The sequence below is a fragment of the Aeromonas sp. YN13HZO-058 genome (assembly GCF_001921245.1).
GTDB lineage: Bacteria > Pseudomonadota > Gammaproteobacteria > Enterobacterales > Aeromonadaceae > Aeromonas > Aeromonas allosaccharophila.
Genome location: NZ_MQSY01000060.1, coordinates 1 through 111,229, shown reverse-complemented (window position 1 = coordinate 111,229; position 111,229 = coordinate 1). Strand labels below are relative to the sequence as shown.

115 protein-coding genes, 1 tRNA gene and 1 pseudogene are annotated in these 111,229 nt (G+C 60.2%); 76 read left to right on the top strand and 41 right to left on the bottom strand.

All coding sequences use genetic code 11. From position 1 onward, the window contains the following. Positions 1–47 precede the first annotated feature (47 nt). Positions 48–968, bottom strand: a complete 921-nt coding sequence (locus tag BSP75_RS15395; protein WP_075113799.1) for a LysR family transcriptional regulator — start codon at positions 966–968, stop codon at positions 48–50. A gap of 187 nt (positions 969–1,155) precedes the next feature. On the opposite strand from BSP75_RS15395, the gene BSP75_RS15390 reads away from it, so the two are divergent. Further along, positions 1,156–2,544, top strand: a complete 1,389-nt coding sequence (locus tag BSP75_RS15390) for an MFS transporter (RefSeq protein WP_075113760.1) — start codon at positions 1,156–1,158, stop codon at positions 2,542–2,544. Between the two features lie 65 nt (positions 2,545–2,609). Here BSP75_RS15390 and hslU read toward each other — a convergent pair whose 3' ends face one another. The 4 genes from hslU to argS form a co-directional block, all read right to left on the bottom strand. Beyond that, positions 2,610–3,938: an HslU--HslV peptidase ATPase subunit gene (gene hslU, locus BSP75_RS15385; RefSeq protein WP_042059467.1), complete on the bottom strand. Its 1,329-nt coding sequence runs from the start codon at positions 3,936–3,938 to the stop codon at positions 2,610–2,612. A gap of 66 nt (positions 3,939–4,004) precedes the next feature. Then, a complete protein-coding gene (hslV, locus tag BSP75_RS15380) occupies positions 4,005–4,538 on the bottom strand; it encodes an ATP-dependent protease subunit HslV (protein ID WP_005342555.1) in 534 nt (177 codons plus the stop codon). A gap of 188 nt (positions 4,539–4,726) precedes the next feature. Continuing rightward, positions 4,727–5,572, bottom strand: a complete 846-nt coding sequence (locus BSP75_RS15375) for an SPOR domain-containing protein (RefSeq protein ID WP_075113759.1) — start codon at positions 5,570–5,572, stop codon at positions 4,727–4,729. A gap of 3 nt (positions 5,573–5,575) precedes the next feature. Continuing rightward, positions 5,576–7,321: an arginine--tRNA ligase gene (argS, locus tag BSP75_RS15370; protein ID WP_042059472.1), complete on the bottom strand. Its 1,746-nt coding sequence runs from the start codon at positions 7,319–7,321 to the stop codon at positions 5,576–5,578. A 311-nt stretch (positions 7,322–7,632) separates the two neighbouring features. On the opposite strand from argS, the gene BSP75_RS15365 reads away from it, so the two are divergent. The 3 genes from BSP75_RS15365 to BSP75_RS15355 all read left to right on the top strand — a co-directional run bounded on the left by BSP75_RS15365 (position 7,633) and on the right by BSP75_RS15355 (position 9,586). Next, complete coding sequence (locus BSP75_RS15365) at positions 7,633–8,199, top strand: LON peptidase substrate-binding domain-containing protein (RefSeq protein ID WP_075113758.1); 567 nt, start codon at positions 7,633–7,635, stop codon at positions 8,197–8,199. Between the two features lie 141 nt (positions 8,200–8,340). Beyond that, entirely contained in the window at positions 8,341–8,910 is a 570-nt protein-coding gene (locus tag BSP75_RS15360; protein ID WP_005355542.1) for a sigma-70 family RNA polymerase sigma factor, read from the top strand. Beyond that, the gene (locus BSP75_RS15355; RefSeq protein WP_075113757.1) at positions 8,903–9,586 is read left to right on the top strand and encodes a ChrR family anti-sigma-E factor; all 684 of its coding nucleotides are present in this window, start codon (positions 8,903–8,905) and stop codon (positions 9,584–9,586) included. The genes BSP75_RS15360 and BSP75_RS15355 overlap by 8 nt, the downstream gene beginning before the upstream one ends. Positions 9,587–9,663: 77 nt before the next feature. Here BSP75_RS15355 and bacA read toward each other — a convergent pair whose 3' ends face one another. The 5 genes from bacA to galE form a co-directional block, all read right to left on the bottom strand. Then, positions 9,664–10,479, bottom strand: a complete 816-nt coding sequence (gene bacA / locus BSP75_RS15350; RefSeq protein ID WP_075113756.1) for an undecaprenyl-diphosphate phosphatase — start codon at positions 10,477–10,479, stop codon at positions 9,664–9,666. Between the two features lie 114 nt (positions 10,480–10,593). Further along, positions 10,594–11,583: a galactose-1-epimerase gene (galM, locus tag BSP75_RS15345; protein WP_075113755.1), complete on the bottom strand. Its 990-nt coding sequence runs from the start codon at positions 11,581–11,583 to the stop codon at positions 10,594–10,596. Beyond that, positions 11,580–12,728: a galactokinase gene (galK, locus tag BSP75_RS15340; RefSeq protein ID WP_075113754.1), complete on the bottom strand. Its 1,149-nt coding sequence runs from the start codon at positions 12,726–12,728 to the stop codon at positions 11,580–11,582. Before galK ends, galM begins: the two co-directional genes overlap by 4 nt. Continuing rightward, positions 12,725–13,783 (bottom strand): UDP-glucose--hexose-1-phosphate uridylyltransferase, encoded by a 1,059-nt coding sequence (locus BSP75_RS15335; protein ID WP_075113753.1) that lies wholly within the window; start codon positions 13,781–13,783, stop codon positions 12,725–12,727. The genes galK and BSP75_RS15335 overlap by 4 nt, the downstream gene beginning before the upstream one ends. A 60-nt stretch (positions 13,784–13,843) precedes the next feature. After that, positions 13,844–14,857: a UDP-glucose 4-epimerase GalE gene (gene galE, locus BSP75_RS15330; RefSeq protein WP_075113752.1), complete on the bottom strand. Its 1,014-nt coding sequence runs from the start codon at positions 14,855–14,857 to the stop codon at positions 13,844–13,846. A 202-nt stretch (positions 14,858–15,059) separates the two neighbouring features. Between galE and BSP75_RS15325 the strand changes: the two genes are divergently transcribed. The 6 genes from BSP75_RS15325 (at position 15,060) to BSP75_RS15300 (ending at position 24,944) form a co-directional block, all read left to right on the top strand. Beyond that, entirely contained in the window at positions 15,060–16,067 is a 1,008-nt protein-coding gene (locus BSP75_RS15325) for a substrate-binding domain-containing protein (RefSeq protein ID WP_042059491.1), read from the top strand. 189 nt (positions 16,068–16,256) lie between these two features. Continuing rightward, entirely contained in the window at positions 16,257–19,316 is a 3,060-nt protein-coding gene (locus BSP75_RS15320) for a beta-galactosidase (RefSeq protein ID WP_075113751.1), read from the top strand. A gap of 256 nt (positions 19,317–19,572) precedes the next feature. Next, on the top strand, positions 19,573–20,559 hold the full coding sequence (gene mglB / locus BSP75_RS15315) for a galactose/glucose ABC transporter substrate-binding protein MglB (RefSeq protein WP_042059495.1): 987 nt from the start codon (positions 19,573–19,575) through the stop codon (positions 20,557–20,559). A gap of 52 nt (positions 20,560–20,611) precedes the next feature. Then, on the top strand, positions 20,612–22,132 hold the full coding sequence (gene mglA / locus BSP75_RS15310) for a galactose/methyl galactoside ABC transporter ATP-binding protein MglA (RefSeq protein ID WP_075113798.1): 1,521 nt from the start codon (positions 20,612–20,614) through the stop codon (positions 22,130–22,132). Between the two features lie 16 nt (positions 22,133–22,148). Further along, positions 22,149–23,159, top strand: a complete 1,011-nt coding sequence (mglC, locus tag BSP75_RS15305; RefSeq protein WP_075113750.1) for a galactose/methyl galactoside ABC transporter permease MglC — start codon at positions 22,149–22,151, stop codon at positions 23,157–23,159. A gap of 51 nt (positions 23,160–23,210) precedes the next feature. After that, complete coding sequence (locus BSP75_RS15300) at positions 23,211–24,944, top strand: methyl-accepting chemotaxis protein (protein ID WP_075113749.1); 1,734 nt, start codon at positions 23,211–23,213, stop codon at positions 24,942–24,944. A 67-nt stretch (positions 24,945–25,011) separates the two neighbouring features. Here the strand turns inward: BSP75_RS15300 and trmA are convergent, their stop codons facing one another. Next, positions 25,012–26,145 carry a tRNA (uridine(54)-C5)-methyltransferase TrmA gene (gene trmA / locus BSP75_RS15295; RefSeq protein WP_075113748.1) on the bottom strand — a complete coding sequence of 378 codons (1,134 nt, stop codon included), beginning with the start codon at positions 26,143–26,145 and terminating at the stop codon, positions 25,012–25,014. Positions 26,146–26,315: 170 nt separating this feature from the next. Here trmA and BSP75_RS15290 point away from each other — a divergent pair, with 170 nt between their 5' ends. Beyond that, positions 26,316–27,458, top strand: coding sequence for a DUF5610 domain-containing protein (locus tag BSP75_RS15290; protein WP_075113747.1), 1,143 nt, complete (start codon positions 26,316–26,318; stop codon positions 27,456–27,458). Positions 27,459–27,548: 90 nt separating this feature from the next. Continuing rightward, a complete protein-coding gene (locus BSP75_RS15285; protein WP_075113746.1) occupies positions 27,549–28,082 on the top strand; it encodes an ATP--cob(I)alamin adenosyltransferase in 534 nt (177 codons plus the stop codon). 99 nt (positions 28,083–28,181) lie between these two features. On the opposite strand, the gene malZ is transcribed toward BSP75_RS15285, so the two are convergent. The 9 genes from malZ to BSP75_RS15240 form a co-directional block, all read right to left on the bottom strand. Beyond that, entirely contained in the window at positions 28,182–30,011 is a 1,830-nt protein-coding gene (malZ, locus tag BSP75_RS15280; RefSeq protein WP_075113745.1) for a maltodextrin glucosidase, read from the bottom strand. A 5-nt stretch (positions 30,012–30,016) separates the two neighbouring features. Beyond that, the gene (locus BSP75_RS15275; RefSeq protein ID WP_075113744.1) at positions 30,017–30,865 is read right to left on the bottom strand and encodes an HDOD domain-containing protein; all 849 of its coding nucleotides are present in this window, start codon (positions 30,863–30,865) and stop codon (positions 30,017–30,019) included. 70 nt (positions 30,866–30,935) lie between these two features. Next, positions 30,936–31,352, bottom strand: a complete 417-nt coding sequence (locus tag BSP75_RS15270; protein WP_064339147.1) for an META domain-containing protein — start codon at positions 31,350–31,352, stop codon at positions 30,936–30,938. 165 nt (positions 31,353–31,517) lie between these two features. Next, a complete protein-coding gene (gene yegD, locus BSP75_RS15265) occupies positions 31,518–32,879 on the bottom strand; it encodes a molecular chaperone (protein ID WP_075113743.1) in 1,362 nt (453 codons plus the stop codon). A 210-nt stretch (positions 32,880–33,089) separates the two neighbouring features. After that, positions 33,090–34,079, bottom strand: coding sequence for a 2-hydroxyacid dehydrogenase (locus tag BSP75_RS15260; protein WP_075113742.1), 990 nt, complete (start codon positions 34,077–34,079; stop codon positions 33,090–33,092). A 74-nt stretch (positions 34,080–34,153) separates the two neighbouring features. Beyond that, on the bottom strand, positions 34,154–34,648 hold the full coding sequence (locus tag BSP75_RS15255) for a CreA family protein (protein ID WP_075113741.1): 495 nt from the start codon (positions 34,646–34,648) through the stop codon (positions 34,154–34,156). Between the two features lie 21 nt (positions 34,649–34,669). After that, positions 34,670–35,116 (bottom strand): Mpo1-like protein, encoded by a 447-nt coding sequence (locus BSP75_RS15250; RefSeq protein ID WP_075113740.1) that lies wholly within the window; start codon positions 35,114–35,116, stop codon positions 34,670–34,672. Positions 35,117–35,178: 62 nt separating this feature from the next. Beyond that, a complete protein-coding gene (locus BSP75_RS15245) occupies positions 35,179–36,036 on the bottom strand; it encodes a hypothetical protein (protein WP_042059523.1) in 858 nt (285 codons plus the stop codon). A gap of 148 nt (positions 36,037–36,184) precedes the next feature. After that, positions 36,185–36,571, bottom strand: coding sequence for a TraR/DksA C4-type zinc finger protein (locus tag BSP75_RS15240; RefSeq protein ID WP_042059525.1), 387 nt, complete (start codon positions 36,569–36,571; stop codon positions 36,185–36,187). A gap of 490 nt (positions 36,572–37,061) precedes the next feature. On the opposite strand from BSP75_RS15240, the gene BSP75_RS15235 reads away from it, so the two are divergent. The 9 genes from BSP75_RS15235 to BSP75_RS15195 all read left to right on the top strand — a co-directional run bounded on the left by BSP75_RS15235 (position 37,062) and on the right by BSP75_RS15195 (position 46,332). Continuing rightward, a complete protein-coding gene (locus tag BSP75_RS15235; protein ID WP_042656534.1) occupies positions 37,062–38,393 on the top strand; it encodes a glutamine synthetase family protein in 1,332 nt (443 codons plus the stop codon). Positions 38,394–38,578: 185 nt separating this feature from the next. Beyond that, positions 38,579–39,940 (top strand): aspartate aminotransferase family protein, encoded by a 1,362-nt coding sequence (locus BSP75_RS15230; protein ID WP_075113739.1) that lies wholly within the window; start codon positions 38,579–38,581, stop codon positions 39,938–39,940. A 53-nt stretch (positions 39,941–39,993) separates the two neighbouring features. After that, on the top strand, positions 39,994–41,091 hold the full coding sequence (locus BSP75_RS15225; protein WP_082628350.1) for a polyamine ABC transporter substrate-binding protein: 1,098 nt from the start codon (positions 39,994–39,996) through the stop codon (positions 41,089–41,091). A 119-nt stretch (positions 41,092–41,210) separates the two neighbouring features. Next, positions 41,211–42,296, top strand: coding sequence for a polyamine ABC transporter substrate-binding protein (locus BSP75_RS15220; RefSeq protein ID WP_058052463.1), 1,086 nt, complete (start codon positions 41,211–41,213; stop codon positions 42,294–42,296). Positions 42,297–42,374: 78 nt separating this feature from the next. Continuing rightward, a complete protein-coding gene (gene potA, locus BSP75_RS15215; RefSeq protein WP_024945572.1) occupies positions 42,375–43,529 on the top strand; it encodes a polyamine ABC transporter ATP-binding protein in 1,155 nt (384 codons plus the stop codon). Further along, complete coding sequence (locus BSP75_RS15210) at positions 43,526–44,431, top strand: ABC transporter permease subunit (protein ID WP_075113738.1); 906 nt, start codon at positions 43,526–43,528, stop codon at positions 44,429–44,431. Before potA ends, BSP75_RS15210 begins: the two co-directional genes overlap by 4 nt. A gap of 76 nt (positions 44,432–44,507) precedes the next feature. Then, complete coding sequence (locus BSP75_RS15205; RefSeq protein WP_033115680.1) at positions 44,508–45,350, top strand: ABC transporter permease subunit; 843 nt, start codon at positions 44,508–44,510, stop codon at positions 45,348–45,350. A gap of 45 nt (positions 45,351–45,395) precedes the next feature. After that, entirely contained in the window at positions 45,396–46,100 is a 705-nt protein-coding gene (locus tag BSP75_RS15200; protein WP_075113737.1) for an MOSC domain-containing protein, read from the top strand. A gap of 155 nt (positions 46,101–46,255) precedes the next feature. After that, positions 46,256–46,332: transfer RNA gene (locus BSP75_RS15195), tRNA-Pro, on the top strand. 569 nt (positions 46,333–46,901) lie between these two features. Here the strand turns inward: BSP75_RS15195 and BSP75_RS15190 are convergent. Together BSP75_RS15190 and BSP75_RS15185 are read right to left on the bottom strand one after the other, a co-directional pair. Next, a complete protein-coding gene (locus tag BSP75_RS15190) occupies positions 46,902–47,429 on the bottom strand; it encodes a hypothetical protein (RefSeq protein WP_005356927.1) in 528 nt (175 codons plus the stop codon). Between the two features lie 124 nt (positions 47,430–47,553). Further along, positions 47,554–48,018, bottom strand: a complete 465-nt coding sequence (locus tag BSP75_RS15185) for a thioesterase family protein (RefSeq protein ID WP_005355465.1) — start codon at positions 48,016–48,018, stop codon at positions 47,554–47,556. Between the two features lie 133 nt (positions 48,019–48,151). Between BSP75_RS15185 and recQ the strand changes: the two genes are divergently transcribed. Beyond that, the gene (recQ, locus tag BSP75_RS15180; RefSeq protein WP_075113736.1) at positions 48,152–49,987 is read left to right on the top strand and encodes an ATP-dependent DNA helicase RecQ; all 1,836 of its coding nucleotides are present in this window, start codon (positions 48,152–48,154) and stop codon (positions 49,985–49,987) included. 33 nt (positions 49,988–50,020) lie between these two features. Further along, positions 50,021–50,131 (top strand): HRDC domain-containing protein, encoded by a 111-nt coding sequence (locus BSP75_RS15175; protein ID WP_216219180.1) that lies wholly within the window; start codon positions 50,021–50,023, stop codon positions 50,129–50,131. Between the two features lie 68 nt (positions 50,132–50,199). On the opposite strand, the gene BSP75_RS15170 is transcribed toward BSP75_RS15175, so the two are convergent. Further along, on the bottom strand, positions 50,200–50,502 hold the full coding sequence (locus BSP75_RS15170) for a c-type cytochrome (protein ID WP_075113735.1): 303 nt from the start codon (positions 50,500–50,502) through the stop codon (positions 50,200–50,202). 105 nt (positions 50,503–50,607) lie between these two features. Here BSP75_RS15170 and BSP75_RS15165 point away from each other — a divergent pair, with 105 nt between their 5' ends. From BSP75_RS15165 to BSP75_RS15155, 3 genes are all read left to right on the top strand, one after another. Beyond that, positions 50,608–52,035, top strand: a complete 1,428-nt coding sequence (locus BSP75_RS15165; protein ID WP_075113734.1) for a protein adenylyltransferase SelO — start codon at positions 50,608–50,610, stop codon at positions 52,033–52,035. A gap of 10 nt (positions 52,036–52,045) precedes the next feature. Then, positions 52,046–52,333, top strand: coding sequence for a DUF3630 family protein (locus tag BSP75_RS15160; protein ID WP_075113733.1), 288 nt, complete (start codon positions 52,046–52,048; stop codon positions 52,331–52,333). 159 nt (positions 52,334–52,492) lie between these two features. Then, positions 52,493–53,167 carry a 7-cyano-7-deazaguanine/7-aminomethyl-7-deazaguanine transporter gene (locus tag BSP75_RS15155; RefSeq protein ID WP_042059239.1) on the top strand — a complete coding sequence of 225 codons (675 nt, stop codon included), beginning with the start codon at positions 52,493–52,495 and terminating at the stop codon, positions 53,165–53,167. Between the two features lie 271 nt (positions 53,168–53,438). Here BSP75_RS15155 and rraA read toward each other — a convergent pair whose 3' ends face one another. After that, the gene (gene rraA / locus BSP75_RS15150; protein WP_005340678.1) at positions 53,439–53,924 is read right to left on the bottom strand and encodes a ribonuclease E activity regulator RraA; all 486 of its coding nucleotides are present in this window, start codon (positions 53,922–53,924) and stop codon (positions 53,439–53,441) included. 147 nt (positions 53,925–54,071) lie between these two features. Between rraA and BSP75_RS15145 the strand changes: the two genes are divergently transcribed. Together BSP75_RS15145 and BSP75_RS15140 are read left to right on the top strand one after the other, a co-directional pair. Continuing rightward, positions 54,072–55,925, top strand: coding sequence for a methyl-accepting chemotaxis protein (locus tag BSP75_RS15145; protein ID WP_075113732.1), 1,854 nt, complete (start codon positions 54,072–54,074; stop codon positions 55,923–55,925). Between the two features lie 122 nt (positions 55,926–56,047). Beyond that, on the top strand, positions 56,048–56,698 hold the full coding sequence (locus BSP75_RS15140) for a chromophore lyase CpcT/CpeT (protein WP_042656930.1): 651 nt from the start codon (positions 56,048–56,050) through the stop codon (positions 56,696–56,698). A gap of 100 nt (positions 56,699–56,798) precedes the next feature. Here BSP75_RS15140 and rpmE read toward each other — a convergent pair whose 3' ends face one another. Then, entirely contained in the window at positions 56,799–57,014 is a 216-nt protein-coding gene (gene rpmE / locus BSP75_RS15135; protein WP_005340673.1) for a 50S ribosomal protein L31, read from the bottom strand. Positions 57,015–57,161: 147 nt separating this feature from the next. On the opposite strand from rpmE, the gene priA reads away from it, so the two are divergent. Next, positions 57,162–59,369, top strand: coding sequence for a primosomal protein N' (gene priA / locus BSP75_RS15130; RefSeq protein ID WP_083617211.1), 2,208 nt, complete (start codon positions 57,162–57,164; stop codon positions 59,367–59,369). A 64-nt stretch (positions 59,370–59,433) separates the two neighbouring features. On the opposite strand, the gene BSP75_RS15125 is transcribed toward priA, so the two are convergent. Further along, positions 59,434–60,525, bottom strand: coding sequence for a hypothetical protein (locus BSP75_RS15125; protein WP_075113731.1), 1,092 nt, complete (start codon positions 60,523–60,525; stop codon positions 59,434–59,436). 167 nt (positions 60,526–60,692) lie between these two features. On the opposite strand from BSP75_RS15125, the gene BSP75_RS15120 reads away from it, so the two are divergent. The 5 genes from BSP75_RS15120 to dtd all read left to right on the top strand — a co-directional run bounded on the left by BSP75_RS15120 (position 60,693) and on the right by dtd (position 66,669). After that, positions 60,693–62,126, top strand: a complete 1,434-nt coding sequence (locus BSP75_RS15120) for a DUF2867 domain-containing protein (RefSeq protein ID WP_075113730.1) — start codon at positions 60,693–60,695, stop codon at positions 62,124–62,126. A 230-nt stretch (positions 62,127–62,356) separates the two neighbouring features. Continuing rightward, positions 62,357–63,583 (top strand): aromatic amino acid transport family protein, encoded by a 1,227-nt coding sequence (locus BSP75_RS15115; RefSeq protein WP_075113729.1) that lies wholly within the window; start codon positions 62,357–62,359, stop codon positions 63,581–63,583. A 270-nt stretch (positions 63,584–63,853) separates the two neighbouring features. Further along, positions 63,854–65,095, top strand: a complete 1,242-nt coding sequence (locus BSP75_RS15110) for a malic enzyme-like NAD(P)-binding protein (protein ID WP_075113728.1) — start codon at positions 63,854–63,856, stop codon at positions 65,093–65,095. Positions 65,096–65,272: 177 nt separating this feature from the next. Beyond that, entirely contained in the window at positions 65,273–66,145 is an 873-nt protein-coding gene (locus BSP75_RS15105; protein WP_058052473.1) for a virulence factor BrkB family protein, read from the top strand. 86 nt (positions 66,146–66,231) lie between these two features. Then, the gene (dtd, locus tag BSP75_RS15100) at positions 66,232–66,669 is read left to right on the top strand and encodes a D-aminoacyl-tRNA deacylase (RefSeq protein ID WP_033138812.1); all 438 of its coding nucleotides are present in this window, start codon (positions 66,232–66,234) and stop codon (positions 66,667–66,669) included. Here the strand turns inward: dtd and BSP75_RS15095 are convergent. Next, entirely contained in the window at positions 66,658–67,338 is a 681-nt protein-coding gene (locus tag BSP75_RS15095) for a methyltransferase domain-containing protein (RefSeq protein WP_075113796.1), read from the bottom strand. The two genes, dtd and BSP75_RS15095, sit on opposite strands and share 12 nt — an antisense overlap. Positions 67,339–67,389: 51 nt before the next feature. Between BSP75_RS15095 and BSP75_RS15090 the strand changes: the two genes are divergently transcribed. Continuing rightward, the gene (locus BSP75_RS15090) at positions 67,390–68,298 is read left to right on the top strand and encodes a bifunctional GNAT family N-acetyltransferase/hotdog fold thioesterase (RefSeq protein WP_075113727.1); all 909 of its coding nucleotides are present in this window, start codon (positions 67,390–67,392) and stop codon (positions 68,296–68,298) included. Between the two features lie 54 nt (positions 68,299–68,352). Here the strand turns inward: BSP75_RS15090 and BSP75_RS15085 are convergent, their stop codons facing one another. The 4 genes from BSP75_RS15085 to gntU form a co-directional block, all read right to left on the bottom strand. After that, on the bottom strand, positions 68,353–70,470 hold the full coding sequence (locus BSP75_RS15085) for an AsmA-like C-terminal region-containing protein (protein WP_075113726.1): 2,118 nt from the start codon (positions 70,468–70,470) through the stop codon (positions 68,353–68,355). Positions 70,471–71,061: 591 nt separating this feature from the next. Continuing rightward, the gene (gene recG, locus BSP75_RS15080) at positions 71,062–73,131 is read right to left on the bottom strand and encodes an ATP-dependent DNA helicase RecG (protein WP_075113725.1); all 2,070 of its coding nucleotides are present in this window, start codon (positions 73,129–73,131) and stop codon (positions 71,062–71,064) included. Between the two features lie 190 nt (positions 73,132–73,321). Continuing rightward, positions 73,322–74,671, bottom strand: a complete 1,350-nt coding sequence (pssA, locus tag BSP75_RS15075; RefSeq protein ID WP_075113724.1) for a CDP-diacylglycerol--serine O-phosphatidyltransferase — start codon at positions 74,669–74,671, stop codon at positions 73,322–73,324. Positions 74,672–74,821: 150 nt separating this feature from the next. After that, a complete protein-coding gene (gene gntU / locus BSP75_RS15070) occupies positions 74,822–76,162 on the bottom strand; it encodes a gluconate transporter (RefSeq protein ID WP_075113723.1) in 1,341 nt (446 codons plus the stop codon). Positions 76,163–76,406: 244 nt separating this feature from the next. Here gntU and BSP75_RS15065 point away from each other — a divergent pair, with 244 nt between their 5' ends. Genes BSP75_RS15065 through BSP75_RS15055 form a run of 3 tightly spaced genes read left to right on the top strand, consistent with a single transcriptional unit; the run spans position 76,407 to position 79,360 of the window. Next, the gene (locus tag BSP75_RS15065; protein ID WP_005340649.1) at positions 76,407–76,916 is read left to right on the top strand and encodes a gluconokinase; all 510 of its coding nucleotides are present in this window, start codon (positions 76,407–76,409) and stop codon (positions 76,914–76,916) included. After that, on the top strand, positions 76,913–78,709 hold the full coding sequence (edd, locus tag BSP75_RS15060; RefSeq protein WP_075113722.1) for a phosphogluconate dehydratase: 1,797 nt from the start codon (positions 76,913–76,915) through the stop codon (positions 78,707–78,709). The genes BSP75_RS15065 and edd overlap by 4 nt, the downstream gene beginning before the upstream one ends. Positions 78,710–78,718: 9 nt before the next feature. Next, entirely contained in the window at positions 78,719–79,360 is a 642-nt protein-coding gene (locus BSP75_RS15055) for a bifunctional 4-hydroxy-2-oxoglutarate aldolase/2-dehydro-3-deoxy-phosphogluconate aldolase (protein ID WP_033138821.1), read from the top strand. A 143-nt stretch (positions 79,361–79,503) separates the two neighbouring features. Here the strand turns inward: BSP75_RS15055 and BSP75_RS15050 are convergent, their stop codons facing one another. After that, positions 79,504–80,511, bottom strand: a complete 1,008-nt coding sequence (locus tag BSP75_RS15050; RefSeq protein ID WP_058052479.1) for a substrate-binding domain-containing protein — start codon at positions 80,509–80,511, stop codon at positions 79,504–79,506. 89 nt (positions 80,512–80,600) lie between these two features. On the opposite strand from BSP75_RS15050, the gene BSP75_RS15045 reads away from it, so the two are divergent. Beyond that, entirely contained in the window at positions 80,601–81,251 is a 651-nt protein-coding gene (locus BSP75_RS15045) for a Qnr family pentapeptide repeat protein (RefSeq protein WP_075113721.1), read from the top strand. Between the two features lie 133 nt (positions 81,252–81,384). On the opposite strand, the gene envC is transcribed toward BSP75_RS15045, so the two are convergent. Together envC and gpmM are read right to left on the bottom strand one after the other, a co-directional pair. Further along, positions 81,385–82,734 carry a murein hydrolase activator EnvC gene (gene envC, locus BSP75_RS15040; protein WP_075113720.1) on the bottom strand — a complete coding sequence of 450 codons (1,350 nt, stop codon included), beginning with the start codon at positions 82,732–82,734 and terminating at the stop codon, positions 81,385–81,387. 9 nt (positions 82,735–82,743) lie between these two features. Continuing rightward, positions 82,744–84,273 (bottom strand): 2,3-bisphosphoglycerate-independent phosphoglycerate mutase, encoded by a 1,530-nt coding sequence (gene gpmM, locus BSP75_RS15035; protein ID WP_075113719.1) that lies wholly within the window; start codon positions 84,271–84,273, stop codon positions 82,744–82,746. Positions 84,274–84,519: 246 nt separating this feature from the next. Between gpmM and BSP75_RS15030 the strand changes: the two genes are divergently transcribed. Genes BSP75_RS15030 through gpsA form a run of 3 tightly spaced genes read left to right on the top strand, consistent with a single transcriptional unit; the run spans position 84,520 to position 86,479 of the window. Then, positions 84,520–84,951 carry a rhodanese-like domain-containing protein gene (locus BSP75_RS15030; protein ID WP_042059188.1) on the top strand — a complete coding sequence of 144 codons (432 nt, stop codon included), beginning with the start codon at positions 84,520–84,522 and terminating at the stop codon, positions 84,949–84,951. A 50-nt stretch (positions 84,952–85,001) separates the two neighbouring features. Beyond that, positions 85,002–85,472: a protein-export chaperone SecB gene (gene secB, locus BSP75_RS15025; RefSeq protein WP_042059186.1), complete on the top strand. Its 471-nt coding sequence runs from the start codon at positions 85,002–85,004 to the stop codon at positions 85,470–85,472. Between the two features lie 2 nt (positions 85,473–85,474). Beyond that, positions 85,475–86,479 (top strand): NAD(P)H-dependent glycerol-3-phosphate dehydrogenase, encoded by a 1,005-nt coding sequence (gpsA, locus tag BSP75_RS15020; RefSeq protein WP_075113718.1) that lies wholly within the window; start codon positions 85,475–85,477, stop codon positions 86,477–86,479. 71 nt (positions 86,480–86,550) lie between these two features. On the opposite strand, the gene nfuA is transcribed toward gpsA, so the two are convergent. Continuing rightward, on the bottom strand, positions 86,551–87,129 hold the full coding sequence (nfuA, locus tag BSP75_RS15015) for a Fe-S biogenesis protein NfuA (protein WP_005340636.1): 579 nt from the start codon (positions 87,127–87,129) through the stop codon (positions 86,551–86,553). A gap of 80 nt (positions 87,130–87,209) precedes the next feature. Beyond that, complete coding sequence (locus BSP75_RS15010) at positions 87,210–87,938, bottom strand: ComF family protein (protein ID WP_075113717.1); 729 nt, start codon at positions 87,936–87,938, stop codon at positions 87,210–87,212. A gap of 38 nt (positions 87,939–87,976) precedes the next feature. On the opposite strand from BSP75_RS15010, the gene bioH reads away from it, so the two are divergent. The 4 genes from bioH to BSP75_RS14990 all read left to right on the top strand — a co-directional run bounded on the left by bioH (position 87,977) and on the right by BSP75_RS14990 (position 90,179). Next, positions 87,977–88,741, top strand: a complete 765-nt coding sequence (gene bioH, locus BSP75_RS15005; protein ID WP_075113716.1) for a pimeloyl-ACP methyl ester esterase BioH — start codon at positions 87,977–87,979, stop codon at positions 88,739–88,741. A 71-nt stretch (positions 88,742–88,812) separates the two neighbouring features. Further along, positions 88,813–89,046, top strand: a complete 234-nt coding sequence (locus tag BSP75_RS15000) for a flagellar basal body rod C-terminal domain-containing protein (RefSeq protein WP_075113715.1) — start codon at positions 88,813–88,815, stop codon at positions 89,044–89,046. 1 nt (position 89,047) lies between these two features. Beyond that, on the top strand, positions 89,048–89,815 hold the full coding sequence (locus BSP75_RS14995; protein WP_075113714.1) for a putative metalloprotease CJM1_0395 family protein: 768 nt from the start codon (positions 89,048–89,050) through the stop codon (positions 89,813–89,815). Positions 89,816–89,900: 85 nt separating this feature from the next. After that, complete coding sequence (locus BSP75_RS14990) at positions 89,901–90,179, top strand: hypothetical protein (protein ID WP_042059175.1); 279 nt, start codon at positions 89,901–89,903, stop codon at positions 90,177–90,179. Positions 90,180–90,249: 70 nt separating this feature from the next. Here the strand turns inward: BSP75_RS14990 and BSP75_RS14985 are convergent, their stop codons facing one another. Both BSP75_RS14985 and greB read right to left on the bottom strand, forming a co-directional pair. After that, on the bottom strand, positions 90,250–92,559 hold the full coding sequence (locus BSP75_RS14985) for a Tex family protein (RefSeq protein ID WP_075113713.1): 2,310 nt from the start codon (positions 92,557–92,559) through the stop codon (positions 90,250–90,252). Positions 92,560–92,760: 201 nt separating this feature from the next. After that, on the bottom strand, positions 92,761–93,234 hold the full coding sequence (gene greB, locus BSP75_RS14975) for a transcription elongation factor GreB (protein WP_005342682.1): 474 nt from the start codon (positions 93,232–93,234) through the stop codon (positions 92,761–92,763). A 248-nt stretch (positions 93,235–93,482) separates the two neighbouring features. Here greB and ompR point away from each other — a divergent pair, with 248 nt between their 5' ends. Both ompR and envZ read left to right on the top strand, forming a co-directional pair. After that, positions 93,483–94,205, top strand: coding sequence for a two-component system response regulator OmpR (gene ompR, locus BSP75_RS14970; RefSeq protein ID WP_042059170.1), 723 nt, complete (start codon positions 93,483–93,485; stop codon positions 94,203–94,205). Continuing rightward, the gene (gene envZ / locus BSP75_RS14965; protein ID WP_075113711.1) at positions 94,202–95,512 is read left to right on the top strand and encodes a two-component system sensor histidine kinase EnvZ; all 1,311 of its coding nucleotides are present in this window, start codon (positions 94,202–94,204) and stop codon (positions 95,510–95,512) included. Before ompR ends, envZ begins: the two co-directional genes overlap by 4 nt. A gap of 37 nt (positions 95,513–95,549) precedes the next feature. On the opposite strand, the gene BSP75_RS14960 is transcribed toward envZ, so the two are convergent. Next, positions 95,550–96,476: a DMT family transporter gene (locus tag BSP75_RS14960; RefSeq protein ID WP_075113710.1), complete on the bottom strand. Its 927-nt coding sequence runs from the start codon at positions 96,474–96,476 to the stop codon at positions 95,550–95,552. A gap of 378 nt (positions 96,477–96,854) precedes the next feature. Here BSP75_RS14960 and rpsJ point away from each other — a divergent pair, with 378 nt between their 5' ends. The 28 genes from rpsJ to rplQ all read left to right on the top strand — a co-directional run bounded on the left by rpsJ (position 96,855) and on the right by rplQ (position 110,478). Then, positions 96,855–97,166 carry a 30S ribosomal protein S10 gene (gene rpsJ, locus BSP75_RS14955; RefSeq protein WP_005307944.1) on the top strand — a complete coding sequence of 104 codons (312 nt, stop codon included), beginning with the start codon at positions 96,855–96,857 and terminating at the stop codon, positions 97,164–97,166. Between the two features lie 22 nt (positions 97,167–97,188). Further along, positions 97,189–97,821, top strand: coding sequence for a 50S ribosomal protein L3 (gene rplC, locus BSP75_RS14950; RefSeq protein ID WP_005340620.1), 633 nt, complete (start codon positions 97,189–97,191; stop codon positions 97,819–97,821). 17 nt (positions 97,822–97,838) lie between these two features. Further along, positions 97,839–98,444: a 50S ribosomal protein L4 gene (gene rplD / locus BSP75_RS14945; RefSeq protein WP_025325386.1), complete on the top strand. Its 606-nt coding sequence runs from the start codon at positions 97,839–97,841 to the stop codon at positions 98,442–98,444. Further along, positions 98,444–98,743: a 50S ribosomal protein L23 gene (gene rplW, locus BSP75_RS14940; RefSeq protein WP_343213389.1), complete on the top strand. Its 300-nt coding sequence runs from the start codon at positions 98,444–98,446 to the stop codon at positions 98,741–98,743. Before rplD ends, rplW begins: the two co-directional genes overlap by 1 nt. A 15-nt stretch (positions 98,744–98,758) precedes the next feature. Then, complete coding sequence (gene rplB / locus BSP75_RS14935) at positions 98,759–99,580, top strand: 50S ribosomal protein L2 (RefSeq protein ID WP_005340614.1); 822 nt, start codon at positions 98,759–98,761, stop codon at positions 99,578–99,580. A gap of 22 nt (positions 99,581–99,602) precedes the next feature. Then, entirely contained in the window at positions 99,603–99,881 is a 279-nt protein-coding gene (gene rpsS, locus BSP75_RS14930) for a 30S ribosomal protein S19 (protein ID WP_005307960.1), read from the top strand. 10 nt (positions 99,882–99,891) lie between these two features. Further along, positions 99,892–100,236: a 50S ribosomal protein L22 gene (rplV, locus tag BSP75_RS14925; protein ID WP_005319741.1), complete on the top strand. Its 345-nt coding sequence runs from the start codon at positions 99,892–99,894 to the stop codon at positions 100,234–100,236. Between the two features lie 3 nt (positions 100,237–100,239). After that, positions 100,240–100,953: a 30S ribosomal protein S3 gene (rpsC, locus tag BSP75_RS14920; protein ID WP_005307962.1), complete on the top strand. Its 714-nt coding sequence runs from the start codon at positions 100,240–100,242 to the stop codon at positions 100,951–100,953. Positions 100,954–100,966: 13 nt separating this feature from the next. Then, positions 100,967–101,380, top strand: coding sequence for a 50S ribosomal protein L16 (gene rplP, locus BSP75_RS14915; protein WP_005340612.1), 414 nt, complete (start codon positions 100,967–100,969; stop codon positions 101,378–101,380). Further along, positions 101,380–101,571 (top strand): 50S ribosomal protein L29, encoded by a 192-nt coding sequence (rpmC, locus tag BSP75_RS14910; RefSeq protein ID WP_005307965.1) that lies wholly within the window; start codon positions 101,380–101,382, stop codon positions 101,569–101,571. The genes rplP and rpmC overlap by 1 nt, the downstream gene beginning before the upstream one ends. Next, on the top strand, positions 101,571–101,819 hold the full coding sequence (gene rpsQ, locus BSP75_RS14905; RefSeq protein WP_033138836.1) for a 30S ribosomal protein S17: 249 nt from the start codon (positions 101,571–101,573) through the stop codon (positions 101,817–101,819). Before rpmC ends, rpsQ begins: the two co-directional genes overlap by 1 nt. 147 nt (positions 101,820–101,966) lie before the next feature. After that, the gene (gene rplN / locus BSP75_RS14900; RefSeq protein WP_005307975.1) at positions 101,967–102,335 is read left to right on the top strand and encodes a 50S ribosomal protein L14; all 369 of its coding nucleotides are present in this window, start codon (positions 101,967–101,969) and stop codon (positions 102,333–102,335) included. An 11-nt stretch (positions 102,336–102,346) separates the two neighbouring features. After that, on the top strand, positions 102,347–102,664 hold the full coding sequence (gene rplX, locus BSP75_RS14895) for a 50S ribosomal protein L24 (protein WP_005307977.1): 318 nt from the start codon (positions 102,347–102,349) through the stop codon (positions 102,662–102,664). Positions 102,665–102,677: 13 nt separating this feature from the next. After that, entirely contained in the window at positions 102,678–103,217 is a 540-nt protein-coding gene (gene rplE, locus BSP75_RS14890; RefSeq protein WP_005331162.1) for a 50S ribosomal protein L5, read from the top strand. Positions 103,218–103,227: 10 nt separating this feature from the next. Beyond that, positions 103,228–103,533, top strand: coding sequence for a 30S ribosomal protein S14 (gene rpsN, locus BSP75_RS14885; protein WP_005340609.1), 306 nt, complete (start codon positions 103,228–103,230; stop codon positions 103,531–103,533). A 21-nt stretch (positions 103,534–103,554) separates the two neighbouring features. Continuing rightward, a complete protein-coding gene (rpsH, locus tag BSP75_RS14880) occupies positions 103,555–103,947 on the top strand; it encodes a 30S ribosomal protein S8 (protein WP_005307980.1) in 393 nt (130 codons plus the stop codon). A gap of 13 nt (positions 103,948–103,960) precedes the next feature. Beyond that, on the top strand, positions 103,961–104,494 hold the full coding sequence (gene rplF / locus BSP75_RS14875) for a 50S ribosomal protein L6 (protein ID WP_005340607.1): 534 nt from the start codon (positions 103,961–103,963) through the stop codon (positions 104,492–104,494). Between the two features lie 9 nt (positions 104,495–104,503). Beyond that, positions 104,504–104,857 carry a 50S ribosomal protein L18 gene (gene rplR, locus BSP75_RS14870; protein WP_005340606.1) on the top strand — a complete coding sequence of 118 codons (354 nt, stop codon included), beginning with the start codon at positions 104,504–104,506 and terminating at the stop codon, positions 104,855–104,857. Between the two features lie 14 nt (positions 104,858–104,871). Next, positions 104,872–105,372 (top strand): 30S ribosomal protein S5, encoded by a 501-nt coding sequence (gene rpsE, locus BSP75_RS14865; protein WP_005340605.1) that lies wholly within the window; start codon positions 104,872–104,874, stop codon positions 105,370–105,372. 6 nt (positions 105,373–105,378) lie between these two features. Further along, complete coding sequence (rpmD, locus tag BSP75_RS14860) at positions 105,379–105,558, top strand: 50S ribosomal protein L30 (RefSeq protein WP_005307985.1); 180 nt, start codon at positions 105,379–105,381, stop codon at positions 105,556–105,558. 2 nt (positions 105,559–105,560) lie between these two features. Beyond that, positions 105,561–105,998, top strand: coding sequence for a 50S ribosomal protein L15 (gene rplO, locus BSP75_RS14855; protein ID WP_033138839.1), 438 nt, complete (start codon positions 105,561–105,563; stop codon positions 105,996–105,998). A gap of 8 nt (positions 105,999–106,006) precedes the next feature. Next, positions 106,007–107,335, top strand: a complete 1,329-nt coding sequence (gene secY, locus BSP75_RS14850; RefSeq protein ID WP_042059159.1) for a preprotein translocase subunit SecY — start codon at positions 106,007–106,009, stop codon at positions 107,333–107,335. 27 nt (positions 107,336–107,362) lie between these two features. Further along, positions 107,363–107,476 (top strand): 50S ribosomal protein L36, encoded by a 114-nt coding sequence (gene rpmJ, locus BSP75_RS14845; RefSeq protein WP_005319705.1) that lies wholly within the window; start codon positions 107,363–107,365, stop codon positions 107,474–107,476. 139 nt (positions 107,477–107,615) lie between these two features. Further along, complete coding sequence (gene rpsM / locus BSP75_RS14840; protein ID WP_005307991.1) at positions 107,616–107,972, top strand: 30S ribosomal protein S13; 357 nt, start codon at positions 107,616–107,618, stop codon at positions 107,970–107,972. A gap of 14 nt (positions 107,973–107,986) precedes the next feature. After that, entirely contained in the window at positions 107,987–108,376 is a 390-nt protein-coding gene (rpsK, locus tag BSP75_RS14835; RefSeq protein ID WP_005319702.1) for a 30S ribosomal protein S11, read from the top strand. Positions 108,377–108,415: 39 nt separating this feature from the next. Then, on the top strand, positions 108,416–109,036 hold the full coding sequence (rpsD, locus tag BSP75_RS14830; RefSeq protein WP_005340600.1) for a 30S ribosomal protein S4: 621 nt from the start codon (positions 108,416–108,418) through the stop codon (positions 109,034–109,036). A 25-nt stretch (positions 109,037–109,061) separates the two neighbouring features. Continuing rightward, positions 109,062–110,051, top strand: a complete 990-nt coding sequence (gene rpoA / locus BSP75_RS14825) for a DNA-directed RNA polymerase subunit alpha (protein ID WP_005307997.1) — start codon at positions 109,062–109,064, stop codon at positions 110,049–110,051. A gap of 43 nt (positions 110,052–110,094) precedes the next feature. Continuing rightward, entirely contained in the window at positions 110,095–110,478 is a 384-nt protein-coding gene (gene rplQ / locus BSP75_RS14820; RefSeq protein ID WP_005307999.1) for a 50S ribosomal protein L17, read from the top strand. Positions 110,479–110,771: 293 nt separating this feature from the next. Here rplQ and BSP75_RS22000 read toward each other — a convergent pair. Further along, positions 110,772–110,971: pseudogene (locus tag BSP75_RS22000) on the bottom strand (hypothetical protein); the annotation flags it as partial. 65 nt (positions 110,972–111,036) lie between these two features. Continuing rightward, a partial coding sequence (locus tag BSP75_RS21925; protein ID WP_216219178.1) for a hypothetical protein occupies positions 111,037–111,229 on the bottom strand: 193 nt, incomplete at its 5' end.

Genomic DNA, 111,229 nt, shown 5'->3' with positions numbered 1-111,229 from the left:
AACAAGGGGCGGGCAGGAAGCCGGGTTCTCTCGCCGGGGAGTCGGGATCAGGTGACCCGGGTCTTCCCTCCATAGGGGGCGTGGGCGCAGATCTCGCGGATGAGGGTGCGCAGCCAGCGGTGAGCTGGGTCGGCGTCCTGACTGGGGTGCCAGATCAGGGCGACCCTGATCCCTGCCAGCGGGAAGGGCAGGGGCAGGGTCACCAGATCGGCGTGCAGGGCGACGCAGTGCCGTTCGGGCACGGTCGCTACCAGGTCGCTGCCCCGCACCAGGGTCAGGGCAGTGGCAAAGCCGGGGACCAGGGTCGCCGCCTCGCGTGTCAACCCGAGGCGCGCCAGGGCCTCGTCTATGGGGCCCTGCTCCAGCCCGCGCCGCGACACCAGTATGTGGCGGGCTGCGGCATAGCGGGCGGCGGTCAGGGGGCCCCCGCACAGGGGGTGGCCCGGACGCACCACGGCGACGAAGTGATCCTGAAACAGCGCCTGGGTACGCAGCTCTGGCGCCGTCTCTGCGCCTATGACGCCGGTTTCGAAATCCAGTTCGCCGCTGCGCAGGGGGCGGCTCCCCTTGTCGGGTTTGGCCAGAAAGTGCAGCCTGACCCCGGGGGCCTCGGCGGCGAGCCGCGCCAGCAGGGCAGGGCCGACCGCCTCCACGAAGCCGTCGCTGGATCTCAGGCGAAAGGTGCGCACCAGGCTGGCCGGATCTATCTCCTGCTGGGGGCGTAGCACGGCTTGCGCATCCTGCACCAGCTGACTGACCTGATCGCGCAGGGCCAGGGCACGCGGCGTGGGCACCAGACCCCGGCCCGCCCTGACCAGCAGGGGGTCACCCGTGGTCTCCCGCAGCTTGGCCAGGGCCCGGCTCATGGCGGAGGAGCTCAAGGAGAGTCGCCTGGCGGCACCGGCCACACTGCCTTCGTCCAGCAGGGCATCCAGAGTCAGCAGCAGATTGAAGTCGGGGGTATTCATGGCATTGCCCTCGCCGAACCGGGGATCCCGGATGATGACCCATGACGGTCGATTGGCTTCATCATACGCGAGAACCCCGCTCTTCATATGGCGTCTCATGCAGCTATAAGCTGCAAGTCGTGCGTCTTCCGCCAGCTCATGCCCCCCGCTAGCCTTGTGGGCATCATCCTCTGCCGGAGACAGTGCCATGTCACAATACAAGTCGCTCCTGACCCCTGCCGCTCGCCGCCTCGGCCTGCTGGCACTCGGCCTCGCCACCCTGCTGCCCATGTTGGGAGGGAGTCTGGCCAGCATGGTGCTGCCAGCCCTGGAGCAGGCTTTTGCGGTGCCCTTTGCCAGCCTGCAGTGGGTGCTGGTGGCCTATCTGCTGGGGATAACCTGCCTGACTGTGGTGGCTGGCCGACTGGGGGACAGGTTCGGTCGGCGTCGTCTGCTGCTCCTGGGGCTAGGGCTCTTTGCGCTGGCCTCGTTGCTGTGCGCCCTGGCGCCGACCATAGGCTGGCTGATCGCAGCCCGTGTCCTGCAGGGGGGCGCAGCGGCCTGCATGCTCTCCCTGGCGCTGGCCATGGTGGGCCAGCTGGTGCCAGCGGCTCGGCGGGGTTGGTGTATGGGGCTGCTCGGTACCCTGTCGGCCTGTGGTACGGCGCTCGGCCCCTCCTTTGGCGGCCTGCTGACGGCCGGCTTTGGCTGGCAGGCCCCCTTCCTGCTGCTGGTGCCCCTCAGCCTGCTGGCGCTGGGCTGTGCCTGGCTTGGCTTGCCTTGGGACAGCTCCTCGCCACAAAAGGAGGGGATGAACCTCACGAGCCTGTCACTGCTGGTAGCGGCCCTGCTCTGCTACGGCCTGACGCTGACCCTGGGGGGCTCTCTGGCCCTCTGGTGGGGTGTGGGGGCCCTGTTGGTCACGGCCTCGTTCGTTCGCCTCGAGCGCAACGCCCCTGTACCCCTGTTGCCGCTGGCGCTGCTGGGGGCCCCGGGGCTGCGCAACGGCCTTGTCGCCAGCGCCCTAGTGGCCAGCGTCATGGTGCTGACCCTGCTCATAGGCCCCTTCTACCTGAGGGGCGTCTTCGGTCTCGATCTGGGGACTGTCGGTCTGATGATATCGGGCGGGCCCCTGCTGGCGGCTCTGACGGGCATGCCCGCCGGCTGGCTGGTGGACAGGCTGGGTGCGCGGCAGGTGATCCGGCTGGGGCTGTCAGTCATGGGGGCTGCGGCCCTCGGCCTGGTCGGGGCGGCGGGGCAGTTCGGCCCGCTCGGCTACCTGCTGCCCATCCTGCTGCTGACCGCCGGCTATGCCTTGTTCCAGACAGCTAACAACAGTGCCGTGGTGGGGGCTGCGAGTGAGCAGACCAAGGGCGCTGTAGCCGGTTTGCTGACCCTGTCGCGCAATCTGGGCCAGCTGACCGGGGTGGCTGGGCTCGGCGGCCTGTTCGCCGCCCTGGTGGGAGAGCAGGGCCTGACCCTGGCCAGCGAGCTGGTGTTTGGCGCCCGGGCCCTCTTCACCCTGAGCGCCCTGCTGATTGGCCTGGCGCTCTGGCTGGTGGGTCGCCGCCGGAAGGGGGGGCTGGCCAGCGCCTGAGCTGGAGCAGAAACGCATACAAAAACGCCTCCGCGAAGGGAGGCGTTTTATCGGGAGGGGCGCGCTTACAGAATAAAGCGGCTCAGATCCTCATCCTCGATCAGCTTGCCGAGGTGGGCGTTGACGTAGTCGGTGTCGATGACAAAGGTCTCGCCGGACTTCTCGGAGGCGTCGTAGGAGATATCTTCCATCAGGCGCTCCATCACTGTGTGCAGGCGACGGGCACCGATGTTCTCGGTACGCTCGTTGACCTGCCAGGCCGCTTCGGCCAGACGGCGGATGCCATCCTTGGTGAACTCGATGTTGACCCCTTCGGTGGCCATCAGCGCCTTGTACTGATCGGTCAGCGAGGCGTTCGGTTCGGTCAGGATGCGCTCGAAGTCATCAGTGGTCAGCGCGGTCAGCTCGACCCGGATCGGCAGACGGCCCTGCAGCTCGGGGATGAGATCTGACGGCTTGGCGATCTGGAAGGCGCCGGAGGCGACAAACAGGATGTGGTCGGTCTTGACCATGCCGTGCTTGGTGTTGACGGTGCAACCCTCGACCAGCGGCAGCAGGTCGCGCTGTACCCCTTCACGGGAGACATCGGGGCCAGAGCTCTCGCCGCGTTTGCAGATCTTGTCGATCTCGTCGAGGAAGACGATGCCGTTGTTTTCGACCGCGGCGATCGCTTTCTGCTTCAGCTCTTCCGGATTGACCAGACGGGCCGCTTCCTCTTCGATCAGCGCCTTCATGGCCTCTTTGACCTTGATCTTGCGCTTCTTCTTCTGGTTCTGGCCCAGGTTCTGGAACAGCCCCTGCAGCTGGTTGGCCATCTCTTCCATGCCCGGCGGGGTCATGATTTCGACGCCCATCGGGGAGGCGGAGAGCTCCAGCTCGATCTCTTTGTCATCCAGCTGACCTTCCCGCAGTTTCTTGCGGAAGATCTGGCGGGTGTTGGAGTTGTCGGCTTTCTCTTCCTCACCCCAGGTGTTGCGCGGGTTGGGCAGCAGGGCGTCGAGGATGCGCTCTTCGGCGGCTTCCTCGGCGCGATATTTCATCTTCTCCATCTCGGTTTCGCGCACCAGCTTGATGGCGGCATCGGTCAGATCGCGGATGATGCTGTCCACTTCCTTGCCGACATAGCCCACTTCGGTGAACTTGGTCGCTTCCACCTTGATGAAGGGGGCGTTGGCCAGCTTGGCCAGACGACGGGCGATCTCGGTCTTGCCGACACCGGTCGGGCCGATCATCAGGATGTTTTTCGGGGTTACTTCATGGCGCATCTCTTCGTCGAGTTGCATCCGGCGCCAGCGGTTGCGCAGGGCAACGGCAACGGCGCGCTTGGCATCGGCCTGACCAATGATGTGACGATCCAGCTCGTGGACGATTTCTCTCGGGGTCATCTCGGACATGATGGTGTTCCTGTATCCGGGGCGGGCAGGGCCCACCCCTTGGAGAATGGGGTTTGGCTGGTGGCCTTATTTGGCTGCGTAGTCCAGCACTTCAATGGTGTGGTTGCCGTTGGTGAAGACGCAGATGTCGCCCGCAATCTTGAGGGACTTCTCGACAATGGTCCTGGCATCCAGCTCGGTGTTTTCCAGCAGCGCGATGGCGGCGGACTGGGCGAAGTTGCCGCCGCTGCCGATGGCGATGAGATCGTGCTCCGGCTGCACCACGTCACCGTTGCCGGTGATGATGAAGGATTTGTGTTCGTCGGCCACGGCCAGCAGCGCTTCAAGGCGGCGCAGGGCGCGATCGGTGCGCCAATCTTTGGCCAGCGCCACGGCGGCGCGCTCCAGATTACCCTGATGGGCCTGCAGTTTTGCTTCGAAACGCTCGAGCAGGGTGAAGGCGTCGGCGGTACCGCCAGCGAAACCGGCCAGTACCTTGCCGTTATAGAGGCGATGAACCTTGCGGGCGTTGCCCTTCATGACGGTGTTGCCAAGAGAGACCTGGCCATCGCCACCGATGACGACCTGACCGTTGCGGCGAACTGAAACTATGGTAGTCACTTTACTTACCTCGCTTGAGCCGAATGACGGCCTGACTGTGCATGGCAAGAAAGATGGGGATGGTAAACGGGCTTTTCAACCCTGCCTTTGGTCGGGATAAACGGGGGGAGCAAACAGGGTGGATGCGCGTGGCACCAAAAGAACAGGGCCGAGTGTTGCCACCCGGCCCTGCGTCATCGGTAAGCGGATTACCCTTTCTTGGGAATGCAGCCGCTGATGCCGGAGCTCTGCAGCTTGCTGTTGGCCGCGTCGGCGGCCGCCTTGCCGTTGAAGGGGCCCACCATCACCTTGTAGACGGTGCCGTTGGCGCCATTGATCACCTGCAGGCTGGAAGAGAGGCCGGCGGTGAAGGCGATACGAGCCTTGAGCGACTCTGCAGAATCCTGCGAGCGCAGGGCGGCGCACTGCATCATGTAGCGACCACTGTCGGCGGCTGCGGTCTGGGCTGGCGGGGTGGCCGCTTTAGCCTTGGCCGCTTCGGCGCGCTCCCGTTCCAGCTCGGCGCGGATCTCCCGCTCCATCCGTTCCCGTTCGGCCTTGCGGTCGATCGCCTGCTCTTGCGCGTTGGCAACCGGTGCACCCGAGGTAGCAGGGGTGGTCGCCGGATTGGGCTGATAGGGCTTGGGCTGGCCGATGGGCGTTCCCGGTTGGGGAATGTCGGTCGGCACCGGCTGCGGCAGTTTTTCCGGCTGCAGGGTCATGGTATCTGCCGGTGGCGGCGGCAGCACACCCGGCTGGGTCGGCGGCTCTATGATATCGACCTGCTTGTTTTCAAGCCGTTCGATGTAGCTCCACTTCTCCTGAGGCAGCCCGTTATTCTGCGCTTTTGGCTTGTTGGCCTTTACCTGCTCCTCAATGGTGGGGGCATCGTTGCCCTTGCCATTGATCATGTAAAGGAAGCCACCAAAGCCTGCCAGCAGTGCCACCACCAGCAGCACTGGAATAACAGGAAAGCGGCGAGGGGCCGCTTTCTTGGTATTGCGGCCACCCGCCCGACGTCGCGGGCGGCTGCCGACATAATCCCGGGTTGCCATCTATTACATGCGCTCCAGGGTATGGATGCCCAGTACGCCGAGGCCCAGTTTCAGCACCTTGGCGGTGGCGGCGCACAGCAGCAGACGGCTCTGACGGGTTGCTTCGTCCACGCCATCCTTGTTGATCGGGCAGGCTTCATAGAAGGTCATGAAGTTGCCGGACAACTCGTACAGGTAGGTACAGAGCAGGTGCGGCATGCCTTTGTCTGCCACGCCGTTGACCGCGTCGGAGAACTGGATCAGCTTCTGGGCCAGCACCTCTTCGGCCTCTTCGTTCAGGGTCACGTTGCCGGTCAGCGTCTCGGCATCAATGTTGGCCTTGCGGAAGATGGACTGGATACGGGTGTAGGCATACTGCAGGTAAGGGGCAGTGTTGCCTTCAAACGACAGCATCATGTCCCAGTCGAAGATGTAGTCGGTGGTACGGTTCTTGGAGAGATCCGCATACTTCACCGCACCCATGGCGATGGCGTTGACCACGTTGGCCTTCTCTTCGGCGGAGAGGTCGCTGTTGCGGCTCTCCAGCAGCGCAGCGGCGCGCTCTTCGGCCTCGTTCAGCAGATCAACCAGCTTGACGGTGCCACCGGAGCGGGTCTTGTAGGGACGACCATCCTTGCCCAGCATCATGCCGAAGGCGTGGTGCTCGAGCGGTACGGATTCCGGCACATAGCCCGCCTTGCGGGTGATGGTCCAGGCCTGCATCAGGTGCTGGTGCTGACGGGAGTCGATGAAGTACATGACACGGTCGGCGCCCAGGGTTTCGTAACGGTATTTGGCACAGGCAATGTCGGTGGTGGTGTAGAGGAAACCGCCATCGCTCTTCTGGATGATGACGCCCATGGCCTCGCCATCCTTGTTCTTGAACTCGTCCAGGAAGACCACGGTGGCGCCTTCGCTCTCGACCGCCAGCCCCTTGGCTTTCAGGTCGGCCACGATCTCCGGCAGCATGTCGTTGTACATGGACTCGCCCATGATGTCCTTGTTGGTCAGGGAAACATTCAGGCGGTCGTAGTTGATCTGGTTCTGTTCCATGGTCATGTCGACCAGCTTTTTCCACATGGTACGGCAGTACTCATCGCCGCCCTGCAGCTTGACCACGTAGTTACGGGCGCGCTCGGCGAAGGCTTCGTCTTCGTCGTAGCAACGCTTGGCCTGGGTGTAGAAGGCTTCCAGATCTTTGAGCGCCATGTCGCTGGCGTGCTCGTTGGACATCTTCTCCAGATAGGCGATCAGCATGCCGAACTGGGTGCCCCAGTCGCCGATGTGGTTGGCGCGGATCACTTTATGACCGAGGAACTCCAGCGCACGCGCAGCCACGTCACCGAGTACGGTGGAGCGGATGTGGTGTACCGCCATCTCTTTGGCCACGTTGGGGGCGGAGTAGTCCACCACCACGGTCTGCGGGGTCGGCAGCTTCACGTTGGCGTTGGCAGAGGTCACCATGGCCTCGACCTGACCGGCCAGCCAGCGCTGGTCGAAGAAGAAGTTGATGAAGCCGGGACCGGCGATCTCGACCTTGGCGATCAGGTCGGAGGCGGGCAGGTGCTCGATGATGGCCGCTGCCAGCTCACGGGGATTCTTGCGGGCCGGTTTGGCCAGCAGCATGGCCAGGTTGGTAGCCAGGTCGCCGTGAGCTTTTTCCTTGCATCGGTCTACTTGCACGCGGGCTTCCAGGTCCGCCGGCAGGACGCCTGCTGACTTGAGATTGGCTACCGTTTGTTCAAGTAGATGATGAATATGCTCTTTCATAACTGACCACCAAGGTTGCGCGTCGAAAAATGACTGATATATAAGGGCGTGAATTTTACCCGCATCGGCCCGAGAAAACTATAGGGATGACCCGCCGCTCGCTGTCGGGCGGATATTTCACTGCGTTTGGCGCCATATTCCAGAATATTGGGCGGAAATTATGGTGCTTATCCATTTCTACTGCATATCGAAGCGGCTTGTCCAGGCTATTTTCCCCTGATTGTTAAGGGTTTTTCCTTTCCCGATGACGGGAATGATCTCCTCCCTCTGGCCCGGCGTATCAACAGAGGTTCCCAACCGAGGAGTTTGCGATGCGACTGGCGCTGTTTCCCCTATCTGCCCACCTGCTGCCCGGCGGCATCATGCCGCTGCGGATCTTCGAACCGAGATACCAGCGGATGATCGCCGAGGCGGGGGAGTCCGGCTTCGCCCTCTGCATGGTGGACCCTCGCCAGCCCGACGCCCTGCGCAACATGCTGCCCATCGCCACTCGGGTCACCATCATCGATTTCGACCGGCTGCCGGATGGCATGCTCGGGATCACGGTGCAGGGGATGGAGCGGGTGCAGATAGAGGATCTGTGGCAGGAGCAGGACGGCCTGCGCATCGGCGAGGTGACGCCGCTGACGGCCTGGCCGCCCCGGCGGCTCCATCCCGATCAGCTGCCGCTGGTCGAGGCGCTGCGGGAGGTATTTGCCGACTATCCCGACTACGCCGCCCTCTATCCCGCGCCCCGCTGGGACGATGGCAACTGGGTGGCCCAGCGCTGGCTGGAGGTGCTGCCGATCCCGCCCGAACAGAAGCAACTGCTGCTGGCCGCGGCCGACAATCAGCCTGCCATCACCCTGCTCAAGGGAGTGCTGGTGGCCAGCCACTGATTTTTTCCTGACCTGCTGATCCGCCAGCGCCGCAGCGCCGTACAAGTCATTACCACAGCATGTTCGACAGCACACCAAAGGGATGGCGCAATGGCATATACTGGCCAACCACACTCGACCATACGCAGGACCTCGCCCGTGATGGATAACCCGGATGGCGACCTCAAATCTCTGCTGATCAGGGTGGCAGAGCAGGCCGACAAGGCTGCTTTTGCCCGCCTGTTCCAACACTTTGCGCCGCGTATTCGCAGCTACGGCCTGCGCCACCTCGGCAGCGAAGCCAACGCCATGGAGTTGGTGCAGGAGACCATGCTGCTGGTGTGGCAGAAGGCGCGCCTCTACCACCCCGAGAAGGGAGCGCCGACCACCTGGATCTATACCGTGATGCGCAACCAGTGCTTCGACATGCTGCGCCGTCGTCGCGCCAGCAAGGAGGATCTCTGTGCCGAGGAGCTGTGGCCAGTGCTGGAGTTTCAGGCCGAAGAGGAGCACCTGAGCGGGGGGGAAGATGCGGTGCTGACCCGTCAGATGGCCCATTATCTGGGCACCCTGCCGGAGCCGCAACAGCAGGTGGTGCGCGGCATCTATCTGCAGGAGTTCTCCCAGCAGGAGCTGGCGGAGCGACTCGGCGTGCCGCTCGGTACCATCAAGTCCCGCCTCCGGCTGGCGTTACAGAAACTGAAAGAGCAAGTGGAGCAAGGCCATGATTAAAGCCCATCCGACCGACCCTATGCTGTGCGCCTTCGCCGCCGACGAGCTGCCTCTGCCACTGGCGGTGGGGCTCTCCGCCCACTGTGAACTCTGCCCCGATTGCGCTGCCCGACTGAAAACATTCGAAGAGGAGTTGGCGCAGCAATATCTTGCCGCGCCAGCAGAGCCCGAGCTGGCTCCCCGCGATGACGTGGCGCTGGACGCCGGATTCGACGCCATGCTGGCGGATATTCTGGCGCAGCCGCTGTCCGAGCCAACACATGACCAGCCCCGAGCCCAGTCCGGCGAGCTGGAGGTGGCCGGTCACGCCTACCGCTTGCCACGGGTGCTGGCCCGCTACCGTTCACCCAAGTGGCGCCATATCGGGGCCATTCGCCAGCAGAGTTTGCCGCTCGATGAGATGGGGGCCCGCGCCAGCCTGCTCCATATCGAGGCCGGTGGCCGCATCCCCGAGCACACCCATCAGGGCTATGAGCTGACCCTGCTGCTGGCGGGCACTATCGAGGATGGCGATACCCTTTACAAGGCGGGGGATTTTATCTGGCGCGATGCCAGCCACTCCCACAGTCCGCACACGCCGGATGGCTGCCTCTGCTACACGGTGCAGGATGCGCCGGTGCAGTTCACTAAGGGGCTGTCGCGGCTGCTGAACGGCATCAGCCAGCACCTCTACTGAGCTCAACCTCTCCATAGATTCGCCATAGAAAAAGGGACCAGATTGGTCCCTTTTGTCATTTCATTGCTGGCTGGCGGTCAGGCGACAAACACCAGATAGACGGCGAACGCCACGATAAAGCGGTAGATGGCGAACGGGATGAAGTCGAGACGACGGATTAGCGCCAGGAAGGTCTTGATGGCAAACATGGCCACCACGAAGGCGGTGATAAAGCCCACCGCAAACATCGGGAAGTCAGCCATGGAGAGAAAGTCACGGCTCTTGTAGAGATCCAGACCGCTGGCCGCCATCATCATGGGTACCGCCATGATGAAGGAGAACTCGGCCGCTGCATGACGGCTGATCCCCATCAACATGCCACCACTGATGGTGGCGCCGGAGCGGGAGAAGCCGGGCCACAGTGCCAGACACTGGAACAGACCGATACCGAACGCCTGTTTGTAGCTGATGTCATCCAGGGTTTCGGCGCTGACGGCAGGGCGGAACTTCTCGGCGATGATCAGCAGGATGCCCCCCGCGATCAACGCGTACATCACTGTCTCTGGCCCGAACAGATGGGCCTTGATCCAGCTGTGTACGGCGAGGCCGACCACGATGGCGGGCAGCATGCCGAGGATGACGTGGATCAGCGACAGGGTGGCATGATCATGAGAGGGCTTCTGGCCAAAGTGGATTCCAATCAGGCCAAACAGGCGGCGCCAGAACACGGCGACCACGGCGAGGATGGAGCCAAGCTGGATCACCACTTCGAAGGTGGCGGCCTTGGGCCCTTCAAAGCCCAACAGATGGCCGACGATGATCATGTGGCCGGTGGAGGAGACGGGGAGGAACTCGGTCAGCCCCTCGACGACGCCCAGAATAAAGGCGACCAGCAGGCTATAAGTGTCAGTCATCGAACAAACAATCCTTACTTCGTTGATGTAAAAACGCCCCGGAAGGGTCTCGGGGCGGCTTATCTTGCTCGATTGTGACTGCTGAGGCTATGTAAAAATCATGAAACCTTTAAGTCAGTCGCGGATAAAACGGTAGCGGGTCTGGTGGTGATAACGCTCGCCCGGCAGCAGCCAGGGGTTGCCCAGCTCGGGGCGATTGGGGCTGTCCGGCAGCTGTTGCGCCTCAAGACAGAAGCCGTCGTGATCCCGGTGCGACCGGCCGCTACGGTTCGGGGTGTTGGCCAGCCAGTTGCCGGTGTAAAACTGCAGCGAAGGCTGGTTGGTGTAGACCTCCATTGCTAGCTGGCGATCCCCCGAGACCACCCGTGCTGCACACTCGGCAGCCGGTCCGTTGAGCACAAACGCGTGATCGTACCCCTTGGCCTGTTGCTGCTGGGGATGGCTCAGCCAATCCTGGCCGATAAGGCGTTCGCGGCGCAGATCGAACGACCCCTCCACCGGGGTGATGGCAATCGGCAGACCGCTCGGATCGGTGGGCAGGAAGTGATCGGCGTTAAGACTGATGAGGTGGTCACGCACATCGCCACCGTCCGGGTTCTCATCGAGATTGAAGTAGGCGTGGCTGGTGAGGCTGACCGGGGTCGGCGCATCCGTGCTGGCGACAAAATCGATCACCAGATCGCTCTGCTCCAACCGATACTCCAGCGTTACCCGAAGATTGCCGGGAAAGCCCTGATCCCCACTACGGGAGAGCAACACCAGCTTGACCCGATCCGCCTCCAGCTCCTTGATTTGCCACTGCTGGCGATGAAAGCCTGCCTGTCCGCCGTGCAGGCAGTTGGGCGCCTGATTGGCATCCAGCTGCCAGTGTTCGCCATCGCGCACCAGCTCGGCGCCGCCAATGCGGTTGGCAAAGCGGCCCGCCACCGCACTCAGCCACACCTGCTGGGTGGGATAGGTGTCGTCGGCGCAGCCCAGCAGCACTTCACGGCGCAGGCCCGCCACCGGCAGAGTGAGGGAAGTGAGGGTGGCGCCGAAATCGAGGCCGCGCAGCCGCAGCCCCTCTTCATTTTCCAGCTCGAATGGGGTCATGGCATCGATCATAGTTTGCCTGCACCGGCGCTGGCAGAGCAGACGTAGCAGTCGGCCTTGAGGCCCGAGATGGCCGGATACTCCGCCTCGACAGCGGCAATCACCTCGGCCACCTTCTCCGGGCGCAGCAGGGCGACCACGCAGCCGCCGAAGCCGCCACCGGTCATCCGCACGCCGCCATCTGTGCCAATCCTGGCCTTGATGATCTCCACCAGACCGTCGATGGCGGGCACGGTGATCTCGAAGTCATCGCGCATGGCGGCGTGCGACTCGGCCATCAGTTCGCCGAGGCGGGTCAGATCGTAGCTCGCCAGCGCATCGGCGGCCGCCAGGGTGCGGGCGTTTTCACCGACGATGTGGCGGGCACGGCGGTAGCAGGCATCATCCAGCCCGGCCTTGCCCGCTTCCAGTCCGGTCAGGTCGAGGTCGCGCAGCGCCTTGACCCCGTAGTGACGGGCGGCGGCCTCGCACTGCTGACGGCGGGTGTTGTATTCGCTGTCCACCAGACCGCGGCGCACATTGGAGTTGACGATCAGCACCGCCAGATCCGCCGGCATGGGGATGAGGCGGGTCTCCAGCGAGCGGCAGTCGAGCAGCAGGGCGTGATCGGTTTTGCCGCTGGCAGAGATCATCTGGTCCATGATGCCGCAGTTGCAGCCGACGAACTTGTTCTCCGCCTGCTGGCCGTTGAGGGCGATCTCCGCCTGGCTGATGTCGAGCCCCAGCGCCTCCTTGAAGGCCTGACCGATGGCCACCTCCAGCGAGGCGGAAGAGGAGAGGCCAGCTCCCTGCGGCACGTTGCCAGAGACCACCAGATCGAGGCCGCGCAGGGCATAACCACGTTCCTGCAGATATTTCACCACGCCGCGGATGTAGTCGCTCCAGCGCTGGTCGGCGTGGTGCTCGATGGGCTGGCCGAGGTCGAACTGGTCGCGCTGGTTGTCGTAGTCGGCGGCGATCACCTGCACTTGCTGGTCATCGCGCAGGCCGATGGCGACGCAGGTCTCGTAGTCGATGGCGCAGGGCAGCACGAAGCCGTCGTTGTAGTCGGTATGTTCACCGATGAGGTTGACGCGACCGGGGGCGCGCACCAGCAGATCGGGCGCTTTGGCAAATTGCTCAGCAAAAACGGTGCTGACGCGTTGGCTGGGGGTCATAGGGCCTCCTCATTGGTGTGGCTGGTCTGGGTGTAGTGAATGGGGCTCAGGGCACGCAGCCGTTCGGCGGCTTGCTCGGGGGTAAGGTCGCGCTGGGTCTCGGCCAGCATCTCGAAGCCGACCATGAATTTGCGCACGGTGGCGGAGCGCAGCAGGGGCGGATAGAAGTGGGCGTGTAACTGCCACGCCTCGGGGCACTCCGATTTGGGCGGTGCAAAGTGCCAGCCCATGGAGTAGGGGAAGCTGCACTCGAACAGGTTGTCGTAGCGGCTGGTGAGCTCCTTGAGCGCCACCGCCAGATCCTGCTGCTGAGCCTGGGTCAGATTGAGCATGGAGGGGACGTGCGCCTTGGGCAGCAGCAGGGTTTCGAACGGCCAGGCGGCCCAGAAGGGAACTACGGCGAGCCAGTGCTCGGTCTCTACCACGATGCGCGAGCGATCCGCCAGCTCCCGCTCCACATACTCCAGCAGCATGGGGCGGCCGTGCTCGGCCAGCCAGTCGCGCTGGTGCTGCTCTTCGCGGGCGATCTCGTTGGGCAGGAAGTCGCTGCCCCAGATCTGGCCGTGGGGGTGCGGGTTGGAGCAGCCCATGACGGCCCCTTTGTTTTCAAATACCTGCACCCACTCCCACTGGGCTGACAGCTCGGCGACCTGATCCATCCAGGTGGTGATCACCCCTTCGATGGCGGGCAGCGGCAGCTCGGGCAGGGTCTTGCCGTGATCCGGCGAGAAGCAGATGACCCGGCTGGTGCCACGGGCGGCTTCCAGCTTGAGCAGGGGGTCGCCTGCGTTGTCGGCGGCCGGGGTGTCCTGCATCAGGGCGGCGAAGTCGTTGGTAAAAACGAAGGTGCCCTTGTAGTCGGGGTTGATATCACCGGTGACCCGGGTATTGCCGGCACAGAGGAAGCAGTCGGGATCGTGGGCCTGTTTGGGGGCCTGACTCACCTTCTCCACCTGCCCCTGCCAGGGGCGTTTGGCCCGGTGGGGTGAGACCAGCACATACTGGCCAGTCAGCGGGTTGAAGCGGCGATGGGGATGATCGACGGGGTTGAACATCATCTCTCCTGAATAAGATATGGAAAATTAAAGTCGTTTATTTAAGGGGAGCAGGCAGGCCTACTCCTCGTAACCGTTCGGATTGGCGGATTGCCAGCGCCAGCTGTCGGCGCACATGACGTCGATGTTGCGGGTCGCCTGCCAGCCCAGCTCACGCTCGGCCTTGGCCGGATCGGCCCAGCAGGCGGCGATGTCGCCCGGGCGACGCGGTTCGATGCAAAATGGCAGCGGCTTACCACAGGCGGCAGAGAAGGCGGCGACCAGCTGCAACACGCTCTGGCCCTGACCGGTGCCCAGGTTGTAGGTGTGCACGCCACCCTTGCCAACGCAGTGCTGCAGCGCCTTGACGTGCCCTTCGGCGAGATCCATCACGTGGATGTAGTCGCGCACGCCGGTGCCGTCCGGGGTGGGGTAATCGTTTCCAAAGACCGAGAGGCAGTCGCGACGGCCGATGGCGACCTGGGTGATATAGGGCATCAGGTTGTTGGGGATACCTTGTGGGTCTTCACCCATGGTGCCCGATTCATGGGCGCCAACCGGATTGAAGTAGCGCAGCAGGGTCATGCTCCAGTGCGGTTCGGCCAGCTGCAGATCCTCGAGGATCTCCTCGATGATCAGCTTGGATCGCCCGTAGGGGTTGGTGGCGCTGCGGGGGAAATCCTCGCGGATCGGCAGGCTGGCGGGATCGCCGTAGACGGTCGCCGAGGAGCTGAACACCAGATTGTGCACGCCAGCGCGCTTCATCGCCTGCAGCAGGGTGAGGGTGCCGCCGAGGTTGTTCTCGTAGTAATCCAGTGGAATGCGGGTCGATTCACCGACCGCTTTGAGGGCGGCAAAGTGGATCACTGCGTCGATCTGCTGTTCGGCAAAGATCCTGTCCAGCAGCGCTGCATCGCGAATATCCCCTTGATAGAACACGGGTTGCTGGCCGCTGATGGCGGCGATTCGGGCCAGCACGCTGCGCTTGCTGTTGCCGAGGTTGTCGACTACCACGGGATTCATGCCTGCCGCTTGCAGGGCCAGACAGGTGTGGCTGCCGATATATCCGCAACCGCCGGTGACCAGAACGTTCATCTTGCTCTCCACTGAAAAAGTGTCTGGAAGGAGTCTAGCCGAGGGTGTGGCGACCAAACTGTGAGCTTGCTTGCAAAACAGTGTAAACGATTACACTGTTTTTGTGATTATCCTGACAGCAGATATTTATTTCACCCCTGTTTTCAATGGGTTTGCTGGGTATAATGGCGCTCTATCGCACAGTGAAAGAAGTGAAAACAGCATGAGCACCATCAAGGATGTCGCCCGTTTGGCCAATGTGTCGGTGGCAACGGTTTCACGGGTGATGAACAACTCCCCCAAGGCCAGCGCCGCGTCTCGTGAAGTGGTGCAGAAGGCCATGGCCGAACTGGGCTACACCCCTAACGCCAACGCGCGGGCACTGGTCAGCCAGACCTGCGACACCATGGGTGTGGTGGTCGGTGACGTGGCGGATCCCTTCTTCGGTGCATTGGTGAAGGGGGTCTCCGGCATCGCCGTCGAGCAGAACCTCCACCTGCTGATGGGTAACGGTTTTCACAAGGCGCGTCAGGAGCGTGAAGCGATCGAGCTGCTGATCGGCAAACGCTGTGAGGCGCTGGTGGTGCACAGCAAGGCGCTAAGCGACGAGGAACTGTGCGATTACGCCATGCGGGTGCCCGGTATGGTGCTGATCAACCGCGATATTCCGGCCCTCAGAGGGCGCTGCATCGCCCTCAACAACCGGCTGGGTGCCGCCACGGCGACCCGCCATCTGATCGAGCTGGGCCACCGCCATATCGCCTTTATCAGCTCGGATCACGCCATCGAGGATGCCACCTTGCGCCTGCAGGGTTATCAGGATGGGCTGATGGAGGCTGGGCTGGCAGCCGATCCCGAGCTTATCGAGAGCGGCACCCCGAACGAGGAGGGGGGCGAGCGAGCCATGCTCAACTTGCTGGCCAAGGGGCTCAAGGTGACCGCCGTGGTTGCCTATAACGATGCCATGGCGGCTGGCGCCATCTCAGTGCTGGCGGACAACGGCCTGCGAGTGCCGGAGGAGGTATCGGTGGTGGGCTTCGATGACATCATCTATGCCAGATATTTGCGCCCCAAGCTTTCCACCATGCGCTATCCCATCGAGCTGATGGCGGCCCAGGCGGCCAAGCTGGCTATTCAGCTGGCGGCGGGGGAGAGTGAAGCGACCCAAAGCCGGATCTATACCCCCACCCTGATCAATCGCCACTCGGTTGCACCGGTTCGGGCCGGATAGCCCCCTTTTGTGGCCCTGTTCGGGGCCGTTTCTTGCACAATTATTGTTTTACCTATTTTTAATCATTTTTACTCCGCTTGACTTAACAAATTCAGTGTAATCGTTTACATATATGTGAGCGAGATCGCCGTTCCCTGCGTCATACTTCTCTAGACTGAATACGTTTTCCAATCAGCAGGGAGAGAGTGAATGCTCAGGGAGATAGTGGCGCGTCAGGATTGGCAGACTCAGGCTATTACGTCGGTAAACCGGCTGGCTGCTCATACCCCCATGTTCAGCTGGCGCAGCGAAGCGGATGCCAGAGGTGATTTGGCCTCTTCCTCCCGTCTCTTGCTCGATGGCGAGTGGCGCTTCTCCTTCTTTGCCGCCCCCGAGCGGGTGCCCGAGAGCTGGTTGGCGCAGGATCTGGCGGATGCCACTCCCATTACCGTGCCGGGTAACTGGCAGCTGGATGCCGCCTATCCGGCTGCGCGGCCGCTCACCGATGGCCCCATCTACACCAATATCAAGTACCCCTTTCCCTGCGATCCGCCCCGGGTGCCTTCAGAGAACCCCACCGGTTGCTACTCCCGCGAGTTCGATCTGCCCGCCGAGTGGCTGGCCAGCGGCCAGAGCCGGATCATCTTTGACGGGGTGAGCAGCGCCTTCTATCTCTTCTGCAACGGCCGCTGGGTCGGTTACTCCCAGGACAGCCGCCTGCCCGCCGAGTTCGATCTGACCTCGTACCTGCACGCCGGTCGAAACCGGCTGGCGGTGCTGGTGCTGCGCTGGTCCGATGGTTCCTATCTGGAAGATCAGGATATGTGGTGGCTGTCGGGGATCTTCCGCTCCGTCAGCCTGCTGCACAAACCGGCCCGCCATCTGATGGATATGCGGGTGACCCCCGAGCTGGATGCCTGCTATCGGGATGGCCGTCTCAAGATTGCACTGCAGGCGGCCAATGCGACCGGTCTGTCGGTAGAGGCCAATCTCTATGGCGGCGGCGAGCGGGTCGCGACCCTGCGCCAGCCGATCGGCACCCAGGCCATTGACGAAAAAGGGGCTTATGACGATCGCGCCGAGCTGTGGCTCGATGTAGCTGCGCCGCGCAAGTGGAGCGCCGAGACGCCCCATCTCTATCGTCTGACCCTGACCTTGCTGGACGAGCAGGGCCAGGCCATCGAGAGCGAAGCGTGCGATGTGGGCTTCCGGGTGGTGGAGATCCGTGGCGGCCTGCTGCGGGTCAACGGTCAGCCGCTGCTTGTTCGCGGTGCCAACCGTCATGAACACCATCCCGCCAAGGGTTATGCCATCGATCGCTCCACCATGGAGCGGGATCTGCTGCTGATGAAGCGGCACAATTTCAATGCGGTGCGCTGCTCCCACTATCCCAACCACCCCGATTTTTATCGCCTGTGCGACCGGCTCGGCCTCTATGTGGTGGACGAGGCGAATCTGGAGACCCACGGCATGACCCCCATGGGGCGGCTGTCACGGGATCCCGCCTGGAGCAACGCCTTTCTGGAGCGGGCGACCCGTATGGTGGCACGGGATTTCAACCACCCCTCGATCATCATCTGGTCGCTCGGCAACGAGTCGGGTTACGGCCCGGCCCACGATGCCATGTATGGCTGGATCAAGCGCAGCGACCCGAGCCGTCCGGTGCAGTACGAGGGGGGCGGGGCCGATACCCCGGCCACCGACATCATCTGCCCCATGTATGCCAGAACCCATCAGGATCAACCCTTCCCGGCGGTGCCCAAGTGGGCGCTGGCCAAGTGGATCGGCCTGCCCGGCGAGCACCGGCCGCTGATCCTCTGCGAATATGCCCACGCCATGGGCAACAGTCTGGGGGGCTACGCCCACTACTGGCAGGCGTTTCGCGATCATCCACGTCTGCAAGGCGGGTTTGTCTGGGATTGGGTCGATCAGGGGCTCGACAAATACACCGCCGATGGCCGCCACTACTGGGGCTATGGCGGCGATTTTGGCGATCTGCAAAACGATCGCCAGTTCTGCTGCAACGGCCTGTTGTTCCCGGATCGCACCCCCCATCCCGCCCTGTGCGAGGCGAAGCGTGCCCAGCAGCCGTTCCGCTTCACTCTGCTTGAGCACACCCCGCTGCGGGTACGGATCGAGAGCGAATACCTGTTCCGGGAAACCGATAACGAGCGGCTGTGCTGGCAGCTGTGCGAGAACGGCCATGTGCAGCAGCAGGGGGAGGTTTCCCTCACACTGGCGCCGCAAGGGGCGGTCGAGTTGACCCTGAGCGAGACGCTGCCCGCCTTTGCGGCAGGCTCACTGGCCTGGCTCGATCTGGCCATCGTTCAGCCACAGGCCACCCTCTGGTCGCAGGCGGATCACAAGGTCGCCCGTCAGCAGTTCACCCTGCCGACCCCCCTTGCTCTGCCTGTTCCTGCCGCTGCCGCCACCCTGAGCGAGCAGCCGGATGGCTGGCGGATCACTGCCGCAAACAGCCAGTGGTGGCTCGACAAGCAGAGCGGTCGCATCACCAGTTGGCAAAAATCGGGGCAGGAGCAGCTGCTGGCGCCAATCATGGATCACTTCTACCGCGCGCCGCTGGACAACGACATCGGCACCAGCGAAGCGGATCACGCCGACCCTGGCTCCTGGATTGCTCGCTGGCAGGGCTGTGGCCTCGGTCAGTGGCAACACCGCTGTTTGGGGATCTCGGTCGCCGGAGCGGATATCCGGGTCAGTCACGGCTACTTCCACCACGATGAGCTGCTGCTGGTGAGTCACTGGCATCACCGCTTTGCCGACGACGGCACCATGAGCCTGGAGATAGAGACCGAGCTGGCGCAGGCGTTGCCGTCGCTGCCGCGGATCGGTCTGCTGCTCCATCTGGCCGAGGTGCCGGCGCGAGCCGAATGGCTGGGGCGAGGTCCTCACGAGAACTATCCGGATCGCCTGCTGGGCGCCGATCTGGGTCGCTGGAGTTTGCCGCTGGAGGCCATGCACACCCCTTACATCTTCCCGAGCGACAACGGCTTGCGCTGCGATACCCACCAACTGCAGCTGGGCAGCACGACGGTGAGCGGCACCTTCCATTTCAGCGCCAGCCGCTTCAGTCAGCAACAGCTGGCCGCTGCTCGTCACCAGGGCGATCTGGTGGCCGAAGAGGGGCTGTGGGTCTGCCTCGATGGCGCCCACATGGGGGTGGGCGGCGATGACTCCTGGAGCCAGAGCGTGCGTCCCGAGTATCAGTTGCTGGGGCGCCGTTACCGCTGGGGTTGCACTCTCGGTTGAATCAGTCGGACCGTTTTGACAACAGAGCGATAACGACTAGCCTCTATGCAATGGAATTGTTTGAGTCTCGCATTCGGATTTAATTTTTATGTCATTGATAAATAAAATAAAACACTCAATGTAACAGAGTGTAATCGTTTTCATTTTGTCGTCATGATCACAGAAGAAATGACAACAAACTGATTACATTGACTGGCGCTTGCTCAATTGCTCGCCACCCTACAAACAAACAGATAGATACATCGGAGCACACACAATGAAAAAACTGACGACCGTTGCCGCCCTGCTGATGGGCATGATGGCTGGCGCCAATGCCCAGGCTGACACCCGTATCGGGGTGACCGTCTACAAATACGACGACAACTTCATGGCGGTAGTGCGCAAGGCCATCGAGAAGGAGGCGGCAGCCACTCCGGGTGTGGAGCTGCTGATGAACGACTCCCAGAACGACCAGTCCAAGCAGAACGACCAGATCGACGTGCTGCTGGCCAAAGGGGTGAAGGCGCTGGCCATCAACCTGGTTGACCCGGCAGCGGCGCCGGTGGTGATCGAGAAGGCTCGCGGTGAAGATATCCCGGTGGTCTTCTACAACAAGGAGCCGAGCGCTACCGATCTGGCCAGCTATGACAAGGCCTACTACGTGGGGACCGACTCCAAGGAGTCAGGGATCATCCAGGGTCAGCTGATTGCCAAACACTGGAAAGCCCATCCGGAGTGGGATCTGAACAAGGATGGCGTGATCCAGTTCGTGCTGCTGAAAGGGGAGCCGGGCCACCCGGATGCGGAAGCCCGTACCTCCTACGTGATCAAGACCCTGAACGATGGCGGCGTCAAGACGGATCAGCTGCACATGGATACCGGTATGTGGGATACCGCCATGGCGAAAGACAAGATGGACGCCTGGATCTCCGGCCCCAACGCCAACAAGATCGAAGTGGTCATCGCCAACAACGATGGCATGGCAATGGGCGCGGTCGAGTCACTGAAAGCCCAGGGCAAGAGCAATATCCCGGTATTCGGCGTCGATGCGCTGCCGGAAGCGCTGGCCATGGTCAAGAGCGGTGCCATGGCGGGTACCGTGCTGAACGATGCGGCCAACCAGGCCAAAGCCACCTTCGAGCTGACCAAGAACCTGGCTGAAGGCAAACCGGCCGGTGAAGGAACCAACTGGAAGATCGACAACAAGGTAGTGCGCGTTGCCTACGTTGGTGTGGATAAAGACAACCTGTCCCAATTCGAGTAATTCCCCCTCCAGGGCAAGGGAGATCCCCTTGCCCTTTTTTCAACCAGATGTGATGGCTGATATGACAACACAGCAACAATCAGAATGGCTGTTGGAGATGATTGACGTCAGTAAGAGCTTTCCCGGCGTCAAGGCACTCGATAATGTCAATTTACGGGTCCGTCCTCATTCTGTGCATGCGTTGATGGGCGAGAACGGAGCGGGGAAATCCACCCTGCTCAAGTGCCTGTTCGGCATTTACGAGAAGGATCAGGGCAAGATCTTCTTCAAGGGGCAGGAGATCAACTTCACCTCCTCGAAAGAGGCGCTGGAAAATGGCGTCTCCATGGTGCATCAGGAGCTCAACCTGGTGTTGCAGCGCTCCGTGATGGATAACATGTGGCTCGGCCGCTACCCCACCAGGGGGTGGTTTATCGACCACGGCAAGATGTATGACGACACCAAGCGCATCTTCGATGAGCTCGACATCGACATCGACCCGCGGGTCAAGGTTGCGACCCTGTCGGTCTCCCAGATGCAGATGATCGAGATCGCCAAGGCGTTCTCCTACGACGCCAAGATCGTCATCATGGACGAACCCACCTCCTCGCTGACCGAGAAAGAGGTGAACCACCTCTTCAAGATCATCAACAAGTTGAAGGATAAGGGGTGTGGCATCGTCTACATCTCCCACAAGATGGAAGAGATCTTCCAGCTCTGTGACGAGATCACCATATTGCGGGATGGCCAGTGGGTGGCAACCCAGCCGCTCAAGGGCATGACCATGGATCAGATCATCGGGATGATGGTCGGCCGTGAACTGACCCAGCGCTTCCCGGAAAAAACCAACCAGCCGAAAGAGGTGATCCTCGAGATCGAGCACCTGACGGCGAAGAACCAGCCCTCCATTCAGGATGTGACCTTCAACCTGCACAAGGGGGAGATCCTCGGCATCGCCGGACTGGTGGGGGCCAAGCGCACCGATATCGTCGAGACCCTGTTCGGTATTCGCGATCGCAGCCAGGGCAGCATCAAGCTGCACGGCAAAGAGGTGGCCAACCACAACGCCCACGAAGCGATTCGCAACGGCTTTGCGCTGGTGACGGAAGAGCGCCGCTCCACCGGCATCTATTCGCGGCTCGATATCGCCTTCAACTCCCTGATCGCCAACATGGACAGCTACAAAGGCTCCATGGGGCTGCTCAGCGACAACAAGATGAAGAGCGATACCCAGTGGGTCATCGACTCCATGCGGGTCAAGACGCCGACCCAGCAGACCCAGATCGGTTCCCTCTCCGGGGGCAACCAGCAGAAGGTGATCATCGGTCGCTGGCTGCTGACCCAGCCGGAGATCCTGATGCTCGACGAGCCCACCCGCGGCATCGACGTCGGGGCCAAGTTCGAGATCTATCAGCTCATCCTGGAGCTGGCGAAGAAGGACAAAGGGATCATCATCATCTCGTCAGAGATGCCGGAATTGCTGGGGATCACCGACCGCATCATGGTGATGAGCAATGGCCGGGTCGCCGGGATCGTCAATACCAAAGAAACTGACCAGAGCGAGATACTGCGCCTGGCATCTCTGTACCTCTAGAGACAGGAAGACATTTATGGAGTCGGCTAAAAATTTCAATCTGATGCAGGCGCTCAAGGAAAACGCCATCTATCTGGTGCTGCTGGTGCTGCTCATGGTCATCGTGATTCAGGAGCCATCCTTCCTGAGCCTCACCAACTTCAGCAACATCCTGACCCAGTCCTCGGTGCGGGTCATCATCGCGCTGGGAGTTGCGGGCATCATCATCACCCAGGGGACGGATCTCTCGGCCGGTCGTCAGGTTGGCCTGGCGGCGCTGATTGCGGCGACCATGTTGCAGGCGCTGACCAACGTCAACAAGGTGTTCCCCACGCTGGGGGAGGTGCCCATTCCGGTGGTGATCCTGTTGGTGTGTGCGGTGGGGGCGCTGATCGGGCTGGTTAACGGTCTGATCGTGGCCTATTTGAACGTCACCCCGTTCATTACCACCCTGGGCACCATGATCATCGTCTACGGTATCAACTCCCTCTACTTTGACTCGGTAGGGGCGTCGCCGGTGGCCGGGTTTGATCCCCGCTTCTCCAGTTTCGCCCAGGGCTTTATCCGGATAGGAGGATTCAAGCTCTCGTATCTCACCTTCTATGCGGCCATCGCCAGCGTCTTTGTCTGGGTGCTGTGGAACAAGACCCGCTTTGGCAAAAACATCTTCGCCATCGGTGGCAACCCGGAAGCGGCCAAGGTCTCCGGCGTCAACGTGGCGGTCAATCTGGTGATGATCTATGCGCTGGCGGGGGTGTTCTACGCCTTCGGCGGCATGCTGGAAGCGGGCCGGATCGGTAGCGCCACCAACAACCTCGGCTTCATGTACGAGCTGGATGCCATCGCGGCGTGCGTGGTGGGCGGCGTGTCGTTTGCTGGCGGGGTGGGGACGGTTGCGGGTGTGATCACCGGCGTACTCATTTTCACCCTGATCAACTATGGTTTGACCTATATCGGGGTCAGCCCTTACTGGCAGTTCATCATCAAGGGCGGCATCATCATTCTGGCGGTGGCACTGGATTCCATGAAGTACGCCAAGAAGAAATAACGATTGGCAGGGAGGGTTGGCGCTGCCAGCCCTCTCTTCTGGAGGGAACCCATGCCATTCAAGGTCAAGATTTACCTCTTGCTGCTACTGGCCATTCTGGTCACCATCGGCACCGCCGGGTTCAGCGTCAACCACTTCATCAGTGGCTACATTCGCACTCAGGCCACCCATAACATCAACGAGCAGATCACCCTGGTCAAAGAGAAGCTGGCCAGCGACATCAATCAGAAAATCCTGTTGGCCGCCAACCTCAACTTCGGGGTGACCAACGTCAAGAAGACCCTGCAAGAGACCGGCTTTCACAACATCGTCAAGGTGATTGGCGACATGGCGTTCGATGTGAGCGGGGTCATCAACGACAGCGCCAGAGTCGATGCCCTGCGCAAGCTGATCCCCGCCGCCAACAACCAGATCACCGTCAGCCCGCTGCAACAGGTGGATGGCAAGCCGGTCATCACCATTCTGGTGCCGCGCGGCGCTGATTCCGCCTATCTCTACTACCTCGACATGAGCGAGTTCAAAAGCCTGCTGGAGAAGATGAGTGGCGAGGGCCGTTACTTCTCGCTGGCCGACAGTCAGGGAAACAGCCTCTATGACAGCAAGCCGCAAGGGGAGAGCGAAGCGCGCCCCAACCAGCTGGATATTCGCGGCAGCAGCTGGACCCTGACCGGCTACATCGATCTTGACTACATCCGGGCCATGACCCGGTCCCTCAACGGCCAGATCATCATGGCGCTGTTCGGTGTGGCGATCGTGGTGATGGTGTTGGCGATGCTGGCGCTCAACGTGGCCTATCGACCCATTGTCTCGTTGCGGGATCTGGTGCTGGAGCTCTCCCGTGGCAGCGGTGATCTCACTCGCCGGCTGGCGGTGACCAGCAAGGATGATCTGGGCCAGATCTCGGCCGGGATCAACCGCTTTATCGAACGGTTGCAGGAGATGATGGGAGAGGTGCGGCAGGCGAGCGGCCAGCTCAACAGCGGCATCGAGGGGTTGGCCAGTCAGACCGGCGCCGCCCAGTCCCTGCTGGCGGACCATGTGCGCGAGACCGAGCAGGTGGTGACCGCCATCAACGAGATGAGCCGCACCGCGGTCTCCGTCTCCGAGAGTGCGGCCAGCACCGCCCAGCTCACCGGCCAGAGCCAGCAGCTGGCGAGCCAGTCCCGTCAGGTGGTGGATCAGGCGATGGCCAGCGTGATGGCGCTGGTGGACGAGGTGGCGGAGACCGCCCGCTCCATCGAAGCGATGCAGCAGGATGTGCAGCAGATTGGCTCTGTGCTGGGGGTTATCGGCAGCATTGCCGAACAGACCAACCTGCTGGCGCTCAACGCCGCCATCGAGGCGGCCCGCGCCGGGGAACAGGGTCGCGGCTTTGCGGTGGTGGCAGACGAGGTGCGCTCGCTGGCGGCTCGCACCCAGAAGAGCACGGCCGAGATCCAGACCATGCTGGCCAGCCTGCAGCGCGGCACCCGGACTGTGGTGGAGGCCATGGGCAACACCAAGCAGAGCTGTCAGGGAGCAGCCGAGAACACCACCAAGGTCAACGAGTCGCTGGATCTGATGGCGGGAGAAGTGGTGGAGATCAACGATCTCATCAGTCATATCGCCACGGCGGCGGAGCAGCAGAGCGCGGTGGCCGAAGAGATTAACCGCAACATGAGCGCCATCGCCGAGGTGATCCGCCAGCTGACCCACAACGGGGAGGCAACGGTCGCCAGTTCTGCGGCGATGGGGCAGACCTACGACCGGCTGCGGGAGATAGTGGGGCACTTCCGGCTGGAGTGAGGCCGGTGTTCTGCCAATAACAAAACAGGGCCATCCGGCCCTGTTGTTGTTTTCCCTTCGGCCTGAATCAACCGGCCTTGCGGCGCAGATAGACCCCGGCTTCCATGTGATGGGTCCAGGGGAACTGGTCGAACAGGGCGAAACGGGCGATCTCGTGGGTCTCGCCCAGTACCGCCATGTTGGCCTGCAGAGTCTCGGGGTTGCAGGAGATGTAGAGGATGTTGTCGTACTCCTGCACCAGCTTGACGGTGGCATCATCGAGACCGGCGCGGGGCGGGTCGACGAAGATGGTGTTGCACTGGTAGCTCTTGAGATCGACCCCCTTGAGGCGGTTGAACTCCCGCTCGCCACGCATCGCCATGGTGAACTCCTCGGCTGACATGCGCAGGATGATCAGGTTGTCGACGCCGTTGGCGGCGATGTTGAACTGGGCGGAGTCGACGCTCGGCTTGGCGATCTCGGTGGCCAGCACCTTGCGGAAGTTCTGCGCCAGCGCGATGGAGAAGTTGCCGTTGCCGCAATAAAGCTCCAGCAGGTCCCCTTCGCTCCCCTTGGTCACATCGAGTGCCCAGGCCAGCATCTGCTCGTTGATGGCGGCGTTGGGCTGGGTGAAGCTGTTCTCCACCTGCTTGTAGGTGAGCTGGCGACCCGCCACGTTGAGCTGCTCGATGACGAAGTCATCCCCCAGACAGATCTTCTGCTTGTGGGCGCGGCCAATCAGCTGCAGTGCGAACCCCTTGGCGCGCAGGTCTGCCTGCAGCGCCTCGGCGGCCTGTTGCCACTCGGCTTCCAGCTTGCGGTGATAGAGCAGGCTGACAATGATCTGGCCGGACTGGGTGGAGAGGTAGTCGATCTGGAACAACTTGCGGCGCAGCACAGGGTGCGGGCGCAGCCCCTCCAGCAGCAGCGGCATCAACTGGTTGATGAGGCGGCTGGCAGTAGGGAAGTGGTCTATCTTGATGATCTCTTTGGTCGCCGGGGCATACATGCAGTGGAAGAGGTCATCCCCTTCGTGCCAGATGCGAAATTCGGCGCGCATCCGGTAGTACTCGGCCGGTGAGCTGTGCACTTCCAGCGCCGGGAGGGTGAAGCCGGCAAACAGCTCGGTGAGGCGAGCGCTCTTTTCGTCGAGTTGGGCCTGATAGTCGGCCGCGGTTCTAGGCGCCGGAGCGTTCGCGGAAGGCTGTTGGGACTGGGTCATAAATACCTCACATACACACCGGCCGGGCCGGGTCGAAATCGGGGGAAGGCAACAGGCCACCCAAAGGGGCCCGATTTTAAAAGCCAGCGGCAGATTGTCCAGTATTTTGTGGTCAAGAAGTGTTCAGTCAGGCCGATAGCTGATCTACAGGCATGGTGGGAGGACACATTATGCAAATCGAAGGCGTGGGCGCGGCCCAACCCAAGGGAGTGGGTGTTTCTCCCAAATCGCCGCAACAGGCGGAGTCGAAACAGGTCAAGAGCGAGGAGGAGGTCTCCTTGCACAAGCCGCCCAAGTGGGCGCAAGTGCTGATCCAGCAGGCGCTGCAGTTCTCGCTGGAGATCAACGGCCAGGGTTATCAGGCTCCCAAAATGAAGGAGCCTGAGGAGATCACCCCTGAGACCCTGTTCGACTTCCAGTCGGTGGCGGACAACGTGCTGCAGTTCGTGACCGGGCGGCTTGGTACTGCGCGGGCCGATGGTAAATCCGATGACGACCTGAGCGGGATGATGGAACAGGCCCGCAAGGGGATCGACAAGGGCTTTGGCGAGGCAAAAAAACAGCTCGGCAAGTGGGCGACCGACAACGAGGATATCAAGACCGGTATCGATCAGAGCTACAAGCTGATCCAGAAGGGGCTCGAGGAGTTCGAGAAGGAGTTCTTCGGCAAGGTCTCCCCGACCGACATGGGGCAGGCCGAGATGGCCAGCCGCCAGCAGGGCTATCTGGAAATCCAGACCAAGGATGGCGACAAGGTGGTGCTGCGCTTCAACGATAGCTGGCAGACCAAGTCCCAGAGCGGCGAGAGCGGCAGCCAGTTCAGCCTCAAGTCGAGCCAGAGCTTCAGCTTCTCGCTGGAGGGGGATCTCAACAGCGACGAGATGGAGTCCATCGGCAAGCTGGTCAAGGGGATCGACGAGCTGGCGGGGAACTTCTTCTCCGGCAACTTCGAGGATCTGCTGGACAAGGCGAGCGAGCTGAAACTGGATGACAGCCAGCTGGCCTCCTACTCCCTCAAGCTCAAGCAGAGCGTCAAGCTGAGCCAGACCTATCAGGGGGCTCACTCCCTGCAGGATCTCATCAAGCCGTTTGCCGACTATCTGCCCAAGCTGGATCAGGTGCAGAAACAGGCGGATAGCCTGCTGCCACCATCCCAGCAACAGGCGCTGACCCCGGCCGTGTTGGCCGCGAGAGGGGAAGAGGACCCGCTGCAGGTCGATCGCTTCACCAGCTTCAACCAGCGGATGCTGGAGGCGCTGCGGATGATCAGCCAGTTCCAGCCGTCTACCGAGCCTGCTGGCAAGAGCGTCTGAGCCGCCAGCGTGCAACCCAAGCCATAACCTGCCGTTTGCCAGCCCTTCCCGGTGCTGGCAAACTGGCCTTTTCTCCCATCCGGTTGCCCCATGAACCCCAAGAAGCCAAGAGACAAGCGCGAGCTCTGCTACCCCTTTATCTTCGAAACCTCGCTCAAATGTGATTTTGAAATCGCCACCGACGAGCTCTGCTGTCAGGTCGGAGCCGTGCTGTCACACCTTGCGCCGGATGCCAATACCGAGCCCATGCTGGCGGATCTCGCGGCCTTGCAGCGGCTTATCTACAACCTCAACGGCTCGGTGCGCGGCAAGCTGGGGATTTTCGATGCAGATCTTGAGTGGCTCAAGGCCCGTTATGACTACTACAACGAGGCGAGTCGCGGCAGCGTCACCGGTTTTGTGCTGCCGCAGGGGCCACAGCCCATTCCCACCCTCCATCTGTGCCGCTGCGGCAGCAAGAAGGTGGTGCGGCTGCTGGTCCGGCTGGAAGAGAGCGAGGTGACCTTCGATCCCATTCTCTATCGCTTCGCCAACCTGCTGGCCAACTTCTTCTTCGTGCTGACCGTCTACCTCAAGCAGCGCTGGCAGGTACCGGAAGTGCCCTACGTCAGCATCAACTACTGATGGCGGCGGGCAAGGGGCCAGACGCCATGGTGGATTGAGCGGAAAAAAAACCGGAGACTTTGTGCTCCGGTTTTGTTTTTCAGCGCGTCAGCCGCCCACTTAGCTGGAGATCAGCACCCTGGCCGAGTTGGCGGGGATGGTGAGCTGCACCTCGCCCTGCACCACTTCGAACTTCTCGCCATTGAAGGCGTCGGTGAAGCGGCTGGCGGGGCTGGCGGTCTGCCACAGGGGCAGACTGATGGTGCGTGGCTCGCTCGGGTGACGGTTGCAGGCCACTACCACCTGATCGCTTTGCAGGGTACGGGCGAACACATAGCTGTGGGGCCCGGCATAGAGGGTCTGGATATCGCCACGGCGCAGGGAGGGGCGCTGGCGGCGGATCTGGATCAGCCGACGATAGTGGTCGTGCAGCACATGATCCCAATCTGTGGTATCCCACGGGAAGCAGCGGCGGCAGTCCGGGTCGTTGCCGCCGGAGAGCCCTACTTCATCGCCGTAGTAGATGGACGGCACACCGATATAGGTGAGCAGCAGGGTGGCGGCCAGCTGCATCCGCTGCTTGTCCTCGCCCAGCAGGTGGAGGAAGCGGGCGGTGTCGTGACTGTCCAGCAGGTTGAACTGGGCCAGCTGGTTCTTGAACGGGATGTGGGCCCGCGCCAGCTTGAGCCAGCGATCCAGCTCTTCGGCACTGATCTTGATGGGGTGGTAGGCGATGTCCTTGCCAGCCAGGAAGGCGCGGACCGGGTGGGCGAAGCCGTAGTAGTTCATGGCGCCATCCTCCTGATCCCCTTGCAGCCACTGGCTCGCCTCGAAGAAGTGTTCGCCTAGCACATAGGCGTCCGGGTTCTCCTGCTTCACCGCCCCGCGAATGGCGCGCACGTGACTGCGATTGCCCTCGGCGGTGCCGCGCTCGCCCAGCATGTGGATGACGTCAAAGCGCCAGCCATCGATCTGGTAGGGGGCGCGCATCCAGTAACGGAGGATGGCGTCGTCGGCCCGATAGACGGCGTCTTGTACCTTCTCGCAGGAGAAGTCGAGCTTGGGCAGGCTGCGAATGCCCTTCCAGCTGACGTAATCCCCTTCGTTATCAAAGGTGTAGAAACTGCGCCACGGGGAGTCCGGGTTGCTGTTGGCCCCCAGCGGCGGGCAGAACCAGGGGTGCTGGGTCGAGGTGTGGTTGACCACCGCATCGAGAATGATCTTCATGCCACGCTGGTGCAGGTTGCGGGTCAGCTCGGCGAACTGCTCGTTGCTGCCGAGGTGAGCATCCACCTTGAAGTAGTCCTGGGTGTCGTACTTGTGGTTGCTCGGCGAATCGAAGATGGGGTTGAGGTAGAGCGCTGTCACCCCGAGAGACTGCAGGTAGTGCAGCTTGGCATCGATCCCCGCCAGATCGCCGCCGTAAAATTCGCAGGCGCCGTGGCCCTCTTCGTGGCGGCTGACCGGCTCGCCCCACGCCTTGCTGATCACCGCCTTGCCGCGGTACTCGTATTCGTGATGCTTGACGCTCAGCGACGGATCGCCGTTGCAGAAGCGGTCGGGGAAGATCTGGTAGAACACCTGATCCTGCACCCAGGCTGGTGGTTGGTGCAGGCTGTTGAAGCGAAAATGCTGCTCCCGTGGCGGCATGGCGGGGCTGACACCTGCCCCGTGCAGCCACCACTGCGCCTCGTCGGTGAGGCACTTGAAGCAGTAGAGGTGGATATCCTGCCCCTTGCCAAGTGGCAGGGTAGCTTGCCACACCTGCAGCCGGTCGCGGGTGGAGACCGCCGTCATCGGGATCAGGTACTCCTCGTTATCCGGCTCGTGGCGCAGCCACACCTCGCGGATCGGGGCGTCCAGTTCGGTGAACAGGGTCAGTTGCAGTGCGTCGGCGCTCTCTTTGAACCAGGGCGACACCTGGGGATGAAACAGAAACGGATGGGTCATGATGCTTATTGAGTCAGAAGATCGGCGAGGGCGTTACCCTGTTCGTGGAGCGTTTCGAGCTGGCCTGCCAGCGACTTGGGATCCAGTCCCAACTGGTCGGCGAGCGGTTTGGGGAAGCGGGCGATAATGGCCTGGGCAGGCACTCCCGCATTCCAGGCGAAGGAGATAAACACGGCGAGGCGGATCAGCACCGCCTCCTTGCTGACCGGATCGTGGGAGAGCGGGTCAAGCTGCTGGGAGATGGCATCGACGAAGGCCTCTGAGAGGCTCCAGCGCCGCGCCAGCTCGGCACCGAGCTGGGCATAGTCGTAGCCCAGCATCTCCCGTTGGGCCTCGACCCGGCTGCTGCCGTTCTGGATCGCCAGATTGATGAGTTCCGCCTCTTCCGGCAGGGTGCTCTGGATGAGCAGTTCACCGATGTTGTGGATCAGGGCACAGGTAAAGGCGGTCTCGGGATCCAGTGCCTTGGTCTCCTGCGCCAGGGTCTTGGCAATGGTGGCGACCTGGAAGGTCTCGGTCCAGAACTTGTTCTTGTCGAAGCTGGGCGGGGCCTTGAAGCTGCCGATGATGCCGGAGGCGACCACCACGGAGCGCAGCCGGTTGAAGCCGAGCCGGATCACCGCCTGTTCGATGGAGGTCACTTCGTTGCCCCGGCGCAGGGCGGCCGAGTTGGCCATCCGCAGAACCTTGACGCTGATCACCTGATCCATGGCGATCTTGGCCGCAATCTCGTCGATGCGGGCATTCTCGTCGTTGAAGCTCTGCATCAACTCGTGCAGCAGCTTGGGAATAGTGGGGAGTTGTTTGATCTTGTCAAACAGGCGATCCATCGACATGGCTGAGGCAGCCTCCATTGCGAACTCTGCCTCATATTGTGCCACAGCCGGACAACATGTTCCTGTTTGTGATGCGGCTTTGTGAGCGCTAGAACACCCAGTCGCGCAAGGTGTATTCCAAACGGTGCTGTTTGCCCTGCAGGATCAGGTTCTGACTGGTACCGCTCAAGGTCGCCCCCTCGGTTAGAGTGGTCAGCACGGCCTGTTCTATGGTGTCCAGCGGCGGCATGCAGGCCATTTCTGTGCTGCCCAGACTGGTGACCCACAGCTTGTCATCTTCCAGATGGCCCTGACCGAAGTAGCGGTTACAACCGGCGATACCGTTGACGGTGAAGTGCTCGCCGATCTCGAAATCGGGGGGATTGTCGCGGGGGGCCTCGATCGGTTGGCCATCCAGTTTGCTCAGAACCCAGTGGTGGTGTTGCAGATCTTGCTGAACAAAGGCGGTCGAGCTGCAGCCAGCGAGCAGTAACAGGGGGATCAGCAAAAAGGGCAATCTGGGCATGAGGGGGCTCCGGTTGGGGGAGCGTCAAGAATACCCCTTTTGAGCATACGGGAGCAGGGTGCGAGAGGGGATGACCGACCGCTTCTGTCGCCCCTTGTCCCGCACCACTGTCGCTTAATGGCAACACCTTGGTGATATTGCCATCAGTTTGCGCTATCTCGGGGATCAGTTGGCGAATAGACGTTCGGCATAACGGGCAAGACCGGCGGCTACCGAGCCGAAGTCATCACCCCCCTCGAGCGGGATGGACGGGAGCTTCTGGCGGATAAAGCGGGCGATCAGCGGTGAGCGGGCGCTACCGCCGGTGACGAAGATGCGATCCGGCTGCACACCGGCGGCGGCAATCGCTTCGTCCATCAGCTCGCCAATCTTCTCCAGCAGCAGGGCCGAGGCGTTGGCCAGCTGGTCGCGGGTCAGCTCCGCTTCCAGCCCTTTTTCCAGCTCGGCCAGCGACTGGCGATTGAACTCCTGCTCCGAGAGGGCGATCTTGCCCTGCTCGGCGCGCCACACCAGCTGGTGGCTCAGCTTGTGGGCCCGCAGGCTGGCCAGCCGTCCCAGTTTGCTGCCCGGCAGGCTGTCGAGCTGCAGATCCTGCAGCTGGCGGGCGGTATCGAGGCTGTAGAAACGGCTCTGGGCGCTGACGTCGTTGATGGCGGCCGCATCCCAGAACAGCGGGTGGGGCAGCGGCTTGCCGGTCTTGAGGGTCTCGTGCATGCCGAGCAGCGGCATCATCCCCTCCACCGTCAGCCGGATATCGAAGTCGTTGCCGCCGATCCGCTGGCCGCTGTGGCCGAGCAGGTCGCCGCTGCGATCCAGCTGATCGCGGTAGCTGGGGCCCATCCGCAGCATGGAGCAGTCGGTGGTACCGCCGCCGATATCCACTACCAGCACCACGGCGTCTTCGGTGAGGCGCGCCTCGAATTCAAACCCGGCGGCCACCGGTTCATAGAGGAACTCCACCTGCTCGAAACCGGCCAGACGGGCCGCCTCGGTCAGGATGGCGATGGCTTGGCTGTTGCTATCTTCCCCCGCCAGACCCTGGAAGTTGACCGGACGACCGATCACCGCTTGGCGGATCGGGGCGCCGAGCTGCTGCTCCGCCTGCTGGCGGACGTGGAGCATCATGGCGCAGACGATGTCTTCAAACAGGGCGATCTGGGGTGCCTTGAGGCCATAGGCACCGAGGAAGGATTTCGGCGATTTGATGTAGTAACCGTCGTCCGGCTCCTCCAGATAGCGCTCCAGCGCGGCACCGCCGAAGCTCAGTTCGTCGATCAGCCCCTCTTCGCGCATCTGGCGGCGAACCATCTGGGCACGGGTGACCACGGGGCCACGCAGCTTGAGGTACTCCGCCTGCTGGGTGGGGGCCAGCCCTTCGGCCAACAGACCGGCGATAGCATCCCGGTGGGGGGCATGCAGGGTGGAGGGGAGATAGCGGGATGCGCCAAGATTCAGCAGCCTGGGGCTACCTTGTTCCATCACGGCCACGGCACAGTTGGAGGTACCGTAATCAAATCCGATGAACATGTTTGCCAGACTCCAGAGTAAGAACGGAGGGCTGGCCTACCCGAAGGTGCCGGGTCTCACCACCCGACGCATGGTCGGAGGTACCGTGAGCAAATCCGATCAACATGGGCGCCAGACTCCTGAATAAAAAAGGGGGGCTAGCCTACCCGAAGGCGCCGGGTCTCACAACCCGGCGCACAGCAATGAAGAACAGGATGAAGGGATTAGCCCTTATTCCACTTCGTTGTCGCAGCGGCCCTGGTTCTCGATGGCGCGGATATTGCCGAGGGTGGTATCGGCGATGGCGTGCAACGCCTCGCGGGTCAGGAACGCCTGATGGCCGGTGAACAGCACGTTGTGGCAGGCAGACAGGCGGCGGAACACGTCATCGGTGATCACCTCGTTGGACTTGTCGGAGAAGAAGAGATCCTCTTCCTCTTCGTAGACATCCAGCCCCAGCGCGCCGATACGGGAGGTCTTGAGCGCCTCGATAGCGGCGTTGGAGTCGAGCAGGCCGCCACGGCTGGTGTTGATGATCATCACCCCGTCCTTCATCTTGGCAAATGCCTCCTTGTTCAACAGGTGGTAGTTCTCTTTGAACAGCGGGCAGTGCAGGCTGATGATGTCGGATTGGCGGAACAGAGTATCGAGATCCACGTACTCGGCACCCAGCTCGATGGCTGCGGGATTCTGGTAAGGATCGTTGACCAGCAGGCGAACCCCGAACCCCTTGAGGATGCGCAGGGCGGCCAGACCGATCTTGCCGGTGCCGATGACGCCAACGGTCTTGCCATGCATGTTGAAGCCGACCAGCCCTTCCAGCGAGAAGTTGGCGTCGCGGGTGCGCTGATAAGCCTTATGGATGCGGCGGTTGAGGCACATCATCATGCCGACGGCGTGTTCTGCGGTCGCCTCGGGGGAGTAGGCGGGCACCCGCACCACTTTCAGCCCCAGCTCTTTGGCGGCGGCCAGATCCACGTTGTTATAACCGGCGCAGCGCAGGGCGATCACCCGGGTGCCGTTGGCAGCCAGTTCGGTCAATACCTCGCGGTCGGCATCGTCATTGACGAACAGACACACCACCGGGAAGCCGTGAGCCAGTCGGGCCGTTTTGGCCTCCAGCCGCACATCGAAAAACTCCAGGTCGAAGCCGTACTGGCTGTTGGCCTGGTTGAAATGCTCTTTGTCATAGCTCTTGGTACTGAATACGGCGACTTTCATGGTATGTGCTCCGCAGCGTGTGTGTCGTCAAATTACAACAAAATGGGTCGGCCATCACCGGACAGACCGGCTGGTTATTGTCCCCACGGCATAATGGGAACTGCGCTGACTGCACTCTTGTACGAACCATCCACCAGTTTGGTGCTGTAGGTCAGGTAAACCAGCGCATTGCGTTTCTTGTCGTAAAAACGCACCACTTTCTGTTCCTTGAACACCAGTGAAGTGCTGACGTCGAACACCTCTTCCCCCGCCTTCAATTTCTCGGGCAGGGTGATGGGGCCGATCTGGTGGCACGACAGGGAGGCGTGGGAGGGATCTTCCGCCAGTCCCAGCCCGCCTTTGACGCCGCCGGTCTTGGGGCGTGCCAGATAGCAGGCGACGCCGTCGATGCGCGGGTCGTCGAACGCCTCCACCAGGATCTTGTGGTTGGGGCCAAACAGCTTGAAGGCGGTACTCACTTCACCGACCGGGTCGGCCTTGTCGGCCAGTGCCGGGCCGGCAAACAGGGCCCCCAGCAGCAGGGGCAGGGCGCGGTGCAGGGCATTATGTCGCGTGTGGTTATGTGTCATGGTCTCTCCTGTTGGCCCTCCTCAGTAGGGAAGGCGCAAGCGACGATAGAGGCTGGCAAGCACCCAGGCGGGGCCTATCAGCAGAAATTGCAGGTCGGCGAGGAAGGAGGGGCGCTTGCCCTCGATCTTGTGGCCGACAAACTGGGCTATCCAGAGCAACACGAACGCTGCCACGGCTGGCCACAACAGCGGCCCCTGCCACTGGTGGCAGATCCACAGTCCCAGCGCGGTCAGCCCGGCCATCCCCGCGAACAGCGAAAACGACAACTGCAGATAGAACAGCAACACCGGAATGGCCGCCACTGCCGCCCAGTTGAGTGGCTCTGGCAAGGGCCCGTGTGGCAGACACCAGAGCAGCGCCAGCGAGCAGAGATAGATGCCCGGCACCGCTAGCTTGTGGATGGCAACGTTGACCGGATGGCGATGGCTCTGGCCGTACTCCGCAAACCACTCCTGGATTCCCTTCATGGCACCTCCCTGGCGCATTGTGCTCACGCTGCCCGACCCTCATGGTCAGGCGCTCGGAATGCTTATCCCTGCGGTGGATAATCCCAATATTGGGCCGGAATGGATTTTAGCAACGGGGTCATGTCCGGATTGGGCAGGGCGATGGTGACCCGCTGATCGAGGTTGGCGCTGGCCAGCGCTTCGCGGATCTTGGGGTTGTCATGGAAGAATTTCATGAAGCTGCCGTCGGCATAGGCCCGCTCCAGCCCGGTCTGAATCGCCTTGGCCAGCTTGGGGTATTCGGGGCTGACGAAGAAGAACTGGGCGAAGGGGTAGCGGATCAGCAGATGCTGCTCGATGGCGAGGTTGGGATACTGCGCCACCAGCTCGCTGCGCTCGGCGAAGATCTCCACCAGGGCGCGCGGGAAGAAGTCGATCTTGTCGCCGTCGTTGATGAGGCGAAACAGGCTGCTGTATCGGCCGGAGAAGGTCGGGATACCGGCATTTTCCAGAATCTTGTTATCGGCCCACCCCACCCCTTGCGCCGCCTTCAGCTGTTTGAGATCGGCCAGGGTATTGATCTGGTTGAACTTCTCCTGAGCATCCGCGTGGATGAATGACAGCCGCAATCCTTCCAGCCCGCGAAACAGCGGAATGGGGACGGCAATCAGGGAGGATTCGAGTGCGCTGGAGGTGCCCATCCAGAAGACGTTGATGGTCTTGCCCTTGCTCAGCTGCTGCTGGAGGGTAAACTGGTTGAGGTCGAGTTCGACAGGCTGGATGCGAAAAGGTTGCCCGGAGCGGGTCAGGGCCAGTTCCAGCAGCTTGTACTGGTACTCCTGGTCAAGATTGTTGACGGGACGGCTGGGGACCTTGACCGTCAGAACCTGTGCTTGTGCCAGCAGCGGCAGGCACAAACACAGCTTGATGAGCCATTTCACTCTCTGTTCTCCTGTAGATTCCGGAACGTGTCCGGAGTCTAACAGAACTTGTCACCATCTTGTTGCGAGGCGGTGTGCAAGGTTTGAGCGTTGGGCCCTGCCTTGCTGGCCGCCTGTTGCACCAGAATGGTGACGGTTCTTCGAAGAATCAGGCGACGCGACGGAACACGTGGGTATCGTTAAATTCCTTGGTGCTCTGGCATTCGACGCAGAAACGGGATTCCGGACGGGCATGCAGCCGCTTTATGGAGATCTCGTCACCGCAAGATTCGCAGTAACCAAAATCCCCTTCGCTGATGCGCTTCAATGCGCCCCGCAGCTTGCGAAGGTGCAGTTTGTCGTGCTCGATGCGGTTCAGCTCCAGACGGCGGGCTTCCTCGATACTGGCACGGTCAATTTCATCAGCCATCTCGTTGGTGTCGGTGGCGATGGCCTGGCTGGCCTGGGAGTTCAGGCGCTCTTCGAGCTCGACGATCTGTCGCTCGATCTGCCCCTTGTAAAAGGCCAGTTGGTCTTCAGTCATGAAATCACACATACGATTAACTACCAGTCAGTTTACTAACCCAATTATCCCTGTTTATGGGGGCTGTCTGCCTACAGACCAAGCCCTTGTATCCCGATTTGCACCTGTTTCATGCAAGAGAGTGCAAATCAGGGCGGGCCTTGTACCAAAAAAATGCAGCCAAGCAAAGCAAATAGGGTAAGGATTGTGCGCCTTTGCAAAAAAATGGCCCGTTCCGACGGGGGATTGGTTGTGTTCCGGCACCCGCGGCCCCCTCTGTTGGCATCGGCTTTGCAATGCTCAGCAAGGGCGGGATCGGCGGGTGGAGTCCGGATTTGAGTGTTTAGTATTTGGTGCCGACCTGGTCATTATATGCGCCGTTATTTATAGTTTTTTAAACACACCCGCTTGACATTGCCCTTGATGGCGGGCTTTTATGGTGATGTTGATTACAATTTTATAACAAGGGTGTTCCATATATTAGACACTCTTGCCAATGGCAACCGTAAAGTCGGGGTTTAACATGGACAGTATCAAAGGCTGGATGGAGAGCAATCGCATCACGGAAGTGGAGTGTCTGTTCCCGGATTTCACCGGCAACGCCCGGGGCAAGATCATCCCAGCCAACAAGTTTTTGCGCGAAGGGGGCATGCGTCTGCCCGAGGTGATTTTCACCCAGACGGTGACCGGCGAATATCCGGATGACGACAGCATGATCGACCCGCTGGAGCGGGACATGCAGCTCTATCCCGACCCCAACACCATCCGTTTTGTCCCCTGGGCGCTGGAGCCCACCGCGCAGGTTATCCACGACTGTTTTGACATCAACGGCAAGTTGATCGACATCGCGCCGCGCTCCGTGCTGCGTCGGGTTCTGTCATTTTACGAGAAGCAGGGCTGGAAGCCGGTGGTCGCCCCCGAGCTGGAATTCTATCTGGTCAAACGCAACGAAGACCCCGATTACCCCCTAGTGCCGCCGGTGGGTCGCAACGGCCGCCCGGAGACCGCCCGCCAGTCGTTCAGTATCGATGCGGTCAACGAATTCGACCCCATCTTCGAAGACATGTATGACTACTGCGAGGCGCAGGAGCTGGAGGTGGACACCCTGATCCACGAATCGGGTGCCGCCCAGATGGAGATTAACTTCCTGCACGGGGATGCCATCGATCTGGCGGATCAGGTGTTTCTGTTCAAGCGCACCATGCGCGAGGCGGCCCACAAGCACGGCATCTACGCCACCTTTATGGCCAAGCCGATGAGCGACGAGCCCGGCTCCGCCATGCATATCCACCAGAGTCTGGAAGATGTGAACGGCCACAACCTGTTCGGTACCGCGAGCGGCGGCAACAGCGAACAGTTCATGCACTTCATCGCCGGTCTGCAGAAATACACCCCGGCGGTGACCGCCCTGCTGGCCCCCAACGTCAACTCCTACCGCCGCCTCACCTTTGGCGAGAGCGCACCGCGCAACGTCCAGTGGGGCGTAGAGAATCGCACCTGCGGTCTGCGGGTGCCCTTCTCCGACCCGAGTGCGCGCCGGGTGGAGAACCGTTTCGCCGGTGCCGATGCCAACCCCTATCTGGCGCTGGCCGCCACCCTGGCCTGTGGCTATCTCGGCATGATGGAGAAGCTGGAGCCCATGCAGGAGATGAAGTCGAGCGCCTATGACCTGCCCTACAGCCTGCCCCGCTCGCTGGAGGAGGCACTCAGCCATCTCGAACAGTGCGAGCCTATCAAGGAGATGTTGGGCGAGCGCTTCACCCGTGCCTTCGTGGCGGTCAAACGCAAAGAGTACGAGACCTACTTCGGGGTGATCAGTCGCTGGGAGCGGGAGTTCCTGCTGCTGAACGTCTGATCCCTCTGTGACGGGGAGGCCTGAGTCGGCCTCCCCGATCCCTGTATCGAAGACACCGGAAGCGAGTCAGGTGGCGGTAGCCACCTGTGAGTGGTTGTGGCTGCGAGTATGCCAGCCCACCTGACTACCAGCCTGACTATTTGACGACTGAATCTTGCTAAATCGAAGGAACCGAGGAGCAACAAATGCAGCAGACAACCCGTGAGTGGCAACAACTGGATGCCAGCCACCACCTGCACCCCTTTACCGACTTTCAGGCCCTGAACAAGAAGGGCTCGCGCATCATTACCAAAGCCAGCGGCGTCTATCTGGAAGATTCCGACGGCCACCGCATTCTCGATGGCATGGCAGGCCTGTGGTGCGTCAATATGGGCTATGGCCGCCAGGAGTTGGTGGATGCCGCCACCCGTCAGATGCAGCAATTGCCCTACTACAACCTCTTCTTCCAGACCGCTCACCCGCCGGTGATCGAGCTGGCGACCCTGCTGGCCGAAGTCACGCCGTCTCACCTCAACCACGTCTTCTTCACCGGTTCCGGCTCCGAGTGCAACGACACCGTGCTGCGGATGGTGCGCCACTACTGGGCCAGCAAGGGGCAGCCTGATAAACAGGTGATCATCAGCCGTCACAACGCCTATCACGGTTCTACCGTGGCGGGGGCGAGTCTGGGCGGCATGAAGGGGATGCATGCCCAGGGTGGCCTGCCCATTCCCGGCATAGTGCACATCGACCAGCCCTATCACTTCGGTGAGGGGCAGGGGATGAGCGCCCACGAGTTCGGGCTGGAGCGGGCCCGTCAGTTGGAGCAGAAGATTCTGGAACTGGGGGTGGACAAGGTGGCCGCCTTTATCGGCGAGCCGATCCAGGGAGCGGGGGGCGTCATCATTCCGCCTGACAGCTACTGGCCGGAGATCCAGCGCATCTGCGATCACTACGGCATTCTGCTGATCGCCGACGAGGTGATCTGCGGCTTTGGCCGCACCGGCCACTGGTTTGCCAGCGAAGGGTTTGGCATCAAGCCGGACCTGATGTGTCTGGCCAAGGGGATTACCTCCGGTTACTTGCCGCTCGGCGCTGTGATGGTGAGCGACCGGGTCGCCAAGGGGCTGGTAGAGGAGGGGGGCGAGTTCAACCACGGCTTCACCTACTCGGGCCATCCGGTCTCTTGCGCCGTGGCGGTGGCCAATATCCAGCTTATGCAGAAAGAGAGCATAGTTAAGCGAGTGCATGATACCATCGGCCCCTATTTGCAGCGCCGCTGGGCCGAGCTGGCCGATCATCCGCTGGTGGGGGAAACCCGTGGCCGCGGGCTGGTGGCCGCGCTGGAAATTGTGCAGGACAAACAGACCAACCGGCGTTTCCCGGCGCACGTAAATGCGGGGATGACCTGTCGGGAGTTCTGCTTTAACAATGGCTTGGTGATGAGGGCGGTAGGCGATACCATGATCATATCGCCCCCCTTGGTGATCACCGAGGAACAGGTTGATGAATTGGTCGATCTGGCCAGGCGCAGTCTGGATCTGACAGCCGAAAAGCTGAAAGGTTGAGGTGGGTCGGGCAGGTTGGCATGCGCATACAATTTGCTTAGGAGACAAGGATGATGTCTTTCAAAACAGGAGTGATCGCTGCCTCTGTGGCTCTGGTCATGGCAAGTGCCGGAGCAATGGCTGAAGAGAAGGTGCTGCACGTCTACAACTGGAGCGACTATATCGCGCCGGATACCCTGGATAACTTCCAGAAAGAGACGGGCATCAAGGTGGTGTATGACGTATTCGACAGCAACGAGGTGCTGGAAGCCAAATTGCTGGCGGGTAGCTCGGGCTACGACATCGTGGTGCCATCCAACCCCTTCCTGGCCAAGCAGATCAAGGCGGGCGTGTTCCAGAAGCTGGACAAGTCCAAGCTCTCCAACTGGCAAAATATGGATCCCGGCCTGCTCAAGGCGCTCGAGCCGAGCGATCCGGGTAACCAGTACTCCATCCCCTATCTGTGGGGCACCATCGGTTATGCCTACAACGCCGAGAAGGTGAAGGCCGTGCTGGGGGCCGATGCCCCGGTTAACTCATGGGATCTGGTGTTCAAGCCGGAGAACATGGCCAAGCTGAAAGAGTGTGGCGTCTCCTTCCTCGATTCACCGACCGAAATGCTGCCGGCCGCCTTGCAATACCTGGGCTTCAAACCGGATAGCCAGAAACCGGCCGAGCTGAAGAAGGCAGAGGAGCTGTTCCTCTCCATCCGTCCCTATACCGCCTATTTCCACTCCTCCAAGTACATATCGGATCTGGCCAACGGCAACCTTTGCGTCGCGGTCGGTTACTCCGGTGACTTGCAGCAGTCCAAGGCGCGGGCGGCTGAAGCCAACAATGGCGTGGCGCTGACCTACACCATTCCGAAAGAGGGGGCGGGCAGCTTCTTTGACATGATCGCCATTCCGGCGGATGCCAAGAACGTCGAGGCTGCCCACACCTTCATCAACTATCTGATGAAGCCTGAGGTGATCGCCAGTATCACCAACGTGGTGCAGTTCCCGAACGGCAACAAGGCGGCAACCCCTCTGGTGGATGAGGCGATCCGCACCGATCCGGGTATCTACCCCGATGCGGCAACCCTGCAGAAGATCTACACCTTCCCGGATCTGCCGGCCAAGGTGCAGCGAGTGATGACTCGCAGCTGGACCAAGATCAAGTCCGGCAAGTAAGTAACGAATACCCCTCCCGGTCCGCAGTTCGGCCGGGAGGGTAGTGATGCCATCCATCCGGATGGGCCGCGCGAATGGATGCGCAGACGGTCAACCACTGCAACAGGAGAACTGACACCGTGAAGACAACCAAATTGCTAACCATAGCGCTGACCATGGGATTGGCGAATGTGGCTCAGGCTGCGCCAGAGCTGCACTTCTACAACTGGTCAGACTATATCGGCGAGACCACTCTCAGTGATTTCCAGCAGGCGACCGGGATCAAGACCGTCTATGACGTGTTTGACTCCAACGAAACCCTGGAAGGCAAGTTGCTGACGGGGCGGACCGGTTACGATTTGGTGGTGCCCTCCAATAATTTCCTGGCCAAACAGATAGAGGCGGGAGCGTTCCAGAAGCTGGACAAATCCCTGCTGCCCAATATGGCCAACCTGGATCCCGTACTGCTCAAGCAGCTCGACAAGGTGGATCCGGGTCATCAATACGCGGTGCCCTATCTGTGGGGAACCAACGGCATCGGCTACAACGTCGACAAAATCAAGGCGGTACTGGGGGTCGACAAGATTGACTCCTGGGCGGCCATCTTCGAACCGGAAAACATGGCGAAACTCTCGCGCTGCGGCGTCGCTTTTCTCGACTCCGCCGACGAGATGATCCCTGCCGCTCTCAACTACCTCGGACTCGATCCAAACAGCCACGAACAGGCTGATATCAAACAGGCCGAGGCGCTGCTGCTCAAGGTGCGGCCGTATGTGACCTACTTTCACTCCTCCAAATACATCGGCGATCTCGCCAATGGCGATATCTGCGTGGCAGCCGGTTTTTCCGGCGACATCCTGCAGGCCGCTGCCCGCGCCGATGAGGCTGGCAAGGGGGTGAAGATTGCCTACAGCATTCCGAAAGAGGGGGGCAATCTGTGGTTCGACATGATGGCGATCCCGGCCGATGCCACCAATGTCAAAGAGGCGCACGCCCTCATCAACTACGTCCTGCAGCCCGAAGTGATTGCCAAGGTCAGCAACTATGTGGGCTATGCCAATCCCAATGCCAAAGCGGCAGCGTTTATGGATGAAAAAGTGCGTGACGACGAGTCTGTTTATCCACCACAGCCGGTGCTGGCGAGGCTTTATGTGTCGCAGACACACCCTCGCGCAGTGATGCGGCTGATGACCCGGAGTTGGAACAAGATCAAGTCCGGAACCTAACCTTGGTGCCCGTTCGGGGGCGCCAAATCGCTTTTATGGATCGGCCGTGAGGTCGGTATCACGTTGGGGAGTTTGGTAATGGCGATAGCCTCCAGTGCCTACAAGAAAGCCCTCGAGGGCAGTCAGCAGCGCAAAGAAGTGCTGGTGAAGATTGATCGGGTAAGCAAGCAGTTCGACGAAACGCTGGCGGTCGATAACGTATCTCTCAATATCCACAAGGGCGAGATTTTCGCACTGCTCGGTGGTTCCGGCTCCGGCAAATCGACCCTGCTGCGGATGCTGGCCGGTTTCGAACGCCCGACCGAGGGGCGGCTGTTCCTCGACGGGGTCGATATCACCGACATGCCGCCTTACGAGCGCCCCATCAACATGATGTTCCAGTCCTACGCCCTGTTCCCCCATATGACGGTGGCGCAGAACATTGCCTTCGGCCTCAAGCAGGACGGCCTGCCCAAGGCGGAGGTCGATGCCCGGGTGGAGGAGATGCTCAAGCTGGTGCAGATGACCCAGTATGCCCGTCGCAAGCCGCACCAGCTCTCCGGTGGTCAACGTCAGCGGGTGGCGTTAGCCCGCTCGCTGGCCAAGCGTCCCAAGTTGTTGCTGCTCGATGAACCCATGGGGGCGCTCGACAAGAAGCTGCGTTCCAAGATGCAGCTGGAGCTGGTGGAGATCATCGAGCGGGTCGGGGTTACTTGCGTCATGGTGACCCACGATCAGGAAGAGGCGATGACCATGGCGGAGCGGATCGCCATCATGCACCTCGGCTGCATCGAGCAGATCGGCAGCCCGATGGATATCTACGAGACCCCGGCCAGTCGGCTGGTGTGCGAGTTCATCGGCAACGTCAACCTGTTCGATGGCCTGCTGGTGGAGGATGAGCAGGACCACGCGACTATCGCCTGCGCCGATCTGGAGCAGCCCATCTATGTGGGCCACGGCATCAGCTCCCGCGCCGAGAACAAGAAGGTGACCTACGCCCTGCGGCCGGAAAAACTGCTGATGAGTCTGCAAAAGCCGGAGGAGATCGAGCACCCGGACTTCAACTGGACCAAGGGTGAGGTCTATGACATCGCCTATCTGGGCGGCCACTCGGTTTATCACATCCAGCTGCCCTCGGGCAAAATCGTTCAGGCTTTCATCGCCAATGCCGAACGCCACGGCAAGCGGCCAACCTGGGATGACCAGGTGTTCCTCTACTGGGAAGATGACAGCGGCGTGGTGCTGCAATCATGAAGTTCTTGCAACGACTGAAGCGGGTCGGGGGGCGCCGGCTGGTGATCGGCATCCCCTTCTTCTGGCTGTTCCTGTTCTTCCTGCTGCCCTTCGTCATCGTGGTGAAGATCAGTTTCGCGGAAGCGGATGTGGCGATCCCGCCCTACACCGACGTGGTGAGCTGGGCCGACAATCAGCTCACCATCCTGCTCAACATGGGCAACTACCTGCTGCTGCAGGAGGATGAGCTCTATATCGCGGCCTATCTGGGCTCCCTCAAGATGGCGTTCATCAGCACCCTGCTCTGCCTGCTGATTGGCTATCCGATGGCCTACTCCATCGCCCGGGCCAACAAGGAGACCCAGACCGTGCTGCTGCTGCTGATCATGATGCCGACCTGGACCGCCATCCTGATCCGGGTCTATGCGTGGATGGGGATCCTCAGCAACAACGGCCTGCTCAACAGCGTCTTGCTGGGGATCGGGCTGATCGACGAGCCGCTGCAGATCCTCAACACCAACCTGGCGGTCTATATCGGCATCGTTTACTCCTATCTGCCGTTTATGGTGCTGCCGCTCTACGCCAATCTGGTCAAGCATGATCAGAGTCTGCTGGAGGCCGCCTCCGATCTCGGTGCCCGCAACCTGACCCGCTTCTGGCGGATCACGGTGCCGCTCTCCAAGAACGGCATTATCGCTGGCTGCATGCTGGTATTTATTCCGGTAGTGGGGGAGTTCGTTATCCCCGAAATGCTGGGCGGCCCGGAGACCCTGATGATCGGCAAGGTGTTGTGGCAGGAGTTCTTCAACAACCGCGACTGGCCGGTCGCCTCTGCGCTGGCGGTGGTGATGCTGGCGGTGCTGATCATTCCGATCATCCTCTTCAACCGTAACCAGGCCAAAGAGCTGGAGGGTAAAGCATGATGAAAACAGCGTTGTTCAATCCCGTATCCAGCCGCTGCAACCGTAACCAGTTCAGAGTGCTGGAGGACAAGGCATGATGAGACGTTTCGGTTTTGCCAAACTGATGCTCTGGCTGGGGCTGCTGTTTATCTACCTGCCCATGGTCATTATGGTGATCTACTCCTTCAACGCCTCCAAGCTGGTGACGGTATGGGGTGGCTGGTCGCTCAAGTGGTACTTCGGCCTGCTCGACAACAAGCAACTGATCGGGTCTGTGTTCCGCTCGCTGGAGATCGCCTTCTACACCGCGATCGCCGCGGTGGCGCTGGGGACGGTGGCGGCCTTCGTGCTGACCCGAATTCCCCACTTCCGTGGTCGTACCCTGTTCGGCGGCATGGTGACGGCGCCGCTGGTGATGCCCGAGGTGATCACCGGTCTGTCGCTGCTGCTGCTGTTCGTGGCGATGGCCCAACTGGTGGGCTGGCCCGCCGAGCGGGGCATGCTGACCATCTGGATCGCGCACACCACCTTCTGTACCGCCTACGTGGCGATCGTGGTGTCAGCGCGGTTGCGGGAGCTGGATCTCTCGATCGAGGAGGCGGCGATGGATCTCGGCGCCAAGCCGTGGAAGGTGTTCTTCCTGATCACCATCCCGATGATCGCCCCCTCGCTGGCAGCGGGCGGCATGATGTCGTTCGCCCTGTCGCTGGATGATCTGGTGCTGGCGAGCTTCGTCTCCGGCCCGGGCTCCACTACCCTGCCGATGGAGGTCTTCTCGGCGGTGCGGCTCGGGGTTAAACCCGAGATCAACGCGGTGGCCAGCCTGATCCTGTTGTCGGTATCGCTCTTTACCTTCGGCAGCTGGTATCTGATGGCCAGGGCAGAGAAGCGCCGTCGTGCCGAGATCGCCATGACCACCCAGATGCAGGCCGTCGTCTGACGCCATGATAAGATCCGCCTACTCTCGTCAACTTGGAGGATGAGTATGCGGATCTCCCTTTTTAGCGGTCGTGGCACCGAGCTGGTGCCCGGCCTCATCAGCGCCATTCACAAGCAACCGATCTCTGCACCAGTTCGCTGTACCTTTGCCGGTCTGGAAGGGGATGAGCAGAGTGATTTGCGCCACCACGGTGGCCCGGATCGGGCGATCCACTACTATCCGGCCGACCACTACCTCTGGTGGCAGACCTGGCAAACCGCGCTGGGTCTTCCAGCACCACGCACCTCCTGGCAGCCTGCCGCTTTTGGCGAAAATCTCTCCGGTATCGGGCTGACCGAGGCGCAAGCCTGCATCGGCGATGTCTATCGACTCGGTGAGGCGCTGATCCAGATCAGCCAGCCGAGATCCCCCTGTTTCAAGCTCAACCAGCGCTTTGGCTATGGCCAGATGTCGCAGGTGATGCAGCTGGGTGGCCGCTGTGGCTGGCTGCTGCGGGTGCTGGAGGAGGGGATGATCGCGCCAGACGCGGCCATGGAGCTGGTAGACAGACCCTATCCCGAACTGACGGTGAAGCGCACGGCGGATATTCTGTTCAATCAGGTACGTAACGAGACCGACCTGCTGCTGTTGCTGGAAAATCCGGCTCTCTCGCCCAACTGGCGCCAGCATGCAGCCGACTGGCTGGAGCATGGCACTGTGGCTGACTGGCAGCGCCGTCTGCTGGGGCCAACCTCCCTGCGCTTGGTCTGACTCTGGGTTGCCGGAATGTCACCAGCTGGCTGCAGCCCGGTAAACGGGTGAAAAGAGTGCTGAATAGTTGAGCGAATGGCACTTTTTTTCCTGCCAAATGCAAAAAAGGCTTGTGTCGGGTCGGGGCTTTCGGTAAATTCCCGTCCCGCAGACATCGGTGTGTAGCGCAGCTTGGTAGCGCACTTCGTTCGGGACGAAGGGGTCGGAGGTTCGAATCCTCTCACACCGACCAAATTTGAAAAGGCCGCTCAATTGAGCGGCCTTTTTGCATTGGCTTTCCGCCGCGGGTTGCTCTTTTCTCTGCCGACCTGCCGACCTGCCGACCTGCCGACCTGCCGACCTGCCGACCTGCCGATAGGCCAAGACTCTACGAGCAATGATTGCCTGTTTGTGTTGCGGGTTCATGGCGCCACACTTTGCCTATCCGCTATCCGCTATCCGCTATCCGCTATCCGCTATCCGCTATCCGCTATCCGCTATCCGCTATCCGCTATCCGCTATTCGTTTTCGGCTTGTGATGGCAACCCACTTTTTCCGGCCGGAAGGGGGTAGAGATGCGATAAGTCGGTGGGATATGGGAAGGGAGGGTAAAGATTGGATATAAGCAGGTGTCCGGGTCTTAGTTGACCACAACAGTTTATGGTGCGCGGAGCAGTCGATAGTGTGGTGGCTGCGGATATTAAAAGGGCCACCGCTCGGTGGCCCATCGGTGGAGTCTGATCCTGACTCCGGCACTCTAGATTGTGGCAATCTCGCTATGGGTCTTGTCTATGGTGCCCTCCTTGCGCGCCAGGCGCTTACTCAGATATGCCAGTGCTGATGCCGCAAAGCCTTGAAACTGTGTTGAGGCAGCAAGGCCGCGTGCTTGGGGTACTCACTAATGAAATGTTCTATTCCCTCCATCAGTTGTGCACGTAATGAAATCACTGGCTCATGCCAGGCTTGCAGGCATAAATGACCGGGGATCAACTGCTCCTGATAATCTTCCAGCAGCTGCTCTGGCCAGGGTTCAATACCGGAATTGCGTTGCAGTAAATAGTGGGCGGCGGGTTCACGGGCATAAATGAACTGAATTTGGGCCAGATCGCGTTGGCATAGCGTTTGACTGTTGATGTGACAGGTCAAATATTTTCCCGTTTTCAGATCCAGAAAGTGACCGCGTTGCCGACAGGGAACGATGCGATACCAAGGCAGGGGTGAGGAGAGAGAATACCCCTCAAGCTCCTGTTCCAACCAGTGGCGACACTCGGGTGTCTGCACCTCGTCGAGCATGGACTCGAGCTGTGTCAACAAGGCTCTGGATGGTTTGATGGCCAGTTTCGCACTCATCGCCTGCAATCCTCCCTCTGCACACAATCCCGACTATCAGTATGGACCTTGTTCGGCCAGAGGGGGTAAGGAATCTAATGATTAAAAGTGGATTAGCAGCGTGGTTTTTATGCACAAATTTGGTTCAACCCACCAGATAGGTGCCGGTGCCGAAGGCAATGTGGGTGCCCTCTTCGTTGTGCAGCTCCATCCGGGCGACTGCGACCTTGCTGCCAGCCCGGATGATGTGGGCGGTGGCGATAAACTCGTTGCCGCGCCCCGGACGCAGGTAGTCCACCCGCAGATCGATGGTGCCGAGGCGGGCGAAGCGCTCCTTGAGATAGCTGGGGGAGAACTCCTCCAGCTCGTCGATGCAGGAGGCGGCGACAATCATGCCGCCCGCTACATCCAGCAATGTGGCGGTGACGCCGCCGTGCAGGATGTTGTGGAAGGGGTTGCCGATCAGCTTCTCGTCCATCTTGATGCGCAGTTCCACCTTGTCGAAGTCGTAGTGGGTCACCTGCATGCCGATCAGCTTGTTGAACGGCATCTTCTCGGCAAACAGGTTGGCAATGCCACTGAGCGCCATCTTCTTGAGCATCTGTTTCATTCTCTGATCCCAATCCTTGTCATCAAAGCCGAGTAAAAACTCCAGTCAGTCTGCAACAGTTCCTTAACAGTCGCAATGGCAGGTTTATTGTGGGCGGCGGCTGCTTTAGAATGGCGACCCCAAAGGAGAGCCCATGACCGCGATTGCCGAAACCCTGCCAGATCCTCAGCCAGAGAGTCCGCTTGCCCTGCTGCAGGCGGTCTTCGGCTATCAGCAGTTTCGGCCGGGTCAGCTCGAGATCATCGAGCAGATCGTCGCGGGGCGCGATGCACTGGTGCTCAAACCCACCGGCGGCGGCAAGTCGCTCTGCTACCAGATCCCGGCGCTGCTGCGGCCCGGGCTCGGGGTGGTGGTCTCCCCCCTTATTTCGCTGATGAAGGATCAGGTCGACAGCCTGCGCGCCAACGGTGTGGCGGCGGTCTACATCAACTCGGCCCTCAGTCGGGAGGAGATGATCCAGAACTTCGCCGCCATGCGCCGCGGCGAAATAAAGATCGTCTACGTCTCCCCCGAGCGCTTGCTGCAGCACGAGTTTATGGACCGGCTGGCGGAGCTGCCGCTCGGGCTGTTCGCCATCGACGAGGCGCACTGTGTCTCCCAGTGGGGCCACGATTTCCGGCCTGAGTACGCGGCGCTGGGGCGACTCAAGCAGTGGTTCCCGCAGGTGCCGGTGGTGGCGCTCACCGCCACCGCCGACGAGGCGACCCGCAGCGACATGCTGCACCGGTTGGAACTCAACGATCCCTTTATCCACACCGCCAGCTTTGACAGACCCAATATCCGCTACAGCCTGGTGGAGAAGTTCAAGGCGGCGGAGCAGTTGCTGCGTTATGTGCAGAGCCAGAAGGGCAACTGCGGCATCGTCTACTGCTCCAGCCGTAATCGGGTGGAGGAGGTGGCCGAGCGGTTATCCCGCCACGGCTGCAAGGCGGCGCCCTATCATGCGGGGCTGCCGCTCGAGCAGCGCCAGCAGACCCAGGATGCCTTCCTCAAGGATGATGTCGAGATCGTGGTGGCGACGGTGGCGTTCGGCATGGGCATCGACAAGCCCAACGTGCGCTTCGTGGTGCACTACGACATTCCGAAGAACATCGAATCCTACTATCAGGAGACCGGTCGCGCCGGTCGTGATGGCACTCCCGCCGAGGCGCTGCTGCTTTACGATCCCGCCGATATCGGCCGGGTGCGCCGTCTGCTCGACAACATCGAGAACCCGCAGCAGTTGCAGGTGGAGCAGTACAAGCTCAACGTGATGGCGGCCTTTGCCGAGGCGCAGACCTGCCGCCGTCAGGTGCTGCTCAATTACTTTGGCGAGTACAACGACAAGCCGTGCGGCAACTGCGATATCTGTCTCGATCCGCCCAAGAGCTATGACGGCACCGAAGATGCCCAGAAGGCGCTCTCCTGCGTCTGGCGGGTGGGGCAGAATTTCGGGGTGGGCTATGTGGTGGAGGTGCTGCGCGGTTCGCTCAACCAGCGCATCAAGGATCACGGCCACGACAAGCTCTCGACCTATGGCATCGGCAAGGATCAGAGCCACGAATACTGGATGAGCGTGATCCGCCAGCTGATCCACAAGGGGCTGCTGACCCAGAACATCACCCGCAATCTGGTGCTGCAGCTGACCGAAGCGGCCCGCCCCGTGCTGCGTGGCGAGGTGACGCTGGAGCTGGCGGTGCCCCGCTTGCAGCCTATCTCCAGCCGCAAAGAGAAGCGCAACGGCCTGCTCGACAATGCCAACTACGACAAGCGGTTGTTCAAGGAGCTGCGCGGCTTGCGCAAGCAGATTGCCGAGGACGAAGAGGTGCCGCCCTACGTGGTGTTCAACGATGCGACTCTGGTGGAGATGGCTCAGCTGATGCCGATGACCGAGGACGAGATGCTGGCCATCAACGGCGTCGGCCACCGCAAGCTTGAACGTTTCGGTGAAGCCTTTATGGACCTGATCATCGACTACTGCCGACGGTAGATAGCAACTCGGGTGGAGATGGGGTCAGCGGCGATGTCGATGACCGAAGACGAGATGTTGGCCATCAACGGCGTCGGCCACCGCAAGCTGGAACGCTTCGGCGAAGCCTTTATGGACCTGATCATCGACTACTGCCGCCGGTAGGGTCGATTAGCGAAGCGTAATCGACCACAGCAGACGCGGCTCTGGATGAGTGCGAATCAGACGCGAGGCTATTTCAGGCTGGCGTAGAAGGCCGCCAGATTGTCGATATCCGCCTCGGTCAGCGGCGCCATGAAGGGGTCCATCAAGGGCTCTTTGCGAGAGCCATCCTTGAACGCTTTCAACTGTTTCACCAGATAGGCGGCATTCTGACCCGCCAGATGGGGATAGTTGGGGATCATCGCCTTACCTTCCACGCCGTGACAGGCGGCACAGACCGCCGCTTTGGCTTTTCCGGCTTCGATATCGGCAGCCTTGGCCTGATGACCCCACGCCAGTGCCAGCAAAGGCAGGGCATATACCCATTTTTGCATCTTCTTCTCCTTGAATTGAAAAATGATGGTTGCCAGTGAGCACAAGCGTGGCTGACGGCAGTATAAAGAGTGACACGAGCATACGCAGGGACGAATGGCACAACCATGAAGCTGATCAACACTTTTGCGACCGAGTTGCCCTGGGCCTGTGAGTCTGTGGCCCCTCAGCCGCTGCAGCAACCCCGGTTGCTTCATCTCAACCGGGTTTTGCTGGCCGAGTTGGGGCTGGGAGGCGTCAGCGAGGCTGACTGGATCGCCTGTTGTGGCGAGGGAAAGCGGCTGCCCGGCATGCAGCCGGTGGCGCAGGTCTATGCGGGCCATCAGTTCGGGGGTTATAGCCCTAGGCTCGGGGATGGTCGGGCGCTGCTATTGGGTGAGCAGCTGGCGCCGGATGGCAGCCGCTGGGATCTCCATCTGAAGGGGGCAGGTAAAACGCCGTTCTCCCGTTTTGGCGATGGCCGTGCCGTATTGCGCTCCAGCATTCGCGAGTATCTCGCCTCAGAAGCGCTCCATGCGCTCGGCATCCCCACCACCCGGGCGCTGGTGCTGGTGGGGAGTCAGGAGCCCGTTTACCGCGAACAGGTGGAGACGGGTGCGACTGTGCTGCGAACCGCTCCCAGCCATCTGCGCTTCGGTCATATCGAGTATTTCGCCTGGAGCGGGCAGGGGGAGAAGATCCCGCCGCTCATCGATTATCTACTGCGCCACCATTTCACCGAGCTGGAGAGTGGTGCCGAACTGTTTGCCGAGGTGGTGCGTCGCACCGCGCGGCTGATTGCCAAATGGCAGGCGGCGGGCTTCTGTCACGGGGTGATGAACACCGACAACATGTCGCTGCTCGGCCTGACGCTGGATTACGGCCCCTATGGCTTTATCGATGCCTACGTGCCCGATTTTGTCTGCAATCACTCGGATCCGGCGGGTCGTTACGCGCTGGATCAGCAGCCTGCAGTCGGTTACTGGAATCTGCAAAAGCTGGCGCAGGCGCTGGCGGGGCATGTCGACGGCGACGCCCTGGCTGCGGCGCTGGCCCAGTACGAACAGCAGCTGATGTTGCACTACTCCGAACTGATGCGGGCCAAACTCGGGCTGGCGGTGTGGGAGGAGGATGACCCTGCGCTGTTCCGCGAGCTGTTCCGGCTGCTGGCGGCTAACAAGGTCGATTACCACCTGTTCCTGCGTCGTCTCGGTGAAGTGACGCAAGAGGGAGCGTGGCCCGCGTCTCTGCTGGCCCTGTTGCCTGATCCGCGGGGTTGGCAGGCGTGGCTGGAGCGCTATCGGGCGCGGTTGGTGCGCGAAGGAAGCGTGGATGCCGTGCGCAAGGCGCAGATGGATGCTATCAATCCCAAGTATGTGCTGCGCAATGCGCTGGCCCAGCAGGTGATCGATGCCGCCGATGCAGGGGATATGGAGCCGTTCGAGCGGTTGTTCACCGCCCTGCAGCGCCCCTATGATGAACAACCCGAATATGAGGATCTCGCCACCCCGGCGCCGGCATGGTATTGCGGTGGCGAGCTCTCCTGCAGTAGCTGAGAGACAGGGAATGAGTTGGCAGATCAAACAGGTAGATAACGAAGCTGGCGTGGTGACGCTGGATTGCCCGGCGCTCGACTGGGACACGTTTCCGGTGTTGGTGCAGGCCTTGCTGCGAGAGTGGGAGTTGCAACCGCTCGAGCAGGATGCGGGGGCCGACAGCCATAGCTGGCTGCTAGCGTTTGAAGGGAGCCAGTTCCGGCTGGAGTATGAACACTACAGCGGTTGCTGGCTGGAGGCGGTACGCCCGGCGGATCGGGAGGTGTTGCTCTGGCTCGCCAGGCAACACAAGGGGTAACGTTCGCCCGCAAGGCCTGCTTTGCGGCTGGCCAATCCGGGCGCATATCATCGCATAAAGATTGAACTATCGATTTGGGGGCGTATAATCTCGCCCCTCGATTATCGCCAATGGTGGCGGTATGGGTTCCCTAACCCCATTAACCAAAAAGGTCACAAGATGAATCTGACCCCTGCGCAGTACCAAACGGCGCTTGTTCGCCTGTCGTTGTTCCACATCCTGATCATTGCCAGCAGCAACTATCTGGTGCAGCTGCCGATCACCGTGTTTGGCTTTCATACCACCTGGGGTGCGTTCAGCTTCCCGTTTATCTTCCTGGCGACCGACCTGACGGTGCGGATCTTCGGTGCCGGTCTGGCGCGCAAGATTATCCAGACCGTGATGCTGCCTGCGCTGGCGGTCTCCTATGCGCTCTCCGTGCTCTTCTTCGAAGGGAGTTTCCAGGGTGTTGGCAATCTGGCCGAATTCAATCTGTTTGTGGCACGCATCGCGCTGGCCAGCTTTATGGCCTATCTGGTGGGTCAGTTCATGGATGTGGTGGTGTTCAACCGACTACGACTGATGAAAGCCTGGTGGGTTGCCCCGGCGGCGTCCACCCTGTTCGGTAATCTGGTCGATACCATCGCCTTCTTCAGTGTGGCCTTCTGGCGCACTACAGATCCTTTCATGGCGGAACACTGGGTCGAGATCGCAACCGTCGATTATGTGTTCAAGTTGCTGATAAGCCTTGGTTTGTTCGTGCCGCTCTACGGCGTCTTGCTGCGTTACCTCAGCCGCAAGCTGGTGGGCGAGGCCGGATTATCCAGCCTGCAAACGGCCACCCGACAAGCCTGACGAGATTGACCACCCTTCGCGGTGGTCAATTTTTTTGCACTTTCTGCAAATAGCGCTTGCCTAGTTAAATGAGAATGATTATTGTTAACTCGTTTTCCGGGAAAGACTTCATTCGTTCCAACGTGATGGACTTCTTGTGAAGGCACGACATTGCTCACATTGCTTCCAGTTAAGGGCCAGTTTATCTGGCCCTCTTTTTTTGTCTTGTTTCAGCAAATTGCAGCCATAAAAAACGGGAGCCAAGGCTCCCGTCGTCACTCTAGTCTGTGGCTTACTCGATATCGAGTGCCTCGGGTGAGAGGATCACCCCTGTGGTATCGGCGTAGAGGTGGTCGTCAGGCAGGAAAGTCACGCCACCGAAGTTGACCGGCAGATCGGTCTCACCTACATCCTTGCTGTCGGCACCGACCGGAATGGCTGCCAGCGCCTGAATGCCGATATCCAGATCTTCCAGAATATCGACCTCGCGGACGCAACCGTAGCAGACAATCCCTTCCCAATCGTTCTCGGCGGCCGTGGTGGCGATGTCGCTGTCGATTAGGGCACGGCGCATGGAGCCACCGCCATCGATCAGCAAGACGCGCCCCAGTCCGTTCTCTTTGACGAGTTCACGGATCAGGCCATTCGATTCGAAGCATTTGACTGTGGTGATGACGCCGCCGAAAGAGGCTCGGCCGCCGAAGGAGCAGAGCATGGGTTCTAGGACATCCACCATGTCCTGATAGATGTCGCACAATTCTGAAGTGTTGTATTCCATAGTGTCAAATCCACGGCTGGAAACAGGTGCAACCAGTATAAGGAGTGGGTGTGGCATTTCAATGAATATTCCTTGCACAGATCACCCGTCGCCGCTTTTCTGCATAAGCTCAATGCAGTCCATTGCCTTGTTTGCGAGAGGTCCATCGTGCTGATACGTCATAAATTGATCCTGAATACCGTGCTGGTGGCGATTGCCATGCTGGTACTGAGCGGTCTGTTTCTCTACTCCAGTCAGGTCAGTCGCCATCTGGCCGATGCCCAGCGCAATGTGGATCAGTTGGAGATCGCCATGCTCAATCTGCGGCGGGCCGAGACGGATTTTTTGATCCGCAAGGAGATGACCTTCGTCGATCAGTTCAATAAAGTGCTGGCGAGTTTCCATGCGCTCAACCGCACTCTGAGTACCGATGACAATATCAGCGTGGTGCATGGTGAGCTGACCCGGCTGGATCAGCAGATGGGGGCCTATGGCAGCGCCTTCAGTGCCCTGGTCGCCCAGCAGCAGAAGATAGGGCTGGGGCCGGAAGATGGTCTCTATGGCAAATTGCGGGCTGCAGTGCATGAGGTGGAAGATGGCCTCAAGCAGCTGGATCAGCAGGGGTTGCTCATCACCATGTTGCAGCTGAGGCGGGCGGAGAAGGACTTCATGCTGCGCTCCGACATCCAGTATCTGGATCGCTTCGAGACCTTGCACAAGAGCTTTCAGGATAGCCTTGCCGCTCTGCCGGAGGCGGATCGCGGCAAGCTGGAGCAGGCCAGCAAGCAATACCGGCAGGATTTTGTCGCCCTGGTGCAGGGAATGCAGGTGCTGGGTCTGAAAGAGGGTGAGGGGCTGCGCAACCAGATGCGGGATCTGGTGCATCAAACCGAACAGGGGTTTGCGACAGCTGACCAGCACATTGTCGATGAACTGGAGCGGCAGACCGCTCGCCTCAACAGCCTGATGCTGGTCTGTGGCGGGGTAATTATCGTGCTGATCGGCATCATGAGTGTGCTGCTCGGCCGCAGCATCGACCGCCCCATCACCCGGGTGAACGAGACGGTCAATCGCATTCGTCAGGATAATGACCTGCGGCTGAAAATCGAGTTGCAGGGGGCTGATGAAATGGCCCAGCTGGCGGGTAATCTGGACGTGATGCTGGGCGGGTTCCGCACCCTGATCGGCGATGTGAAGCAGAGTGTTCATACCCTGACGGAGGCAGCCGATCACCTCTCGGCCAACGTCCAGCGCACCAGCGAGGGGGCGGCGCGCCAGTTGCAGGAGACCGACATGGTGGCGACCGCCTCCACCGAGATGGGATCCACCATCGAAGAGATCGCCCGCAATACCGAACAGGCCGCCAACAATGCCCAGACCACCAACAACAAGGCGATGGAGGGGCGCACCGCAGTCGAAAATACGGTCAGCCAGATCCGCTCGCTGGCGGGCAATCTGGAAAGCTCGTCCAGGGAGGTGGGACAACTGCAAAAAGAGAGCGAGACCATCGGCTCGGTGCTGGATGTGATCAGGGGGATTGCCGAGCAGACCAATCTGCTGGCGCTCAATGCGGCCATCGAGGCGGCCCGTGCGGGGGATCAGGGTCGTGGCTTTGCGGTAGTGGCCGACGAAGTACGCAGCCTCGCCATTCGCACCCAGAAATCGACCCAGGAGATCGCCGGCATCATCAGCTCCCTGCAAAAGCAGACCGGCAGCATCGTCGAGATGATGGCGACCTGCCGCGAGCAGGGCAATCGCAGCTCGGAGCAGGCCAGCACCGCAGGTGAGCTGTTGGGACAGATCACCCAGGATGTCACCCACATCATGGACATGAGCACCCAGATCGCGGCGGCCATCGAACAGCAGAGTCTGGTGGCCAACGAGGTGAACCGCAACGTCAACAACATCCGCGACATTGCCCAAGAGTCCAGCACCATGGCGGAGGAAAATGCCAAATCCAGTGATGGGCTCAACAAGCAGGCGCAACTGTTGAATCAGGCGGTGGCGAAATACCGGGTTTAGTGACCGGACTGACATCTTTGCGAGGTTTTCACATCAGAGTGGCAATGATTTGATCGTAATGGCTGTTATTGGGGGCATTCGCTCATATAATCGCCGCCACTATGATGATTCGGAAGGATTCGATGGCAAAGCTGCTGGTGGCCGTATTCGGGCTGTTCTGCACCTGTCTGGTGCTGGCAGGCCCGGCACCCCAGGCCACCCCACTCAAGCCTGGCATGGAGCCGCTGCTCAGCTGGTTCAACGGGGCCTTTACGAGCCGGGAGCAGGCCAGTTACGACAGCCGTTTCACCAGTGCCGAGCTGCGCCTGATGGAGATCTGGCCCGGCTATCAGGGCTATCGCTGGGTCTATGCCGAACAGTACCTGAGCCTGCGCTCCATCCGCCCGTTCCGCCAGCGCATCTACCGCTTCTCCCCCGCTCCTGATGGACGGATCCTGATGGCCGAACTGACCATGCCTCGGGCCACCGATTTTGCCGGTGCCTGGCACGATCCCTCCCTGCTCGACAGCCTGACCCCGCAGCAGCTCTCCTTGCGCCACGGTTGCGAGATCTGGCTGACCCGCACCCCGTCCGGCGAGTATGCCGGTCATACCCGGGTGGGCCACTGCTCCACCGATTTTGGTGGTGCCAGTACTCTGGTGCAGCATATCTGGATTGGCCCCGACAGCGTCAGATTGCTGGATCGAGCCTATGACAACGAAGGGCGGTCGCGTTGGGGCAGTCCGGGTGAGGGGTATGTCTATTTGCGTCGTTCCAGAGGATTTGGCCAGTAGGCGTGAATGCGTCTGGCTGCGGGAACGTGAAGGAAGAAAAACAGGGATCGTAAAAAAGGCGCCCGATGGGCGCCTTTTTCAGAATTCTTCAGAAGTAAAATTACTTCTTGGTGGTCATCGCACCGAAACGCTTGTTGAACTTGTCTACGCGGCCGCCGCTAGAAACTTCTTTCTGCTTGCCGGTGTAGAACGGGTGGCACTCGGAGCACACGTCCAGGTTCAGATCTTTACCGATGGTAGAGAAAGTGTTGATGACGTTACCGCAAGAGCACTTGGCGGTGATGGCTACGTAGTCAGGATGGATACCAGCTTTCATGGACAACCTCAATTAATAGGCCGTGTCGCCATCCGATCTCTCGTCGGACACCACACGATTGTTGAACACAGTTTCAAAGGCTGCGAATAATATAGGAAATGCCTGAGATCAGGCAAGTGGCTTCGCAGAAAAAATAGGCAACCCCTGGTGAATTCTTCCCAAACGCTGGATCTGGTTCGTGTCGCTGTCCCGGTACCGTTACGCCGTCACTTCGACTATCTCTCTCCCCTGCCGTTACCTGCCCCCGGTTGCCGGGTCGAGATCCCCTTTGGTCCCCAGACCCTGGTCGGGCTGGTGGTGGAGCATCCGGCCGACAGCCAGGTGCCCCGCAACAAGCTCAAGCCCATCAAGCGCGTACTCGATACGACGCCGGTGCTGGGGCCGGATATTCTGGCACTGATGAACTGGAGCGCCAGCTACTACCAGCATCCGCTGGGGGAGGTGTTGCCTCATGCCCTGCCGGTGCTGGTGCGCAAGGGGGAGCCAGCCGCCTATCGGGAGCTGGAGTTCTGGTTTGCCACCGAGGCGGGGATGGCCATCGACCTCAACGAGCTCAAGCGGGCGGCCAAGCAGCAGCAGGCGCTCGCCTTGCTGCGCAAGGGGCCGCAAACCCCGTCCGCGCTCAAGCAGGAGGAGATCCAGAGCGCCGCCCTCACCGCACTGGAGAAGAAAGGCTTGCTGGAGAGGCGCTCGCTGGAGCCGAGCCATGACGGCGACTGGGCCGCCCGTTTTGAACCGGGGGAGGGGCTGCGCCTCAACGGCGAGCAGGCGCTGGCTGTCTCCGCCGTCACCAGCCAGAGCGACAAGTTCGGTGCCTTCCTGCTCGATGGCATCACCGGCTCCGGCAAGACCGAGGTCTACCTGAGCATCCTCGAGCCGTTGCTCAAGGCGGGCAAGCAGGCGCTGGTGATGGTGCCGGAGATCGGTCTCACCCCGCAGACCATCAACCGCTTCCGCCGCCGCTTCAACGTGCCGGTGGTGGCGATGAACTCGGCGATGAACGATCGGGAGCGGCTCGACGCCTGGCTCGCCTGCCGCGACGGCGGAGCTGCCATCCTGATCGGCACCCGCTCTGCGGTGTTCACCCCATTTCACAACCTCGGCATCATCATCATCGACGAAGAGCACGACGGCTCCTTCAAGCAGCAGGACGGTTTTCGCTACCACGCGCGGGATCTGGCGGTGATGCGGGCCCATCGCGCCGGTATCCCCATCCTGCTCGGCTCGGCCACTCCGTCGCTGGAGACGCTGCACAACGCCCGCAGCGGCAAGTATCACCACCTCAGCCTGACCCGTCGCGCCGGTAACGCCCAGACTGCCCGTCAGGTGATCCTCGATATCAAGAACGTGCGGTTGCAGGCCGGGCTCTCCCCCCAGCTGGAGCAACTGATGGCGGAGCATCTGGCGGCGGGTAATCAGGTGATGCTGTTTCTCAACCGGCGTGGCTATGCCCCGGCTCTTATCTGCCACCAATGCGGCTGGAGCGCCGCCTGCGAGCGGTGCGATGCCTGGTACACCTGGCATCAGGCCGGGCGACGGTTGCATTGCCACCACTGCGACAGCGTGCGCCCGCTGCCCCATCACTGTCCCGAGTGTGGCAGCAACGAACTGATCGGATCCGGGGTCGGCACCGAACAGCTGGAGCAACTGCTCACCACGGTATTCCCCCAATACCCGGTGGTGCGCATCGATCGGGACAACACCCGCCGTAAGGGGGAGCTGGAGACCCATCTCGGTGACATCAAGGCGGGCAAGTACAAGATCCTGATCGGCACCCAGATGCTGGCCAAGGGCCACCACTTCCCGGATGTGACGTTAGTGGGCCTGCTGGATGTGGATGGCGCTCTATTCAGCGCTGATTTTCGCGCCGCCGAGAAGCTGGCCCAGCTCTACACCCAGGTAGCGGGACGCGCCGGTCGCGCCAGCAAACCCGGGCTGGTAGTGTTGCAGAGCCACCATCCGGAACATGCCCTGCTGCAGGATCTGACCCAGAACGGTTACGGCCACTTCGCCGATACGGCGTTGAAAGAGCGCCGCTTGCTGGGACTGCCGCCCTTCAGCTATCAAGGCCTGTTTCGCGCCGAGGCCAATGGCCGCGACGAGGTGCAGCTGTTCCTCGCGCGTCTCGCCGATACCCTGCGCAGCGCCCGTTATCCCCATGTTCAGGTGCTGGGGCCCATCAGCGGCTTTATGGAGCGCAAGGCGGGCAAGTTCCGCATGCAGTTGCTGGTGCAGGGGCCGAACCGGGCGCCACTGGCCCAGCTGCTGGATTGGGCGGTGAAGGAGCTGGAAGGCTGGCCGGAGACCAAAAAGGTGCGCTGGAGTCTGGATATCGACCCCACCGAGCTGAGTTGATGGCGCTGGGGCTGGTCGCTGGCAGTGCTTGTCAGCGACCGGGCGGATGATTCCGTTTTAGCGCTCAGACCCGCAGATCGATCTGCTGTACCCAGCCTCCCTTACCCTGTTCGGTGAGGTAGAGGCCTGACTGGCGCAGCACTCCCTGAGTACCGCTCTCCCCCAGATGGGTGAAGGGGGTGTCGAGAGGGTGCAGCAGGATGGCGCCGATCCCCAGCTCCACCAGCGCGATGGGGGCGTGCTCCGGATGCCAGAACTGCAGCGCCGAGAACTGGCTATCCCCCTCGTCCAGCACCCCGTTGCCATCCTCATCCAGCGTCGCCAGCTCGCCGAAGCCATTGCCGGAGCGGGCACCAAATAGTTCGCCGCCATCGTCTATGGTGCCGTTGCCATTGCGATCCAGCGCCACGAAGCCGCTCCCTTCACTCAAGCCCGGCAGGCTATCCTCTTTGCCATCCTGATCGATATCGAAGTTGACCCGTGCCTCGGTCAGATCGGCGATCTTGCCATCCAGACTGAGCACCAGCGGGTCTTTCAGAGCATTGAGGGTGGTGCGCCGCTGGCTCACCTCCAGCTGACGCCAGTCGAGCACAAAGCCGAGATCGAGCTGAATAGTCTGACCATCCTGCGTCGCTACGCTGGCTGACGCCACTACGTTGAGTTGCTCCTGTTGCAGCAGGGTGTCCGTCACCTCCACCAGTTGATCCGGCTCGGCGGCCTGAGCAGCGGCGTCTCCTTGCGTCACCCCTTCACTCCCCTCTTCGGAGGGTTTGATCGGCTTGGGCAGCTCGATTTCGTGGCCCAGCATCGCCTCAATCATCAGCTTGATCAGCCGCTGGCGGTTATCCAGCCCATCGTCGGGAATACCATCCTGCTCTTTGCCGACTTCCGCTGCAGGCGGGGCGGGAGGCGTTGTCGCTTGCTGGCTGGCGGCCGATTGCCTCGCGGCTTGCAGCGTCAGGGCGCTGGTGAGGGTCAGGGTGCTGCGGCGTTCGCCGGCCGCTGCCGTGCTGTTGCCTTCCGGTGGATTGACGGCGGGTGGCACGGGTCCGAGGTTGCGCACCTTGCGGCTCTGGGCCTGTTGTTGCCGGTATTGCACCTCCCCCTGGAGGTCGTAGTGATCGATGCGCATACGTTCGCCCTCGGCGCTATACATCTGGTCAGTTATCGACCGCTTAATGCACAGGGCTTAACACCAAATCGGACTAATCAGGGAGGTGGTTAGTACTAGGTTGCAAGGTGGCGGCGTGGCAGGATGATGGGCATGCGGGTGCTGGCCCGTTTGCCCAAGCGCAGGGCGCAACAAGTGAAGAGGAAGAGAGGATGAGAAATTGTCTGGTGATGGGGGCTGCGGGATATATAGGCTCCTACCTGGTGCCCCACCTGCAAACCCTGGGATACAAGGTAATTGCCGGGGCGCGCCGTCCCTGCCGCTTGCCGGAGGGGGTGGAGTTTCGCCTCGCCGACAGCCTCAAGCCCATCACCCTGCTGCCTGCGCTGGCGGGCATCGACACTGTCTTCTATCTGGTGCATGCCATGGGAGCGGGGGCCGATTTTCACCGGCTGGAGCAGCAGGGGGTGAAGAATTTTGCCGCCGCTGCCCGCGCCGCCGGGGTGCGCCGCATCATCTATCTCGGAGCAATCCAGCCCGAGCAGTGCAACAGCCGCCATCTCAACTCCCGCCGCCACTGTGGCGAGCTGTTTCGTGACTCTGGCGTGCCGACGGTGGAGCTGCGCGCCGGCATCATCATCGGCCCCGGCTCGGCGGCGTTCGAGGTGATGCGGGATCTGGTGTTCAACCTGCCGATGATGGTGACGCCGAAATGGGTGCGCTCGCGCACGCCCCCCATCGCGCTCTCCAACCTGCTGCACTATCTGGGCGGACTGGTGGAGGCTGATGAGGTGGATGGCCGCATCTTCAATGCGGTCGGCCCCGAGCTGCTCAGCTACCAACAGCAGTTGCAGAAGTTCGCCGCCCATATCGGCAAGCGCTGCCCCATTATTCCCATCCCGTTTCTGAGCCCGCGTCTCTCCGCCTGGTGGCTGCAGTTTGTCACTTCGGTGCCGCAGCCGGTGGCCAAGGCGCTGGTGGGCGGTCTCAAGCACGATATTCCGGCCGATGACGGCCCGCTGCGGGCCCTGCTGCCGCAGACCTTGCTCAGCTTCGACGAGGCGCTGGCAGAGAGTCTGGCGCTGGAGCAGAAGCTGGGGGCCGAACAGCAGGGGCAGGAGACACCGCTCGGCCTGCGCTGGCGTCATCCCGAATATGGCTTCTATGACCGCACTGCCAGCGGCGAGGCGATCTGTCTCGCCTCCCCCGAGGTGGTGTGGCAGGTGTTGCAGCAGCTGGGGGGAGAGAAGCGTTACTTCTACATGAACGAGCTGTGGGTGGTACGCGAATGGATGGATCATCTGATCGGCGGCCCGGCCCGTACCCGTGGTCGCACCAATCCCGATCGCTTCGTGAAGGGGGATATGCTCGACTCCTGGCAGATCCTCGGGGTGGATGAGGGGCGCAGGCTCGACCTGTTGTTCAACATGAAGGCCCCCGGCGTCGGGCGGCTGGAGTTCAACATCCTGCCGGAGGAGTCTGGCCTGACCCGTATCCGGGTGACTGCCCACTGGCATCCGCAGGGCGCCTGGGGGCTGGCTTACTGGCTCGCCATGCTGCCGTTCCACCTCTTTATCTTTCAGGGAATGACCGAGGCGATCGCCCGTCAGGCCGAGGCGAGGGCCGGTATCCCCGTCATGGATTGAACGGGGCGGTCTGACCGTCCCCGTTGCCACACTTTCGCCGTTCACACCACAGCAAGGGGCGCCTTACCAGGGCGCCTTTTATGCCGATTTTATGCATAGCCAGCAAGACTCGTTCGAGGTGAAATCTTCGCTCTTCGCCCGATATAGGTGTGCGTCTTGTCGCAAAGACTGGCATCATGCCCTGCTATTTATGCAGTTCAGGTGTGTGACTAATTAATAAAGAAGGGATTATGAAGAAAAAACCGTCAATTTTGGGGGGCGCCTGCATCATCGCCAGCGTCTGCGTGGGAGCCGGCATGCTCGGTCTGCCGAGTTCGGGGGCGGGGGCCTGGACCCTCTGGTCGGTGCTGGCACTGACCGTCACCATGGTGATGATGACCCTCTCCGGCTGGATGCTGCTGGAATCCTTCCAGCACCACGACATGCGGGTCTCCTTCAATACCGTGACCCGCGAGCTGCTGGGGGAGAAGCTCAATCTCCTCAACAACCTCTCGGTCTACTTTGTTGGCGGCATTCTGCTCTACGCCTATATCACCTCCTCCGGTGCCATCTTGCAGGGGGTGCTGGGGATCGACAGCAAGCTCGCTTCCGTGCTGTTCGTGGCGCTCTTCTCGCTGGTGGTGTGGCACTCGACCCGCGCCGTTGACCGCATCTCTGTGGTGCTGATCGCCTTCATGATCCTCAGCTTCGCCCTCGGTGTGGCCGGTCTGCTCGGCAATATCAAGCTGCCGACCCTGCTCGATCTGGCGGGCAGCGAAAACCGCTACGCCCCCTATGCCATGGCGATGCTGCCGGTGGCGCTCACTTCGTTCGGCTATCACCACTCGGTTGCCTCCCTGCGCGCCTACTACCAGAACGAGCAGCAGGCCCGCTGGGCCATTCTGGGGGGAACCCTGATCGCGCTGGCGCTCTACGTGCTCTGGCTGCTGGGGATCTTCGGCAACCTGCCCCGTCAGGATTTTGCTCCCGTGATTGCCAAGGGGGGAGACGTGAGCGTGCTGCTCTCCGCGCTTTCAGGGGTCATCGAGTCGGAGAAGGTGGCCAGCGCCATCAACGGCTTCTCCATGGCGGCGATTCTCTCCTCCTTTATCGGGGTCGGGCTCGGGGTGTTCGACTATCTGGCGGATCTGTTCAAGTTCGACAACAGCCGTGCCGGTCGCAGCAAGACCTGGGCGGTTACCTTCCTGCCGCCGCTGCTGCTCTCCCTGCTCTTCCCGTTCGGTTTCCTGTTGGCCATCGGTTATGCCGGTGCCGCCGCCACCATCTGGACCTGCATCATCCCGGCACTGCTGGTGTTGCGCACCCGGGCGCGGGCCGAGCGGGGCGAAGTGACACCCCACTTTGTTACCCCCGGCGGCAAGCTGATGGCCTGGCTGCTGATCCTGTTCGGATTGGCGACCGCGCTGTTCCACTTCCTGTCGATGGCGGGTCTGTTGCCGGTCTATCTGGGCAACTGAGTACGCTCTACAGCACTGACAGGAATGGGCGGCAAGGCCAACTTGCCGCCCTTTTTTTGTCCCATTTCTTGCCCAACTTTTTGCCCCACATAGCAGCATCTATAACTAAAGTGGTAGGTGTGTGCGGGGTAAGTTACTGAAATAACTGGTCTGATCTGGCTGGCGGCAGCATGATCTGCTGGGCATACCCCCTGCTTTCTTTTATGATCCCCGCCCTTCTGCGTGCCCCCTGTCGGCACCTCATTTGCACCAACCACATCGGGGTCCCCCATGTCCGATCTGCGTCAAGAAGCACTCGATTACCACGCCCAGCCCGTACCGGGCAAAATTGCCATCGCCCTGACCAAACCCGCCGAAACCGCCCATGATCTGGCGCTGGCCTACAGCCCGGGTGTTGCCGAGCCGGTGCGCGAGATCGCCGCCAACCCGGCCGATGCCTACCGCTATACCGGCAAGGGCAATCTGGTGGCCGTCATCTCCAACGGCACCGCCATTCTGGGTCTGGGCAATCTGGGGCCGCTGGCTTCCAAGCCGGTAATGGAAGGCAAGGCCCTGCTGTTCAAGCGCTTCGCCGGTATCGACGCCATCGACATCGAGGTGAAGCACGAGACCAGCCAGCAGTTCATCGACACGGTAGCGGCCATAGCCGATACCTTCGGTGGCATCAATCTGGAAGATATCAAGGCGCCGGAGTGCTTCGAGATTGAAGAGGCGCTGATCGCCCGCTGCGACATTCCGGTGTTCCACGATGACCAGCACGGTACCGCTATCGTCACCGCCGCCGGTCTGCTCAACGCGCTGGAAGTGCAGGGCAAGCTCATCAGCGACAGCCGCATCGTCTGCATGGGGGCGGGGGCTGCCGCGACCGCCTGCATGGAGCTGCTGATCAAGTGTGGCGCCAAGGCGCACAACATCTTCATGCTGGATCGTCAGGGGGTGATTCACACCGGCCGCAGCGATCTCAACAAGCACAAGCAGCGTTTCGCCAACGAGACCCCGCTGCGCACCCTGATGGATGTCATCGAAGGGGCGGATGTGTTTGTCGGCGTCTCCGGCCCGGATGTGCTGCCCGCCGAAGCGGTTGCCCTGATGGCGCCGAACCCGGTGATCTTTGCCTGCTCCAACCCGGATCCGGAGATCAAGCCGGCACTGGCTCACGCAGTGCGCAGGGATCTCATCATGGGTACCGGCCGCTCCGACTACCCGAACCAGATCAATAACGTGCTCTGCTTCCCCTTCATCTTCCGCGGTGCGCTTGATGCCCGCGCCAGCCGCATCAACGATGCCATGAAGATCGCCGCAGTCGAGGCGATCCGTGGTCTGGTGAAGGAGCCGGTGCCGGCCGAGGTGCTGACCGCCGCCGGGGTGGGCGCGCTCACCTTCGGCAAGGATTATGTCATTCCCAAGCCGATGGATGCCCGTCTGCTGCCACGGGTTGCCCGCGCCGTGGCGCTGGCGGCGGTGGCCTCCGGCGTTGCTCGCACCGAGCTGCCCGCGGACTACATGCTGTAATCCGGCGTTGCAAACGGCCCCTTTATCGGGGCCGTTTTTGTTGCTGCATCCCGTGACTGCCCAAGGCGCAGCCTGTACGGAAAATGGGCGGACATGGCCGCAATCCCGGTTCAAAGGTGGTCAAACAGCGCTCCCCTCTGACACAATGGCTGCATGACGACGCTTACGAGAATCAAGATGCAGCAGCAAATCAGTGGCCGTTTGGCCCACGCCCTCTCCTTTGTGCGCCATGATGGTCGCCACTTCGCCCAGTTTGTCTGGGGCCGTTTCCAGCAAGACAGATTGACGGTCACCGCCGGTTATCTGGCCTATGTCACCCTGCTCTCGCTGGTGCCGATGATCGCCGTGGTGTTTGGCATGATGTCCGCCTTTCCGGTGTTCCAGAGCCTCAAGCAGGAGATGGAGCAGTTCGTCTACCACAACTTCGTGCCGACAGCCGGCGACATGCTCAAGGAGTACATCGACGGCTTCGTGGCCAATGCCACCAACACCACGGCGGTGGGGATAGGGGCGTTGGTGGTGGTGGCGCTGATGCTGATCTCCGCCATCGACAAGAACCTCAACTACATCTGGCGCTCGACCCAGAGCCGCCCGCTGGCGCAGGCATTCGCCATGTACTGGATGATCCTGACCCTGGGGCCCGTGCTGATCGGAGCCAGCATCGCCATCTCCTCCTACATCTTCTCGTTGCGGCTGTTTGGTGCCGAGAGCCTGTTCGGTATCGGTTATCTGCTGTTGCGGGGGTTGCCGTTCCTCTTCTCGGTGCTCACCTTCCTGCTGGTCTATACCGTGGTGCCCAACTGCAAGGTGCGGCTGATCCACGCCTTTATCGGCGCGCTGGTGGCGGCCACCCTGTTCGAGCTGGCCAAGCGCGGCTTTGCCATCTATATCACCAACTTCCCCTCCTATCAGGCCATCTATGGCGCGTTGGCGACCATTCCGATCCTGTTTGTCTGGGTTTACCTCAGCTGGCTGGTGGTGCTGCTGGGGGCTGAGACCACGGCCTGCCTCGGCGAATACGAGAAACCGGCCAGCGAAGAGCTGGGCTAAGCCATCGCCTTGGCCACCGGTTTATTGGTAGCATCGACGACCGCCCCTGTGAGGGGGCGGTCGTTCTGTTTTGAGAGGAGAGGGATGTGATTGCATTGATTCAGCGGGTCAGCGAGGCCAGCGTGACCGTCGAGGGCGAAGTGACCGGCGCCATCGGTCAGGGGCTGCTGGTGTTGCTCGGAGTGGAGCAGGGGGATGACGAGGCCAAGGCCGACAAGCTGCTGCACAAGGTGAGCGGCTATCGGGTGTTCAGTGACGAGAATGGCAAGATGAACCTCAATGTCAGCCAGATCGGCGGCAGCCTGCTGGTGGTCTCCCAGTTTACCCTGGCGGCCGACACCAAGAGCGGGATGCGCCCGAGCTTCTCCTGCGGCGCTCACCCGAGCGAGGCCGAGCGGCTCTATGACTACTTCGTGGCGAAGGCCGCCGCCAGCGGCATCCCGACCGCAACCGGTCGCTTCGCTGCCGACATGAAGGTAGCGCTGGTCAACGACGGCCCGGTCACCTTCTGGCTACAGGTCTGAGGATGCCTGGTCCCGCGGTATGACGTGGACGATCACGTTGATGAGCCCTGCGACCGGATAGGGGGTGGCCGGGCCAATCCACTGTTCTATTAGGGTCAGGGCGTGGGTTAGCTCCAGCTCGGTGCGCGGCAGCAGGTTGATGACCAGTGTACCGCTGAGGCGGGGGGCCAGCGTCCGGTAGAGGCGCTCCTGAAACAGCAGCAGCGGGTTGCCATCCTGACTGAAGAGATCGAGCAGGATGAGGTCGTACTGCTGCTCGCTCTGCTCGAGAAAGGCGAGGGCATCGGCCTGATGGAGTGTCGGAACGGCTTGCCCATCGTGCACCTGATGCTGGAAAAACTGCTGATAAACGGTCAGCACCTCTTCGTCGAGGTCGACGCACTCATGGCGGGCCGAGGGCCAGCGCTGGCAGAGATGGCGGGTGAGATCGCCGCCACCCAGCCCCAGTTCGAGTATCTGCCTGGCCTGTTCCGGCAGCAGGCAGGCGATGACCCGCTGATGTGGCAAACAGAGGGCGGCGGGGTCGGCGAGCGACATGGCGGATTGCACCACGCCGTCTATCTCCAGCCAGCGATGGTGGCTATTTTCCTGTACCGTGAGACGGCGCTGGGGTTTGACGCTGAGGTGCAACAAGTGATCGGCTTGGTACGCTTGCAGATTGAAGTCCATGAATTTGCACGGCAAGATGGTTTCCGACCAGTGTAACTCAAGGATCGATCTATGTACCGGGTGGTCACCCCCCAAACGGCAGCCGAGCTGGATGCCTATTACCAGTTGCGCTGGGAACTTCTGCGTAAGCCCTTCAATTTGCCCGTCGGTTCCGAGCGGGACGAATACGACACGGTCGCCATTCACCGGCTGATGCTGGCCCCTGATGGCACCCCCATCGCGGTAGGGCGCCTCTTTATCGGCGGCGACGAGGCGCAGATCCGCTTTATGGCGCTGCGTCCCGAATATCGCGGGCAGGGGCTGGGTGCCCGCATGGTGGAGGATCTCGAGCAGCTGGCCCGCAGCGAGAAGGTGAAACGGCTGGTGATGAACGCCCGTCAGGAGGCGGTGGAGTTCTATCGCAAGTGCGGTTTTCTCGAAGTGGGGGGCGGCCCCGTCTCCTTTGGCCGCATTCCCCATCGCCAGATGATCAAATCCCTGAGCCCGTTGCAGACTATCCAGTATCGGCCGGAGTGGTGTCAGGATCTCACCACCCGCTGGTCGCGCGGGGTGCCCATTAGCGAGAAGATGGGGATGCACATCAGCCACTACGACGGCCAGACCTTCCATCTCAAGGCCAATTTGGCGGCCAACTTCAACGTGCATGGCAGCATGTTTGCCGGCAGTGTCTACAGCCAGTGCGTGCTGGCGGGCTGGGGTCTGATCTGGCTGCAACTCAAAGAGGAGGGGCTGGTGGGCGAGCCGGTGCTGGCCGAGAGCACCATCAAATATCATGGCCCGGTCGATGAGGAGCCGGAGGCGCGGGTGGCCCGCGAGGGGATGCCCGCCGTGTTGCAGCCGCTCAAACGGGGCGAACCTGCCACCTTCAGTCTCAATATCCAGTTGTTCAGCGGCGGCAAGCTGGCGGCGGAGTTCTGCGGTCACTACGTGGTGCAGCCGCCCCGCCGTCCGGGCCAGTAACCGCGCCGTTTCCCCATCAAACAACAAGGCCTCATTATGAGGCCTTGTCTGTTTTTACCCTTGCTGGCTGTCGCTTGTCTGCCCGGCTTGGGTCTGCACTTGGGCTTGGGTTTGAGCTTTCGGCGCGGGAGCAGGTCGCCAGAGCGGGGCGCTGTTGCCTTGCGGCGGATAGCGTACCCCCACCTCCCAGCCGCAGGCGTCCTGCTTCTGCGGGAAGCTCCATGCCAGCGTGGGTTCCGTCAGCGGCCCGCGCCACTGGCCGAGCAGCTCGGCACAGCGGTTGCCGTTGAGCACCCCCAGATCGAGCTGCCACTGCTCATTGACCAGATCGATCCCCCCTTGCAGCGCCAGTAGATGGGTGATGGTGGAGGCGCCAGCCTGCTCGATCTGCAGTTGCCCCTTGTCGATCTTGCCCTGCAGCTTGATGCGGTAGAAGGGGGTGTCACCCTCCTGCATCGCCTGCCACAGCTGATCCGGTGTCAGGGTGGGTGGGGTCGCTCCCTTGAACCACTCATCCAGCAGCGGATCTATCTTCACCTTGTCCCAAAACGGCTCATCGGCATCGAGGGCAAAGCTGCCCTGCAGGGTCTGGCGCCACTCGCCCGCCGCCTTGCCGTGTTCGGCTTGCAGGTCGGCGCTCACGTCCGCCTTGCCGGCGAAGGAGACCGGGGAGTGGAATATCTTGCCCCACTGCACCAGATCCAGCTTGGTCGCCTGCAGTTGCAGGCGGCTGCTCTGGCCCGGCTCGCGGCCCCACTGGCCACTCAGGCTGAGGGTGCCCTCATCCGGCAGCGAGCTGGTGAGCTTGCCCAGCTGCCAGGAGCTGGGGGTCAGCTCCCCATCCAGCTCGCCGTTACGGGCGCTGAGGCCATCCCACACCAGCTCGAACCACTTGCTCTCGATGCGGGCACGGCCGAGCAGCGGGCCGGGCTGGTTATCGCGCAGGGCGAGATCGCTCAGATAGAGCTGCCAGCCGGTCAGCGACAGGGGCAGGGTATCGTCGAAGGAGAGCACCTTGAGCTTGTCGAACGCCAGCTTGCGGATATCCACCTGCTGCGGGCGCCAGCTCTGCCAATCCTGCCACCACCCCTGCGGCAGGCTGATATCCATGCCGCTCAGGGTCATATCCTTGAGGGTCAGCTTCTGCTGCTGGGTGTCGAGGGCCAGATCCAGAGTGAATGCCCCCTCGTAGGCTTTACCCTGCAGTTCGGCATCAATCTGCTGGGGTGAGAAGGCGAGCTTGCCCTTGATCTCCTCCAGCTGGAACAGGCCGCGCCCCATGTCCCCCAGAGTGCCCGCCAAATAGCCGGTGGGCTGGCTGCCAGCCTGCCAGTTGAAGGCGGTGAGCTGGCCGCTGAAGTTGTTGAAAGAGAGTTCCTGATTGATGTCGTTGAGGCTGACACCGTCCAGCTGGCCGCGATCCAGCGACACGCTTTGCAACGGGAATCGCTGCGGGAAGCCTTGCAGTGTCAGATCACCCAGCTCCACTCGCAGGCCGCGCGCCTTGAGATCGTGCAGTTGCAGGGTGCGGGTGGGCCAGTCGAGCACCATGCCGGTCTCCAGCAGACCGTCGAACAGGTTGGTCACCAGCTTGTCGCTACGCAGCACTTCCCCCTCCAGCCGTCCTTGCAGGTTGAGGCGGGCGAAGGTGAATTGCGGGGTCTCCAGTTGGCCGATATTGAGGCTCAGGTTGGCCTGTGGCTGCCGTTTCGGGTCGATCAGCTCCCAGTCGCTCAGGGTGGCGTTGAGACCGCGCAGGGTCAGCTCGCTGCTCTCCAGACTGAGCCGGTCTATGGTGCTGTCGCTGATGGTGAGGGAATGCACCGGCAGGCTCGGCAACTGGTTGGGCAGCGGCAGCTTGATGGCGGGGCGGATCAGATCGAGGTGGGCGATGCGCACGTCGCGGCTCAGCCAGTCGATGCTCTCGATCTCCAGATAAATCTTGTCGAGGGAGACCGCATCGCCGTAGCGTACCTGCTCTGCCAGCAGGGTGTAAGGGTGGAGCGGGTTGAATACCAGTCGCCCTATGGTGACCGGCACGCCGGTTTGCTGGCTGATCCAGCTGGCGATGGGGCCTTTGGCGCGCTCGGCGTCGAACAGGCCGAGGGCAACCCAGACAAACAGCAGCAGGAAGGCGAAGGTGTAGAGCAGGCCGCGGAGCCAGGAATTCATGGATGCTTTCCTCCTGTTTTGGGGGGTGTTGTCAGGCGTTTGAGTAGTGATCTCGCAGGCCGAGCCAGCGGCGGATCAGCGGGTCGACATGGCTTGGATGACGATCCATAAGGACATGTGCCCATCTTCTGCATCTACCTCGATCAGGCATTGGAATAGTGATCCCGTAAGCCGAGCCAGCGCCGTATCAAGGGTTCGACATGGCTCGGGTGCCTATCCATGAGGACATGTGTCCATCTTCTGCATCTACCTCGATCAGGCATTGGAATAGTGATCCCGTAAGCCGAGCCAGCGCCGTATCAAGGGTTCGACATGGCTCGGGTGCCTATCCATGAGGACATGTGTCCATCTTCTGCATCTACCTCGATCAGGCGTTTGAGTAGTGATCTCGCAGGCCAAGCCAGCGCCGTATCAAGGGTTCGACATGGTTTGGATGACTATCCATCAGGCAATGTGCCCATCTTCTGCATCTACCTCGATCAGGCATTGGAATAGTGATCCCGTAAGCCGAGCCAGCGCCGTATCAAGGGTTCGACATGGTTTGGATGACTATCCATCAGGCAATGTGCCCATCTTCTGCATCTACCTCGATCAGGCATTGGAATAGTGATCCCGTAAGCCGAGCCAGCGCCGTATCAAGGGTTCGACATGACTCGGATGCCTATCCATAAGGAAGCGCGCCATCTTCTGTACCTGCGGAATAAGCGGCTGATCTCGCACCAGATCGGCGATCTTGAGGTCGGCCAGACCGGTCTGGCGGGTGCCGAGCAGTTCGCCCGGGCCGCGCAGTTCCAAGTCGCGCTGGGCGATCAGGAAGCCATCGTTGGTCTCCCGCAGCACCCCGAGTCGGCTCTGGGCCGTCTTGGACAAGGGGGCATGATAGAGCAGCACGCAGTGGGAGGCCACCGCCCCCCGGCCAACCCGACCGCGCAGCTGGTGCAACTGCGCCAGCCCCAGTCGCTCAGGGTTCTCGATGATCATCAGGCTGGCGTTGGGTACATCCACCCCCACCTCGATGACGGTAGTGGCGACCAGCAGTTGCAGTATGCCTGCCTTGAACTCCTCCATCACCCGCTGTTTCTCGACCGGACGCATCCGGCCGTGCACCAGCCCGATATGCAGCCCAGGCAGCAGGTTCTGCAGCTCGGCGGCGGTATCCTCGGCGGCCTGGCACTCCAGCACCTCCGACTCCTCGATCAGGGTGCAGACCCAGTAGGCCTGCTTGCCCTCGGTGCAGGCGAGCTTGACCCGTTCGATCACGTCGCTGCGACGGCTGTCGGGCAGCGCGACTGTGGTGATGGGGGTACGGCCCGGCGGCAGTTCATCGATCACCGAGGTGTCGAGGTCGGCGTAGGCGGTCATCGCCAGGGTGCGGGGGATGGGGGTGGCGGTCATGATCAGCTGATGGGGATGTACCCCTTCACGCTCCCCTTTCTCGCGCAGGGCGAGGCGCTGATGCACCCCGAATCTGTGCTGTTCGTCGATGATGACCAGCGCCAGACGATGGAACACCACCTGCTCCTGAAAGATGGCGTGGGTGCCCACCACCATCTTGACGCTGCCATCGGCGATCGCGGTCAGCGACTCTTCCCGCGCCTTGCCCTTCTGCTTGCCAGCCAGCCAGCCAACTCCGATGCCGAGTGGTTCCAACCACTTGGCGAAGTTGATGGCGTGCTGTTCGGCCAGCAACTCGGTCGGTGCCATCAGCCCCACCTGACAGCCGTTGCCGATGGCTTGCAGGGCGGCGAGTGCCGCGACCAGCGTCTTGCCGGAGCCCACATCCCCCTGCACCAGCCGCATCATGGGGTGGCTCTGTTGCAGATCCTTAGCTATTTCCGCCACTACCCGGCTCTGGGCGCCGGTCGGTTTGAACGGCAGGGCGCCGAGCAGCTGTTCAACCAGCGCGGGCGCCGGTTTGAGGGCGCGGGCCAGCTGGGTTTGCGCCTGAGCGCGCACCTTGAGTACCGAGAGGTTGTGAGCCAGCAGCTCCTCCAGCACCAGCCGCTGCTGGGCCGGATGCTGGCCGCTCTCCAGCAGTGGCAGGGCCACCGAGGGGGGCGGGCGGTGCAGCAATTTCAGGGCGGCGGCCAGTTCAATCTGGTGGGGATAGAGGCCGGCGGGCAGCAGCTCCTCCACGCCATAGAGGTCGAGCTGGGCCAGCGCCTGATCGGTGAGGTTGCGCAGGGTGAGCTGGCGCAGCCCTTCGGTAGTCGGGTAGACGGGGGTGAGCGCCTCTTCGGTCTGACCCGCCTGCTCCTCGCCGAGCAGCTTGTACTCGGGGTGGGCCATCTCCAGCCCGTATTTGCCGGGGCGCACCTCGCCAAAGCAGCGGATCAGACGGCCCGCCGCCAGACTGTTCTTCTGGGCGGCGGTGAAGTTGAAGAAGCGCAGGGTGAGGGTGCCGGTACCGTCGCTGATGCGACAGACCATCATGCGGCGGCGCCCCATCACCAGCTGAGTGTCCTGGATTTCGCCCTCGACGGCGCCATGCAGCCCGGGCGGCAGATCGCCGATGGGCCACACCTGGGTGCGGTCCTCGTAGCGCAGGGGGAGGTGGAACAGCAGATCCTGTACCGTGGCCAGCCCCAGCCGCTCGAGCTTCTCCAGCATCTTGCTGCCGACACCTTTAAGGCTATCGAGAGGAATTTTATCCAATTTCATCAATTAGATGCCCGAAAACACTGTAAATATGTCCAGATGATAGGGGTTGTTGAGGGGCCGATGCAAGCCGAGTTGCTGCTGGCAGGGCCACCAACGCGGGGGAAACGGCGGATATAACAAAGGCCTGCCGAAAACGGGAGGCCTTTGTACGGCTGCCAACAGGCAAGGTGCGGGCGCATGGCGCCCAAGGTCAGATGATGCGTTTGAGCAGCAGATGGGCCTTGACCCTGTGGATCCGTCCCAGCAGCTTGCGCACCTGTTCCGGGTAGTCTTGGATCTGCTCCACCTGATCGAAGTGGCTGATCCGCTTGGTGTTGGTCAGGATGTTCTCCCGCTCCGCGTTGAACTGGGGACGCAGCAGGTGGCGACGATCGTGCACCAGCAGGCCATTCTCCAGATCCAGCGCCCAGGCGCGGGGGTTGAGGTTGTTGCCGGTGAGCAGCGCCCACTCGTCATCCACGAAGATCCCCTTGAGATGGTAGGAGTTGCGCTCGCAACACCAGAGCATCAGGTTGAGGCGGCCATCGTCGATGTGACGCTGGTTGCGCTCGGCAAACTTGCGCAGATTGGTCTCATAGAGATAGGGCAGGCCACCGATGGTGGAGAACTTCTCTTCCGGCGGAATGAAGAAGTCGTTGGCGGTCTTGTCGCCCACTACGATGGTGACTTTGCAACCGCGCTGCAGCAGATCCTCGATATCCTTGCTCAACTCCTTGGGCGGGTTGAAGTAAGGGGTGCAGATGAAGATCTCCCGCTCGGTGGCGCGCACCAGATTGCGGATCATCAGGTTGAGCTGATTGTTGCGCTTGCCCAGACCCACCATGGGGGTGACGGCCACTTCCTGAGTGTTGACCGGCATGGTGCTGAAGCGGTACTGGCTCTGGCGCAGGTTCTGCTTGAAGCGGCGGATCGGCCCCTTCAGCTGCTTGGCGCTGGGGATATCGCTGTGATCCAGTCGCTGCACCGCGTCGCTCTTCACGAACAGGTCGTCCACGTAGTTGACCATGCTGCGGGCCAGCTCCGGGCTGGTGATCTGGTGATAGCGATCGAAGCGGTAGCGATCCTGCTGGTGCAGGTAGATGTCGTTGAGGCTGGCGCCGGAGTAGAGCACCACATCATCAAAGATGAAGCCCTTGAGGTGCAGCACGCCGAGCAGCTCGCGCCCCTTGACCGGCACGCCGTAGATTTCGATCTGGTGCTCGTGTTCGGCAGCCATGCCCTGATACATCAGGTGGTTGCCGCCCTGCTTGCCCTTGCCGATCAGGCCGCGCTGGGCACGGTGGAAGTCGACGAACAGCTTGATGTCGAGGGCCGGATTGCGCTGCTTGGCGGCGTAGAGGGCGGAGAGGATCTCCCGTCCCGCCTCGTCATCCTGCAGATAGAGCGCGACCAGATAGATGCGCCGGGTGGCACTGGCGATAAGCGCCAGAATGCGGCTTTTGAAATCCTGCGCGCTGTAGAGCACTTCAAACTGATCCGCCGCGACGGCGATCTGGGGCAGGCGCGCCAGCAGTTGTCGATAATGGGCCGATGAATGCATAGATAAACCTGAAATCACGGGGTTAAGCGTTCCACTCGGAGCGATGAATAGGCGATTCTAGCAATCTCGCCCTCTCAGCCAAAGAAAGAATCATCAGAAAGATGAAAAAGGCCTCACGAGTGAGGCCTTTTTGTCAGCTTTTCGCCCTTGTCAGAGGAAGCTGTAGATGATCATCGCCATCACGCCGCCGGTGGTGCCGATGATGGTTTCCATCACGGTCCAGGTCTGCAGGGTCTGCTTCTCGGAGAGACCGAGGTAGCGGTTGGCCAGCCAGAAACCGGAGTCGTTGACATGGGAGAGCACGATGGCACCGCCGCCGATGGCGATGGTGACGGCCGCCAGCTGGGCGCCGTTCAGACCGAGCGGTTCCAGCATCGGCAGCACCAGACCGCAGGCGGTCAGCATGGCGACGGTGGCAGAGCCCTGAATCACTCGGACTGCGGCCGCCAGAATGAAGGCCAGCGCGACGATGGGCAGACCGGAGTCGGCCAGCATGTTGCCCAGCGCGGCACCGACGCCGGAATCAACCAGCACCTGCTTGAACACGCCACCGGCACCGGTCACCAGTATGATGACACCGGCGGGCTGGATGGCGCTGTTGCAGACGCTCATCACCTCGTCACGTGACATGCCGCGGCGAATACCCAGCAAATAGAAGGCGGCCAGACAGGCGACCATGATGGCGGTGAAGGGGTGACCGATGAACTCCAGCCAGCCGTGCAGGGTAGAGCCCGCCTCGACGAAGCGGCCGACGATGGTCTTGAGGCCGATCAGCAGCAGCGGCAGACCGATCAGACCCATGGCCAGCCCGAAGGAGGGCAGGGATTTGCTGTCATCGTGGACGCTGTTCTGGGCATCGGCAGGCAGCGGCACATCGACGATCTTGCTGATGAAGTCACCGAACAGCGGGCCAGCCAGGATCAGTGCCGGTACGGCGGCGATCAGGCCGAACAGGATCATGTAGCCGAAGTCTGCACCCAGCTGGGATGCCACCAGGATCGGGCCCGGCGCCGGAATAAGGAAGGCTTGGCAAGTGGCGATACCCGCCAGCAGGGCGATACCGATCTTCACCACGCTGCCGCCGCCACGACGAACGATGGCGAAAGCGACACCGATCAGCAGCACCACGGCCACGTCAAAGAACAGCGGCAGGGCGCAGACAAAGCCGGTCAGGGCCATGGCCCAGTTGGCGCGCTTGACGCCGAACTTGCCGAGCAGGGTGTGGGCTACCCGGTCGAGGGCGCCGGTCACTTCCATCACCTTGCCGAACATGGCGCCCAGCGCCACCACTACGGCGACGAAACCGAGGGTGCCACCCATCCCTTTCTGGATGGTTGCGGCGATATCGGCCGGGTTCATGCCAGCGGCGAGACCCGCCACCATGGAGACCAGGATCAGGGCTACCACGGCGTGGAGCCGGGCCTTCATCACCAGGAAGAGCAGCAGCACAATCGAGCCGGCGGCCGTCATGATCAGGGAGAGGTCAGACATTGTTATGCGTTCCTTTTTCCAAGTTCAGAGTGACACCTTGCCGATCCGTCGGCAAACCATATCTTTATGATTTATTTAGATTTATGGCAAGGGCTCAACATCATATGCCCAGGTGACTATGGGTTTGCTCAGTCTGTGGCAGACTTCACATTTTCAATCGTTACCGGTAACATGTTACCGGTAACGTGTTAGATTAGAACCCATCAACAGCTGGTTTTTTGAAAAGTGGGACAGAGGTCAAATTATGGCGGGTAAGTGCATTATCGTGATGGGTGTGTGTGGTAGCGGCAAATCCAGCGTGGGTCTGAAAGTGGCCGAAGCGCTGGGCGCCAAGTTCATCGATGGTGATGACCTGCACCCCAAGGCCAACATCCAGAAGATGGCTGGCGGCAACCCCCTCAACGATGAGGATCGTGCCCCCTGGCTGGAGCGGATCCGCGACGCCGCCTACAGTCTCGAGCAGAAGAACGAGACCGGCATCATTGTCTGTTCCGCCCTCAAAAAGAAGTACCGCGACCAGATCCGCGAAGGCAACGAGTCGGTCAGCTTTATCTTCCTCGATGGCAGCCAGCCGCTGATCCTCGAGCGGATGCGTGCCCGCAAAGGCCATTTCATGCGTGAAAGCATGGTACAAAGTCAGTTCGATACCCTGGAGCGCCCGGATGGCGAAGCCGGTGTATTCCACATTGATATAGACGGCACCTTCGAACAGGTGGTTGACCGCGCCGTCACAGCATTGGAGCAAGCCCAATGATTCATCAGGTAATTTCCGACGTCACCGCCCGCATCCGCGAACGCAGTGTCGCCCGTCGTCAGGCATTTCTGGCCCGCATCCAGCGTCAGGCAGAGCAGGGCAAGACTCGCGCCGCGCTGGCCTGCGGCAACCTGGCTCACGCCGTGGCGGCCTGCAGCAGTGACGAGAAGGGTCGCATCCTCGACATGACCCGCGCCAACGTCGGCATCGTCACCGCCTACAACGACATGCTGAGCGCCCATCAGCCCTATCAGGGCTATCCGGATCAGATCAAGGCCGTGCTGGCCGAGCTGGGCCACAGCGCCCAGGTTGCTGGCGGTGTGCCCGCCATGTGCGACGGCGTGACTCAGGGGCAACCGGGGATGGACATGTCCCTGTTCTCCCGCGACTTGATCGCCCAGGCGACCGCGCTGTCGCTCTCTCACAACACTTTCGATGCCACCCTGCTGCTCGGCATCTGCGACAAGATCGCCCCGGGCCAGATCATGGGGGCGCTCTCCCACGCCCATCTGCCGACAGCATTCGTACCTGCTGGCCCGATGGCGAGCGGTATCAGCAACGACGAGAAGGTGAAGGTTCGTCAGAAGTACGCCGCCGGTGAAGTAGGGCGCGATGCCCTGCTGGAGATGGAGTGCGGCGCATACCACGCGGCGGGCACCTGCACCTTCTACGGCACCGCCAACACCAACCAGCTGGTGTTCGAGGCCATGGGTCTGATGCTGCCGGGCTCCGCTTTTGTGCATCCGCACAGCGAACTGCGCCGCGCTCTGACCGCCGAGGCGGCTCGCCGCATCAGCGCCATGATCCCGGGCTCACCCGCCTATCGCCCGCTGAGCGAGGTGCTGGACGAGCGATCCTTAGTCAACGGTCTGGTGGCCTTGCTCGCCTCCGGCGGCAGCACCAACCACAGCATCCACATGGTGGCGCTGGCCCGCGCCGCCGGTCTGGTGCTGACTTGGGATGACATCAGCGATCTCTCCGACGTGGTGCCGCTCTTGGTTCGCATGTACCCGAACGGTCCGGCCGACGTCAACGCCTTCGAACAGGCAGGCGGTGTGCCCGGCCTGATGCGCCGTCTGGCGCAAGAGGGGCTGATCCACATGGATGCCACCCCGGTCTTTGGCGAGATGCAGGATTACCTCAGCCGTCCGGCACTGGTCGATGGCCAGCTGGTATGGCAGCCGGTGGGCGAGAGCAGCGATGCGAGCGTGCTCTCTCCCACGGGTAGCGTATTCAATGCGACCGGCGGCACCAAGCTGCTGGCGGGCAATCTGGGCCGAGCCGTAGTCAAGGTCTCTGCGGTTGCTCCCGAGTATCGGGTGATTGAAGCGCCGGCGCGGGTCTTCTCCTCCCAGCATGCGGTGGAGGCGGCCTACAAGGCGGGCGATCTCAATCAGGACGCCGTGATCGTGGTGCGTCACAATGGCCCGGCCGCCAACGGCATGCCGGAGCTGCACAAGCTGATGCCGGTGCTCGGCAATCTGCAAAAAGCCGGTTACAAGGTGGCGCTGGTCACCGATGGCCGTCTCTCCGGCGCCTCCGGCAAGATCCCGGCCGCCATCCACGTCACCCCGGAAGCGCTGCACGGCGGTGCCATCGGCCTGCTTGCCGATGGCGATCTGTTGCGGGTGGATGCGGTGAGTGGTCGCCTCGACTGCCTGACCGATTTGAGTGGCCGCACCCAGGCCGAGATTGACCTCACTCTGGAACAAGAGGGGTGGGGCCGTGAACTGTTCAGCGTGATGCGTCGCGCGGTATCGAGCGCCGAGTGTGGCGCCACCATCTTTGAATAAGGAAGAGCTATGCAGAACTGGAAAGTGACTCCGGCCGAGGTGTTTGCCGCCTCCCCGCTGGTACCCGTGATGGTTATCAACGAGCTGGATCAGGCCCTGCCGATGGCCAAGGCGCTGCTCGACGGCGGCATCTCCGTCTTCGAAATCACCCTGCGCACCCCGGTGGCGCTCGATGCCATCGCCCTCATCGCCAAGGCGATGCCGGATGCCATGGTCGGTGCCGGGACTGTGCTCAACTGCGCGCAGTTTGACGCAGCCGTCGCCGCCGGTGCCCGCTTCGTCATCTCCCCGGGGATGACGCCGGCCCTGCTGGCCCACGCGGCCAAGAGCACGGCGCCGCTGATCCCGGGCGTGGCGACCCCGTCCGAGGTGATGCAGGCGCTGGAAGCGGGCTACGACCACCTGAAGTTCTTCCCGGCCGAAGCGAACGGCGGCACCAAGGCGCTCTCCGCCATTGCCGCGCCGCTGCCCCAGGTGAAGTTCTGCCCGACCGGCGGTATCGGCCCGAAAAATGTGGCCGACTATCTGGCGCTCAAGTGCGTGGCCACCGTCGGCGGCTCCTGGATGCTGCCGGCCGATGCGGTCAAGAGCGGCAACTGGGAAGAGGTGACTCGCCTCTCCCGTGAAGCGGTTGAAATGGTTAAACGCTAAGCGTCAGTTGTGCAGAAAAACCAGACAGGCCACCCTCGGGTGGCCTGTCTGGTTTTTCATTTCTCCCTCGGTGGGGCCAAATATCTTCGCGCGGCCGATTACGCTGCGCTAATCGACCCTACCCGATCCGTTGTTGTGGGCTATCACCCGAGGCTTTCCCCTTCATAGAGAGAAAAACCGATGTCTTTGCGGGTCTCTGGCAAGGGATGGCCATTAAGACGCGCCAGCAGCATGGTGGCCGCCTCCCGGCCGATCGCTTCCCGCGGGGTGGCGATACTGGCCAGCTTGGGGGTCATGGCGTGGCCGATGTCGAGGGCGTTGCAGCCGGCGATGGCGATCTGCTGGGGCACCGGAATCCACTTGGCCTGACATTGCAGCAGGGCGCCCACCGCCAGATCATCGTTGGTGCAGAACAGGCCGTCGAGGTCGGGATAGCGCACCAGCGCCTGATCCAGCAACTCGCCCCCCAGGGTGAAACTGGAGGATTGCTCGGTCAGCAGATGCTGGCCGGTGAGGCCGAAGTCGGTCATCGCCTGATAATAGCCCTCCATCCGCAACTGGGTACGCACGTCGAGCCGCGCCCCCAGATAGACCACCTTGCGTCGGCCTCGGCGCAGCATCTCTGTTACCATGGCCCGGGCAGCGGCGCTATGATCCATGCCGACCACCATGTCGATTGGGGTATCAGACAGATCCATGGTCTCTACCACCGGAATGCCGGCGGTGGCGATCATCTTGCGGGTGCGCTCGGTGTGCTGGCTGTCGGAGAGGATCAGCCCGTCCACATGGTAGGAGAGCAGGGACGCGACCTGCTCCTCCTCCCGCTCTGGACTGTAGCCGTAGTGGGCCAGCAGGGTCTGGTAACCGGCCGGTCGGGTCACCGACTCGATGCCGTGGATCACCGCCGAGAAGACCTGGTTGGAGAGGGAGGGGATCAGGATGCCGATCGCCTTGCTGGTCGCGTTGGAGAGAATGTCCGGCGCCCGGTTGGGGATATAGCCCAGCTCTTCCACCGCCGCCGCGATCCGCTCGCGGGTCCCCTCCGCCACGGTCTGCGGGTCGCGCAGATAGCGGCTGACAGTCATCTTGGTCACGCCGGTCTGGTCGGCGATATCTTGCAGGGTGGGGCGGCGCTTGCGGGTGGGGCTCATAGGGGTGTCCAGGGTGGATGTTACATGTAACATTACCGTTTTCGGCAGATAAAGTCAGCATATGAAGCCGTTTTTGCAGGAGTTTTCCGATGATCAGAGGCAAGCAGTTCGTGGATGTCCGGTTCGAGCAACAGGATGTGGAGGGGGAGCAGTTCTCGGAGTGCCGCTTTATCGGCTGCAACTTCTCTTGGCTGGATCTGGGCGATAGCCGCTTCATCGATTGCAGCTTCTACGATCGGGAGAGTGAGCGGGGCTGCCTGTTGCAGGGTTGCGATCTGCGCGAGGCCAGCTTCCTGCGCTGCGATCTCACCATGGCCGATTGCAGCCGCAGCCAGTGTCTGGGACTGGAGATGCGCAACTGTCAGGCGGTCGGCATCAACTTCGGCCACGCCAGCTTCGCCAACCAGATCACCGCCAAAAGCTACTTCTGCGATGCCCATCTGACCGGCAACAACTTCAGCTACGCCAGTTTCGAGGGGTGTCTGCTGGAAAAGTGCGAGCTGACCGAAAACCGCTGGCAGGGGGCCAACCTGTTCGGTGCCTCGCTGGCGGGCTCCGACCTCAGCGGCTCCGAGTTTGGCCAGATCGACTGGACCAGCTTCAAGCTGCAGGGCTGCGATCTGCGCCAGTGCGATCTGCCGGGGCTAGATCTGCGTCGGGTCGATCTGCAGGGGGTGCAGATCAACGAGGATCAGCAACAGACATTGCTGGAGCAGATCGGTCTGGTTGTGTTCCCCTGAGCCGAGCGAAAAAATTAGGTAATTTTTCATCAAATGGGCGCGACAGTGGATGGCGGTGCTCCTGAAACGACAAAAACCTGCGTGATGCAGGCTTTTGTCGTGAGCGTGTGACGCGCTTGTCGGTCGGGTTAACTCAACCCTTGGCCAGCCATTTGGTCGGGTTGATCGCCTCGCCCTGATAGCGGATTTCGAAGTAGAGGCCCGGTCTGTCCTGACCGCCACTGTCACCGACTAGTGCCACCGGTTCACCCTGCTCCACATTCTGGCCAACCTGACGCAGCAGCGACTGATTGTGACCGTAGAGGCTCATGTAGCCCTTACCGTGGTCGATTACCAGCAGCATGCCGAAACCGTCGAGCCAGTCGGCGTAGACCACTTGTCCCGGCGCGACAGCCTTGACCTGGGTCCCTTCGCTGGCGCCGATCAGGGTGCCTTTCCACTTGAGCTGGGCGGTGCGTGGTGAACCGTAGGAGATGAGGATCGGCCCCTGTACCGGCCAGCGCAGGCTGCCATTGGTCTTGAGGCCGCTGTAGTGGCCGGCAGTGCCAATGCCCGAGCCACGCTCCGGTTTGGTGCTGGCTACCTCTTCAACCGGTTCCGCCGGTTTGACGGTTTTGTTCTGCTGGGCGGCGAGTCGTTGCTGCTCGGCGCGGCGTTGCTCGGCCAGCTTGCGCTGACGCTCCTGCTCCGCTTTCAGCTTGGCCAGCCGCTCCCGCTCGGCCCGTTCACGGCGCTCCTGCTCTTCCCGCTTGCGGCGCAGCTCTTCCAGCCGGGCTTTCAGCGCTTTTTCCGCCTTGACCAGCTTGGTGAGCTTCTGCTCGTCATCCTGTACCGACTGTTGCAACTGGTTGCGCACCTTGGCCCGGCTCTGCTGGCTGGCCAGCAGGGTCTGGTGATGCTCCTGCTGTTCGGCAAGCAGGGTCTGCAGTCTGGTTTCGGTCTCTTTGGTGGCCAGCTGGTTTTTCGCCAGCTTGTCGCGGGTGGCGCGCAGGGCGTCGATGGCCTCGATGCGGGCCTTGTTGAGGTAGTCGTAGTAGTCGAGTGAGCGGCTCAGTTTGGCCGGATCCTGCTGATTGAGCAGCAGTTTGAGGTAGTCGTGGTTGCCCGCCTGAAAGGCGCTTTCCGCCTGCTTGGCCAGCAACTGCTTTTGATGTTTGGCTTGAACTTCCAGCGCCAGCTTGTCTTTTTGCAGGGTCGCCAGCTTCTGCTGGTTCTGCTTCAACTGCTGCCTGGTCTGGTTGAGTTTGGCGGCGGCGGCCGAGATGGCCTGCTCGTCAGCCTTGAGCTGGGTATTGAGCTTGGCAAGCTCCTGCTTGCTGAGCTTGATGGTCTTCTGTTGCTCTTTGATCTGGGACTGCATGGTGCCCAGCTGCTGATTGGCGGCAACGGCCGGGGTGGCGCCAAACGACAGGCAAAAAAACAGCGCGCCGGCCAACAGGCCGACGCGACTGGTTTTCTGTGAAATAACTTCGCATCCCCGCATGGGGAAGGATTATTTCAGAATCATCAGGGGCTTGCCAGTCATTTCCGGCGGCACCGGCAGACCCATCAGGGTCAGCATGGTGGGGGCCAGATCGGACAGTTTGCCACCTTCAGCAACCTCGGCTTTGCGACCGACATAGATGAGCGGAACCGGCAGATTGGTGTGGGCGGTGTGGGCCTGACCAGTCTCTTCGTCCAGCATCTTCTCGGCGTTGCCGTGGTCGGCAGTGATCAGGCATTCGCCACCCACTTCGGCCAGCGCCTCGGTGACACGACCCACGCAGTGGTCAACGGCTTCACAGGCTTTGACGGCGGCATCGAACACACCGGTGTGACCAACCATGTCGCCATTCGGGTAGTTACAGATGATGACGTCGTACTTGCCGCTCTTGATGGCCGCAACCAGCTTGTCGGTCAGCTCTTCGGAGCTCATTTCCGGCTGCAGGTCGTAGGTCGCCACTTTCGGGCTGGCCACGATCTCGCGATCTTCGCCAGCGAAGCAGGACTCTTCGCCACCGTTGAAGAAGAAGGTGACGTGAGCGTACTTCTCGGTTTCGGAGATGCGCAGCTGGGTCTTGCCCTGCTTGGCCAGCCACTCACCCAGGGTGTTGACCAGAGCGGTCGGCGGGTAGGCACAGGCGGTTTTGATGTCGGCCGCGTATTCGGTCAGCATCACGAAGTTCAGCGCCGGGGTGGCGGCACGGGCGAAACCGGTGAAGTCGGCGTCAACGAAGGCGCGGGTGATTTCACGGGCACGGTCGGCACGGAAGTTCATGAAAATCAGCGCATCGCCATCTTCCATCGGTGCAGCTTCGCCGATGCGGGTCGCTTTGACGAACTCGTCGTTCTCGTCGCGGGCATAGGCGGCAGCCAGTGCTTCGGTGGCGCTCTCGGCGGTGAACTCGCCCTTGCCCTGAGTCATCAGGTCATAGGCTTGCTGCACGCGATCCCAGCGGTTGTCACGGTCCATGGCGAAGTAACGGCCGATCATGGAGGCGAAACGCCCCTTGCCCAGCTTGGCGAACAGGGCGTCGAACAGCTCGATGGAGGACTGGGCGGAGCGCGGCGGAACGTCACGACCATCCAGGAAGGCGTGCAGGTAGATCTTCTCGGCGCCACGCTTGGCGGCCATCTCGATCATGCCCATGATGTGCTCTTCGTGGCTGTGTACGCCACCCGGGGACATCAGACCCATGATGTGCACGGCTTTGCCGTTGGTGACGGCAGCGTCAACAGCCTTGGCCAGCTCGACGTTCTGGAAGAAGTCGCCATCCTTGATGTCTTTGGAGATGCGGGTCAGCTCCTGATAGACGATGCGACCGGCACCGATGTTGACGTGACCCACTTCGGAGTTGCCCATCTGGCCATCAGGCAGACCGACGTCCAGACCGGAGCCGGAGATCAGGGTGCTGGTGTAGTCACGGGCCAGACGATCGAGGTTGGGAGTCTTGGCGGCAGCGACGGCGTTGTGCTCTTGCTTGGTGCTGTAGCCCCAACCGTCCATGATGACCAGAACCAAAGGTTTCTTAGCTGTTGACATAAGACTATGTCCTCTCGGATTGGAAAAAATGCGGGAAATGAAACTAGCGTAATATTACTACATCTGCCGAAATAGTCACCTGATAGCCAAGGGGCGCTCCCGTTGCCCCGCAAGCCACGCCCTTCCTGCCATGCTCGCTGCCCGTTGATGATGGGAGCCTGCTCGCGCTTTGCCGCCAAGATGGCTGATCTTATCAATACCCCCATGTATACTCGGGCCCTTGTCTTGGTCCCTGGATAGTAGAAGATGCAAGAGTATTTGGATTTTGCGGCCCGTAACCCGCTGCTGACAGCAGCCTGGTTGGGTCTGGCTGGCACCCTGGTTTACACCACTGTGCGTGCCCGTTTGTCTCCGGTAAAAACCGTCAACAATCACACCGCGACCCTGCTGATCAACCGCGAGAACGCCACCGTGGTGGATATTCGCAGTCAGGAAGAGTTCGCCAAGGGCCATCTGGCCGGTGCCCAGCACCTGCCGCTGACCCAGATCCAGAGCAATAATCTGGGCCCGGTTGAAAAGCATAAAGATGCCCCCATCATAGTGGTGTGCGAGTCGGGAATGACTGCGGGCGGCGCGGGCCGTCAGCTGAGCAAAGCTGGCTTCAAGCAGGTTTATGTGCTCGGCGGTGGCATGGCCCAATGGCGTGCAGAAAATCTGCCGGTAACCAAGAAACGCTGATTTAAGCAGGGCCTGAGCCCACTTATCCATATAACAAGGAATCAAACGAAATGGCTGACGAGATCAACAACCAGGAAGTACAACCGGAATTCCACATCCAGCGTGTTTACACCAAGGATGTCTCTTTCGAAGCGCCGAACACCCCGCACATCTTCCAGAAAGAGTGGCAGCCGGACGTCAAGCTGGATATGGATACCAAGACCAACATCCTGGCTGACAACGTGTACGAGGTTGTGCTGACCCTGACCGTGACCTGCAAACTGGAAACCGAAACTGCCTTCCTGTGCGAAGTACAGCAAGCCGGTATCTTCACCATCGGTAACCTGCCGGAGCCGCAACTGGCTCACTGCCTGGCTGCTTTCTGCCCGAACATCCTGTTCCCGTATGCCCGCGAAGCGGTGTCCAACCTGGTGAGCAAGGGTTCCTTCCCGCAGCTGAACCTGGCACCGGTCAACTTCGATGCCCTGTTTGCCCAGCACATGGCGCAAGCACAGGCCCAGCAGGCGACTGCGGAAGCCTGATAATGGCTGACCAGATCGCTATCTCGGTCTTGGGGGCGGGGTCTTATGGCTCCGCCCTTGCCATTTCTCTAGCGCGCAACGGTCATCCGACCCTGCTGTGGGGTCACGACCCCGCTCATGTTGCCGAGCTGGAACAAGACCGCTGCAACAAGGCATTTTTGCCTGATGTCCCTTTTCCTGTCGCTCTGGAGCTGACTGCGGATCTGCAACGTGCGGTACAAGCTGCCCCCGTGCTGCTGCTGGTCGTGCCGAGCCATGTATTTGGTGATGTACTGACCCGGATCAAGCCCTTCCTGCGCCCCGATACCCGTATCGCCTGGGCCACCAAGGGTCTGGAGCCGGACAGTGGCCGTCTGCTGCAGGATGTGGCCCGCGACGTGCTGGGTGACGAGATACCGCTGGCGGTGATCTCCGGCCCCACCTTCGCCAAGGAGCTGGCTGCCGGTCTGCCGACCGCCATCTCGGTCGCCTCGACCCACGACGAGTTCGCTGATGATCTCTCCCATCTGCTGCACTGTGGCCGCTCGTTCCGGGTCTATACCAATCCGGACTTCGTCGGTCTGCAGCTGGGTGGTGCGGTGAAGAACGTCATCGCCATCGGTGCCGGTCTCTCCGACGGGCTCGGGTTTGGCGCCAATGCCAGAACTGCGCTGATCACTCGGGGTCTGGTGGAGATGCAGCGTCTGGGTGCAGCCCTCGGTGCCGATGCCAAAACCTTTATGGGGATGGCGGGGCTCGGGGATCTGGTGCTCACCTGTACCGACAACCAGTCGCGCAACCGTCGCTTCGGGCTGGCCCTCGGGGCTGGCAAGGATGTGAACACTGCCATGACCGAGATCGGTCAGGTGGTGGAGGGGTATCGCAACACCAAAGAGGTGCATCTGCTGGCGGCCCGCTGCGGCGTCGAGATGCCCATCTGCGAGCAGATCTTCAAGGTGCTCTACGAGGGTAAGAACCCGAAAGAGGCGGCCATCGCCCTGCTGTCGCGGGACAAGAAGGACGAGTAATCTGCCGATTGCCCATGCAAAAGGCCCCGCCAGATGGCGGGGCCTTTTCTTTGCGCCGCAAGGGCAACAAATCAGTAGTAGGAGTGGTCGCCGCGCTGGTGCTCGGTGGCATCTTTCACGCCGTTGAGCTCGCCCGGGAACTTCTCCAGCAGCTGCTTCTCGATCCCCTCTTTCAGGGTGTAATCGACCATGGAGCAACCGTTACAACCGCCGCCAAACTGCAGAATGGCCAGTTTGTCCTCGGTCAGCTCAACCAGGGTGACCTTGCCACCGTGACCGGCCAGCATGGGGTTCACTTCGGACATCAACACGTACTCGATGCGCTCGATCAGCGGCGCGTCGTCGGCCACTTTACGCATTTTGGCGTTCGGTGCCTTCAGGGTGAGCTGGGAGCCCATCTGATCGGTCACGAAATCGATGGTGGCATCCACCAGGAAGGGGGCGCTCAGGGGATCGACCATGCAGTCGAAGCCGCTGAAGGGCAGGTGTTGATCTTCCGGGTCCACGGCATCGGGCGGGCAATACGATACGCCACACTCGGCATTCTGGGTTCCCGGATTGACCACAAACACCCGGATATTGGTGCCATCAGGCTGTTTTTCCAGCAGTTTACGGAAATGGGCCTGGGCGGCGTCGGAAATGCTGATCATCACTATCCTCATAAACCTGAGTGTACGACTAGGGTATTCATGATAACGCGGTTATTAATGCTTGGGTAGCATGCCGATGGCTACTTGCTGTGCCGAAGGGTTCGACAGATTGCCCACACTTCCACCTTTGTGATGCCGCTCTCATGGAGCAGACGGCTGAGCTGACCGGCGGTGGCGCCGGTAGTCACGACGTCATCGAGCAGGGCGACATGGCGATAGTGGTGGGGGCGGATCCGGAATGCCCCGCGCAGATTGCGCCGCCGTTGCCCGGCACTCAGGGTTGTTTGCTGCGGAGTCGCCTTGATGCGCTGCAACCGGGTGTTGTCGCAGGGAATGCCGGTGAGTTCGCCAAGGGCTTGCGCGATCTCCTCCGCCTGATTGAAACCGCGCCGCCACTGCCGCCACCAGTGCAGGGGAACCGGAATGATCGCCTCCGGCGGCTCGCGGCTATCCAGATGATCGGCCAAGAGGCGTGCCAGTAGCGGTGCCAGCAGGATCTGGCCGGAATATTTGAGCCTGGGGATCAGCATGGGGTAGGGGGCCTGGTAGTCACCGATCACCTGTAACCGCTCCCAGGGGGGAGGCCTGCGCTGGCAGCGGCCGCAGACCGGTATGCTCTCTTCTATATAGTCAGCCAGCGGTGCGGCGCAGAGGCGGCATCTTGGCTGTGACTGGTGCAACGCCTGCCGACACCAGCTGCAGAGCAGGGGCTCGTGGTCGCAAGGCTGATGACAGAGCAGGCAGCTCCCTTGCCAGTCGCCGTGGCTGCCGAGCAGCGGGCTTGCTTTAGCGAGCAGTCGCTTTAACATGCTGACCCCAAGAGCATGAACAGGGATCTTGAGTCTAGATGAGCATATCGGTAGAGCAGTTTGGCCAGGGGCCCGATCTGGTGCTGTTGCACGGTTGGGGGATGAATGGTGCGGTCTGGCATGGCATTGCCCAGCAATTGGCATCCCACTATCGGGTTCATCTGGTGGACTTGCCCGGCTTTGGTAACAGCCCGCTGGCCGAGGGCGTCGATTATAGCCTGCCATGGTTGGCGGAGCAGATCGCCACCGTGTTGCCAGAGAAGTGCCATCTGCTTGGCTGGTCGCTCGGTGGTCTGGTGGCAAGCCAGCTAGCGCTGACTCATCCCGAGCGGTTGCACTCCCTCGTCACCGTGGCCAGCTCCCCCTGTTTCATGGCCCGCGACGAGTGGCCCGGGATCGCCCCCAAGGTGTTGATCGGTTTCAACCAGATGCTGGCTGGGGATTTTCGCCAGACCATAGAGCGTTTTCTGGCGATCCAGGCGATGGGCAGCGCACATGCCCGGGACGATATCCGCCAGTTGCGCCACTGGCTGGCCGAGCGCCCGTCGCCTCAGTTTGCCGCACTCGAGGCCGGACTGACGCTATTGGCCGACATTGACCTGCGCGAACCGCTGCGGGAGCTGGATCTGCCCTGGTTGCGGATCTATGGCCGACTGGATTCATTGGTGCCCAAGGCCGCCATTCCCCTGCTGGATGATCTCTACCCTGCCAGCCGCAGCGTGACCCTCAATAAGGCCTCACACGCACCTTTTATCTCCCACCCTGCCGAATTCATTGAAATCGTTCGAGATTTTGTTGGCTAAAAAACAGCCGGCAAGCTTCATTAATCCTCTGGTCTGGCGGATAATTAAGCTATGATCAGAGGAGTAACACCATGCGTATTGATTCTGCTTTCAACAGCGGGGTACAGGGATTTCAGCGAGCCGAGCAGATTGCCGACAAGGCATCCAGTCAGATCGCCCGCCTCAACACCCCCAGCGGGGATCAGGTGCAAGTGACCGATGAACTTGTCAATCTCAAGGTGGCCGAGCAGCAGGCTGGCGCTTCCGCCAAGGTAGTGCAGACCGCCAGCGATATGATGGGAACCCTGATCGACATCCGGGTGTGAGATGAACATCAATGTCAGTCTGCCCCCCCTTATTCCGACACAGCTGCAACCCCAGGTGGAAGCGGCCAGGACGGATAATCGCCGGGCAGAACTGATCCCGCAGGCCCGACAGGGTCAAGCCTCAAGTGCCGAATCCGAAGTCGGCTCCCAGAAAGAGAAATCCAAAGCCGGTCAGGCCTCCAGCAATCAGACCTCCCAGAACAGCCGTGAAACCGGGCAACCGGCGCCGACGACATTGCCAGACAATCGCTTTGTCGCGGCAACCGGTGAGGATGGTCAGCGCAAACAGCAAGATCCCAAACAGCAGGAGCAACAACAGCGGCAAGAGCAGCAGGTTCAGGATCTGACCGAGCGTGATCAGGAGGTGCGCACCCACGAGCAGGCCCACCAGTCAGCGGGGGGTGAGTACGCCAGCTCGCCCACCTATCAGTTTACGCAGGGGCCGGATGGCAAGCGTTATGCGACGGGTGGCGAAGTCCAGATCGATACCAGTGCCGTACCCGGTGATCCTGCCGCCACCATCGCCAAAATGCAGCAGATCCGCTCTGCGGCACTGGCGCCTGCCGAGCCCTCCGCGCAGGATCTGGCCGTCGCGCGCAGCGCCGCCGCGAGTGAAGCCAAGGCGCGCAAAGAGCTGATGGCCGAGCAGAGCGCGAAATCGGGCGGTGTGCTGAGCGCCTATATGGACAAGCGCAACAGCGTCATCGCCGGACGCTATCAGCAGGCCGTCAGCCCGGCCACTAACCAGTCCCTCAGCCTGCATATCTGAATCACCCTCACCAAACTTTCAGCTGTGTGACCTGTTTTGCAACTAATCTGAAGATCAGGCCCATTCCAATTTCACAGGAGCTGTCATGCATTTCGATGAAGTCAAAGCGGAAGATTTCACCACCTTCTCCCGTGTACCGCCCCCCCACCTGCAGATGGAGCAGTTTCTGATGCAGCTCGGAGGAGGGGGAACCGAAGGAACCCATTTCAAGAAGAAAGTCATGCTGGCGGCTGGCTGGAGCCACACCGGCGTCGTCTCTTACGGCAAGTATCCGCAAGAGGCTTGCAAGGCATTCAATCGACTGCGGGAGGTGCTGGCCCAGCATGGAGAGCCCGAGAGCATTCTTGCCGCCCTGGCCCAGTAATCCTGAGCTTCGCGTGTAAAAAAGCCCCTTGCGGGGCTTTTTGCATTCAGAGGGTTTCTGGAAGGTTTCGTTACTTTTTCGCTTTGGAGAGCGCCGCCGCGAAGGCGTTGCCCATGGCGCCACCCATAGGGGTGCTTTGCCGCGGCTCATTTCTTGGCTTGGTGTTGCCCGCGCTACTGGTGCGCGCTTCAGCCGGCTTGCGGGCGGGTTGCCCTGCCTTTTCGTCGAGGCGCATGGTGAGGCTGATCCGCTTGCGCGGGGCGTCCACTTCCAGCACCTTGACCCGCACAATGTCGCCCGCCTTGACCACCTCGCGGGGATCCTTGACGAAGCGGTCGGTCAGGGAGGAGATGTGCACCAGCCCATCCTGATGAACACCGATATCAACGAAGGCGCCGAAGTTGGTGACGTTGGTGACCACCCCTTCCAACACCATCTCGGGCACCAGATCGCTGATCTTCTCCACCCCGTCCTTGAAGGTCGCGGTTTTGAACTCGGGGCGCGGGTCGCGGCCCGGCTTGTCCAGCTCGCCGATGATGTCGGTGACGGTGGGCATGCCGAATTGCTCATCGGTGTAGTCGGCCGGTTTCAGGCTGCGCAGCAGGCTGCTGTTGCCGAGCAGGCTCTCCACAGTCTGTTCCAGCCTGGCGAGGATCCGCTCCACCACCGGATAGGACTCCGGATGTACCGCCGAGCTGTCGAGGGGATTGCTGCCGCCGCGGATGCGCAGAAAGCCAGCGCACTGTTCGAACGCTTTGGGGCCTAGTCGGCTCACTTTCAGCAACTGCTGACGGCTCTTGAAGGCGCCGTGCTCGTCCCGGTAGGCGACGATGTTCTGGGCCAGCGTCTGGGATAGGCCGGAAACTCGATTGAGCAGGGCGACCGAGGCGGTGTTCACATCCACGCCGACCGCGTTTACGCAATCCTCGACCACCGCATCCAGTCGGCGGGCCAGCTGGCTCTGGCCGACGTCGTGCTGATACTGGCCCACCCCGATGCTCTTGGGGTCGATCTTGACCAGCTCGGCCAGCGGGTCTTGCAGGCGACGGGCGATGGAGACGGCGCCACGGATCGAGACGTCGAGATCCGGGAACTCCAGAGAGGCGAGCTCGGAGGCGGAGTAGACCGAGGCACCTGCTTCGCTCACTACTATCTTCTGCGCCTTGGCGGCCGGGTAGCGCTCGAACAGATCGCTGACCAGTCGGTCGGTCTCCCGCGAGGCGGTGCCGTTGCCGATGCTGATGAGCTCGACCTTGTGTTTCTGGCACAGCTCGCTCAGGGTCTTGAGGCTTTGATCAATCTGACGTTTCGGTTCGAACGGATAGATGGTGGCGTGATCGACCAGTTTGCCGGTGGCATCCACTACGGCTACCTTGACCCCGGTGCGGATGCCCGGATCCAGCCCCATGGTGCAGCGCATGCCCGCCGGGGCCGCCATCAGCAGATCCTTGAGGTTCATGGCGAACACCTTGATCGCCTCGTCTTCGGCTGATTCGCGGATGCGACCGATCAGTTCGGTCTCCATTTGCAGCGACAGCTTGATCTTCCAGGTCCAGCTCACCACCCCTTGCAGCCATTTGCCGGCCTGGCGGTTCTGCAGATTGAGCTTGAGGTGGTGGGCAATGATCCCTTCGCAGGGGCTGGCACTCTCATCGTCACCGGTGATCAGCGCCAGATTGAGGATCCCCTCGTTGCGGCCGCGCAGCATGGCCAGTACCCGGTGAGAGGGGGCCTTGTGCAGCGGTTCGTCGTGTTCGAAGTAATCCTTGAACTTGGCCCCTTCCTGCTCCTTGCCTGCCACCACGCGGGCGCGCAGGGTGGCGTTCTGCCACAGGTAGTCGCGCAGCTTCTCCAGCAGGTCGGCCTGCTCGGCGAAGCGTTCCATCAGGATATAGCGGGCGCCGTCGAGGGCGGCCTTGCTGTCGGCAATGCCCAATTCGACATTGAGGAAGGCGGCAGCCGCCTGCTCGGGATCCTGCATGGGGTCGCTGAGCAGCAGGTTGGCCAGCGGCTCCAGCCCGGCTTCGATCGCCATCTGCCCTTTGGTGCGGCGTTTGGGCTTGTAGGGGAGGTAGAGATCTTCCAGCCGGGTCTTGCTGTCGGCGCCGTTCAATTCGCGGGCCAGCTCGGGGGTCAGCTTGCCCTGCTCCTCGATGGAGCGAATGATCACCTGACGGCGATCTTCCAGCTCACGCAGATAGCCGAGGCGGCTCTCCAGAGTACGCAGTTGGCTGTCGTCCAGACCGCCGGTCACCTCTTTACGGTAACGGGCGATAAATGGCACGGTCGAGCCTTCATCCAGCAGGCGTACCGCGGCCTGCACCTGCTCCGGGCGAGCATTGAGCTCACCGGCAATCTGTCTCTCTATGGTTTGCATCATGATGTTGTTGAGGGCCTCTGTGGTCGAGTCCGCGCCATCAGGCGCCAAGTGTGAGCACTATATGGGGTCGTGTAGCGGGATGCCACCCTGCGCCGAGGTCACCGTCACGCAGATTGATGGGGCCGCAGGGGAGGGCGCTTATCTTGCCTTGGCACCTGCTGCTCAGGATGTGCCTGTTGCAGCCGCCCGCCAGCAGTCCGACTATTTGGGGTAGCTGATCTCGTTGATATACCAGCAGACGTCACCCACTGGCGTACGGACGATGGCTTCGTCCCCGACCTCTTTCTTGAGCAGGGCGCGGGCCATGGGGGAGTCGATGGAGATGTAATCCTTGCGCTCGAAGATCTCGTCATAGCCGACGATGCGAAAACGTTTGGTCTCGCCCTCTTCGTTTTCCACTTCGACCCAGGCGCCGAAGAACACCTTGCCCTCCTGTGCGGGGGCATAGTCGACGATCCCCAGCTCTTCGAGGCATTTACGCAGGTAGCGTACCCGCCGGTCGATCTCCCGCAGTCGCTTCTTGTTGTACTGGTAGTCGGCATTTTCACTGCGATCCCCCAGGCTGGCAGCCCATGCCACCTTCTTGGTGACCTCGGGGCGCTCCTGACGCCAGAGGAAATCGAGCTCTTCTTTCAGCTTGTTATAGCCTTCGCGGGTGATCAGCTTTGTCTTCATGGTGATGCGGACCTGGTCAAAGAGGGGTAATCATCGCTAACTGCTCGGGAATATTAGCTTTTGTCCCTTTTCTGTCGAGATAAATCGTACTGGTCTGGCTGGGTCCCTCAAGAGGGTGGTGGCGAGGGGCGGTGACTTGATGGCCGTCACGCTCTCGGGATGGGTAATAACCGGTAACATATTTATGCTTTGCTCCCGTGATATCCCCCCCTAGTATTGGGGGCAGCTAAAGAATAAGAGGCAAAGCAATGAGTCAGCAGCAATATAAGGTCCTGGTCGTGGACGATGATCTGAAATTACGTTCCCTGTTGGAGCGCTATCTCACCGAGCAGGGATTCGTGGTGCGCGGCGTGGCCAATGGCGAACAGGCCGATCGCTTGCTGACTCGTGAAAACTTCAGCCTGATGGTGCTCGACCTGATGTTGCCGGGGGAGGATGGGCTCTCCATCTGCCGTCGTCTGCGGGAAGCGGGCAACCAGATCCCGGTGCTGATGCTCACCGCCAAGGGGGATGAAGTGGATCGCATCGTCGGGCTCGAGATGGGGGCTGATGACTATCTGCCCAAGCCGTTCAATCCCCGCGAATTGCTGGCACGGATCCGTGCCGTGTTACGCCGCCATACCGTCGAGTTGCCGGGGGCCCCCTCTGCCGCAGAGAAGGTGGTCAACTTCGGGGCCTTCCAGCTCAATCTGGCGACCCGCGAGCTGAACCGGGATGGTGAGCCGATGGCGCTCACCAGCGGTGAATTTGCGGTGCTCAAGGTGCTGGTCAGCCATCCGCGCGAGCCGCTCTCCCGCGACAAGCTGATGAATTTGGCCCGTGGCCGCGAATACACCGCCACCGAGCGTAGCATCGACGTGCAGGTCTCTCGCCTGCGCCGCCTGCTGGAGCAGGATCCGGCCCAGCCCCGCTATCTGCAGACCGTCTGGGGTCTGGGGTATGTGTTCGTGCCAGATGGTGACGGTGCATGAAAAAGGTCGGCAGCATGTTCTCGCGCATGCTCTGGTTTCTGGCCGCCGTTCTGGTGGTCTATCAAGCGGTCTCCTACGTCACCTTCTACAACTATCTGCTGGCGCCCACCGTCAAGCAGATCAGTCACTTGCTGGCCAATCAGGTCAAACTGATCTTTCCGGTCAATACCGAGCAGCTGGCGCTGAGTGAAGATGCCGAGGCGCTGGTCTATGTGACGACCGGCACCGACATCTATACCCAGAGCGAGGCGGTGCAGCATGGCTTCAACGATGCCAAGCCATACCCCTATCTGGAGGAGAACATCAGCCGCGAACTGGGTGGCCCGGCCAAGGTGCGGGTCGAGATCCAGGATCACTACATCATCTGGATCCAGCCGCCGCAGGCCAGCAAAATCTGGGTGCGGATCCCGCTGACCGAGATTGAAGATGACGATATCGAACCCCTCATCATCTATCTGAGCGTGTTGCTGGTGATCACCCTGTTTGCGGCCTGGCGCTTTGCCCGCCAGCTGGTGCGCCCGCTCGAGGATCTCGAGGCTGGCGCGGTGGCCGTGGCCAAGGGGCATTTCCCCGAGGCGCTGGGGGAGTTGGGATCACGGGAAGTGCGGCGGCTGACCCGCACCTTCAACCACATGTCGCACTCCATCAAGAGCCTGATCGAGGAGCGTAACCTGATGATGGCGGGGGTTTCCCACGATCTGCGCACCCCGCTGACTCGCATCCGGTTGGCCACCGAGATGATGTCGTCCGGTGACGAGTACCTCAAGGAGAGCATCAATTCCGATATTGATGAGTCCAATGCCATCATCGATCAGTTTATTGACTATATCCGCCCGGATGAGGGGCAGGACCTGATGCCGATCGACCTGACCCAGCTGGTGCACGATACCTTGCTGATCTACTCGGAGCAGGGGTTGGAGGTGGAACTGGCGCTGCCGCAGGATGCGGTGCGGGTGGCCTGCAATCCGGTCAGCATGCGACGGGTGTTGAACAACCTCTCAAGCAACTCGCTGCGTTATGGGGCGAGCAGGCTGCATGCCGAATTGAAGGACGATGGTCACTGGGTGCGCTTGCGCCTGTCAGATGATGGCCCCGGTATTCCCGAGCAGGATTATGCACGGGTACTCAAGCCCTTCACCCAGGGCAATGTGGCACGCACCGTCGGTGGTAGCGGTCTTGGTCTGGCGATTGTGGCCAAGATAGTCGCCCAGCACCACGGCACTATCCGGTTGGGGAGTTCGGAGTTCGGCGGTTTGCTGGTTGAGGTGCGATTGCCGAAACATCAGCCGCAGGAATGGATGGATTGAAAGAAGGGCGTATCGGTGGATACGCCCTTTTGCATGATCAGACCACTTTCTCTGGAGTGGTGGTGGCCGCCTTGCGATAGCGCTTGCCATATCTCAGCTGCTGGATCAGCAGGGCCGCCACGATCAATCCCAGCCCGATGGGGGTGGCTGGGTGGATCGCCTCGCCAACCAGCAGGTTGAGCAGCACCAGCGAGGCAAATGGCGAGATGAAGATAAGGTTGCTGATGGGCGCAGTGTTGGTGGCATGGCGCATCGCCATCAGCCAGAGCACGAAGCCAAATCCCATCTCGATGATCCCGACATAAATGGCGCCCAGCCAGCCTTGCCAGGCGGTCAGCTGGAAGTCGGCCAGCAGCCAGGTGGCGAGCACGATGAAGGGGAGGCTGATAATGAAACCAAGCAGCAGGCTGACGACGGGGTCCCCCTGATTGCGGGTATTGAGGATCCAGTAGCTGGCCCAGATCAGGGTCGAGAGCAGCACCAGTGCCACCCCCAGGGGATTGTCAAAGTGCAGTCCGAAGACATCCCCCTTGGTGGCAATGACCAGCGCCCCGAAATAACCGAGCACGATAGCCACTCCGTCGCGGCGGCGCAGGGTCTGGCCGAGGAATGGCACCGAGAGCAGCGTGAGGGTGATGGCCCAGGTGTAGCTGAGGGTCTGTGCCTGCTGGGCCGGCAGCAGATCATAGGCTTTGAACAGCAGCAGGTAATAAAGGAAGGGATTCATCACCCCCAGCATCAGGTAATAGAGCGGGCGGCTGCGCAGATAGCTGCAGAGCAGCGGCAGTTTGCCCTGCTTGAGCACTATGGTGCCCAGCAGCAGGGTCGAGGTTAGCGCCGCAACCAGCAGCAGTTGCACCGGCGCAAAATAGGTGAGGGAAATCTTGAAGGCCGTTGCCACCGTGGACCAGAGCGCCACGGCGCAGAGTGCGTACTGGTAGGCTTTCTTTTGATCTTTGATCATTGCTGTCGTGTCATGAACGGAAGAAAGCGGCAGTCTATCAGCCCATTAACGAGCTTGTCGTGACGCCGGACATTCCTTGAGGTGATTCCTGTCATGGATGTGCCTTTTCGGGGACGGTGACAGAGATCCATCTGTCACAGAAAATTGTGCACAATCTGTTCGCCCTCTCTTGCGCAAATTGAAAAAATCCGTATAATCCCCTCCGCTTACCCATGAGGTAAGCCAGACGATATGTCTGCTGCTGAGTTTACTGCTTGCAGAGACCAGCCATACAGTCCTCCCGATATGGGAGGAAACGTGAAAAATCACACCTCTGGCGGGAGAAATCTCGGTCGGGCGGTGTTGATTTATGTTCTTTTATCTATTGGAGCTCTGTCAATGCAGAACCAAAGAATCCGTATCCGCCTGAAGGCTTTTGATCATCGCCTGATTGATCAATCCACTGCGGAAATCGTTGAAACTGCAAAGCGCACTGGCGCGCAGGTTCGCGGTCCTATTCCGCTGCCGACTCGCAAAGAGCGCTTCACCGTCCTGATCTCCCCGCACGTCAACAAAGATGCGCGTGATCAGTACGAGATCCGCACTCACAAGCGTCTGGTAGACATCGTTGAGCCGACTGACAAGACCGTAGACGCCCTGATGCGTCTGGATCTGGCAGCTGGTGTAGACGTCCAGATCAGCCTGGGTTAATTACGGAAAGAGGTTGATAACAATGACAATCGGTCTTGTAGGTCGCAAAGTGGGTATGACTCGCATCTTCACTGAAGATGGCGTTTCTATCCCGGTGACTGTTATCGAAGTTGAAGCTAACCGTGTAACTCAGGTCAAATCTGTAGAAACCGACGGCTACAACGCTATTCAGGTTACCACTGGCGCCAAAAAAGCCAGCCGTGTGACCAAGCCGGAAGCTGGCCACTTCGCCAAAGCTGGTGTAGAAGCCGGTCGCGGTCTGTGGGAATTCCGCCTGAACAACGGTGAAACTTTCACTGTTGGTAGCGAGCTGAAAGTAGATCTTCTCGCTGACGTTAAGCTGGTAGACGTTACTGGCACATCCAAAGGTAAAGGCTTTGCTGGTACTGTTAAGCGCCACAACTTCCGCACCCAGGATATGACCCACGGTAACTCCTTGTCTCACCGCGTTCCGGGTTCTATCGGTCAGAACCAGACTCCGGGTCGTGTATTCAAGGGCAAAAAGATGGCTGGTCACATGGGTGCTGAGCGTGTAACGACTCAGAACCTGGAACTGGTTCGTGTTGACGCTGAACGCAACCTGCTGCTCATCAAAGGCGCAGTACCGGGTGCAACCAACGGCAACGTGATCGTCAAACCTGCCGTCAAAGCGTAACGTCTGAGGAGATAGTAATGGAATTGGTAATGAAAGACGCCAAGAGCGCTCTTGAAGTTTCCGAGACTACCTTCGGGCGCGAATTCAACGAAGCTCTGGTTCACCAGGTCGTCGTTGCATATGCCGCTGGTGCCCGTCAGGGTACTCGTGCGCAGCTGACTCGCTCTGAAGTGTCTGGTGGCGGCAAAAAGCCGTGGCGTCAGAAGGGTACTGGTCGTGCCCGTGCTGGCTCCATCCGTTCGCCCATCTGGCGTTCCGGTGGTGTGACTTTTGCTGCTAAGCCGCAAGATCACAGCCAGAAAGTAAACAAGAAGATGTACCGCGGCGCTATCCGTAGCATTCTGTCCGAGCTGGTACGTCAAGAGCGCCTGATCGTTGTCGAGAAATTCGGCATCGAAGCGCCGAAGACCAAAGAACTGATCGCCAAGCTGAAAGAGATGGAACTGACTGACGTTCTGATCGTGACTGCTGAAGTCGATGAGAACCTGTTCCTGGCTGCTCGCAACCTGTACAAGGTCGACGTGCGTGATGTTGCCGGTATCGACCCGGTCAGCCTGATCGCCTTCGACAAGATTCTGATGACTGCTGACGCAGTTAAGCAAATCGAGGAGATGCTGGCATGATCCGCGAAGAACGTCTGTTGAAAGTTCTGAAGGCTCCGCACATCTCTGAAAAGAGCACCATGGTCGCAGAAAAGCAGAACACTATCGTGTTCAAAGTTGCTGTTGATGCCACCAAGGCGGAAGTCAAAGCTGCAGTTGCGAAACTGTTCGAGGTCGAAGTTGAGACCGTCCGTACCCTGAACATGAAGGGTAAGACCAAGCGCTCAGGTGCGCGTGTAGGCCGTCGTTCCGATTGGAAAAAGGCTTATGTGACCCTGAAAGCTGGTCAGGACATCGACTTCATGGGCGCAGCCGAGTAAGAGGAGTTCTCAAAAATGGCAATCGTTAAGTGCAAGCCTACTTCTCCGGGCCGCCGTCACGTCGTCAAGATCGTCAATCAAGAGCTGTACAAGGGTAAGCCCTTTGCCGCTCTGCTGGACAGCAAAAGCAAGTCCGGTGGTCGTAACAACAACGGCCGTATCACTACCCGTCATATCGGTGGTGGTCACAAGCAGCACTACCGTATCGTCGACTTCAAACGCGACAAAGACGGTATCCCGGCTAAAGTAGAGCGCCTGGAATACGATCCTAACCGTACCGCTAACATCGCTCTGGTGTTGTATGCAGACGGTGAGCGTCGTTACATCCTGGCTCCGAAAGGCCTGAAAGCTGGTGACGCAATCGCTTCTGGTGCTGATGCAGCCATCAAGGTAGGTAACGCCCTGCCGATGCGCAACATCCCGGTTGGTTCTACCGTTCACGCTGTAGAGATGAAGCCTGGTAAAGGTGCCCAGCTGGCTCGTTCCGCTGGTACTTTCATCCAGATCCTGGCTCGTGAAGGTAACTATGTAACTCTGCGTCTGCGTTCCGGCGAAGTACGTAAAGTTCTGGCCGAGTGCCGCGCTACCATCGGTGAAGTCGGTAACTCCGAGCACATGTTGCGTCAACTGGGTAAAGCCGGTGCAAACCGCTGGCGTGGTATTCGTCCGACCGTTCGCGGTATGGCGATGAACCCGGTTGATCACCCGCACGGTGGTGGTGAGGGTCGTAACAAAGGCATGCAGCCTGTGTCCCCATGGGGCCAGAAGGCTAAAGGCTTCAAGACCCGTAAGAACAAGCGTACCGACAAGTACATCGTACGTCGTCGTAACAAGTAATTGTTAACATAGAGGAATCACCATGCCACGTTCTCTCAAGAAGGGTCCATTTATTGACCTGCACTTGCTGAAGAAGGTAGAGAAAGCGGTGGAAAGCGGGGATAAAAAGCCGGTTAAGACCTGGTCCCGTCGTTCAATGATCATCCCGAACATGATCGGTTTGACCATCGCTGTCCATAATGGTCGTCAGCACGTTCCGGTTTTCGTTACCGAAGAAATGATCGGTCACAAACTGGGTGAATTCGCACCGACTCGTACTTATCGCGGCCATGCTGCTGATAAGAAGGCTAAGAAGCGCTAAGGGATAAATGATGGAAGCTATCGCTAAACACCGTTATGCCCGTACTTCTGCCCAGAAAGCTCGTCTGGTAGCCGATCAAGTACGTGGTCTGTCCGTAGACAAGGCTCTGAATATCCTGACCTTCAGCCCGAAAAAGGCTGCTGTGCTGGTTAAGAAAGTGCTGGAATCTGCCATTGCAAACGCTGAGCACAACGAAGGCGCCGATATCGATGCGCTGCGTGTTGCTACTATCATGGTCGACGAAGGTCCCTCCATGAAGCGCATCCGTCCGCGTGCCAAAGGTCGTGCGGATCGTATCCTCAAGCGTACCGCTCACATCACTGTAGTGGTATCCGACGCTAAGGCTGGGAGATAAGCAATGGGTCAGAAAGTACATCCTAATGGCATTCGCCTGGGTATTACCAAGCCTTGGAATTCTACCTGGTTCGCGAACACCAAAGACTTCGCTGACAACCTGTACAGCGATTTTCAAGTACGCCAGTTCCTGACCAAGGAACTGAAAAACGCGTCCTTGTCCAAGATCACCATTGAGCGTCCGGCCAAGAGCATCCGTGTGACCATTCACACCGCTCGTCCGGGTGTTGTCATCGGTAAGAAAGGCGAAGACGTTGAGAAACTGCGCAAAGCTGTAGCCACTATTGCTGGCGTGCCTGCTCAGATCAACATTTCCGAAGTCCGCAAGCCGGAGCTGGATGGCAAACTTGTTGCCGACAGCATCACTTCCCAGCTGGAGCGTCGTGTAATGTTCCGTCGTGCTATGAAGCGCGCCGTACAGAACGCAATGCGCCTGGGTGCCAAGGGCATCAAAGTGGAAGTTTCCGGTCGTCTGGGCGGCGCTGAAATCGCGCGTACCGAATGGTACCGTGAAGGTCGTGTGCCGTTGCACACCCTGCGTGCCGACATCGACTACGCAACTTCTGAAGCCCACACCACTTACGGTGTGATCGGCGTTAAAGTTTGGATCTTCAAGGGCGAAGTTCTGGGCGGTCTGGCTGCTGTTAACGCTGCCGCTGCTCAAGAGCAAGCTCCTGCAAAGCCCAAGCGTGACAACAAGCGCCGCGCTGCTAAGTAAGGAGATTCGGTAAATGTTGCAACCTAAGCGTACTAAATTCCGCAAGACCCACAAGGGTCGTAACCGCGGTCTGGCCACCTCTGGTAACGAAGTATCCTTCGGTACCTTTGGCCTGAAGGCGACATCCCGTGGTCAACTGACTGCTCGTCAAATCGAAGCAGCCCGTCGTGCCATGACCCGTCACGTTAAGCGTCAAGGTAAGATCTGGATCCGTGTGTTCCCGGACAAGCCCATCACTGAAAAGCCCCTCGAAGTTCGTATGGGTAAAGGTAAGGGTAACGTGGAATACTGGGTTTGCCCGATCCAGCCTGGCAAGGTTCTGTACGAGATGGACGGTGTACCTGAGGCTCTGGCGCGTGAAGCGTTTGCCCTGGCCGCAGCTAAGCTGTCTGTTCAGACCACTTTCGTAATTAAGACGGTGATGTGATGAAAGCCCAAGATCTGCGTCAAAAGAGCGTCGAAGAACTGAACCAGGAGCTGCTGGGCCTGCTGCGTGAGCAATTCAACATGCGCATGCAAGCGTCCACCGGCCAGCTGGCTCAGACTCACACTCTGAAACAAGTGCGTCGTGACGTCGCACGTATCAAGACTGTACTGACTGAGAAGGCAGGTGCGTAATGACTGACAAGATCCGTACTCTGCAAGGTCGTGTAATCAGCGACAAGATGGACAAGTCCATCACTGTTGCTATCGAGCGCAAGGTAAAGCACCCGATCTACGGTAAGATCATCAAGCGCACTACCAAGCTGCACGTGCATGACGAGACCAACGAGTGTAAAGCAGGCGATCTCGTGGAAATCCGCGAATGCCGCCCGCTGTCCAAGACCAAGTCCTGGACCCTGGTTGCGATCTTAGAAAAGGCCTAATCGGTACTTTGTAGTCCAAACGGCCCCCTTCAGGGGCCGTTTGTTTTTTAGGCTACCTTTTCTGAAAATCCTGTGTTATAGTTTCGCGCCTTTTGAAGGCAGCCAGATCCCATCAGGGATAAGAAGTAAACAAAGCGGAGCACTAAGATGATCCAGATGCAAAGTATGCTGGGTGTTGCCGACAACTCCGGCGCTCGCAGTGTAATGTGTATTAAGGTTCTGGGTGGCTCGCACCGCCGTTACGCCGGCATCGGCGACATCATCAAGGTTTCCATCAAGGAAGCTATTCCTCGCGGTAAAGTGAAGAAAGGTGATGTGTATAACGCGGTGGTCGTACGCACCCGTAAAGGCGTTCGTCGTCCGGACGGCTCTGTCATCCGTTTCGACAACAATGCGGCTGTGTTGCTTAACAACAACCAACAGCCAATCGGTACTCGTATTTTTGGCCCGGTGACCCGTGAACTGCGTAATGAGAAGTTCATGAAGATTGTGTCCCTGGCACCCGAAGTACTGTAAGGAGTCGAACGATGGCAGCTAAAATCCGTCGCGAAGACGAAGTGATCGTACTTACCGGCAAAGACAAGGGCAAGCGTGGCAAAGTCACTCAAGTCCTGATTGCAAAAGGTAAGGTAATCGTTGAAGGCATCAACCAGGTGAAGAAACACCAGAAGCCGGTACCCGCACTGGGTCAGGCTGGCGGTATCGTCACCAAAGAAGCCCCCATCGATGTATCAAACGTAGCGCTGTTCAACTCTGCCACTGGCAAAGCTGACCGCGTTGGTTTCCGGATTGAAGACGGCAAAAAAGTCCGTTTCTTCAAATCCACCGGCGAACTTGTGAAGTAATTGGAGTTTAACGATGGCGAAACTGCATGATTACTACAAATCCGATGTAGTAAATGAACTGTCAAAGCAGTTCGGTTACAAGACTATCATGCAAGTCCCTCGGATCGAGAAAATCACCCTGAACATGGGTGTTGGTGAAGCGATCTCTGACAAGAAATTGCTGGAAAATGCTGCTGCCGATATGGCTGCCATTTCCGGTCAGAAGCCGCTGATCACCAAAGCTCGCAAATCTGTTGCGGGCTTCAAGATTCGTGAAGGCTACCCGATAGGTTGTAAAGTAACCCTGCGTGGCGAGCGTATGTGGGAGTTCCTGGAACGGCTGATCTGCATCTCCGTACCGCGTATCCGTGACTTCCGTGGCCTGAACGCTAAAGCGTTCGATGGTCGTGGTAACTACTCCATGGGCGTGCGTGAGCAGATCATCTTCCCGGAAATCGACTATGACAAAGTCGATCGCGTCCGTGGTCTGGATATCACCATCACCACTTCCGCGAATACCGATGAAGAAGGCCGTGCTCTGCTGGCTGCCTTTAACTTCCCATTCCGCAAGTAAGGTTAGGGTTATGGCTAAAACATCCATGAAAGCGCGCGAAGCAAAGCGTGCCAAGCTGGTAGCCAAGTACGCGACCAAGCGTGCCGAGCTGAAAGCTATCATCGTTGACATGAACGCTTCTGAAGAAGCGCGTTGGGATGCTGTACTGCAACTGCAACAGCTGCCCCGTGATTCCAGTCCGTCCCGCCAGCGTAACCGTTGCAATATTACTGGTCGTCCGCACGGTTTCCTGCGCAAGTTTGGCCTGTCTCGCATCAAGGTGCGTGAGCATGCCATGAAGGGCGAAATTCCGGGCCTGAAGAAGGCTTCTTGGTAACGAATCTCGGGAGTTAGACTTATGAGCATGCAAGATCCGATCGCGGATATGCTGACCCGCATCCGTAACGGTCAGGCGGCGAGCAAAGTTGCGGTTTCCATGCCTTCTTCCAAGCTGAAAGTGGCTATCGCCAAAGTGCTGAAAGAAGAAGGTTACATCGCTGGCTACTCCGTAGCTGGTGACGTGAAGCCGGAACTGGAAATTGAACTGAAATATTTCCAGGGCAAGCCAGTTGTAGAACTGATCCAACGCGTAAGCCGTCCAGGCCTGCGTATTTACAAGCGCACTACTGATCTGCCGAAAGTTATGGGCGGTCTCGGTGTTGCTATCGTGTCCACGTCTAAAGGTGTGATGACTGACCGTGCTGCTCGCAAAGCAAGCATGGGCGGTGAGATCATCTGCTACGTCGCTTAATAGGAGGTAGGAAATGTCTCGTGTTGCTAAGGCACCCGTCACTATTCCTGCTGGCGTAGAGGTGACTCTGAACGGCCAGGAACTGACCATCAAAGGTGGTAAAGGTTCTCTGGTTCGCTCTATTCACGCCGGTGTAGAAGTGACCAAAGAAGACAATGTACTCAAGTTCGCCCCGCGCGGCAGCATCGCTGGTGCTGACGCTCAGGCCGGTACTGCCCGTGCATTGGTCAACAACATGGTAATCGGTGTTACCCAAGGCTTCGAGCGCAAGCTGCAGCTGGTTGGTGTAGGTTATAAAGCCTCCATCAAGGGCAATGCTGTTGCGCTGGCTCTGGGCTTCTCTCACCCGGTAGAGCATGCGCTGCCGGCTGGTGTGACCGCTGAGTGCCCGACTGCTACAGAAATCGTTCTGCGTGGCGTCGACAAGCAGCTGGTTGGCCAAGTCGCCGCCGATATCCGTGCTTACCGCGCTCCGGAGCCCTACAAGGGCAAGGGTGTACGCTATGCCAACGAGCAAGTGCGTACTAAAGAAGCTAAGAAGAAGTAAGGTAACACTATGGACAAGAAAGCAGCTCGTCTCCGTCGTGCTACTCGTGCTCGGAAAAAGATGCAGGAACTGGGAGCCACCCGTCTGGTTGTTCACCGTACCCCGCGTCATATCTATGCGCAGGTTATTGCAGCCAACGGTTCCGAAGTTCTGGCCTCTGCTTCCACAGTAGAGAAAGCCATCAGTGAAGCTCTGAAATACACCGGTAATGCAGATGCTGCTACCGCTGTAGGTAAAGCTATCGCTGAGCGTGCTATTGCCAAAGGCGTTCAGAACGTATCTTTCGATCGTTCCGGTTTCAAGTATCACGGTCGCATTGCTGCTCTGGCAGCTGCCGCACGTGACGCTGGTCTTCAGTTCTAAGCTAGGAGTCGAAGATGGCTAAAGTCGAATCTCAAGCCGGCGAACTGCAAGAAAAGCTCATTGCAGTAAACCGTGTTTCGAAAACTGTTAAAGGTGGTCGTATCATGTCCTTCACCGCGTTGACCGTGGTGGGTGATGGTAACGGCCGTGTAGGTTACGGTTACGGTAAAGCCCGTGAAGTTCCGGCTGCTATTCAAAAAGCAATGGAACAGGCTAAGCGTAACCTGAACAAGGTTGAGCTGAACAACGGCACTCTGCACCACCCGGTGCGTGGTGTTCACTCTGGCTCCACCGTGTTCATGAAGCCGGCCTCTCAAGGTACTGGTATCATTGCAGGCGGCGCCATGCGTGCTGTTCTGGAAGTTGCCGGTATCCACAACGTGCTGGCCAAGACCTACGGTTCCACCAACCCAATCAACGTTGTTCGCGCAACTGTAGACGCTCTGGTTCACGGTCAATCACCGGAACAGATCGCTGCCAAGCGTGGTCTGCGCGTTGAAGAAATTCTGGGGTAATGCGACATGGCTAACACTGTAAAAGTAACTCAAACTCGCAGCTCTATCGGCCGTCTGCCAAAGCACAAGGCGACTCTGCGTGGTCTGGGTCTGCGTCGCATTGGTCACACCGTTGAGCTGGAAGATACTCCTTGCGTACGCGGCATGATCAACCAGGTTTATTACATGGTTAAGGTGGAGGGCTAAGCATGCGTCTGAACACTCTGTCTCCGGCCGCTGGTTCCAAGCCTGAAAAACAACGTCGTGGCCGTGGTATCGGCTCCGGCCTGGGCAAGACTGGTGGTCGTGGTGTTAAAGGCCAAACCTCTCGTTCCGGTGGCGGCAAAGTCCGCAACGGTTTCGAAGGCGGCCAGATGCCTTTGAAAATCCGTCTGCCGAAGTTCGGTTTCTTCTCTCGCAAATCTTTGGTTTCTGCCGAAGTGCGTCTGAACGAAATCGCCATGGTGGAAGGTGATGTGGTCGATCTGAGCACTCTGAAGCAAGCCGGTGTTGTTACTAAGAACATCGTATTCGCTAAAGTTGTTCTGTCTGGCAACATTGACCGTGCTGTGACCGTTCGTGGTCTGTCCGTCACCAAAGGTGCACGTGCAGCCATCGAGGCCGCTGGCGGTAAAATCGAGGAATAATCAGTACAATGGCTAAGAAACCAGGATTGGATGTTAAAGCACAGGGTGGTCTGAGTGAACTGAAGAGCCGTCTGCTCTTCGTTCTCGGGGCGATTATCGTTTTCCGTGCAGGCTCTTATGTGCCGATTCCTGGTATTGACGCCGCCGTACTGGCCGAGTTGTTCCAGCAACAGAAGGGCACCATCATTGAGATGTTCAACATGTTCAGTGGTGGTGCACTCTCGCGTGCTTCTATTCTTGCGTTGGGGATCATGCCGTACATTTCGGCGTCGATCATTATCCAGCTGCTGACTGTGGTTCACCCCGCTCTTGCTGAACTCAAGAAAGAAGGTGAATCCGGCCGTCGCAAGATTAGCCAATATACCCGTTGGGGCACGCTGGTTTTGGGAACTTTCCAGGCAATTGGTATTGCAACCGGTCTGCCGAATATGATGCATGGACTCGTGACTCATCCGGGTTTAGGCTTCTATTTCACAGCGGTTGTAAGTCTGGTCACCGGTACCATGTTTTTGATGTGGTTGGGTGAACAGATTACCGAGCGTGGGATTGGTAATGGTATCTCGTTGATTATTTTCACGGGTATCGTTGCTGGTCTGCCGCATGCCATTGGCGCTACGGCCGAACAGGCACGTCAAGGGGAATTGCACATCCTGCTGTTGTTGTTGCTGGGCTTGATTGTTTTCGCAGTGACTTACTTTGTGGTGTTCGTGGAGCGTGGTCAGCGTCGTATCGTCGTTAACTATGCCAAGCGTCAACAAGGCCGCCAGGTATTCGCCGCGCAAAGCACACACCTGCCGTTGAAAGTGAATATGGCCGGTGTGATTCCTGCGATTTTCGCATCCAGTATCATCCTCTTCCCGGGGACCATTACCTCTTGGTTTGGTCAGGGCGAGGGTAAAGTAGCTGATATCCTGCAACAGGTCTCTATGGTCCTGCAGCCGGGTCAACCGCTTTACGAGATGCTGTATGCAGCAGCCATTATCTTCTTCTGCTTCTTCTATACCGCGCTGGTGTTCAACCCCCGCGAGACAGCAGATAATTTGAAGAAGAGTGGAGCCTTTATCCCGGGGATTCGCCCGGGCGAGCAGACAGCACGTTACATCGATAAGGTTATGACTCGCCTGACATTGGCAGGTGCGCTCTATATAACCTTTATCTGTCTGGTACCCCAGTTCTTGATGACTGCCTGGAACGTACAGTTCTACTTCGGTGGCACTTCGCTGCTGATTATCGTGGTAGTTATCATGGACTTCATGGCTCAGGTACAAACCCATATGATGTCTCATCAATATGGCGACGTCCTGAGGAAGGCCAACCTGAAGGGCTACGGCCGCTAAAGGTCGGCGTAGTTACGGAGTTAAGCAATGAAAGTTCGTGCTTCCGTTAAGGCAATCTGCCGTAACTGCAAAATCATCAAGCGTCACGGTGTGGTGCGTGTGATTTGCAGCGAGCCAAAGCATAAACAGCGCCAAGGCTAATTTTTTACGGTTAGTACTTGCAACAAATAGTTGTGCTGGCTAATATAGCCAGCCAACTTTTGTTGTGTATTGGTTGACCGCCACGTATCCGCTCACGGGCTTTGTGGTGGTCGTAATCTACTATATGTAGGAGTGAATAGTGGCCCGTATCGCTGGCATTAACATTCCTGACCATAAGCATGCAGTCATCGCTTTGACTGCGATTTATGGCGTCGGTCGTACCCGCTCCAAGGCCATCTGTGCCGCAGCCGGTATCGCTGAGAATGTGAAAATTAAAGACCTGGACGAAGCTCAGATCGAGAGTCTGCGTGAACAAGTAGGGAAATTCACCGTTGAAGGTGACCTGCGTCGTCAGATTTCCATGAACATCAAGCGATTGATGGATCTGGGTTGCTACCGTGGTTTGCGTCACCGTCGTAGCCTGCCTGTTCGTGGTCAACGTACCAAGACCAACGCTCGTACCCGTAAGGGTCCGCGCAAGGCTATCAAGAAGTAACGGGAAGGTAGAAAATGGCTAAAACTCCGACTCGTGCTCGCAAGCGCGTTAAAAAGCAAGTGAGCGACGGTATTGCGCACGTTCATGCATCTTTCAACAACACAATCGTGACCATTACTGACCGTCAGGGCAACGCTCTGTCATGGGCTACCTCTGGTGGTTCAGGTTTCCGTGGTTCCCGTAAGTCCACTCCGTTTGCTGCCCAGGTAGCTGCAGAGCGTGCTGGTGAGATCGCCAAAGAATACGGCGTGAAGAACCTGGAAGTCATGGTCAAAGGTCCGGGTCCCGGTCGTGAGTCTTCCATCCGCGCTCTGAACGCGGCTGGTTTCCGCATCACTAATATTACTGATGTGACTCCGATCCCGCACAACGGTTGTCGTCCTCCCAAGAAGCGCCGCGTATAACGCAGTAGCAACTTGGTCTAGGATTGTTGGAGAAAGAAGATGGCAAGATATATCGGTCCTAAGCTTAAGCTTAGCCGTCGTGAGGGCACCGACCTCTTCCTGAAGTCTGGTGTTCGTGCGATTGATTCTAAGTGCAAGATTGACACCGCCCCTGGTCAGCACGGTGCGCGTAAAGCGCGTCTGTCCGACTACGGTGTTCAACTGCGCGAGAAACAAAAAGTTCGTCGTATCTACGGCGTATTGGAAAAACAGTTCCGCAACTACTACCGCGACGCTGCCCGTCAAAAGGGTAACACCGGTGAAAACCTGTTGCAGCTGCTGGAAGGTCGTTTGGACAACGTTGTTTACCGTATGGGCTTCGGCGCTACCCGTGCTGAATCTCGTCAGCTGGTGAGCCACAAGGCCATCATGGTAAACGGTCGCGTTGTGAACATTCCTTCTTTCCAGGTTTCCCCTGAGGACGTGATCTGCGTTCGTGAGAAGGCTAAGAAGCAAGCGCGTATCAAAGCTTCCCTGGAAGTTGCTGGTCAGCGTGAGAAGCCGACTTGGGTAGAGGTTGACGCCGCTAAAATGGAAGGTGCTTTCAAGCGTCTGCCAGAGCGTTCCGACCTGTCTGCCGACATTAACGAACAGCTGATCGTCGAGCTTTACTCCAAGTAAAGCTAGCTTCTAAAGAGAGGACACAATGCTGGGTTCTGTAACAGATTTTCTTAAACCGCGGCTAGTTGACATCGAGCAAGTTAGCCCGACTCATGCGAAAGTGACTCTTGAGCCGCTTGAGCGTGGCTTTGGTCACACGCTGGGCAACGCCCTGCGTCGTATTTTGCTGTCATCTATGCCCGGTTGTGCAGTTACTGAAGTCGAAATTGACGGGGTACTGCATGAGTACAGCAGCAAAGAAGGTGTACAGGAGGACATTCTTGAAATCCTGCTCAACCTGAAAGGTATCGCTGTGAAGCTGGAAGGCAAGGACGAGGTAACTCTGTCCCTGACCAAGTCTGGAACAGGCCCCGTTACCGCTGGTGATATCACTCACGGTGATGAAGTCGAGATCGTAAACCCGGAGCACGTAATCTGCCACCTGACTGGTGCCAATGCTGAAATCAGCATGCGCCTGAAAGTTCAGCGCGGTCGTGGTTATGTGCCTGCTTCTGCTCGTGTTCACAACGATGACGAAGAGCGTCCGATTGGTCGCCTGCTGCTGGACTCCGCGTTCAGCCCCATCGTTCGTATTGCCTACAATGTTGAGGCAGCACGTGTGGAACAGCGTACCGACTTGGACAAGCTGGTCATCGACATGGAGACCAATGGTACCCTGGATCCTGAAGAAGCCATCCGTCGTTCTGCCACTATTCTGGCCGAGCAACTGGAAGCCTTCGTGGATCTGCGCGATGTCAGCGTGCCCGAGAAGAAAGAAGAGAAACCCGAGTTTGATCCGATTCTGCTACGTCCTGTCGATGATTTGGAGCTGACAGTTCGTTCTGCGAACTGTCTGAAGGCAGAAGCTATCCACTATATTGGTGATCTGGTACAGCGTACTGAGGTTGAGTTGCTTAAGACTCCTAACCTTGGTAAGAAGTCCCTGACTGAGATCAAGGACGTGTTGGCCTCCCGTGGTCTGTCTCTTGGCATGCGCCTTGAGAACTGGCCGCCCGCCAGCATCGCTGACGAGTAATCCAGATTACGGGTTTCACAGATTTAGTTAGAAGGATAAGGTCATGCGCCATCGTTTGAGTGGTCGTCAACTGAACCGGAACAGCAGCCATCGTCAGGCAATGTTCCGCAACATGGCCAGCTCCCTGGTTCGTCATGAGATCATCAAGACGACTCTGCCTAAGGCAAAAGAGCTGCGTCGTGTAGTTGAACCGCTGATCACCCTTGCCAAGACTGATAGCGTTGCTAATCGTCGTCTGGCATTTGCCCGCACTCGCGACAACGCGATCGTGGCTAAGCTGTTCAATGAACTGGGCCCGCGCTACCTGGAGCGCGCCGGCGGTTATACTCGCATTCTGAAATGCGGTTTCCGTGCTGGCGACAACGCCCCAATGGCTTACATTGAGCTGGTAGACCGCCCGGCCGCTGCTGAAGCAGCTGCTGAGTGATAAAGAAAAAGCCGGGCTTGTCCCGGCTTTTCTTTTAANCTCAACTGCCTCAACTGCCTCAACTGCCTCAACTGCCTCAACTGCCTCAACTGCCTCAACTGCCTCAACTGCCTCAACTGCCTCAACTGCCTCAACTGCCTCAACTGCCTCAACTGCCTCAACTGCCTCAACTGCCTCAACTGCCTCAACTGCCTCAACTGCCTCAACTGCCTTCTCTCATTATTCAACTTCTTCTATATAGCAAGTAAGAGTTGTTCTTGACCCTGGCGAAATGGTGCATCACCTGCTCACTTCATTTGAGCATCGTCGGCCAGCTCGATATCGTCCACCAGTGTCGCGCAGGGATCTACATATGCTGGGGCGATTCACACAGTTTATTTTACAGCAACAGAGTGTCTAGAAAACCAAGGGCGATTCATTTACCCAATTGCGGGCGTTTTCCCTTGTAGGGTCTCAGTCGCAAGTCCATCTTGGCCTCCTTGTTTTCGGCCATTCTAGCAATCCGGAACCGGTTTCTGTGGATAAGTTTGTATAAAAGCTGTGGTTGGATATGAATAACTAAAAAAGTGCCATTTTTTGCAATTTTATTGCCGATGAGGGGTTGCCAGAAAGATTCAACTCCCTATAATGCGCCTCCATCGACAGGGCAAGCGGCAACGCAGAAAGCCAAGTCGATAACCTCGAAAAGCCTTTGAAAATAAGGCTTGACTCGAGAAGGCGGTTGAGTAGAATTCCACTCCCGCAGCAACGA

Bases quoted from the DNA above. Each gene is read 5' to 3' on its own strand.
- edd (WP_075113722.1), top strand. From the start codon at position 76,913: ATGATTCATCAGGTAATTTCCGACGTCACCGCCCGCATCCGCGAACGC.
- rplV (WP_005319741.1), top strand. From the start codon at position 99,892: ATGGAAGCTATCGCTAAACACCGTTATGCCCGTACTTCTGCCCAGAAA.
- BSP75_RS15320 (WP_075113751.1), top strand. From the start codon at position 16,257: ATGCTCAGGGAGATAGTGGCGCGTCAGGATTGGCAGACTCAGGCTATT.
- mglA (WP_075113798.1), top strand. From the start codon at position 20,612: ATGGCTGATATGACAACACAGCAACAATCAGAATGGCTGTTGGAGATG.
- rpmC (WP_005307965.1), top strand. From the start codon at position 101,380: ATGAAAGCCCAAGATCTGCGTCAAAAGAGCGTCGAAGAACTGAACCAG.
- rpsD (WP_005340600.1), top strand. From the start codon at position 108,416: ATGGCAAGATATATCGGTCCTAAGCTTAAGCTTAGCCGTCGTGAGGGC.
- galE (WP_075113752.1), bottom strand. From the start codon at position 14,857: ATGAACGTTCTGGTCACCGGCGGTTGCGGATATATCGGCAGCCACACC.
- rplN (WP_005307975.1), top strand. From the start codon at position 101,967: ATGATCCAGATGCAAAGTATGCTGGGTGTTGCCGACAACTCCGGCGCT.
- rpsE (WP_005340605.1), top strand. From the start codon at position 104,872: ATGGCTAAAGTCGAATCTCAAGCCGGCGAACTGCAAGAAAAGCTCATT.
- ompR (WP_042059170.1), top strand. From the start codon at position 93,483: ATGAGTCAGCAGCAATATAAGGTCCTGGTCGTGGACGATGATCTGAAA.
- BSP75_RS15090 (WP_075113727.1), top strand. From the start codon at position 67,390: ATGTACCGGGTGGTCACCCCCCAAACGGCAGCCGAGCTGGATGCCTAT.
- galM (WP_075113755.1), bottom strand. From the start codon at position 11,583: ATGATCGATGCCATGACCCCATTCGAGCTGGAAAATGAAGAGGGGCTG.
- rplR (WP_005340606.1), top strand. From the start codon at position 104,504: ATGGACAAGAAAGCAGCTCGTCTCCGTCGTGCTACTCGTGCTCGGAAA.
- envZ (WP_075113711.1), top strand. From the start codon at position 94,202: ATGAAAAAGGTCGGCAGCATGTTCTCGCGCATGCTCTGGTTTCTGGCC.
- BSP75_RS15225 (WP_082628350.1), top strand. From the start codon at position 39,994: ATGTCTTTCAAAACAGGAGTGATCGCTGCCTCTGTGGCTCTGGTCATG.
- rpsQ (WP_033138836.1), top strand. From the start codon at position 101,571: ATGACTGACAAGATCCGTACTCTGCAAGGTCGTGTAATCAGCGACAAG.
- BSP75_RS15365 (WP_075113758.1), top strand. From the start codon at position 7,633: ATGCGACTGGCGCTGTTTCCCCTATCTGCCCACCTGCTGCCCGGCGGC.
- BSP75_RS15120 (WP_075113730.1), top strand. From the start codon at position 60,693: ATGAGAAATTGTCTGGTGATGGGGGCTGCGGGATATATAGGCTCCTAC.
- BSP75_RS15395 (WP_075113799.1), bottom strand. From the start codon at position 968: ATGAATACCCCCGACTTCAATCTGCTGCTGACTCTGGATGCCCTGCTG.
- BSP75_RS15375 (WP_075113759.1), bottom strand. From the start codon at position 5,572: ATGGCAACCCGGGATTATGTCGGCAGCCGCCCGCGACGTCGGGCGGGT.
- secY (WP_042059159.1), top strand. From the start codon at position 106,007: ATGGCTAAGAAACCAGGATTGGATGTTAAAGCACAGGGTGGTCTGAGT.
- BSP75_RS15360 (WP_005355542.1), top strand. From the start codon at position 8,341: ATGGATAACCCGGATGGCGACCTCAAATCTCTGCTGATCAGGGTGGCA.
- BSP75_RS15095 (WP_075113796.1), bottom strand. From the start codon at position 67,338: ATGGACTTCAATCTGCAAGCGTACCAAGCCGATCACTTGTTGCACCTC.
- BSP75_RS15200 (WP_075113737.1), top strand. From the start codon at position 45,396: ATGCGGATCTCCCTTTTTAGCGGTCGTGGCACCGAGCTGGTGCCCGGC.
- BSP75_RS15210 (WP_075113738.1), top strand. From the start codon at position 43,526: ATGAAGTTCTTGCAACGACTGAAGCGGGTCGGGGGGCGCCGGCTGGTG.
- BSP75_RS15105 (WP_058052473.1), top strand. From the start codon at position 65,273: ATGCAGCAGCAAATCAGTGGCCGTTTGGCCCACGCCCTCTCCTTTGTG.
- BSP75_RS15270 (WP_064339147.1), bottom strand. From the start codon at position 31,352: ATGCCCAGATTGCCCTTTTTGCTGATCCCCCTGTTACTGCTCGCTGGC.
- malZ (WP_075113745.1), bottom strand. From the start codon at position 30,011: ATGACCCATCCGTTTCTGTTTCATCCCCAGGTGTCGCCCTGGTTCAAA.
- rplQ (WP_005307999.1), top strand. From the start codon at position 110,095: ATGCGCCATCGTTTGAGTGGTCGTCAACTGAACCGGAACAGCAGCCAT.
- secB (WP_042059186.1), top strand. From the start codon at position 85,002: ATGGCTGACGAGATCAACAACCAGGAAGTACAACCGGAATTCCACATC.
- BSP75_RS15065 (WP_005340649.1), top strand. From the start codon at position 76,407: ATGGCGGGTAAGTGCATTATCGTGATGGGTGTGTGTGGTAGCGGCAAA.
- BSP75_RS15000 (WP_075113715.1), top strand. From the start codon at position 88,813: ATGCGTATTGATTCTGCTTTCAACAGCGGGGTACAGGGATTTCAGCGA.
- rpmJ (WP_005319705.1), top strand. From the start codon at position 107,363: ATGAAAGTTCGTGCTTCCGTTAAGGCAATCTGCCGTAACTGCAAAATC.
- hslU (WP_042059467.1), bottom strand. From the start codon at position 3,938: ATGTCCGAGATGACCCCGAGAGAAATCGTCCACGAGCTGGATCGTCAC.
- rpsN (WP_005340609.1), top strand. From the start codon at position 103,228: ATGGCTAAAACATCCATGAAAGCGCGCGAAGCAAAGCGTGCCAAGCTG.
- rplD (WP_025325386.1), top strand. From the start codon at position 97,839: ATGGAATTGGTAATGAAAGACGCCAAGAGCGCTCTTGAAGTTTCCGAG.
- rpsH (WP_005307980.1), top strand. From the start codon at position 103,555: ATGAGCATGCAAGATCCGATCGCGGATATGCTGACCCGCATCCGTAAC.
- rplF (WP_005340607.1), top strand. From the start codon at position 103,961: ATGTCTCGTGTTGCTAAGGCACCCGTCACTATTCCTGCTGGCGTAGAG.
- BSP75_RS15240 (WP_042059525.1), bottom strand. From the start codon at position 36,571: ATGTGTGATTTCATGACTGAAGACCAACTGGCCTTTTACAAGGGGCAG.
- trmA (WP_075113748.1), bottom strand. From the start codon at position 26,145: ATGACCCAGTCCCAACAGCCTTCCGCGAACGCTCCGGCGCCTAGAACC.
- BSP75_RS15010 (WP_075113717.1), bottom strand. From the start codon at position 87,938: ATGTTAAAGCGACTGCTCGCTAAAGCAAGCCCGCTGCTCGGCAGCCAC.
- BSP75_RS15230 (WP_075113739.1), top strand. From the start codon at position 38,579: ATGCAGCAGACAACCCGTGAGTGGCAACAACTGGATGCCAGCCACCAC.
- BSP75_RS15335 (WP_075113753.1), bottom strand. From the start codon at position 13,783: ATGTTCAACCCCGTCGATCATCCCCATCGCCGCTTCAACCCGCTGACT.
- rplE (WP_005331162.1), top strand. From the start codon at position 102,678: ATGGCGAAACTGCATGATTACTACAAATCCGATGTAGTAAATGAACTG.
- potA (WP_024945572.1), top strand. From the start codon at position 42,375: ATGGCGATAGCCTCCAGTGCCTACAAGAAAGCCCTCGAGGGCAGTCAG.
- BSP75_RS15235 (WP_042656534.1), top strand. From the start codon at position 37,062: ATGGACAGTATCAAAGGCTGGATGGAGAGCAATCGCATCACGGAAGTG.
- BSP75_RS15260 (WP_075113742.1), bottom strand. From the start codon at position 34,079: ATGAAAGTCGCCGTATTCAGTACCAAGAGCTATGACAAAGAGCATTTC.
- greB (WP_005342682.1), bottom strand. From the start codon at position 93,234: ATGAAGACAAAGCTGATCACCCGCGAAGGCTATAACAAGCTGAAAGAA.
- rpmD (WP_005307985.1), top strand. From the start codon at position 105,379: ATGGCTAACACTGTAAAAGTAACTCAAACTCGCAGCTCTATCGGCCGT.
- yegD (WP_075113743.1), bottom strand. From the start codon at position 32,879: ATGTTCATCGGATTTGATTACGGTACCTCCAACTGTGCCGTGGCCGTG.
- BSP75_RS15050 (WP_058052479.1), bottom strand. From the start codon at position 80,511: ATGAGCCCCACCCGCAAGCGCCGCCCCACCCTGCAAGATATCGCCGAC.
- envC (WP_075113720.1), bottom strand. From the start codon at position 82,734: ATGCGGGGATGCGAAGTTATTTCACAGAAAACCAGTCGCGTCGGCCTG.
- rpsS (WP_005307960.1), top strand. From the start codon at position 99,603: ATGCCACGTTCTCTCAAGAAGGGTCCATTTATTGACCTGCACTTGCTG.
- BSP75_RS15055 (WP_033138821.1), top strand. From the start codon at position 78,719: ATGCAGAACTGGAAAGTGACTCCGGCCGAGGTGTTTGCCGCCTCCCCG.
- BSP75_RS15115 (WP_075113729.1), top strand. From the start codon at position 62,357: ATGAAGAAAAAACCGTCAATTTTGGGGGGCGCCTGCATCATCGCCAGC.
- recG (WP_075113725.1), bottom strand. From the start codon at position 73,131: ATGAAATTGGATAAAATTCCTCTCGATAGCCTTAAAGGTGTCGGCAGC.
- bacA (WP_075113756.1), bottom strand. From the start codon at position 10,479: ATGACTGACACTTATAGCCTGCTGGTCGCCTTTATTCTGGGCGTCGTC.
- BSP75_RS15045 (WP_075113721.1), top strand. From the start codon at position 80,601: ATGATCAGAGGCAAGCAGTTCGTGGATGTCCGGTTCGAGCAACAGGAT.
- rpsK (WP_005319702.1), top strand. From the start codon at position 107,987: ATGGCTAAAACTCCGACTCGTGCTCGCAAGCGCGTTAAAAAGCAAGTG.
- BSP75_RS15160 (WP_075113733.1), top strand. From the start codon at position 52,046: ATGAGTTGGCAGATCAAACAGGTAGATAACGAAGCTGGCGTGGTGACG.
- BSP75_RS15110 (WP_075113728.1), top strand. From the start codon at position 63,854: ATGTCCGATCTGCGTCAAGAAGCACTCGATTACCACGCCCAGCCCGTA.
- BSP75_RS14960 (WP_075113710.1), bottom strand. From the start codon at position 96,476: ATGATCAAAGATCAAAAGAAAGCCTACCAGTACGCACTCTGCGCCGTG.
- BSP75_RS14990 (WP_042059175.1), top strand. From the start codon at position 89,901: ATGCATTTCGATGAAGTCAAAGCGGAAGATTTCACCACCTTCTCCCGT.
- gpmM (WP_075113719.1), bottom strand. From the start codon at position 84,273: ATGTCAACAGCTAAGAAACCTTTGGTTCTGGTCATCATGGACGGTTGG.
- argS (WP_042059472.1), bottom strand. From the start codon at position 7,321: ATGAAAGAGCATATTCATCATCTACTTGAACAAACGGTAGCCAATCTC.
- BSP75_RS15285 (WP_075113746.1), top strand. From the start codon at position 27,549: ATGAACCCCAAGAAGCCAAGAGACAAGCGCGAGCTCTGCTACCCCTTT.
- rplX (WP_005307977.1), top strand. From the start codon at position 102,347: ATGGCAGCTAAAATCCGTCGCGAAGACGAAGTGATCGTACTTACCGGC.
- BSP75_RS15390 (WP_075113760.1), top strand. From the start codon at position 1,156: ATGTCACAATACAAGTCGCTCCTGACCCCTGCCGCTCGCCGCCTCGGC.
- rpoA (WP_005307997.1), top strand. From the start codon at position 109,062: ATGCTGGGTTCTGTAACAGATTTTCTTAAACCGCGGCTAGTTGACATC.
- BSP75_RS15140 (WP_042656930.1), top strand. From the start codon at position 56,048: ATGGCAAAGCTGCTGGTGGCCGTATTCGGGCTGTTCTGCACCTGTCTG.
- gpsA (WP_075113718.1), top strand. From the start codon at position 85,475: ATGGCTGACCAGATCGCTATCTCGGTCTTGGGGGCGGGGTCTTATGGC.
- rplP (WP_005340612.1), top strand. From the start codon at position 100,967: ATGTTGCAACCTAAGCGTACTAAATTCCGCAAGACCCACAAGGGTCGT.
- rplO (WP_033138839.1), top strand. From the start codon at position 105,561: ATGCGTCTGAACACTCTGTCTCCGGCCGCTGGTTCCAAGCCTGAAAAA.
- BSP75_RS15250 (WP_075113740.1), bottom strand. From the start codon at position 35,116: ATGAAGGGAATCCAGGAGTGGTTTGCGGAGTACGGCCAGAGCCATCGC.
- BSP75_RS15185 (WP_005355465.1), bottom strand. From the start codon at position 48,018: ATGAAACAGATGCTCAAGAAGATGGCGCTCAGTGGCATTGCCAACCTG.
- BSP75_RS15030 (WP_042059188.1), top strand. From the start codon at position 84,520: ATGCAAGAGTATTTGGATTTTGCGGCCCGTAACCCGCTGCTGACAGCA.
- BSP75_RS15170 (WP_075113735.1), bottom strand. From the start codon at position 50,502: ATGCAAAAATGGGTATATGCCCTGCCTTTGCTGGCACTGGCGTGGGGT.
- BSP75_RS15205 (WP_033115680.1), top strand. From the start codon at position 44,508: ATGAGACGTTTCGGTTTTGCCAAACTGATGCTCTGGCTGGGGCTGCTG.
- bioH (WP_075113716.1), top strand. From the start codon at position 87,977: ATGAGCATATCGGTAGAGCAGTTTGGCCAGGGGCCCGATCTGGTGCTG.
- rpsC (WP_005307962.1), top strand. From the start codon at position 100,240: ATGGGTCAGAAAGTACATCCTAATGGCATTCGCCTGGGTATTACCAAG.
- BSP75_RS15190 (WP_005356927.1), bottom strand. From the start codon at position 47,429: ATGAGTGCGAAACTGGCCATCAAACCATCCAGAGCCTTGTTGACACAG.
- BSP75_RS15155 (WP_042059239.1), top strand. From the start codon at position 52,493: ATGAATCTGACCCCTGCGCAGTACCAAACGGCGCTTGTTCGCCTGTCG.
- BSP75_RS15275 (WP_075113744.1), bottom strand. From the start codon at position 30,865: ATGGAGGCTGCCTCAGCCATGTCGATGGATCGCCTGTTTGACAAGATC.
- rpsJ (WP_005307944.1), top strand. From the start codon at position 96,855: ATGCAGAACCAAAGAATCCGTATCCGCCTGAAGGCTTTTGATCATCGC.
- BSP75_RS15175 (WP_216219180.1), top strand. From the start codon at position 50,021: ATGTCGATGACCGAAGACGAGATGTTGGCCATCAACGGCGTCGGCCAC.
- BSP75_RS15125 (WP_075113731.1), bottom strand. From the start codon at position 60,525: ATGTATAGCGCCGAGGGCGAACGTATGCGCATCGATCACTACGACCTC.
- BSP75_RS15085 (WP_075113726.1), bottom strand. From the start codon at position 70,470: ATGAATTCCTGGCTCCGCGGCCTGCTCTACACCTTCGCCTTCCTGCTG.
- BSP75_RS15355 (WP_075113757.1), top strand. From the start codon at position 8,903: ATGATTAAAGCCCATCCGACCGACCCTATGCTGTGCGCCTTCGCCGCC.
- mglC (WP_075113750.1), top strand. From the start codon at position 22,149: ATGGAGTCGGCTAAAAATTTCAATCTGATGCAGGCGCTCAAGGAAAAC.
- BSP75_RS14995 (WP_075113714.1), top strand. From the start codon at position 89,048: ATGAACATCAATGTCAGTCTGCCCCCCCTTATTCCGACACAGCTGCAA.
- nfuA (WP_005340636.1), bottom strand. From the start codon at position 87,129: ATGATCAGCATTTCCGACGCCGCCCAGGCCCATTTCCGTAAACTGCTG.
- rplB (WP_005340614.1), top strand. From the start codon at position 98,759: ATGGCAATCGTTAAGTGCAAGCCTACTTCTCCGGGCCGCCGTCACGTC.
- recQ (WP_075113736.1), top strand. From the start codon at position 48,152: ATGACCGCGATTGCCGAAACCCTGCCAGATCCTCAGCCAGAGAGTCCG.
- BSP75_RS15255 (WP_075113741.1), bottom strand. From the start codon at position 34,648: ATGACACATAACCACACGCGACATAATGCCCTGCACCGCGCCCTGCCC.
- BSP75_RS15300 (WP_075113749.1), top strand. From the start codon at position 23,211: ATGCCATTCAAGGTCAAGATTTACCTCTTGCTGCTACTGGCCATTCTG.
- BSP75_RS15290 (WP_075113747.1), top strand. From the start codon at position 26,316: ATGCAAATCGAAGGCGTGGGCGCGGCCCAACCCAAGGGAGTGGGTGTT.
- rplC (WP_005340620.1), top strand. From the start codon at position 97,189: ATGACAATCGGTCTTGTAGGTCGCAAAGTGGGTATGACTCGCATCTTC.
- gntU (WP_075113723.1), bottom strand. From the start codon at position 76,162: ATGTCTGACCTCTCCCTGATCATGACGGCCGCCGGCTCGATTGTGCTG.
- mglB (WP_042059495.1), top strand. From the start codon at position 19,573: ATGAAAAAACTGACGACCGTTGCCGCCCTGCTGATGGGCATGATGGCT.
- pssA (WP_075113724.1), bottom strand. From the start codon at position 74,671: ATGCATTCATCGGCCCATTATCGACAACTGCTGGCGCGCCTGCCCCAG.
- BSP75_RS14985 (WP_075113713.1), bottom strand. From the start codon at position 92,559: ATGATGCAAACCATAGAGAGACAGATTGCCGGTGAGCTCAATGCTCGC.
- BSP75_RS15165 (WP_075113734.1), top strand. From the start codon at position 50,608: ATGAAGCTGATCAACACTTTTGCGACCGAGTTGCCCTGGGCCTGTGAG.
- galK (WP_075113754.1), bottom strand. From the start codon at position 12,728: ATGACCCCCAGCCAACGCGTCAGCACCGTTTTTGCTGAGCAATTTGCC.
- rpmE (WP_005340673.1), bottom strand. From the start codon at position 57,014: ATGAAAGCTGGTATCCATCCTGACTACGTAGCCATCACCGCCAAGTGC.
- BSP75_RS15325 (WP_042059491.1), top strand. From the start codon at position 15,060: ATGAGCACCATCAAGGATGTCGCCCGTTTGGCCAATGTGTCGGTGGCA.
- rraA (WP_005340678.1), bottom strand. From the start codon at position 53,924: ATGGAATACAACACTTCAGAATTGTGCGACATCTATCAGGACATGGTG.